99 protein-coding genes and 5 pseudogenes (1 of these 104 cut by a window edge) are annotated in these 113053 nt (G+C 68.6%); 42 read left to right on the top strand and 62 right to left on the bottom strand.

Annotation, left to right across the window (positions count from 1 at the left end; translation table 11 throughout):
* Positions 1–228, top strand: the final stretch of a protein-coding gene (locus tag Q5Y72_RS12275) for a formate--tetrahydrofolate ligase (protein WP_305963714.1). It extends 1443 nt beyond the left edge of the window; only the last 228 of its 1671 coding nucleotides appear in the window; the start codon falls outside the window, past its left edge; its stop codon occupies positions 226–228.
* A gap of 5 nt (positions 229–233) precedes the next feature.
* On the opposite strand, the gene Q5Y72_RS12270 is transcribed toward Q5Y72_RS12275, so the two are convergent.
* Complete coding sequence (locus tag Q5Y72_RS12270) at positions 234–1706, bottom strand: hypothetical protein (RefSeq protein WP_305963713.1); 1473 nt, start codon at positions 1704–1706, stop codon at positions 234–236.
* 259 nt (positions 1707–1965) lie between these two features.
* On the opposite strand from Q5Y72_RS12270, the gene Q5Y72_RS12265 reads away from it, so the two are divergent.
* On the top strand, positions 1966–3561 hold the full coding sequence (locus Q5Y72_RS12265) for a peptide chain release factor 3 (protein ID WP_305963712.1): 1596 nt from the start codon (positions 1966–1968) through the stop codon (positions 3559–3561).
* Positions 3562–4583: 1022 nt separating this feature from the next.
* Here the strand turns inward: Q5Y72_RS12265 and Q5Y72_RS12260 are convergent.
* Positions 4584–5748 (bottom strand): annotated as a pseudogene (locus Q5Y72_RS12260) (IS3 family transposase).
* 34 nt (positions 5749–5782) lie between these two features.
* On the opposite strand from Q5Y72_RS12260, the gene Q5Y72_RS20030 reads away from it, so the two are divergent.
* Together Q5Y72_RS20030 and Q5Y72_RS20025 are read left to right on the top strand one after the other, a co-directional pair.
* A complete protein-coding gene (locus tag Q5Y72_RS20030; protein WP_305963711.1) occupies positions 5783–6031 on the top strand; it encodes a transposase in 249 nt (82 codons plus the stop codon).
* Positions 6032–6248: 217 nt separating this feature from the next.
* Entirely contained in the window at positions 6249–6671 is a 423-nt protein-coding gene (locus Q5Y72_RS20025) for a transposase (protein WP_305963754.1), read from the top strand.
* 16 nt (positions 6672–6687) lie between these two features.
* On the opposite strand, the gene iolB is transcribed toward Q5Y72_RS20025, so the two are convergent.
* The 20 genes from iolB to Q5Y72_RS12150 form a co-directional block, all read right to left on the bottom strand.
* The gene (gene iolB / locus Q5Y72_RS12245) at positions 6688–7482 is read right to left on the bottom strand and encodes a 5-deoxy-glucuronate isomerase (protein ID WP_305963710.1); all 795 of its coding nucleotides are present in this window, start codon (positions 7480–7482) and stop codon (positions 6688–6690) included.
* Between the two features lie 325 nt (positions 7483–7807).
* The gene (gene iolE / locus Q5Y72_RS12240; protein WP_305963709.1) at positions 7808–8719 is read right to left on the bottom strand and encodes a myo-inosose-2 dehydratase; all 912 of its coding nucleotides are present in this window, start codon (positions 8717–8719) and stop codon (positions 7808–7810) included.
* 10 nt (positions 8720–8729) lie between these two features.
* Entirely contained in the window at positions 8730–10565 is a 1836-nt protein-coding gene (iolD, locus tag Q5Y72_RS12235) for a 3D-(3,5/4)-trihydroxycyclohexane-1,2-dione acylhydrolase (decyclizing) (protein ID WP_305963708.1), read from the bottom strand.
* 205 nt (positions 10566–10770) lie between these two features.
* Positions 10771–12693 carry a bifunctional 5-dehydro-2-deoxygluconokinase/5-dehydro-2-deoxyphosphogluconate aldolase gene (locus tag Q5Y72_RS12230; RefSeq protein WP_305963707.1) on the bottom strand — a complete coding sequence of 641 codons (1923 nt, stop codon included), beginning with the start codon at positions 12691–12693 and terminating at the stop codon, positions 10771–10773.
* On the bottom strand, positions 12680–13861 hold the full coding sequence (locus tag Q5Y72_RS12225) for a Gfo/Idh/MocA family protein (protein ID WP_371930817.1): 1182 nt from the start codon (positions 13859–13861) through the stop codon (positions 12680–12682). Before Q5Y72_RS12225 ends, Q5Y72_RS12230 begins: the two co-directional genes overlap by 14 nt.
* Positions 13821–14630 (bottom strand): TIM barrel protein, encoded by an 810-nt coding sequence (locus Q5Y72_RS12220; RefSeq protein ID WP_305963706.1) that lies wholly within the window; start codon positions 14628–14630, stop codon positions 13821–13823. Before Q5Y72_RS12220 ends, Q5Y72_RS12225 begins: the two co-directional genes overlap by 41 nt.
* Positions 14631–14640: 10 nt before the next feature.
* Positions 14641–15651: a Gfo/Idh/MocA family protein gene (locus Q5Y72_RS12215; RefSeq protein ID WP_305963705.1), complete on the bottom strand. Its 1011-nt coding sequence runs from the start codon at positions 15649–15651 to the stop codon at positions 14641–14643.
* Between the two features lie 10 nt (positions 15652–15661).
* Entirely contained in the window at positions 15662–16558 is an 897-nt protein-coding gene (locus Q5Y72_RS12210; protein ID WP_305963704.1) for a sugar phosphate isomerase/epimerase family protein, read from the bottom strand.
* Positions 16559–16616: 58 nt separating this feature from the next.
* A complete protein-coding gene (locus Q5Y72_RS12205) occupies positions 16617–17549 on the bottom strand; it encodes a sugar ABC transporter substrate-binding protein (RefSeq protein ID WP_305963703.1) in 933 nt (310 codons plus the stop codon).
* Between the two features lie 75 nt (positions 17550–17624).
* The gene (locus Q5Y72_RS12200) at positions 17625–18641 is read right to left on the bottom strand and encodes an ABC transporter permease (RefSeq protein WP_305963702.1); all 1017 of its coding nucleotides are present in this window, start codon (positions 18639–18641) and stop codon (positions 17625–17627) included.
* A 30-nt stretch (positions 18642–18671) separates the two neighbouring features.
* A complete protein-coding gene (locus Q5Y72_RS12195) occupies positions 18672–20201 on the bottom strand; it encodes a sugar ABC transporter ATP-binding protein (RefSeq protein ID WP_305963701.1) in 1530 nt (509 codons plus the stop codon).
* Positions 20202–20263: 62 nt separating this feature from the next.
* Positions 20264–21205 (bottom strand): sugar ABC transporter substrate-binding protein, encoded by a 942-nt coding sequence (locus Q5Y72_RS12190; RefSeq protein ID WP_305963700.1) that lies wholly within the window; start codon positions 21203–21205, stop codon positions 20264–20266.
* Positions 21206–21442: 237 nt separating this feature from the next.
* Positions 21443–22480 carry a LacI family DNA-binding transcriptional regulator gene (locus tag Q5Y72_RS12185; RefSeq protein WP_305963699.1) on the bottom strand — a complete coding sequence of 346 codons (1038 nt, stop codon included), beginning with the start codon at positions 22478–22480 and terminating at the stop codon, positions 21443–21445.
* Between the two features lie 83 nt (positions 22481–22563).
* Positions 22564–22956, bottom strand: coding sequence for an acyl-CoA thioesterase (locus tag Q5Y72_RS12180; RefSeq protein ID WP_305963698.1), 393 nt, complete (start codon positions 22954–22956; stop codon positions 22564–22566).
* Between the two features lie 69 nt (positions 22957–23025).
* On the bottom strand, positions 23026–24003 hold the full coding sequence (locus Q5Y72_RS12175; protein ID WP_305963697.1) for a magnesium transporter CorA family protein: 978 nt from the start codon (positions 24001–24003) through the stop codon (positions 23026–23028).
* A gap of 160 nt (positions 24004–24163) precedes the next feature.
* Positions 24164–24361, bottom strand: a complete 198-nt coding sequence (locus Q5Y72_RS12170) for a CsbD family protein (protein ID WP_305963696.1) — start codon at positions 24359–24361, stop codon at positions 24164–24166.
* A gap of 77 nt (positions 24362–24438) precedes the next feature.
* Positions 24439–25389: a 2-hydroxyacid dehydrogenase gene (locus Q5Y72_RS12165; RefSeq protein WP_305963695.1), complete on the bottom strand. Its 951-nt coding sequence runs from the start codon at positions 25387–25389 to the stop codon at positions 24439–24441.
* Positions 25389–25721, bottom strand: a complete 333-nt coding sequence (locus Q5Y72_RS12160) for a tRNA-binding protein (protein ID WP_305963694.1) — start codon at positions 25719–25721, stop codon at positions 25389–25391. Before Q5Y72_RS12160 ends, Q5Y72_RS12165 begins: the two co-directional genes overlap by 1 nt.
* Entirely contained in the window at positions 25718–26545 is an 828-nt protein-coding gene (gene proC, locus Q5Y72_RS12155; RefSeq protein WP_305963693.1) for a pyrroline-5-carboxylate reductase, read from the bottom strand. Before proC ends, Q5Y72_RS12160 begins: the two co-directional genes overlap by 4 nt.
* Positions 26546–26590: 45 nt before the next feature.
* On the bottom strand, positions 26591–27094 hold the full coding sequence (locus Q5Y72_RS12150; protein ID WP_305963692.1) for a type III secretion system chaperone family protein: 504 nt from the start codon (positions 27092–27094) through the stop codon (positions 26591–26593).
* Between the two features lie 202 nt (positions 27095–27296).
* Here Q5Y72_RS12150 and cobD point away from each other — a divergent pair, with 202 nt between their 5' ends.
* From cobD to Q5Y72_RS12130, 4 genes are all read left to right on the top strand, one after another.
* Positions 27297–28262, top strand: a complete 966-nt coding sequence (cobD, locus tag Q5Y72_RS12145; RefSeq protein ID WP_305963691.1) for a threonine-phosphate decarboxylase CobD — start codon at positions 27297–27299, stop codon at positions 28260–28262.
* Between the two features lie 110 nt (positions 28263–28372).
* Positions 28373–31705 carry a transglutaminase family protein gene (locus tag Q5Y72_RS12140; RefSeq protein ID WP_305963690.1) on the top strand — a complete coding sequence of 1111 codons (3333 nt, stop codon included), beginning with the start codon at positions 28373–28375 and terminating at the stop codon, positions 31703–31705.
* 6 nt (positions 31706–31711) lie between these two features.
* Entirely contained in the window at positions 31712–34105 is a 2394-nt protein-coding gene (locus Q5Y72_RS12135) for a circularly permuted type 2 ATP-grasp protein (RefSeq protein WP_305963689.1), read from the top strand.
* A complete protein-coding gene (locus Q5Y72_RS12130; RefSeq protein WP_305963688.1) occupies positions 34105–34986 on the top strand; it encodes a transglutaminase family protein in 882 nt (293 codons plus the stop codon). Before Q5Y72_RS12135 ends, Q5Y72_RS12130 begins: the two co-directional genes overlap by 1 nt.
* A gap of 10 nt (positions 34987–34996) precedes the next feature.
* Here Q5Y72_RS12130 and Q5Y72_RS12125 read toward each other — a convergent pair whose 3' ends face one another.
* The 3 genes from Q5Y72_RS12125 to recA all read right to left on the bottom strand — a co-directional run bounded on the left by Q5Y72_RS12125 (position 34997) and on the right by recA (position 39198).
* Positions 34997–35290, bottom strand: coding sequence for a DUF1330 domain-containing protein (locus Q5Y72_RS12125; RefSeq protein ID WP_305963687.1), 294 nt, complete (start codon positions 35288–35290; stop codon positions 34997–34999).
* Positions 35287–37947, bottom strand: a complete 2661-nt coding sequence (alaS, locus tag Q5Y72_RS12120; protein WP_305963686.1) for an alanine--tRNA ligase — start codon at positions 37945–37947, stop codon at positions 35287–35289. Before alaS ends, Q5Y72_RS12125 begins: the two co-directional genes overlap by 4 nt.
* Before the next feature lie 177 nt (positions 37948–38124).
* Entirely contained in the window at positions 38125–39198 is a 1074-nt protein-coding gene (recA, locus tag Q5Y72_RS12115; protein WP_305963685.1) for a recombinase RecA, read from the bottom strand.
* A 255-nt stretch (positions 39199–39453) separates the two neighbouring features.
* On the opposite strand from recA, the gene Q5Y72_RS12110 reads away from it, so the two are divergent.
* The gene (locus Q5Y72_RS12110; RefSeq protein ID WP_305963684.1) at positions 39454–40038 is read left to right on the top strand and encodes a sulfotransferase family protein; all 585 of its coding nucleotides are present in this window, start codon (positions 39454–39456) and stop codon (positions 40036–40038) included.
* 32 nt (positions 40039–40070) lie between these two features.
* Here the strand turns inward: Q5Y72_RS12110 and Q5Y72_RS12105 are convergent, their stop codons facing one another.
* Positions 40071–40817: an alpha/beta hydrolase gene (locus tag Q5Y72_RS12105; protein WP_305963683.1), complete on the bottom strand. Its 747-nt coding sequence runs from the start codon at positions 40815–40817 to the stop codon at positions 40071–40073.
* Between the two features lie 152 nt (positions 40818–40969).
* Between Q5Y72_RS12105 and thrS the strand changes: the two genes are divergently transcribed.
* The 5 genes from thrS to Q5Y72_RS12080 all read left to right on the top strand — a co-directional run bounded on the left by thrS (position 40970) and on the right by Q5Y72_RS12080 (position 46815).
* On the top strand, positions 40970–42916 hold the full coding sequence (thrS, locus tag Q5Y72_RS12100; RefSeq protein WP_305963682.1) for a threonine--tRNA ligase: 1947 nt from the start codon (positions 40970–40972) through the stop codon (positions 42914–42916).
* Positions 42917–43122: 206 nt separating this feature from the next.
* Positions 43123–43329 carry a cold-shock protein gene (locus tag Q5Y72_RS12095; RefSeq protein WP_305963681.1) on the top strand — a complete coding sequence of 69 codons (207 nt, stop codon included), beginning with the start codon at positions 43123–43125 and terminating at the stop codon, positions 43327–43329.
* Between the two features lie 114 nt (positions 43330–43443).
* Positions 43444–44910: a class I adenylate-forming enzyme family protein gene (locus tag Q5Y72_RS12090; RefSeq protein ID WP_305963680.1), complete on the top strand. Its 1467-nt coding sequence runs from the start codon at positions 43444–43446 to the stop codon at positions 44908–44910.
* Positions 44907–45533 carry a DsbA family oxidoreductase gene (locus tag Q5Y72_RS12085; protein ID WP_305963679.1) on the top strand — a complete coding sequence of 209 codons (627 nt, stop codon included), beginning with the start codon at positions 44907–44909 and terminating at the stop codon, positions 45531–45533. The genes Q5Y72_RS12090 and Q5Y72_RS12085 overlap by 4 nt, the downstream gene beginning before the upstream one ends.
* Positions 45534–45594: 61 nt before the next feature.
* Positions 45595–46815 (top strand): multidrug effflux MFS transporter, encoded by a 1221-nt coding sequence (locus Q5Y72_RS12080; RefSeq protein ID WP_305963678.1) that lies wholly within the window; start codon positions 45595–45597, stop codon positions 46813–46815.
* On the opposite strand, the gene Q5Y72_RS12075 is transcribed toward Q5Y72_RS12080, so the two are convergent.
* The 4 genes from Q5Y72_RS12075 to Q5Y72_RS12060 all read right to left on the bottom strand — a co-directional run bounded on the left by Q5Y72_RS12075 (position 46801) and on the right by Q5Y72_RS12060 (position 50429).
* Positions 46801–47460: an AAA family ATPase gene (locus tag Q5Y72_RS12075; protein WP_305963677.1), complete on the bottom strand. Its 660-nt coding sequence runs from the start codon at positions 47458–47460 to the stop codon at positions 46801–46803. The two genes, Q5Y72_RS12080 and Q5Y72_RS12075, sit on opposite strands and share 15 nt — an antisense overlap.
* On the bottom strand, positions 47457–48230 hold the full coding sequence (locus tag Q5Y72_RS12070) for an ATP-binding cassette domain-containing protein (protein ID WP_305963676.1): 774 nt from the start codon (positions 48228–48230) through the stop codon (positions 47457–47459). Before Q5Y72_RS12070 ends, Q5Y72_RS12075 begins: the two co-directional genes overlap by 4 nt.
* On the bottom strand, positions 48227–49300 hold the full coding sequence (locus tag Q5Y72_RS12065; RefSeq protein WP_305963675.1) for an ABC transporter permease: 1074 nt from the start codon (positions 49298–49300) through the stop codon (positions 48227–48229). Before Q5Y72_RS12065 ends, Q5Y72_RS12070 begins: the two co-directional genes overlap by 4 nt.
* A 100-nt stretch (positions 49301–49400) precedes the next feature.
* Positions 49401–50429 carry a sugar ABC transporter substrate-binding protein gene (locus Q5Y72_RS12060; protein ID WP_305963674.1) on the bottom strand — a complete coding sequence of 343 codons (1029 nt, stop codon included), beginning with the start codon at positions 50427–50429 and terminating at the stop codon, positions 49401–49403.
* A gap of 121 nt (positions 50430–50550) precedes the next feature.
* On the opposite strand from Q5Y72_RS12060, the gene Q5Y72_RS12055 reads away from it, so the two are divergent.
* The 3 genes from Q5Y72_RS12055 to rpsD all read left to right on the top strand — a co-directional run bounded on the left by Q5Y72_RS12055 (position 50551) and on the right by rpsD (position 53914).
* Entirely contained in the window at positions 50551–51672 is a 1122-nt protein-coding gene (locus Q5Y72_RS12055; protein ID WP_305963673.1) for an ROK family transcriptional regulator, read from the top strand.
* A gap of 59 nt (positions 51673–51731) precedes the next feature.
* Positions 51732–53150 (top strand): xylulokinase, encoded by a 1419-nt coding sequence (xylB, locus tag Q5Y72_RS12050; RefSeq protein WP_305963672.1) that lies wholly within the window; start codon positions 51732–51734, stop codon positions 53148–53150.
* A 143-nt stretch (positions 53151–53293) separates the two neighbouring features.
* The gene (rpsD, locus tag Q5Y72_RS12045) at positions 53294–53914 is read left to right on the top strand and encodes a 30S ribosomal protein S4 (protein ID WP_305963671.1); all 621 of its coding nucleotides are present in this window, start codon (positions 53294–53296) and stop codon (positions 53912–53914) included.
* 93 nt (positions 53915–54007) lie between these two features.
* On the opposite strand, the gene Q5Y72_RS12040 is transcribed toward rpsD, so the two are convergent.
* Both Q5Y72_RS12040 and Q5Y72_RS12035 read right to left on the bottom strand, forming a co-directional pair.
* Positions 54008–55864: a hypothetical protein gene (locus Q5Y72_RS12040; RefSeq protein ID WP_305963670.1), complete on the bottom strand. Its 1857-nt coding sequence runs from the start codon at positions 55862–55864 to the stop codon at positions 54008–54010.
* Positions 55865–56094: 230 nt separating this feature from the next.
* Positions 56095–57381, bottom strand: coding sequence for a glycosyltransferase family 4 protein (locus Q5Y72_RS12035; protein ID WP_305963669.1), 1287 nt, complete (start codon positions 57379–57381; stop codon positions 56095–56097).
* 168 nt (positions 57382–57549) lie between these two features.
* Here Q5Y72_RS12035 and hisC point away from each other — a divergent pair, with 168 nt between their 5' ends.
* Positions 57550–58641, top strand: coding sequence for a histidinol-phosphate transaminase (gene hisC / locus Q5Y72_RS12030; RefSeq protein ID WP_305963668.1), 1092 nt, complete (start codon positions 57550–57552; stop codon positions 58639–58641).
* Positions 58638–59570, top strand: a complete 933-nt coding sequence (locus Q5Y72_RS12025) for a prephenate/arogenate dehydrogenase family protein (RefSeq protein ID WP_305963667.1) — start codon at positions 58638–58640, stop codon at positions 59568–59570. Before hisC ends, Q5Y72_RS12025 begins: the two co-directional genes overlap by 4 nt.
* Positions 59571–59580: 10 nt before the next feature.
* Here Q5Y72_RS12025 and Q5Y72_RS12020 read toward each other — a convergent pair whose 3' ends face one another.
* Positions 59581–60618 carry a DUF2125 domain-containing protein gene (locus Q5Y72_RS12020; RefSeq protein WP_305963666.1) on the bottom strand — a complete coding sequence of 346 codons (1038 nt, stop codon included), beginning with the start codon at positions 60616–60618 and terminating at the stop codon, positions 59581–59583.
* 132 nt (positions 60619–60750) lie between these two features.
* Here Q5Y72_RS12020 and Q5Y72_RS12015 point away from each other — a divergent pair, with 132 nt between their 5' ends.
* From Q5Y72_RS12015 to Q5Y72_RS12005, 3 genes are all read left to right on the top strand, one after another.
* Positions 60751–61314 carry a gamma-glutamylcyclotransferase gene (locus tag Q5Y72_RS12015; protein WP_305963665.1) on the top strand — a complete coding sequence of 188 codons (564 nt, stop codon included), beginning with the start codon at positions 60751–60753 and terminating at the stop codon, positions 61312–61314.
* A gap of 281 nt (positions 61315–61595) precedes the next feature.
* A complete protein-coding gene (locus Q5Y72_RS12010) occupies positions 61596–62807 on the top strand; it encodes a biopolymer transporter ExbB (protein WP_305963752.1) in 1212 nt (403 codons plus the stop codon).
* A 2-nt stretch (positions 62808–62809) separates the two neighbouring features.
* The gene (locus tag Q5Y72_RS12005; protein ID WP_305963664.1) at positions 62810–64531 is read left to right on the top strand and encodes a peptidoglycan -binding protein; all 1722 of its coding nucleotides are present in this window, start codon (positions 62810–62812) and stop codon (positions 64529–64531) included.
* Between the two features lie 4 nt (positions 64532–64535).
* Here Q5Y72_RS12005 and Q5Y72_RS12000 read toward each other — a convergent pair whose 3' ends face one another.
* The 3 genes from Q5Y72_RS12000 to Q5Y72_RS11990 form a co-directional block, all read right to left on the bottom strand.
* Positions 64536–64871 carry an SMR family transporter gene (locus tag Q5Y72_RS12000; RefSeq protein ID WP_305963663.1) on the bottom strand — a complete coding sequence of 112 codons (336 nt, stop codon included), beginning with the start codon at positions 64869–64871 and terminating at the stop codon, positions 64536–64538.
* Complete coding sequence (locus tag Q5Y72_RS11995; protein ID WP_305963662.1) at positions 64871–65836, bottom strand: YihY/virulence factor BrkB family protein; 966 nt, start codon at positions 65834–65836, stop codon at positions 64871–64873. Before Q5Y72_RS11995 ends, Q5Y72_RS12000 begins: the two co-directional genes overlap by 1 nt.
* Before the next feature lie 98 nt (positions 65837–65934).
* The gene (locus tag Q5Y72_RS11990; protein WP_305963661.1) at positions 65935–66591 is read right to left on the bottom strand and encodes a hypothetical protein; all 657 of its coding nucleotides are present in this window, start codon (positions 66589–66591) and stop codon (positions 65935–65937) included.
* 146 nt (positions 66592–66737) lie between these two features.
* Here Q5Y72_RS11990 and purB point away from each other — a divergent pair, with 146 nt between their 5' ends.
* The 4 genes from purB (at position 66738) to gap (ending at position 70517) form a co-directional block, all read left to right on the top strand.
* Complete coding sequence (purB, locus tag Q5Y72_RS11985) at positions 66738–68051, top strand: adenylosuccinate lyase (RefSeq protein WP_305963660.1); 1314 nt, start codon at positions 66738–66740, stop codon at positions 68049–68051.
* Between the two features lie 84 nt (positions 68052–68135).
* The gene (locus tag Q5Y72_RS11980; protein ID WP_305963659.1) at positions 68136–69143 is read left to right on the top strand and encodes a FliG C-terminal domain-containing protein; all 1008 of its coding nucleotides are present in this window, start codon (positions 68136–68138) and stop codon (positions 69141–69143) included.
* Between the two features lie 100 nt (positions 69144–69243).
* On the top strand, positions 69244–69387 hold the full coding sequence (locus tag Q5Y72_RS11975; RefSeq protein WP_305963658.1) for a hypothetical protein: 144 nt from the start codon (positions 69244–69246) through the stop codon (positions 69385–69387).
* Positions 69388–69515: 128 nt separating this feature from the next.
* Complete coding sequence (gene gap, locus Q5Y72_RS11970) at positions 69516–70517, top strand: type I glyceraldehyde-3-phosphate dehydrogenase (protein WP_305963657.1); 1002 nt, start codon at positions 69516–69518, stop codon at positions 70515–70517.
* Positions 70518–70611: 94 nt separating this feature from the next.
* On the opposite strand, the gene Q5Y72_RS11965 is transcribed toward gap, so the two are convergent.
* Genes Q5Y72_RS11965 through Q5Y72_RS11950 form a run of 4 tightly spaced genes read right to left on the bottom strand, consistent with a single transcriptional unit; the run spans position 70612 to position 74945 of the window.
* The gene (locus tag Q5Y72_RS11965) at positions 70612–71418 is read right to left on the bottom strand and encodes a hypothetical protein (protein WP_305963656.1); all 807 of its coding nucleotides are present in this window, start codon (positions 71416–71418) and stop codon (positions 70612–70614) included.
* Positions 71411–72952 carry an acyl-CoA synthetase gene (locus tag Q5Y72_RS11960; RefSeq protein WP_305963655.1) on the bottom strand — a complete coding sequence of 514 codons (1542 nt, stop codon included), beginning with the start codon at positions 72950–72952 and terminating at the stop codon, positions 71411–71413. Before Q5Y72_RS11960 ends, Q5Y72_RS11965 begins: the two co-directional genes overlap by 8 nt.
* Before the next feature lie 20 nt (positions 72953–72972).
* Complete coding sequence (locus tag Q5Y72_RS11955) at positions 72973–74154, bottom strand: acetyl-CoA acetyltransferase (RefSeq protein WP_305963654.1); 1182 nt, start codon at positions 74152–74154, stop codon at positions 72973–72975.
* Positions 74151–74945, bottom strand: a complete 795-nt coding sequence (locus tag Q5Y72_RS11950; protein ID WP_305963653.1) for an IclR family transcriptional regulator — start codon at positions 74943–74945, stop codon at positions 74151–74153. The genes Q5Y72_RS11955 and Q5Y72_RS11950 overlap by 4 nt, the downstream gene beginning before the upstream one ends.
* 119 nt (positions 74946–75064) lie before the next feature.
* On the opposite strand from Q5Y72_RS11950, the gene Q5Y72_RS11945 reads away from it, so the two are divergent.
* From Q5Y72_RS11945 to Q5Y72_RS11935, 3 genes are read left to right on the top strand one after another with little or no spacing between them, the layout of a single operon-like run.
* The gene (locus tag Q5Y72_RS11945; RefSeq protein ID WP_305963652.1) at positions 75065–76051 is read left to right on the top strand and encodes a DctP family TRAP transporter solute-binding subunit; all 987 of its coding nucleotides are present in this window, start codon (positions 75065–75067) and stop codon (positions 76049–76051) included.
* Entirely contained in the window at positions 76052–76507 is a 456-nt protein-coding gene (locus Q5Y72_RS11940; protein ID WP_305963651.1) for a TRAP transporter small permease, read from the top strand.
* The gene (locus Q5Y72_RS11935) at positions 76500–77801 is read left to right on the top strand and encodes a TRAP transporter large permease (protein WP_305963650.1); all 1302 of its coding nucleotides are present in this window, start codon (positions 76500–76502) and stop codon (positions 77799–77801) included. The genes Q5Y72_RS11940 and Q5Y72_RS11935 overlap by 8 nt, the downstream gene beginning before the upstream one ends.
* Here the strand turns inward: Q5Y72_RS11935 and Q5Y72_RS11930 are convergent.
* The 4 genes and pseudogenes from Q5Y72_RS11930 to rplU all read right to left on the bottom strand — a co-directional run.
* On the bottom strand, positions 77798–78784 hold the full coding sequence (locus Q5Y72_RS11930) for an LLM class flavin-dependent oxidoreductase (protein WP_305963649.1): 987 nt from the start codon (positions 78782–78784) through the stop codon (positions 77798–77800). The genes Q5Y72_RS11935 and Q5Y72_RS11930 overlap by 4 nt on opposite strands.
* Positions 78785–78886: 102 nt before the next feature.
* Positions 78887–79456, bottom strand: a complete 570-nt coding sequence (locus tag Q5Y72_RS11925; protein WP_305963648.1) for a GNAT family N-acetyltransferase — start codon at positions 79454–79456, stop codon at positions 78887–78889.
* A 117-nt stretch (positions 79457–79573) separates the two neighbouring features.
* Positions 79574–79846, bottom strand: a complete 273-nt coding sequence (gene rpmA / locus Q5Y72_RS11920; RefSeq protein ID WP_305963647.1) for a 50S ribosomal protein L27 — start codon at positions 79844–79846, stop codon at positions 79574–79576.
* A gap of 15 nt (positions 79847–79861) precedes the next feature.
* Positions 79862–80227, bottom strand: a pseudogene (gene rplU, locus Q5Y72_RS11915) (50S ribosomal protein L21); the annotation flags it as partial.
* Between the two features lie 360 nt (positions 80228–80587).
* Between rplU and Q5Y72_RS11910 the strand changes: the two are divergent.
* Positions 80588–81559: a zinc-binding metallopeptidase family protein gene (locus tag Q5Y72_RS11910; protein ID WP_305963645.1), complete on the top strand. Its 972-nt coding sequence runs from the start codon at positions 80588–80590 to the stop codon at positions 81557–81559.
* 15 nt (positions 81560–81574) lie between these two features.
* Here Q5Y72_RS11910 and Q5Y72_RS11905 read toward each other — a convergent pair whose 3' ends face one another.
* Entirely contained in the window at positions 81575–83389 is a 1815-nt protein-coding gene (locus tag Q5Y72_RS11905) for an ABC-F family ATP-binding cassette domain-containing protein (RefSeq protein WP_305963644.1), read from the bottom strand.
* 127 nt (positions 83390–83516) lie between these two features.
* Here Q5Y72_RS11905 and Q5Y72_RS11900 point away from each other — a divergent pair, with 127 nt between their 5' ends.
* Both Q5Y72_RS11900 and Q5Y72_RS11895 read left to right on the top strand, forming a co-directional pair.
* Positions 83517–84515, top strand: coding sequence for a Fe(3+) ABC transporter substrate-binding protein (locus tag Q5Y72_RS11900; protein WP_305963643.1), 999 nt, complete (start codon positions 83517–83519; stop codon positions 84513–84515).
* 107 nt (positions 84516–84622) lie between these two features.
* The gene (locus Q5Y72_RS11895; RefSeq protein ID WP_305963642.1) at positions 84623–85561 is read left to right on the top strand and encodes a nucleoside hydrolase; all 939 of its coding nucleotides are present in this window, start codon (positions 84623–84625) and stop codon (positions 85559–85561) included.
* A 3-nt stretch (positions 85562–85564) separates the two neighbouring features.
* Here Q5Y72_RS11895 and Q5Y72_RS11890 read toward each other — a convergent pair whose 3' ends face one another.
* From Q5Y72_RS11890 to pyrH, 9 genes are all read right to left on the bottom strand, one after another.
* Positions 85565–86248 carry an OmpH/Skp family outer membrane protein gene (locus Q5Y72_RS11890; RefSeq protein ID WP_305963641.1) on the bottom strand — a complete coding sequence of 228 codons (684 nt, stop codon included), beginning with the start codon at positions 86246–86248 and terminating at the stop codon, positions 85565–85567.
* Positions 86248–88554, bottom strand: a complete 2307-nt coding sequence (gene bamA, locus Q5Y72_RS11885) for an outer membrane protein assembly factor BamA (RefSeq protein WP_305963640.1) — start codon at positions 88552–88554, stop codon at positions 86248–86250. The genes Q5Y72_RS11890 and bamA overlap by 1 nt, the downstream gene beginning before the upstream one ends.
* Before the next feature lie 102 nt (positions 88555–88656).
* Entirely contained in the window at positions 88657–89988 is a 1332-nt protein-coding gene (gene rseP, locus Q5Y72_RS11880; protein ID WP_305963639.1) for an RIP metalloprotease RseP, read from the bottom strand.
* The gene (dxr, locus tag Q5Y72_RS11875) at positions 89985–91142 is read right to left on the bottom strand and encodes a 1-deoxy-D-xylulose-5-phosphate reductoisomerase (protein WP_305963638.1); all 1158 of its coding nucleotides are present in this window, start codon (positions 91140–91142) and stop codon (positions 89985–89987) included. Before dxr ends, rseP begins: the two co-directional genes overlap by 4 nt.
* Positions 91143–91145: 3 nt before the next feature.
* Positions 91146–92000 (bottom strand): phosphatidate cytidylyltransferase, encoded by an 855-nt coding sequence (locus Q5Y72_RS11870; protein ID WP_305963637.1) that lies wholly within the window; start codon positions 91998–92000, stop codon positions 91146–91148.
* A complete protein-coding gene (uppS, locus tag Q5Y72_RS11865) occupies positions 91997–92731 on the bottom strand; it encodes a polyprenyl diphosphate synthase (protein ID WP_305963636.1) in 735 nt (244 codons plus the stop codon). Before uppS ends, Q5Y72_RS11870 begins: the two co-directional genes overlap by 4 nt.
* Positions 92732–92738: 7 nt before the next feature.
* The gene (gene frr, locus Q5Y72_RS11860; protein ID WP_305963635.1) at positions 92739–93302 is read right to left on the bottom strand and encodes a ribosome recycling factor; all 564 of its coding nucleotides are present in this window, start codon (positions 93300–93302) and stop codon (positions 92739–92741) included.
* A 213-nt stretch (positions 93303–93515) separates the two neighbouring features.
* Positions 93516–94283 carry an ion transporter gene (locus tag Q5Y72_RS11855; RefSeq protein ID WP_305963751.1) on the bottom strand — a complete coding sequence of 256 codons (768 nt, stop codon included), beginning with the start codon at positions 94281–94283 and terminating at the stop codon, positions 93516–93518.
* Positions 94284–94349: 66 nt separating this feature from the next.
* Positions 94350–95075, bottom strand: coding sequence for a UMP kinase (gene pyrH / locus Q5Y72_RS11850; protein WP_305963750.1), 726 nt, complete (start codon positions 95073–95075; stop codon positions 94350–94352).
* 98 nt (positions 95076–95173) lie between these two features.
* On the opposite strand from pyrH, the gene miaA reads away from it, so the two are divergent.
* Together miaA and Q5Y72_RS11840 are read left to right on the top strand one after the other, a co-directional pair.
* The gene (gene miaA / locus Q5Y72_RS11845) at positions 95174–96052 is read left to right on the top strand and encodes a tRNA (adenosine(37)-N6)-dimethylallyltransferase MiaA (RefSeq protein ID WP_305963634.1); all 879 of its coding nucleotides are present in this window, start codon (positions 95174–95176) and stop codon (positions 96050–96052) included.
* A 105-nt stretch (positions 96053–96157) separates the two neighbouring features.
* The gene (locus tag Q5Y72_RS11840) at positions 96158–97195 is read left to right on the top strand and encodes a helix-turn-helix transcriptional regulator (protein ID WP_305963633.1); all 1038 of its coding nucleotides are present in this window, start codon (positions 96158–96160) and stop codon (positions 97193–97195) included.
* Here the strand turns inward: Q5Y72_RS11840 and Q5Y72_RS11835 are convergent.
* Positions 97183–97941 carry an RlmE family RNA methyltransferase gene (locus Q5Y72_RS11835; protein WP_305963632.1) on the bottom strand — a complete coding sequence of 253 codons (759 nt, stop codon included), beginning with the start codon at positions 97939–97941 and terminating at the stop codon, positions 97183–97185. The two genes, Q5Y72_RS11840 and Q5Y72_RS11835, sit on opposite strands and share 13 nt — an antisense overlap.
* Positions 97941–99062 (bottom strand): Ppx/GppA phosphatase family protein, encoded by a 1122-nt coding sequence (locus Q5Y72_RS11830; RefSeq protein ID WP_305963631.1) that lies wholly within the window; start codon positions 99060–99062, stop codon positions 97941–97943. The genes Q5Y72_RS11835 and Q5Y72_RS11830 overlap by 1 nt, the downstream gene beginning before the upstream one ends.
* Positions 99063–99267: 205 nt before the next feature.
* Between Q5Y72_RS11830 and Q5Y72_RS11825 the strand changes: the two genes are divergently transcribed.
* The 4 genes from Q5Y72_RS11825 to Q5Y72_RS11810 all read left to right on the top strand — a co-directional run bounded on the left by Q5Y72_RS11825 (position 99268) and on the right by Q5Y72_RS11810 (position 103028).
* Positions 99268–99564 (top strand): virulence factor, encoded by a 297-nt coding sequence (locus tag Q5Y72_RS11825; protein WP_305963630.1) that lies wholly within the window; start codon positions 99268–99270, stop codon positions 99562–99564.
* A gap of 5 nt (positions 99565–99569) precedes the next feature.
* Positions 99570–100451, top strand: a complete 882-nt coding sequence (locus Q5Y72_RS11820; RefSeq protein WP_305963629.1) for a methylenetetrahydrofolate reductase — start codon at positions 99570–99572, stop codon at positions 100449–100451.
* 28 nt (positions 100452–100479) lie between these two features.
* Positions 100480–101445, top strand: coding sequence for a methyltetrahydrofolate cobalamin methyltransferase (locus tag Q5Y72_RS11815; protein WP_305963628.1), 966 nt, complete (start codon positions 100480–100482; stop codon positions 101443–101445).
* 131 nt (positions 101446–101576) lie between these two features.
* Positions 101577–103028: a TrkH family potassium uptake protein gene (locus Q5Y72_RS11810; RefSeq protein ID WP_305963627.1), complete on the top strand. Its 1452-nt coding sequence runs from the start codon at positions 101577–101579 to the stop codon at positions 103026–103028.
* Here Q5Y72_RS11810 and Q5Y72_RS11805 read toward each other — a convergent pair.
* Both Q5Y72_RS11805 and Q5Y72_RS11800 read right to left on the bottom strand, forming a co-directional pair.
* Positions 103025–103531: a GNAT family N-acetyltransferase gene (locus Q5Y72_RS11805; RefSeq protein ID WP_305963626.1), complete on the bottom strand. Its 507-nt coding sequence runs from the start codon at positions 103529–103531 to the stop codon at positions 103025–103027. The genes Q5Y72_RS11810 and Q5Y72_RS11805 overlap by 4 nt on opposite strands.
* Positions 103528–104898 (bottom strand): peptidoglycan-binding domain-containing protein, encoded by a 1371-nt coding sequence (locus Q5Y72_RS11800; RefSeq protein ID WP_305963625.1) that lies wholly within the window; start codon positions 104896–104898, stop codon positions 103528–103530. Before Q5Y72_RS11800 ends, Q5Y72_RS11805 begins: the two co-directional genes overlap by 4 nt.
* 119 nt (positions 104899–105017) lie before the next feature.
* Between Q5Y72_RS11800 and Q5Y72_RS11795 the strand changes: the two genes are divergently transcribed.
* The 4 genes and pseudogenes from Q5Y72_RS11795 to Q5Y72_RS11780 form a co-directional block, all read left to right on the top strand.
* Positions 105018–105941, top strand: coding sequence for a glycine--tRNA ligase subunit alpha (locus Q5Y72_RS11795; RefSeq protein WP_305963624.1), 924 nt, complete (start codon positions 105018–105020; stop codon positions 105939–105941).
* Positions 105938–106417 (top strand): DUF6446 family protein, encoded by a 480-nt coding sequence (locus Q5Y72_RS11790; protein WP_305963623.1) that lies wholly within the window; start codon positions 105938–105940, stop codon positions 106415–106417. Before Q5Y72_RS11795 ends, Q5Y72_RS11790 begins: the two co-directional genes overlap by 4 nt.
* Positions 106417–108642 (top strand): glycine--tRNA ligase subunit beta, encoded by a 2226-nt coding sequence (gene glyS, locus Q5Y72_RS11785; RefSeq protein WP_305963622.1) that lies wholly within the window; start codon positions 106417–106419, stop codon positions 108640–108642. The genes Q5Y72_RS11790 and glyS overlap by 1 nt, the downstream gene beginning before the upstream one ends.
* A gap of 130 nt (positions 108643–108772) precedes the next feature.
* A pseudogene (locus Q5Y72_RS11780) lies at positions 108773–109141 on the top strand (integrase core domain-containing protein); the annotation flags it as partial.
* An 878-nt stretch (positions 109142–110019) separates the two neighbouring features.
* Here Q5Y72_RS11780 and Q5Y72_RS11775 read toward each other — a convergent pair.
* The 4 genes and pseudogenes from Q5Y72_RS11775 to Q5Y72_RS11760 form a co-directional block, all read right to left on the bottom strand.
* Positions 110020–110805, bottom strand: a complete 786-nt coding sequence (locus Q5Y72_RS11775) for a hypothetical protein (RefSeq protein ID WP_305963621.1) — start codon at positions 110803–110805, stop codon at positions 110020–110022.
* 157 nt (positions 110806–110962) lie between these two features.
* Positions 110963–112153 (bottom strand): annotated as a pseudogene (locus Q5Y72_RS11770) (DEAD/DEAH box helicase); the annotation flags it as partial.
* An 11-nt stretch (positions 112154–112164) separates the two neighbouring features.
* Positions 112165–112815, bottom strand: coding sequence for a hypothetical protein (locus tag Q5Y72_RS11765; protein WP_305963620.1), 651 nt, complete (start codon positions 112813–112815; stop codon positions 112165–112167).
* Positions 112781–113053, bottom strand: a pseudogene (locus Q5Y72_RS11760) (hypothetical protein); the annotation flags it as partial. The gene Q5Y72_RS11765 and the pseudogene Q5Y72_RS11760, both read right to left, overlap by 35 nt.

Genomic DNA, 113053 nt, shown 5'->3' with positions numbered 1-113053 from the left:
ATGCCGGTCTGCATCGCCAAGACGCAATACAGCTTTACCACCGATCCGGCCAGGCGCGGCGCGCCCGAGGGCCATGTTATCCCCGTGCGCGAGGTGCGGCTCAATGTCGGCGCGGGCTTCGTCGTGGCGATCTGCGGCGAGATCATGACCATGCCGGGCCTGCCGCGCCATCCGGCCGCCGAAACCATCCGCCTCGACGCGGACGGCCAGATCGAAGGGCTGTTCTGATCGGCTCAGGCTGCGGCGGCGATTGCCAGGTCACCCTCTGCCAGCCGGGCGATCAGGCAGAGGCGATCCAGATGGGCCAGCGCCGCGCCGGGTGACAGCCGGGCGCCGGACTGCAGCGCCGACAGCGCAAGCCCGGCATCCCGCCGGGCGGCCAGACGCCAGTCCCGCGACAGCGCACCGGCAGGATCGGCAACGGCCAGACGAAATCCCGCGTCGAGATCCGCCGCCGCGCCGCCCGTTGCCGGGGCCGAGCCCAGGGCCGCGCAATCCAGTGCGACGGGCGCCCCGCGCAGCCAGCGCAGCGCCGCGCCGTCCTCGCCGGCTTCCCGATCCCGGGGCCAGTGCCGGGCCAGATCCAGCGTCCGCCTTGCATGCCGCGCCGCATAGGCATCCCCGAACAGCTGCCGCGCCAGCACCACCAGCGGCGCGGGGCCGGGGGCATTGCGCTGCATCCCGAGGCGCTGGAACCAGTTTTCGGATGTCGCGCTGCTCATGCTGGCGGCCATCTGCAGGCGGCCTGCCGGGGTCGCCCGCGCGGCCCAGGCATCGATCCGCGGCGCCAGCAATGCCGCGGCATGGTCGCGGCAGGCGCTCAGCGGCCGGTCGCAGGGCAGGTCCGGCGCCGACCCGCGCCAGCGCCGCCAGACCGCGATGCTCAGCGCCGCCAGAACCATCAGCGTCGGCCATGTGCCCGCCCCCAGATCCTGATCGCGCGACGACACCCCGGCCCGCGCCGGGAACGAGCCGTCGGGCCGCTGGCTTGCGATGATGTCGGCGAGGATGGGCGCGATGTCGTGGTCCGGGTCGATGAGCCGCAGGCAGAAGGCAGTCTGCGCCATCGAGGTCACGCAACCGGCGCGGCAGGCCCAGTCAGAGGCGCGCAGCATCGCCGCAAAGACATCGCCGTAAAGGCGCGGGCGCGAGAAATGCGGCCGGATGGCCCCGAATGCATAGACATGCATCACCAACCACGCCAGATCCCCGATCCGCGCCCTGTCCAGATCGAGGTGCCTCAGCGCCCGGTCGATCTGTCCCTCGGCCTCGGCCAGAAGCCCGGCATCGGGACGGACCCGCGCGGCGATCCGATCGGTCAGCGCGGCAGCCGGATCATCGGCCAGCGCCGAAAGCGCCAGCGCGGCCAGCGGTTCATCCGCCGCCGCCGCGCGCCCTGCGAGAACCAGCCCCGCCGCCCCGTCGCATGTCATGCCATCAGTCGCATCGCCCGTCAGCAGCCGCAGCGCGCTGCTGCGCACCAGCGTTGCGGACAGTCGCCGCCCGACAAGATCGGCAAGCGGCGATGGATGGCCGCGCAGCCCCGACAGCACCGGCGCGATCCGCCCGGCCTGCGCCAGCGCGACCGTCGCGGCATCGTCCGCAGGCAGGGGGTCGGGCAGGTCCTCGACATGCCGGCGGAACCATTCGATCCCGCGCGCCGACAGCAGGCGCATCAACTGGTCATAGGAAGCGTCAAGTGGCATCGAGGCTCGTTCGGTTTCGGACCCCTTGGCGGCGGGCCGCCGACGGGATGGCGCTGACTGGGACGTCAAGCAGGTTTCCGTCGATTAGTCTGCGATTTCATCCGCTTTTCAACTGTGCTGTGGAACACAGTGTAATCGAAATTTAACGACTGGGAAATCATCCTTGCATGCCGCACCGCTGCCCGTGCCACCGCTGCGGCCTGCGGTGCCGGCCGCAGCGCAATTGCGCAGGCCGTCCGGCCGCGCTACATGCCGCTGCATGAGCAACCGCCCCGACCTTCCGCCCGAAATCGCCCGCCGCCGGACCTTCGCGATCATCTCGCATCCCGACGCCGGCAAGACCACGCTGACCGAAAAGTTCCTGCTGTATGGCGGCGCGATCCAGATGGCGGGCCAGGTGCGCGCCAAGGGCGAGGCGCGGCGCACCCGGTCGGACTTCATGAAGATGGAACAGGATCGCGGCATCTCGGTGTCGGCCTCGGCGATGTCGTTCGACTTCGACGGGCATCGCTTCAACCTGGTCGACACGCCGGGCCACAGCGATTTTTCCGAGGACACCTACCGCACGCTGACCGCGGTGGACGCCGCGATCATGGTCATCGACGGGGCGAAGGGGGTGGAATCGCAGACCCGCAAGCTGTTCGAGGTCTGCCGGCTGCGCGATCTGCCGATCCTGACCTTCTGCAACAAGATGGACCGCGACAGCCGCGACACCTTCGAGATCATCGACGAGATCCAGGAAAATCTCGCCATCGACGTGGCGCCCGCCAGTTGGCCGATCGGCGTCGGCCGCGACTTCATCGGCTGCTATGACCTGCTGCACGACCGGCTTGAGCTGATGGATCGCGCCGACCGCAACAAGGTCGCCGAATCGATCGCCATCGAGGGGCTGGACGACCCGCGCCTCGCGCAGCACGTCCCGGCCGCCCTGCTGGACACGCTGCGCGAAGAGGTCGAGATGGCGCGCGAGCTGCTGCCCGCCTTCGACCGGCAATCCTTCCTCGAAGGGCACATGACGCCGATCTGGTTCGGCAGCGCGATCAACAGCTTCGGCGTGCAGGAGCTGATGAAGGGCATCGCCGAATACGGCCCGCCTCCGCAGCCCCAGAACAGCGCCGACCGCCAGATCGCCCCCGAGGAGAACCCGGTGACCGGCTTCGTCTTCAAGGTCCAGGCCAACATGGACCCCAAGCACCGCGACCGGGTGGCCTTCGTGCGCCTGGCCAGCGGCCATTTCGAACGCGGCATGAAGCTGACACATGTGCGCCTGAAGAAGCCGATGGCGGTCAGCAACCCGGTCCTGTTCCTCGCCGCCGATCGGGAACTGGCCGAAGAGGCCTGGGCCGGAGACATCATCGGCATCCCGAACCACGGCCAGCTGCGCATCGGCGACGCGCTGACCGAGGGCGAGGCGCTGCGCTTCGTGGGCATCCCCTCCTTCGCGCCGGAACTGCTTCAGACGGTGCGCGCGACCGATCCGATGAAGGCCAAGCATCTTGAAAAGGCGCTGATGCAGTTCGCCGAGGAGGGCGCGGCCAAGGTCTTCAAGCCTGCCATCGGCTCCGGATTCATCGTCGGCGTGGTGGGCGCGCTGCAATTCGAGGTCCTGGCCAGCCGGATCGAGCTGGAATACGGCATCCCCGTCCGCTTCGAGGCGTCGCAATTCACCAGCGCGCGGTGGGTCAGCGGGCCGAAGGACAAGGTCGAGGCCTTCGCGGCGGCCAACAAGGGGCACCTGGCGCATGATCACGATGGCGATCTGGTCTACCTGACGCGCCTGCAATGGGACATCGACCGCATCGGCCGCGATCACCCCGACCTGCATCTGACAGCGACCAAGGAGATGATGGCCTGATCCCGAAGTGCCGCCGGCCCGCGAACCGGGGCGCCGCGCCGGCGCCCTCCGGCGCCGGACAAGACGGCCACCGCCGGCACCACGCCGGCGGGGCACGCGGCACAGGCCCCTCACCCCGGCTTGCCGACATGGCAACGACCAGACTGCCGACCGCCTGCCTCGCCTCGCCCATCGGCGGATCGGCAAGGCCGGTTGCAATGGCAGTCCACTGGCACAGGGGCCCCATGGATCACCCCGCGCGCCTGCATGGCCGGCCGCCGCTCGGCTTGGGGACGACCGGCGTCGCCCGCGCCTCACAATGGCGCTCTTCGCTTGCCTGCGGCGGCATCTTCTGCTCGATGACCGGCAGATCGCCACCGGGCCCGATCAACCAGCCGTTCCAGGCATCGACCCGACTGCACCACACCCTGCTGTCACGCTTGGCGGCATGGGGCGGTTCCCCGCTGGTGCGACCACAAGCGGCGCCCGATCGCCACGGTGCCCGGTCGCCTCGGCCATCCCGGCACCGTGTCGCGGTCCCCGGATGCCTCACCAAGAGGTCCTCCGCGTCCGCCCTCACGGGCCGCGGCGCCTGCGACAGCCATCAGGATGCGGCGTGGCAGGGATCAACCCGGATGACACGCGCCTCGCCGCAATCCCGACCCGCACGCCTCACGCACCCGCTGCCGCCTGATCACGAACCTGACACCCGTCCCGCCGATGCAGCGGATCCCGCTCTTGATGGCCTGCTTCGGACAAGGGCCTTCCGGACGCCAGTCAGGGCACAGGCCCAGAACCGTTTGCGCATCGGGGCCCCGGTGCATTGCGACCCGTCGCCGGCCCGGTTCGAGGCAAACACGCCCCGTTTGCGTCCGAGGATCTGGTGTCATTTCATCGCCGCTGGCGGTGTGATCCCGGGCGGCCGTCATGGTGTATGGTCGGAGTGGAGCTTGCCGACCTCAGCCTTGGAACACAGAGGACACCGATGACCAAGTGGACCTTGGACTGGACCTGTCACGCATTTGTGCCGCCCCTGTGCTCGCTCAGGCCACCCGGCGTTCGAAGGCCGAAGGTCTTTTGCCTCCCAAGGCTGAGTACCTGCGGCGCGGGTTATGGAAGCCGTTGATGGATTGGAGCGAGGGCATGACTGCCATTGGTCCGAAGGTATGCCCGAACGCGGTTTCAGCCTACCGACGAGTTTCCCAGGGGCGTCGCCAGATCAGTTCGTCCTTGATGGTCTTGAAGAAGGTCTCGACGGCAGCGTTATCGGAGCAGCTACCCTTGCCGCTCATCGACGCCTTCAGGCCATGCTCGCGCAGAACCTTCTGATGGTCGTGCGAACAGGATTGGCTGCCGCGGTCGCTGTGGAAGATGCACCCCTTGGGCGGTGATCGCAGGGCGATGGCCATCTTCAAGGCCCGGATCGCCAGATCGCGTTTCATGCGGTTGCTGACGGCCCAACCGATCACGCGCCGGGAGTGCAGCTCCAGGATCACCGCCAGATACAGCCAGCCTTCGCGGGTCCAGACATAGCCGATGTCACCGGCCCATTTCTGGTTGAGCCGATCCGCCGTGACGTCACGGTCCAACAGGTTCGGCGCGATGTTGAACATGTGGCCGCTGTCCGTTGTCACCCTGAATTTGCGTGTTCGTTCAACGACGATCCCGTCCTTACGCATCAGGCGTCCGACACGCGGGTGCCCCAGGTCAACGCCCACCTTCTTGAGTTCTTCGGTCATCCTGGGGCGGCCGTAGCTGCCCAGGCTCAGGCGCGACTGCTGCTTGATACGCGCCAGAACCACCATGTCCATGTGCTGCCTGCGGCTGGCAGGGCGGCTGCGAAAGGCACGCAACCCGCGGGGCTGACATTCATCACCCGGCACAGGCGATCAACCGGGAAAGCCCCACGCGGTTCTTCGACAAACCGGAACCTCACGGCTTCCGGCTCGCGAAGAGCCGGGTGGCTTTTTTCATTATGTCCCTCTCCTCCTTGCGGATGCGGATCGCGCGCCGAAGCCTTTCGTTCTCGCGCGCCAACTCGCGGTCCTCGGCCGAGACGACATCCGTGTCGCGGTGCGCGTTCACCCACGGGTTCAAGGTCGACAAGCCGACTCCCAGATCATCCGCGACCTGACGCCGCGCAAGCCCGCTGGTCAGCGCGATCCGCACCGCATCCTTGCGAACGTTATCCGTTCCGCCCGTGCAAATGGTTCATCTCCCTTGCTCCACATGACGTGATCAAATGAACGGCACCAGACCGCGACAGGTGCCGCTGGTGCAGGCCATGCGGCTTGACGGCATCTCGAAGAGCATGGTGTCGAAGCTCTCGCAGGACATTGACGAGCGCGTGGGCGAGTCCCTCAACCGGCCGCTCGGCGGCGATTGGCCCTGTGTCTGGCTGGACGCGACCTCCCTCAAGGTTCTTCAGGGCGGCCGGACCGTGCCGGTTGTCGCGATAATCGCCTTGGCCGCCAACACCGAAGAGCGGTGACAGTTCATCGGCGCGGGCATCGAGCCCTTGGACGCCGAGACTTCTTCGACCCGGTTCCTGCGGTCCCTGCGCGCCCGCGGCCCGGGGGGGGGGCAGGCTGGTGATCGGCGACGACCGCACAGGGCTCAAGGCCGCCATCGCCCGTGTCCTCGACAGTGAGGCCCAAAGCCGATCCGGGAGGCCGGCGACGGCTGAACGGGCAGCGTAGCCGCGTTCGCTGGATCGGGAACGCCCTCGCGCACGTCTCGCGCAGCCAGCACAGCGGTGTCGCCGCCGCTGGCCCAAGCTCGCCTGTCTCATGGATACCAGCGAGCACGACCTGTCGGCCTGCCAGTCCCTCCCGCGCCAGCACCGAACCGGGCGGCATTCCACGAACCCGATCAGCCGCCTGGTCAAGGAGATGACGCACGGCGCAGACGGCGTCGGGATCTTCCCGGACGAAGCGTCGATCCGGCGCCTGAACGGCGCCGTGCTGTTCGAGCAGAACGACGAGTGGCAGACCTCGAGCCGTTGCGTGATGGTCGAGGCCTTGGCGCAGGTCGACCGGGAGGAGATCGACCCCATTCTCGGCATAACGACGAATGCCGCCAGATCATGCCCTCAGGCCATCAGGGAAACCACACCAGCTTGGCCGACGTGACGGCACGCCCTCCCCCTCACATCAGGTGGCTGACTTCTGTTGCCGGGATGAATCGCCATGCTCGTCTCGGCCCTGCCATGACGTTGAGATAGTAGAGGTCGAAGCCATGGGGGGCGGCGCAGGGGTGGTGACCGCGGGGCACGAGCGTGACGTCGCCATCGCGGACGGCCATGGTCTCGTCGAGGGTCAGGTCGTCGGTATAGACGCGCTGGACGGCCCAGCCGTCGGCGGGGTTGATGCGGTGATAATAGGTTTCCTCGAGATAGGTGATGCGGGGAAAGTCATCCTCGTCATGGCGGTGGCTGGGATAGGAGGACCAGTTGCCGGCGGGGGTGAACACCTCGGTGACCAGCAGCGAGTCGCAGTAATCCTCGGCCTCCATGGCGATGTTGTTGATGAAGCGGGTGTTGCTGCCCTCGCCGCGCTGGGTCAGGCTGATGCCGTCCGGGCCGATGCGGCGGGCGGGATGGCCGCCGCGGCCGGGGGCCATGCAGACGGCGATGACGCAGTCGGTGGTGGCCTCGGCGGCCCAGTCCTGGCCGTTCGGCACATAAAGGCAATGCGGCGGGGTCCGTGCGAACAGGTCCATGCGCTCGCCCAGCACGCCCCAGTCGCGGCCGGCGGCGCGGATGGCGGCCCTGCCCTCGACGATCACCAGGATCACCTCGTTGCCGCCGGTGGCCTCGGCCGCGGTCTCGCCGGCGCGCAGCCGGTAGAGCGAAAAGCCCACATGGCGCCAGCCGGCATCCTGCGCGGTGATCTGGTGCACCTTGCCATGGGTTCCGAAGGGATGCCTGAGAAGATGGCTCATCGGTTCGTCCTTTCCTTGCGTATCCTTGCGGGGTCTGTCCGGCCAGGCCGGGGCGGCGGGCAGGGGGCGTGCCCCGGCGGCCCCCTCGAAGGGCCGCCGGGGCAGTCGGGGCGGCCGCCCCTCCGGCGCCACCCTCCGCCCTCTTGTCCGGCGCGGCACCCGTCCCCGGCTTGCCTTGGTCCAAATATCCCGGGGGGAGATGCCGGGACGGGATCGGGGGGCAGCGCCCCCCCTTTCCGACATCGCCCCCGGCAAGGTCCCGACGCCGCCCCCCAGGAGTCGGCTGCCGGAATGCCCGTCACGCCAGCCCGTCCCCCCGCAGCTTTCAGGCGGGCACCGTCCGGTCCAGCCCGGCCTCGCGGGCGGCGGCCTTCAGCGCCCCGAGTCCCATCGACTGATAGTGTAGCGGGTTGCGGAGCGCCGGGTCCTGTTCGGCCTCGATCACCAGCCAGCCCTCATAGCCGGCATCGGCGAGTATGCGCAGCAAGGGCAGGAAATCGATCGCTCCCTCCGGATCGCCGGGCACGGTGAAGGCACCGGCCAGCACGCCCTGCAGGAAGGACAGCCCCTCGGCCCGCACCCGCTCGGTCACCGCAGGGCGGATGTTCTTGGCATGGACATGCGCGACCCGGCCGACATGGCGGGCCAGCACCGCCTCGGGGTCGCCCCCGCCAAAGCGGCAATGCCCGGCATCGAACAGCAGATGCGTCGCCGGCCCGGTCGCGGCCATGAAGGCGTCGATCTCGTCGGGGCTCTCGACCACGGTGCCCATATGGTGGTGATAGGCCAGGGTGATGCCATGCACGGCCATCCAGGCGGCGAATTCCTCCATCTTCGCGCCGAACGCTGCCATCCCGGCCGCATCCAGCACCGGCCGGTCGTTCACCGGCACATCCGGGCGACCATGCACGGTATTCGAGCATTCGCAGACGATGCAGACGGTGCAGCCATTGGCCTTCAGCCGCGCCAGATGCGGGCCGGCCGCGGCGATCTCGTCGGCAACCGGACGCGTCAGCAGTTCGGTCGAATACCAGCCCGAGATCAGCCGCAGCCCGTATTCGGCCAGCAGCGCGCGGGTCGCCTGGGCATCCTCGGGCCAGCGATGGCCGTTCTCGATGCCGTCGAAGCCGATCACCCGGCCGGCCTCGTGCAGGATCTGCCCGGTCGGAATATCGGCGCCGATCGAGGGGTCGTCGTCATTGGCCCAGGCGATGGGATTGGTGCCATAGCGGATCATGTCTGTTGCCTCAATTGATCTGGGCCTGGCGCGCGGCATTCGCCAGATAGCGCGCATGGGCCTGTTGCAGTTGCTCGCGCTGGCCGGTGGCCGGCACGGCGACATCCCACCAGTGGCCCGCGCCCTCCAGCCCGTCGCCGGGGCCGGGCACGGCGGTGGTGTCGATGACGATCACCGTCGGGATGTCGCGGCCACGCGCGGCAGCGACCTGGGCTTCCAGATCGGCGATGTCCCGGGCCTTGACCGCATGCGCCCCCATCGACCCGGCATGGGCCACGAAGTCGATCCGCGGCTGCGCCTCGATCCGGCTATCGGCATACATGTTGTTGAACTCGGCCCCGCCGCAACTGATCTGCAGCCGGTTGATGCAGCCATAGCCGCGATTGTCGGTCAGGATCACCGTGAAGGGAACCCGGCGCATCACCGCCGTGGCCAGTTCGGAATTGGCCATCATGTAGCTGCCATCGCCCACGAAGCACAGCACCTCGCGGTCGGGCCGCGCCAGCTTCAGCCCCATCGCGCCGGCGACCTCGTAGCCCATGCAGCTATAGCCGTATTCCATGTGATAGCCGCCCTGGCTGGGCTGCCACAACAGCTTCAGCGCGCCCGGCATGGTGCCGGCGGCGCACATCGCGATGCCCTCGGGTGCGGCGCGCTGGACCGCGCCGATCACCTGCGCATCGGTCGGCAGGGCGTTGCCCTCGGCCGGCGCGGCGCAATGGGCATCGACCGCCGCCAGCCAGGCCGCGCGCGCGCCCGCATCGGCCGCCGCAAAGCGCAGATCGCCCAGCACCGCGTCCAGCCGTTCCAGCGCCACCCGCGCATCCGCGACCAGCCCGACCGCGCCATGCTTGGCCGCGTCCCAGGGCTGGACATTGATGCAGGCCAGCCGTGCATTCCCGAACAGCGTCCACGAGCCGGTGGTGAAATCCTGCAGCCGCGTGCCGATGCCGATCACCAGATCGGCCGCCGCCGCCGCGGCATTCGCCGCCGCCGAGCCATCCACCCCCGCCGCCCCGAAACTCATCGGATGGGCCTGCGCCAGGGCGCCCTTGCCAGCCTGGGTCTCGATTACCGGGATGTTGCGGCGCAGCGCAAAATCGGCCAGCGCCGCCTCGGCGCCGGAATGGATCACCCCACCGCCGCAGACGATCACCGGCGCCCGCGCCGCGCCGATCAGCCCGGCCACCTCGGCCAGTTCGGCAGCGTCCGGCGCGGGCCGGCGGATCCGCCAGATGCGGGGCGCAAAGAACGCCTCGGGCCAGTCGAAGGCCTCGGCCTGCACGTCCTGGCAGAAGGCCAGGCAGACCGGCCCGCAATCGGCCGGATCGGTCATCACCCGCAGCGCCCGCGGCAGCGCCGACAGCAGATGCTCGGGCCGGGTGATGCGGTCGAAATAGCGCACGACGGGGCGGAAGCAGTCATTGGCGCTGACCGTGCCATCGCCGAAATCCTCGACCTGCTGCAAGACCGGGTCGGGCCTGCGGCTGGCAAAGACATCGCCGGCGATGAACAGCACGGGCAGCCGGTTCACATGCGCCAGCGCCGCCGCCGTCACCATGTTGGTCGAGCCCGGCCCGATCGAGGCCGTCACCGCCTGCGCCCGCCGCCGGGCATGGCCCTTGGCAAAGGCGATCGCGGCATGGGCCATGGTCTGCTCGTTCTGGCCGCGCCAGGTCGGCAGCGCGTCGCCGATGCCATGGAGCGCCTCGCCAAGACCCGCGACATTGCCATGCCCGAAAATCGCCCAGACCCCCTCGATGAAGCGCCCGCCCTCTTCCGCCATCTGCACCGACAGCCAGCGCACCATCGCCTGCGCCGCCGTCAACCGGATCGTCCCGCTCATCTCGTCCCCTTCCCGCAGGCGCCCGCGCCCGCCCCCATCTTCTGTGCCCAAATATCCCGGGGGGAGGGCGAAAGCCGGCCCCCATCGAGGGGGCGGCTCTCGCGCGGGGGGCAGAGCCCCCCGCCCCCGCCCCCGGCAAGGTCCCGCAATCCGTCAGACCGCGCCCCGCCAGACCGCATCGCCCAGGTCCTCACCACGTCGCCGCTCATGCCATCGCCCGCGCCGCGGCCCGCGCGGCGTCCCAGATCCCGCAGAGCCGCGCGTAGCGGCCCGCCATCTCGGCCACCGCCGCGGCGTCGTCCAGATCGCCCGCCAGCCAGTTTCGCGCCACCGATCCGAAGATCGTCCGCCCGACCGCAAAGCCCCGCACCAGCGGAAACGCCGCCGCCACCGCGAAGCTGGCCGCCAGATCCGCCTCGGGCGCGTCAAGCCCCAGCACCACGATGCCGCGTGTATGCCGGTCATGCGCCTCGATCGCCGCGATCGCGTTCTGCCAGCCCGCCCGCGTCTGCATCGGCTCGAGCTTCCACCAGTCGGGACAGATCCCCGCCGCGTAGAACTGCCCGATCAGCACCGCCGCCGTCATGTCATCCACCGGACCCACCTTCGAGGGGATGATCTCCAGCAGGAACTCCAGCCCGTTGCGCCGCGCCGCCGCGAACAGCCGGCCGACCTCGGCCTCCTGCGCGACCCGCATCGCCGCCTCGTCGTCGGGGTGGCAGAAGCACAGCACCTTCACCACATTCTCGCGCGCCCATTCGCCCAAACCCCCGCAATCGGGACCCAGCGCCGGCTCGAGGCTCAGCGGCCGAGAGCCCGGCCACTCGGCCGGACGCCCGACCCACAGCCCCGTCCCCGAGGCCGCATGCAGCGCCGCCCGCCCGATGCGGTCGTCGCAGAGGATGCCGTGGCCGCCCGACCCCGCGCCCTGCACCTGCAGCGCCGCCTGAAGGCACAGCCGCTTGAACGCCCCGCCCTTCGCGATCGTATAGCCCGGCATCTCTTCCAGCTGCGCCCGGTGGTCGAAGGCGAACACCCGCAGGCTGGACCAGTCGCCGCCCATCCGGCCCTGCCGGTTGGTCGCCCAGTGGATCTGTTCCAGTTCGGCATCGTTGCGCAGGTCCGGCCGCACCACCCCGCGGGCCAGAAAGAATTCCAGCTCTTCCAGCGAGGGATAGGCCGGCGTGCAGCCATGCCGGCTGACCGCGAAGGCGCCGCAGGCGTTGGCGTATTCCAGCGCGCGGGGCCAGGGCGCATCCTCCAGCCAGCCCTTCAGCAGACCCGAGAAGAAACCGTCCCCGGCGCCCAGCACGTTGAACACCTCGATCGGAAAGCCGGGACCGGCCTCGCCCGCATCGAGGCTGTCGGGGATCGCGCCGGTAAAGGCCACCGCCCCCTTCGCGCCCCGCTTGCAGACCAGCACCGCATCGCTGACCGCCCGCACCGCGCGCAATGCAGCCAGCGTGTCGGTGCTGCCACCGGCGATGTGGAATTCTTCCTCGGTGCCCACGATCAGGTCGAAGAGAGGCAGCGTGCCCTGCAGCCTCGCCGTCACCGCGGCGCTTTCCACGAAGCGGCTCTCGCCCTCGCCATGGCCCGCCACGCCCCAGAGGTTCGGCCGGTAGTCGATGTCCAGCGCCGTCCGCGCGCCATGCGCCCGCGCCAGCGACAGCGCCTTCAGCACCGCAGCCTCGGTCCGCGGATGGCTGAGATGCGTGCCGGTCAACAGCAGCGCACGCGTCTCGGACACCAGAGCCTCGTCGATGTCATCCTCGCCCAGCGCCATGTCCGCGCAATTCTCGCGGTAGAAGATCAAGGGAAAGCTGTCCTCGTCGCGGATTCCCAGGATCACCAAGGCCGTCAGGCGCGCAGGATCCGTCGCCACGCCGCGCACATCCACGCCCTCGCGCACAAGCTGCTCGCGGATGAACCGGCCCATATGCTCGTCGCCAACCCGCGTGATCAGCCCCGACCGCAGCCCCAGCCGGGACGTACCGCAGGCAATATTCGTCGGCGACCCGCCAACATACTTGCTGAAAGACCCCATGTCCTCCAGGCGACCGCCTACCTGATCGCCGTACAGATCAACCGAACTCCGGCCGATCGTCAAAACATCAAGCGTCTTCATGTGATTCCTCCACGATCCGCACCGGCCGGCCGTTCGAGGCCGCCATGGCATGGATGATCCGTTCGATCCGCAGCCCCGCCGCGAAGCCGGGTTCGGCCGCCGGCCCGCCCGCAATCGCGCGCATCAGGTCGCGGCATTCGATGACCTTCTGTTCGTTGAAGCCGAAATTATGGCCCGGCGCCGGACAGAAGGCCGCGAATTCGGGCTGGTCCGGGCCGCTGAGATGGCGGGTAAAGCCCGCCTCGCCAGCGCGGTGGACCCACAGCTCGTTCATGCTCTCCTGATCGAAGACCAGGGTCCCATCGCTGCCCTGCACCTCCCATTGCAGGCGGCACTTGCGGCCGCGCGCCACGCGCGAGGTCGCGAAGCTGCCCTGCGCGCCCGAGGCGAAGCGGATCAGCGCCAGGGCCGAATCCTCGTTCTCGACTGCGCACGGGCCGTCGGGCGAGGGGCGCGTCGGCACCGCGATCTGGGTCATCGCGGTCACCTCGGCGACCGGGCCCATCAGCGCCACCATCTGGCTGACCAGATGGCAGCCCAGATCGCCAAGCGCCCCCAGCCCGCCGCCCGCATGGGTCATGCGCCAGGACCAGGGCAGGTCCGGATCGGCCGAGTAGTCCTCGTCATAGACGCCGCGGAAGGACAGCGGCCGGCCGATCGCGCCCTGCGCGATCAGCCCGCGTGCGGCCTGAAAGGCCGGGTTGCGCAGATAGTTGTAGCCCAGCACGGTCACCTGCCCCGGATGCGCCGCGGCCAGATCGGCCATCGCCTGCGCATCCTCCAGCGTCAGCGCCATCGGCTTTTCCAGCCAGACATGCTTGCCCGCGCGCAGCGCGGCCTCGGCCATCGGGCGATGCAGGCCGTTCGGCGTGGTGATCGAGACCACATCCACCGCAGGATCGGCCAGCGCGGCCTGCCAGTCGGCCGAGGCGCGGGCGAAGCCGAACTGGCCGGCCATCGCCTGCGCGCGGTCCTCGGGCGTGTCGCAGAGCACTTCAAGCCGGGGCTGCGCGCCGCCGAAGACCGTGGCGACATTGCGCCACGCCATCGCATGGCACTTGCCCATGAAGCCCGTGCCGATCAGCGCGACGCCGAGGCTGTCGGGGGATTGCCGGCCCGACACCGGATCAGCCTCGCGCCGACAGGACCGGCGCCAGCCGGTCGGCAAGGTGATCCATGCTGGCGCGCAGCGCGGCCTCGGGGTCGGCCAGCGCGTGGATTTCCGCCGCGAAGGGCTCGAAGCTGAACGGCCCTGCATAGCCGCCCTCGATCAGCGCGCGCATCTGCGCGACATTGCCGAGCCGGTCGTCGGAGTCGACCAGAACCCGGTGCGCATCCAGCATGTCATCGACTGCGACGCCGGGATCGGTCACGCCCGAGATATGCACCAGGCCGCTGCGATGGGGATAAAGTTCCGCCTCGCCGGCCAGGTGATGATGGAAGGTGTCGTGCATCAGACGGAAGGTGCCGTCGTCGCCCGCCTCGGTGATCGCGGCGATCGCCTCGGCCTTGCTGCGCAGCGAACTGATCGGAAAGCCCAGGGGCTCGACCAGCCCGGTCAGGCCGCGATCGGTCAGGATCGGCTTCATCGCATCCAGCGCCGCGACGACCTGCGAATGCGCGACCTTGCTGCCGTCGTTAAGCGGGCACATGACCAGCGCCTTCGCACCGCAGTCGGCCGCGTAGTCGGCCATCCGCTGCGCCCGGTCCGGCAGGTCGCCCGACCAGACGTTGAAGGGATAAAGCGCATTGATCGACAGGATGGTGATGCCCTGCGCGTCTGCCTCGGCGCGGACCGCCGCGGCCGTCATGCTGCCCAGCACGTCGGGGATGTCGTTGCGGATCTCGACCTCGCTGACGCCGAGGCGCCGGCACATGGCAAAGAATTCTGCCAGCGGCAGGTTCGGCGCGCAGATGTGGTTGATGGCGAAACGCATGGTCGGCCCCTCAGTCGTACAGCGCCGGACGCGCCGGCAGGGTGATGGCGACGGTCGTCCCCTCGGCGTCCTGTGCGGCAACACAGGCGTCCGAGGTGATGGCGGCGGCATAGCCGTCCCAGGAGGACGGGCCTGCGGCCGTGCCGCGGGTGGCGGCCTTGATGAAATCGTTCAGCTCGACGTCATAGCTGGCCACGAAACGGTCCTTCCAGTCGGTCAGGATCGGGTTTTGCAGCGTCGCCCCCAGGCGCATCTGGATCGCCATCGGTTCGGGCAGCCGGGCGATGCCGTCCTCGCCCACGACCTCGCACTGGATGTCATAGCCGTAATGGCAGTTCACGAAGATCTCGACATCGATCAGCACGCCCTTGGCGGTCTCCAGCACCACGACCTGCGGGTCGCGCAGCCTGGCGTGGGCGCGGTCGGCCTTGCGCGGGAACAGCACGCGGGCCGAGACGTAATCGTCGTCCAGCAGCCATCGGAACACGTCGATCTCGTGGATCAGCGTGTCGTGGATCGCCATCGGCGTCAGATACTGCTCGGGCACGGTCGGGTTGCGATGCGCGGCATGGACCATGATCGGCGCGCCGGTCCGGGTCTGCACCGCCTCTTTCAGCGCGACATAGCCCGCGTCATAGCGGCGCATGAAGCCCACCTGCACCAGCCGGGTGCCATGGGCGACCTCGGCATCGACGATCCGCCTGGCGCCGTCGGCGGTGGTGGCCAGCGGCTTTTCGCAGAAGCAGGGCTTGCCGGCGGCGATGGCGGCCAGCACATAGGCCTCGTGCGTCGCGCCGGTCGAACAGACGAGGATCGCGTCCACCTCGGGGGCGGCGATCAGGTCCTCGCCCTTCTCGTAGACGGTGGCGGCCGGGGCCAGGTCGGCCTGCACCGCGCGGGCGGCGTCGGGGTTGTAGTCGCTGAGCGCGACGACCTCGGCCCCGGCCAGAACCTGCTGGATGCGGCGGGTGTGGTCGCGGCCGATCATGCCGGTTCCGATGACTCCGATCTTCAGGGTCATGTGCGTGTTCCTATTTCCAGTATTTGGCGATGTAGCGGTTGGTTTCGGCCAGCATGAACCGGGCGCTGTCCTCGGCCCGGTCCTCCCAGGCGAAGACGCAGTTCGACATCACGCCGTCGAACTTCATGTCCGCGAGGGTCGAGAAGAAGCTCTCCCAGTCGATCTCGCCCTGGCCGAAATCGGTGTGCTGGTGGACGCGAACCTTCGCGCCGGGCGGGTTGACGATATAGCGCAGCTGCGACGACCTGGTGTGGTCATAGGTGTCGGCCAGCCGGACATGGACCAGATGGCCTTCGGTCGCGCGCAGGTTGGCCACCATGTCGGGGCCGTAGAAGAAAGTGTGCGGCGCGATGAACGACGCCTTCACGGCCTTCGAGTTGATGGTCCTGATGATGTCGATGGCGGGGGCGATCTCCTCCAGCCAGTCCTCGGGATGGGCCTCCAGCGACAGGGTCAGTCCCTCGCGTTCCAGGATCGGCACCAGGATGTCCATTGCGCGGAAGAACTGGGTCTCGCAGGTCTCGGGGCGGTGCAGGCCGGACCGGTCGTTCAGGCTGCGGTCGGGGCTGCCGCCGCGGCCGAACTCGCTGACGAACATCGGGCACTCCATCTCGACCGCGATCTCGATGGCCCGTTTCCAGTTGTCGATCGCCGCCTCCCATTCATCCGGATAGGGGCTGGCCCATCGATACATGGGTTGCAGCGTGGCAAGGCCCACGCCGTGATCCTTCAGCGCCTTGCGGAAACTGGCGATCCGGTCGGGATAGACCTTCGGTCGCGTCCACCAGGACAGGAAATCGGGGCGGGGCGACAGCTCGACATGATCGTAGCCAAGCTCGGCGGTCTTGCGGCAGGTCTCCTCAAGCGAGAGGTGGCGGATCATGTGCGGGTCCAGTGCCATCTTCATGGGCGTGGTCCTTGTTCGGAATGGATGGGTCTGGCGGTAATCGTGCGGGCGGGCGCGCCTATTGGTAATCCTGCATGTTCCGGGGCGTGACCGGCTCGAAGGGCACCCAGATGTTGCCCTCGGCCGGCTGGCCTGCCGCCAGCGACCGCGCGGTGGCCAGCGCGACCTCTCCCTGACGGGTGGCGTTCTGGAACACGGTCACGTCCAGGTCGCCCGCGGCCATGGCGGCCAGCCCGTCGGGCGTGGCGTCGATGCCCGCGACGACGACGCTGTCCATGTCCCTGCCCGCCGATTTCAGCGCCTGGATGGCGCCAATGGCCATCTCGTCATTGTTGGCGATGATCGCGTCGAACGCGACGCCCGAGGTCAGCCAGTTGGTCGTCAGGTCGGCGCCCTGCGTGCGGTTCCAGTTGCCCACCTGCCGGTCGATGATCTGCATGCCGGTGCAGGGGTCGGCGGCGATCACCTCTTCGATGTCGCGGGTGCGGATGATGGAGGCCTCGTTTTCCAGCGGCCCCATCAGCACCAGAATCTTGCCGGTGCCGCCCAGCATCTCGCAGACCGCGCGGGTCTGCATGGTGCCCGAGTCGACCTCGTTCGAGCCGACGAAGCTGGTGCCAGCCGGCATGGCCGCATGTTCGGCGGGCGGGTGGTTCACATAGACCAGCGGGATGCCCGCATCCACGGCAAGCTGCGTCATCGCCGGCGTGGCCGCGCCATCGACGGCGTTCACGACGATCGCATCGACGCCATTGGCAACCATGTTCTGCACCTGGTTCAACTGCCGCGCCACGTCCAGCTGGGCGTCCTCGACGACCAGTTCCAGGTCCTCGTGGCGCGCGGCCTCGGCGCGGATGCCATTCAGCAGGATGGTCAGGAACGGGTTGTCAAAGCTGGTCATCGAGACGCCGATGCGGGTCTCGGCCTGCGCGGCCTGGGCGAACGTGGCCAGAAGGCAGGCCGCCATCGTGGTTTTCAGCGTGGTCTGCATCGCGTCCGTCCTGTTGCGATCGAGGGTCAGTGGGGGTCCGCGGCGGCGGGAGGGACCGCCGCGGAACTCGTCAGGTCACTTGACCTTTTTCTTCTGGCGATAGGTGTCGATCACCACGGCGGCGACGATGATGACGCCCTTGATCATCTCCTGGTAATAGGCGTCCAGCCGCAGGAAGGTGAAACCCGAGATGATGACGCCGAAGATCACCATGCCGATCGAGGTGCCGATGATCGAGCCGCGCCCCCCGGCCAGCGAGGTGCCGCCGATGACGGCCATCGCGATGGCGTCCAGTTCGTACATGATGCCCATGCCGGCCTGGGCCGTCTGGCCCCGTGCGGCGACCACGATCCCGGCCAGCGCGGCCAGCGTGGCGGCGACGATGTACAGCTTGACCAGATGGCGTTCGACATCGATCCCCGAGACGCGGGCCGCCTGCGGGTTGGCGCCGATCGCGTAGGTGAACTTGCCGTAACGGGTGTATTTCATCGCCACATGGAAGATCGCCGCAACGATCAGGAAGATCACCACGGGCATCATCCCCGAGCCCAGGAAGGCATAGCTTTCGGTCGGAAAGCTGATCGGCTGGCCCTTGGTGTACCATTTGGCAAAGCCGCGCGCCGTGACCATCATGCCGAGGGTGGCGATGAAGGGCGGGATCTTGGTATAGGCGATCAGCCAGCCATTGATGAAGCCCGCGATGGCGCCGCAGACCAGCCCGATCAGCACCGGCACGATCACCGGCAGGTCGGTCAGCGCCGGATAGACGGCGCGGGCGTATTCGGCGCTTTGCGCGAAGCTCATCGACACCATCGCCACCGCGCCCACGATCGAGCCCGAGGACAGGTCGATGCCCCCCGAGATGATGACCTGCGTCACCCCCACCGCAATGATGCCGATGACCGACACCTGCAGGATCATGATCTTCAGCCGGCCGACATTGCCCAGGAATGTCTGGCCCTGGAAGATCCAGCCGAGGATCTCGAAGACCAGGGCGATTCCCACCAGCACCAGCAAAATGTTCAGTTCAGCGGGCAGCCTGCGATGCGCCTTCGGCGCGGCCCGTTCGAAATTCGTGTCTTGCGCAGCCATATCCGGCCCTCCTCCAAAAATGCTGCCGAACTACTTCGCGGCAAGTTCCATGACCCGGACCTGGTCGGCCTCGGCGCGATCCAGAAAGCCGCTGACATGGCCCTCGTGCATGACCATGATCCGGTCCGACATGCCGAGGATCTCGGGCAGTTCGGACGAGATCATCAGCACCGCCACCCCTTCGCCGGCAAGCTGGGTGATCAGGCGGTGAATTTCCGACTTGGCGCCCACGTCGATGCCGCGGGTCGGCTCGTCCAGGATCAGGATCTTCGGCCTGGTCAGCAGCCAGCGCGCGATCAGCAGCTTCTGCTGGTTGCCGCCCGACAGGTTGGCGACCGTCTCGGCAAGGTTCGGGGTCTTGACGCGCAGCTTCTCGGCATATTCCTCGGCCAGCCGGTTCACCTCGCGCTGGTTGACGAAGCCGCGATTGTCCACCTTGCCGGTGCTGAGCAGCGCCACCTGGATGTTCTCGATGCAGTCGAGGTTCAGGAAGCAGCCGGTCTCCTTGCGGTCCTCGGTCAGGAAGGCCATGCCGTGCCGCATCGCGACCGGGGGCGAGGTGATCTCGACCGTCTGGCCCTCGATGACGATCTGGCCCGAGGCGGCGGGGCGGACCCCGAAGATCGCCTCGGCCACGTTCGAGCGCCCCGAGCCGACCAGCCCGGCCACGCCCAGGATCTCGCCCCGGCGCAGTGTGAAGCTGACATCGCGGAACACGCCCGGCAGCGTCAGGTTGCGCACCTCGAGGATCGTCTCGCCGATCTCGCAGTCGATCTTGGGGAACATGTCGGTGATCTGGCGGCCGACCATCATCTTGATGATGTCGTCGCGGGTCACGTCCCTGGCGTCGACCGTCGCGATGTACTTGCCGTCGCGGAAGACCGTCAGTTCGTCCGCGATCTCGAAGAGCTCGTTCATCTTGTGGGTGATGTAGACGATGCCCACCCCCTTGGCCCGCAGGTCGCGGATGATACGGAACAGATGCTCGACCTCGGTTTCGGTGATCGCGCTGGTGGGTTCGTCCATGATCAGCACGTCCGAGTTGAACGACACCGCCTTGGCGATCTCGACCATCTGTTTCTGCGCGACGGTCAGGTCGCCCACCTGCCCGGCCGGGTCCAGCCGGATGTTCAGCTCGTCGAACAGCGCCTGCGTCATGCGCCGCATCTCGCCATGAGCGATCAGCCCGACGCCGTTCTTCGGCTCGCGGCCGATCCAGATGTTCTCGGCCACCGTCATTGTGTTCATCAGGTTCAGTTCCTGATGGATCATCGCGATGCCCGAGTTCAGCGCGTCGATCGGTGTCCTGATGTCCAGCTTGCGCCCGGCAAAGCGGACCTCGCCGCGATCGGGGTTGTAGACGCCGGCGATGATCTTCATCAGCGTCGATTTCCCGGCGCCGTTCTCGCCCATCAGCGCGTGCACCGAGCCGGGCCTGATCTTCAGCTGCACGTCGTCCAGCGCCACGACACCGGGAAATTCCTTGCGGACCCGATCGACCTCGAGGATGTATTCGCCCTCGTAGACGCCGCGCGCCCTGGCGCCCTGACCGTCAAGCATGACTGTTCCTCCCGTTCATGTCCGAAGGCGCCGGGACAGGGTCCCGCCCCGGCGCCGCGCGATCAGTTCTTGTGGTAGTCGGCAAGGTTCGCCGGGGTCACCAGCTCGAACGGAACGTAGATCTTCTGATCGACGGCCTCGCCGCGGGCCAGCTTGACCGCGGCATCCACGGCACCCTGGCCCTGACCGGCAGCGTTCTGGAACACCGTGACGTCCAGATCGCCGGCCTCCATCGCGGCCAGCGCATCGGCGGTGGCGTCGATGCCGGCCACGATCACGTCGTCCATCGCCCGGCCCGAAGTCTTCAGCGCCTGGATCGCGCCGATGGCCATCTCGTCATTGTTCGAGATCAGCGCATCGAACTCCAGCCCGGCCGACAGCCAGTTGGTCATCAGGTCGGTGCCCTGGGTGCGCGACCACATCGCGGTCTGTTCCTCGACGACCTCGATGAAGCCGCACTCGTCGGTGGCGATCACGTCGTGGATGTCCTGGGTGCGCATCCGGGCCGCCTGGTTGGACAATTCGCCCATCATCACCAGCGCCTTGGCGCCCTCGCCGTTGCCGTTTTCCTTCAGCAGGCGGCAGACCTCCCGGGTCTGCAGCGTGCCGGATTCGCGCTCGTCCGAGGCGACGAAGGCCTGGGTCTCGGGCAGGCTGTCGACATTCACCGGCTCGCGGTTGACATAGACCAGCGGGATGCCCGCATCGGCGGCGGCCTGCGACATGGCGACGGTCGCATCGGTGTCGACCGGGTTCACGATGATCGCATCGACGCCCGAAGCCACGAAGTTCTGGATCTGGTTCAGCTGCTTGCCGACATCGTTCTGGGCATCCTCGATCTGCAGCGTGACGCCGTCCAGGCTGCCGGCATAATCCTGCATGCCGTTGCGCAGCACGGTCAGGAAGTTGTCGTCGAACAGCGCCATGGACACGCCGATATTCTCGGCATCGGCGCCGCCGGCCAATCCGGCGACCATCGCGGTCGTCATCAGGAATTTCTTCATCAGGCTCTTCCTCCACTGTCGGCGTCCGGCGCGCCTCTCCCTGTGCCGGAACACGGCGCCGGACAGACCTAGCCTGTCCGCCGGCGGCGGTGTCTTGCGAATTCCGTGTCGATAGGCTGCCGCGGCTCCCGTCCTGCGGCGATGTCGTCAAGATTCCCGAAACGCGCCCTCGGGTCAACGCATTCACGCCCGGGATTCCATCATCCGTGATGCAATCAGCCAGTTTTCCTGATGTAACTACCTCAGGAAATCGCTTTCCGGGGTCAGCACCTCGGCGGGGAAGAAGCGCTGGCCGGGCGTTTCGGCCATGCCGCGTTCCTGGGTGGCGATCATCTGGGCGATCAGATCCGCGGCCAGCGACCGGATCGGCGTCCGCAGGACGATGCTGAGCGTGTGATCCTGAAGCCCGGCCTGCGATTCCGGCGTCAGCTCGTTCACGATCAGCACCACCCGGCCCGCGGCCTTCATCTCGCGCGCGGCCTGGATCGCGCCCTCCATGCCGCCCCCCGCGACATAGAGGCCGACCAGATCGTCGTGCCGGTTCAGCAGGTTCACCGTCGCCTCGTAGGTCAGTTGCCGCGTCTCGAGGTTGATCTGCGTCTCGAGCATCCGGAACTCGGGCGCGGCGTCGCGGAAGAAGCTGCGGAACCCGGTCTCGCGCAGTTCATGGCCGTGAAAGCGCGATCCGCCGATGAACACGCCGACCTTGCCCGGACGTGGCGCCAGTTTCGAGATGAACCACCCCGCGATCCGCCCGACCTTCAGGTTGTTGGTCCCGAAATAGCTTTCGCGGACCCCCTGCGCGAAATCCGACAGCATCGCATAGACTGGGATGCCGGCCGCGCGCAGATCCTGCACCGCCTGCGTGACAAGAGGATGATCCAGCCCGGTCGCCGCGATCGCGTCGACGCGGCCGCGCAGCGACATCAGGATCTCGGCAAGTTCCTCGGGCTGCGAGCTGTCGGCAAAGCGCATGGTCGGCTGCACCCGGCGCAGCGTGCAGGCGCGCGCCTCGGCCTCGAACACCTGCTGCATGTCCTGATAGAAGGCGTGGCGCGGCTTTTGCAGCACGACGCCCAGCTTGAATTCGGGCCGGTCGGCCAGCATCCGGTAGCGGATCGCATTCGCGCCGTGATAGCCGATCTTCTCCGCCGCCTCGTGGACCCGGCGCACCGTCTCCTCGCGCACATTGCTGCGGCCATTCAGGACGCGATCGACCGTCGCGGTGCTGAGGCCCGCGGCCTGGGCCAGATCGGCTATGGTGGGGCGCTTCATCTCGGCTTCACATCACGGACATGATGCGAAACTATCACGCAGAGCCGTCGGTGCCGCAAGCCGTGACTGCGGGGGTGCCGCCCTCAGCCCTGCGCCTGCTCGCGCACCGCGCGGGCCCGGCCATTGGCGTCCAGCGCGACGAAGGTGAAGGTCGCGTCGGTGACCTTTTCGCTCTCTTCCAGGTCGCGCTGGCGCCGCCAGGCCTCGACATGGATCAGCATCGAGGTCCGACCGACCCGGACCAGATCGGCGAACAGCGACACCTCGTCGCCGACCCGGACCGGGCGCAGGAACTTCATCCCCTCGACGGCGATGGTCGCGCTGCGGCACCGCGCGGTCAGCGCCGCGACTGTGCCGGCGGCAAGGTCCATCTGGCTCATCAGCCAGCCCCCGAAGATGTCGCCGGCCGGGTTGGTGTCGGCGGGCATGGCGATGGTGCGGATCGTCGGGCTGTGCGGGGGGGGCAGGTCGGGCATGGCGGGACGGCCTTTCTGTTCCGGGCCTCAAGTGATGCATGCGCGGCGGCACGACGCAAGCAGGCAGTTCTACAGCCAGTTCTTCCAGCGCAGGAAGAACCATGTTCCGACCGAGGTGGCCAGCATCAGCCCCAGCGCGAAAGGATAGCCCCAGGGCTTGTCCAGTTCGGGCATGGCGGTGAAGTTCATGCCGTAGATGCTGGCGATCAGGGTCGGCGGCAGGAACAGGGCGGCGACGACCGACAGGATGCGGACGGTGCTGTTCTGTTCGAGGTTGATCATGCCCAGCGTGGTATCGACGGTCAGGCTGACCCGCGAGGACAGGTAGTCGGCATGCACCTCGAGCGCCTGCACGTCGCGCACCTGGGCGCGCACGACCGGCCGCAGCCGGTCGGCCTCGGGACGGTCGTCGAGGATCGCGGTGTAGAAGGCCAGGATGCGCTCGATGGTCAGCAGGCCGAGGCGCACCCGTGCCATCAGTTCGGCCTCGCGGCCGACCTCGCGCAGGGCCTGCTGCAACCGGTCCGGGCGGCCGCGCGCGTTGCCGGCCGCACCCGAGCGCCGCTCGAACACGCCGGCGCTGGTTTCGTCCAGCACCCGGCCGGAACCTTCGAGGATGTCGGCCAGCCGGGCGATGATCTCTTCAAGCAGGCCGACGAACAGCCGGTCGGGACTGCCGCAGCCCAGGGTCGAGCGTTCGCCGCGATCCGGAAAGGTCATGAAGGGGCGCGGCGAATGGTGACGCACCGTGACCAGCCGCTGCGGGGCGAGGATGAAGCTGACCGGCATCGCCGCGCGCTGCCCGTCGGCCCGTTCGCCGGGCAGCACGGCGGTCATGTAGTCGAAGCCGTCCTCGCGATAGAGGCGGTTCGAGATCTCGATCTCCTCCATCTCGGCCAGCGACGGCACCTCGACGCCAAGGGCGCGCAGTGCCGCGATCTCGCTGTCGGCGGGCTGGATCAGGTCGATCCAGATCGCCTGGCCCAGATCGGCGTCGCGATCCAGGCGGGTCAGGCGTCCCTTGCGCGTGGCATAGGCGTAAAGCATGTGGCGGACTCGCAGTCGGTTCTCCGTCCGGCGGGCTGCGCCGGACCGCGCCATTGGTGCCTGCGCGGCAGGACTTGGCAAGCCCCCTCGCGACGCCGCCCCAAAATGACGAAAGGGCGCCCCAAGGGGCGCCCGTCCGGTATTTGCTCAGACGCTGCGATCAGCGGTCGCGGAAGTAGTCGTCGATCTGGTTGTCGGCCTCTTCCTTCGACCAGCCGTATTTTTCCTGAAGCTTGCCGGCCAGCTTCTCCTTGTTGCCGTCGATCTGGTCAAGCTCGTCATCGGTCAGCTCGCCCCATTTCTCCTTGACCGAGCCGGTCATCTGCTTCCACTTGCCCTGAATGATATCCCAGTTCATTGCGTCCTCCATGAGGTTGTGCGTCCTATGGGCAATGAACGTGCGCGGGGCGGAATGGTTCCGGCAGGCGGGCCGGATCAGCCGACAAGATCGGCAGGAATCCGCCCCTCGTCGAAGGCGATCAGATTGTCCAGCGCGCGCAGGCCCATCCGGGTGCGGACCTCGTCGGTCGCGGTTCCCAGATGTGGCAGCAGCGCGGTGTTGGGCAGGGCCCGCAGCGCCTCGGGCACCTCGGGTTCGGCCTCGTAGACATCCAGCCCGGCACCCGCGATCGCGCCCGACTGAAGCGCCGCGATCAGCGCCGCCTCGTCCACGACATCGCCGCGGGCGATGTTGACCAGATAGCCCTGCGGACCCAGAGCCTGCAGTTCCGCGGCGCCGATCATGTGGCGCGTGCCGGCCCCGCCCGGAACGGCGACCACCGCCACGTCGCAGGCGGCCAGCGTCTCGGCCAGGGACGGCATCTGCCGGGCCGGGATGTCCAGCGACGAGACGGTCGAGCGGTTGTGGAACACCACCCGCATCCCGAAGCCCAGGTGACAGCGCCGCGCGACCTCCTTGCCGATCCGGCCCATGCCGATGATCCCGACCGTCGCGCCGGTGACATGCGCGCCCAGGAACTGGGTCGGCGTCCAGCCCGTCCAGCCGCCGGCCCGCAGGATCGCCTCGCCCTCGCTGGCCCGGCGCATGACCATCAGGATCAGCGTCAGCGCGATGTCGGCGGTGACGTCGGTCACGACATCGGGGGTGTTGCTGACACCGATGCCGGCGCGGCGCGCCGCGGCCACGTCGATGTGGTTGTAGCCCGCCCCGAAATTCGCGAGGAACCGGCAGCGCAGCCCCGCGCCCGCGAAGGCCTCGGCGGTGAAGCGGTCGCCCAGTGTCGGAATGATCGCGTCATAATCGCGCAGAGCCTGCGCCGCGTCCGCGGCCGTCAGGGGCGCCGCGTCGCGGAATTCGGCCTGAAAGCGCGCCGAGATCGCCGCCGTGGCCCGGTCGGTCATGTGGCGTGTGACCAGAAGCTTCATCAATACATCCTCCCGCCGTTCGGAACCTGCGTGTCGGGCGCGATCAGAACCACCTCGCCCTCGGCGTCGGGCACGCCCAGCACCAGAACCTCGGACATCACCGGTCCGATCTGGCGCGGCGGAAAGTTCGCCACGCACAGCACCTGCCGGCCGGCCAGTTCCTCGGGCCGGTAATGCCGGGTCAGCTGGGCCGAGGACTTGCGCTCGCCCAGATCGCCCAGGTCCAGCCACAGCCGGATCGCGGGCTTGCGCGCCTCGGGAAAGGGCTCGGCCCGGATGATCGTGGCCACCCGGATATCGACCTTCAGGAAGTCGTCGAAGCCGATGGTCACGACCCGCCCCTGTCCGCCGCGCGGCCCAGTTCGCGGCCGCGTTCGGTGGCGGCGGCAACGGTGCGCGCCATCAGCGGCGGCAGGCCGGTGCCTTCGTCCATCAGCACCTTCAGCCCGGCCGCGGTGGTGCCGCCCGGCGATGTCACGTTCTCGCGCAGGACCGCCGGGTCCTCGTCGGCGTCGACGGCCTGCGCGCCGGCCCCGGCCACCGTCATCCGCGCCAGTTCAAGCGCCAGCGCCGGCGCCAGCCCCTGCGCCTCGCCCGCCCGGGCCATCGCCTCGATCATGTGAAAGACATAGGCCGGGCCGCTGCCCGACAGGCCGGTGACGGCGTCCATCTGATCCTCGTGATCCAGCCGCACCACCCGCCCGACCGCCCGCATCAGCGCCTCGGCCAGGTCCAGATCGGCCGCGCCCGCCCGCGCATTGCCGATCATGGCCGATATACCCTGCCCGATCGCCGCCGGCGTGTTGGGCATGACGCGCACGATCGCCGCGCCCGGAAACGCCGCCTCGTAGGTGGCGATCGTGGTCCCCGCCGCGACCGATATCACCAGCGTGTCGCCCAGCCGCGGCACCCCGCCAAGCGCCCCGGCCATCATCTGCGGCTTGACCGCCAGCACCAGCACGGCCGGATCCGCGGGCAGCGGGGCGTTCAGGCGCAGTCCCCTGTCGTGCCATTCGGGGGCCACGCGCGGGTCGATGACGGTGACAGCGCCGGGTTCCAGACCTCGTGCCAGCCATCCGCGCAGCATCGCGCCGCCCATCCGGCCACAGCCGACCAGCACCAGACCGCGCGCATTGATCCCGTCGAAATCGTGCATTGCCCCCTCCTTGCATGGCACCGCATGGCTTGGGGGCACCGCCCCTCAGGCTCGTCCGTAGGCCTCGCCCAGGGCGATGTCCAGTGCCGCGGCCGGCGCGGTGTTGCCCCAGCCGACCAGCTGGAACGAGGGGTAGAAGCGTTCGCAGCCGATCAGCGCATTGCCGATCATCTGGTCGACCTGCTCGGCCGAGGCGACGGCATCGCCCGCCAGCACCAGCCCGTAGCGCCAGACCATCAGCCGCTGCTGCGCCCAGAAGGTGAACCCGCCATCCCAGACCTGGTCATTGGCAAGGTTCAGCGTCTCGTAGATCAGCGGCAGCCGGTCGGCGGGGGGATCCATGTCGAAGGTGCAGATCAGCCGCAGAACCTCTTCGCGCGCAGACCATGCCAGCGTCAGCGAATAGCTGCGCCACTGGCCCTCGACCACCATCGCGATCTGGTCGTCGGCCAGACGGTCGAAATCCCATTCGTGATGCGCGGCCACCGCCTCGACGATGTCGATCGGGTGGATCTCGCTGCTGGCGATGAAGTGATCCGTCTGTGCCATGCCTGTCCTGCCTCTTGCGGGTGCGAGTCTGACGCCGCTAACCCTTGGTGGCGATACAACACCGGGCATGGGTGCCCGAATGTTCTCACCACATATCGTGGGGTCGAATCCCGCAACTGTAAAGCGAAAATTCGTTAACGCATTGCGCGGAAAGCCCCCTCGGCCTACCAGATCAGGCAGGGACGCAGGCGGGGGACACAAGATGCGCCGTGACCATGGCGGAGACATCGACGCGGCAGCGGCGCGATTCGGCGCCGGCGACTGGATCGACCTGTCGACCGGCATCAACCGCAGGCCCTGGCCGGTTCCGGGGCTGCCGGCCTTGGCCTGGCGTGCCCTGCCGACCTCCGCAGGCGCGCAGGCGCTCACACGGGTTGCCGCCGCGTGGTTCGGCTGTGTGCCCGCGCATGTGCTGCCCGTGCCGGGGGCCAGCGCCGCCATCCAGCTGATCCCGCGCCTGCTGCCGCGCGGGCGCGCCGCGGTGCTGTGGCCCAGCTACAACGAACACGGCGCCAGCCTGCGCGCGGCAGGCTGGCAGGTCACCGATACACGCGATCCCGCCCAGATGGCCGGAGCGGATCTGGCGGTCGTCGTCAATCCCAACAACCCGGACGGCCGCGACTGGACGCCTGCAACGCTTGCGGCGCTGGCCGCGCAGGTCGGGCATCTGGTCGTTGACGAGAGCTTCGCGGATGCGCGCCCCGACCTGTCCCTGGCCGGATCGGCACCCGGCAACTGCGTGATCCTGCGCAGCTTCGGCAAGTTCTGGGGCCTTGCCGGGCTTCGGCTGGGCTTCGTCATCGCCGCGCCGGACCTGCTGGCGAGGCTGGCCGAGGCGACCGGACCCTGGGCGGTCAGCGGCCCGGCGCTGGCGGTCGGCAGCGCCGCGATGGCGGACCTTGCCTGGGCCGACGCGACCGTCGTCTACCATGCCGAGGCCGGGCTGCGGCTGGACCGGATGGCGCTGCGGGCGGGCTGGCAGCCGGCGGGCGGCACGCATCTGTTCCGCCTCTACGACACCGCCGATGCCACGATCGCGCAGGAAAGGCTTGCCCGACATCACATCTGGACCCGGCGCTTTCCCTACTCGCCGGGCTGGCTGCGTCTTGGCGTGCCCGGAAACCGGCCGGAATGGGATCGGCTGGGCGCCGCACTGACCGTCCGATAGGCAAGGCCGGCCGGATGGGCGGCGGCGGCTTTGCCCGACTTTCCCGCTCGCACCGTGTTCCACAAGATGTAAGGTGACCAGAACAGCAAGAAAGGCGGGACGGTTACACCATGTCGATCAAGGCCAGCATCTATCACCTGACCCATTACCAATATGACCGCCCCGTCAGCCTGGGACCGCAGATCATCCGCCTCAGACCCGCGCCGCATTCGCGCACCCGCGTCATCTCGCATTCGCTGAAGGTCGCGCCCGAGGGGCATTTCGTGAACCATCAGCAGGATCCCTTCGGCAACTGGCTGGCCCGCTTCGTCTTTCCCGAACCGGTGCGCGAGCTGAAGATCGAGGTCGATCTGGTCGCCGACATGTCGGTCTACAACCCGTTTGACTTCTTCGTCGAGGAAAGCGCCGAGACATGGCCCTTCGACTATGCGCCGGAACTGGCCGAGGAACTGGTGCCCTATCGCCAGGTCGAGCCGGCAGGCCCGCTGCTGCGCAAGCTGCTGGACAGCATCCCGCGCGACAAGACCCGCACCGTCGATTTCGTGGTGAACCTGAACGCCCGCATCGCCGGCGGGACCGGCTACACGATCCGCATGGAGCCGGGCGTCCAGACCCCCGAGGAGACGCTGGCCCTGAAAAGCGGCTCATGCCGGGATTCCAGCTGGCTTCTGGTCAACGCCCTGCGCCATCTGGGCTTTGCCGCGCGATTCGTCTCGGGCTACCTGATCCAGCTGAAGCCCGATCTGAAGGCGCTGGACGGGCCTTCGGGCACCGAGGTCGATTTCACCGACCTGCATGCCTGGGCCGAGGTCTACCTGCCCGGTGCCGGATGGATCGGACTTGACCCGACCTCGGGCCTGCTGACCGGCGAAAGCCACATTCCGCTGGCCGCCGCGCCGCATTACCGGTCCTGCGCGCCGATCAGCGGCGCGGCCAGCTTTGCCGAGGTCGATTTCAACTTCGACATGCAGGTGCGCCGCGTGGCCGAGCATCCGCGCATCACCAAGCCGTTCAGCGACGAGGCCTGGCACGAGCTGGACAAGCTGGGCCACAAGGTCGATGCGGCGCTGCGCGAGGGCGATGTGCGGCTGACCATGGGCGGCGAGCCGACCTTCGTGTCGATCGACGATTTCGAAAGCGAGGAATGGAACACGGCCGCGGTCGGCCCGACCAAGCGGGTCCTGGCCGACAGGCTGGTGCGCAGGCTGCGCAGCCGCTTCGCGCCCAACGGCTTCCTGCATTACGGTCAGGGCAAGTGGTATCCCGGCGAGACGCTTCCACGCTGGACCTTCTCTCTCTACTGGCGCAGCGACGGCCAGCCGGTCTGGCAGAACCCCGACCTGATCGCGCAGGAGGCCGATCAGGGACAGGCCACCACGCTGGACGCGCAGGAACTGCTGCGCGAGATGGCGGCCGAGCTTGAGGTCGATCCCGATTACGTCCTGCCCGCCTATGAGGACCCGGCGGAATGGCTGGTCAAGGAGGCGAACCTGCCGGCCAATGTCACGCCCGAGAATTCGAAGCTGGAGGACCCCGAGGCCCGCCACCGGATCGCCACAGTCTTCGACCGCGGGCTGACGACGCCAACGGGCTTCGTGCTGCCGGTGCAGGCCTGGCAGTCGAAATCGCACCGCCGCTGGTTCTCGGAACGCTGGAACCTGCGCCGGGGCCATGTGTTCCTGGTGCCGGGGGACAGCCCGGTGGGGTATCGGCTGCCGCTGAACTCGCTGCCCTGGCTGTCGCCGTCGGTCTATCCCTACATCAACCCCACGGATCCCACGGTCGAGCGTGCGCCCCTGCCCCAGCCCGCGCCGATCCCGGCGGCGCGCAAGTCGCAGCCGATGGCCAGCTTCGTGGCCGGCGGTCCGGTGCAGCAGGTCGTGCCGCAGGCGGTCGCCTCCGGCGAGGCCGACCTGCTGGGCATGGTCCGCACCGCCCTGTCGGTCGAGCCGAAATCGGGCCGGCTTTGCGTCTTCATGCCGCCGGTCGCGACGCTTGAAGAATATCTGGACCTGCTGCGCGCGGTCGAGGCCGCGGCCCTGCGGCTGAAGCTGAAGGTGCATGTCGAGGGCTACGGCCCGCCCCATGATCCGCGCCTGAACGTGATCCGCGTGGCGCCGGACCCCGGCGTGATCGAGGTGAACGTGCATCCCGCCCGCAGCTGGCAGGAATGCGTCGAGATCACGCAGGGCGTCTATGACGAGGCACGCCAGACCCGGCTGGGCGCCGAGAAGTTCATGATCGACGGCAAGCACACCGGGACCGGTGGCGGCAATCACGTCGTGGTCGGCGGCGCCACCACCAATGACAGCCCGTTCCTGCGCCGGCCCGACCTGCTGGCCAGCCTGATCCTGCACTGGAACCGGCACCCCTCGCTCAGCTATCTGTTCTCGGGGTTGTTCATCGGCCCGACCAGCCAGGCCCCGCGCATCGACGAGGCCCGCCATGACAGCCTGTACGAACTGGAGATCGCGCTGGCGCAGATCCCCGCGCCGGGTCAGGGCAATCCGCCCCTGCCCTGGCTGACCGACCGGTTGCTGCGCAACATCCTGACCGATGTGACCGGCAACACCCACCGCGCCGAAATCTGCATCGACAAGCTGTATTCCCCCGACGGCCCGACCGGCCGGCTTGGCCTCGTCGAGTTCAGGGGCTTCGAGATGCCGCCCGACGCGCGGATGAGCCTGGCACAGCAATTGCTGCTGCGGGCGCTGATCGCGCGGTTCTGGTCCTCGCCGCTTCGGGGCGATCTGACCCGCTGGGGCACGGCGCTGCATGACCGTTTCATGCTGCCGCAGTTCGTCTGGGCGGATTTCTGCGACGTGCTGCAGGACCTGCGGCTGCACGGCTTCCCGATGCAGCAGGAATGGTTCAAGGCGCAGGCCGAATTCCGGTTCCCCTTCTGTGGCGAGACCGAGGTCGAGGGCGTGCACCTGGAACTGCGGCAGGCGCTGGAGCCGTGGCATGTGCTGGGCGAGACCGGCGCGCTTGGCGGCACGGTGCGCTATACCGACAGTTCGACCGAACGGTTGCAGGTCAAGCTGTCGGCGCCCGATCCCAGCCGCTATCAGGTGCTGTGCAACGGCCGCGCGGTGCCGCTGTGCGACATCGGCGCGGGCGAGGCGGTCGCCGGCGTGCGCTTCAAGGCCTGGCAGGCGGCCTCGGCCATGCATCCGGTGGTGCCGGTCGATGCGCCGCTGACCTTCGACATCTTCGACACCTGGTCGCGCCGGCCGCTGGGCGGCTGCGTCTACCACGTCGCCCACCCCGGAGGACGCAACTACGAGACCTTCCCGGTGAATGGCAACGAGGCCGAGGCGCGGCGCCTGGCGCGGTTCAGCGCGCATGGCCACCGGCCCGGCGCGATCCACACCGTGCATGCAGAGCGGGTCAGCCGCGAATTTCCCATGACGCTGGACCTGCGCCGGCATCTCGGGGTCTAGGGCGCCATGACGGGCGACGGCGCGGCGCAGATGACGGGGGCCGGGGCGGGCCTCGACGGGTATCGCCCCCTGCCGGGCGTCCCGGACGAGCTGCTGGATGTCGCCGGGCGGGTCAGGCCGATCTGGACCTCGCTGGCCGGGCATCTGGGCAGCCTGTCGCCGTCGGAACTGGCCGGCCACCTGGCGCGCGCCGACCGCTATCTGCGCGACAGCGGCGTGTTCTACCGCCAGTATGGCGGCGTCCAGCCCAGCGACCGCCCCTGGCCCTTCAGCCATGTTCCGGTGCTGCTGGACCAGCAGGACTGGTCGGCGATCTCGGCCGCGCTGGTCCAGCGCGCCGACCTGCTGGAGGCGGTGATGGCCGACCTCTACGGCCCGAACCGGCTGGTCGCGTCGGGACGGCTGCCGCCGGCACTGGTGGCGGGCAATCCCGGCTGGCTGCGCCCGATGGTCGGCATCCGGCCGCGATCGGGCCATCACCTGCATTTCCTCGCCTTCGAACTGGGCCGGGGGCCGGACGGCAAGTGGTGGGTGCTGGCCGACCGCACGCAGGCACCCTCGGGGGCGGGCTATGCGCTGGAAAACCGCGTCGCCACCGCGCGCGCCTTTTCGGGCCTTTTTGCCCAGGAGAACGTGCATCGGCTGGCCGGCTTCTTCCGCGATTTCCGCGATGCGCTGCTGGCCGGCCGGCAGGATCGCGACAGCCGCGTGGCGATCCTGACCCCCGGCCCCCTGAACGAGACCTATTTCGAACACGCCTACATCGCCCGATACCTGGGCTTCACGCTGGTGCAGGGCGAGGACCTGAACGTGTCCGAGGGCCGGCTGATGGTGCGCACGGTCGCCGGGATGCGCCCGGTCGAGGTGCTGTGGCGCCGACTGGACGGCGGCTATGCCGACCCGCTGGAACTGGACGCGACCTCGCGGATCGGCACGCCGGGAATGGTGGCGGCGCTGCGCGCCGGATCGCTGACCATGGTGAACGCGCTGGGGTCGGGGGTACTCGAGGCGCGGGCGATGATGGCCTTCCTGCCGAAGCTGGCGCCGCATCTGCTGGGCGCGCCGCTGGCGATGCCGAACATCGCGACCTGGTGGTGCGGCGACGCGACCGCGCGCAGCGCCGTGCTGGCAGCGCCCGAACGGATGATCCTCGGCGACGCGCTGGACACAGGCATGCCGATGGACCAGCGCAGCGATGCGATCCGGGCCGCCACGATGAGCACCGCCGAACTCGCCCGCCGCCTGCAACCGCAGGGCGCGGGCCTTGTCGCGCAAGAGGCGGTGACGCTGTCCACCACGCCGACGCTGGTGGCAGGGCGGCTGATGCCGCGGCCGATGACGCTGCGGGTGTTTCTGGCGCGCACGGCGACCGGCTGGACGGTCATGCCGGGCGGCTTCGCCCGCATCGGGGCGACCCCCGATCCCGCCGCGATCGCGATGCAGATGGGCGGCAGCGCCGCCGATGTCTGGGTAGTCAGCCCCGATCCGGTGCCGGCGGTCAGCATGGTTACGGCCTATGGCGCGGCGCAGCGCCGCCCCAGCCCAAGCGCGCTGCCCGCCCGCGCTGCCGACAACCTGTTCTGGCTGGGTCGCTATGTCGAGCGCAGCGAGGGGATCGTGCGGCTGCTGCGGGCCTATCACACGCGGCTGGCCGAGGCGGGCGCGGCCAGTGCGCCGCTGCTGGCGGCGATGACTCCGCTTTTCGACCGCAATGGCGTCAAGCCGGGACAGGGGGTCCCGCAAGCCCTGCTGGACAGCCTGGAGGCCGCGATCAGCAGCGCCGGGCAGGTGCGCGACCGGTTCTCGCCCGATGCGTGGTCGGCGCTGGACGATGTCAATCGCAGCGCCCGGCGCATGGCGTTGCGGGTCGCGCCGGGCGATGATTCGGCCCGCGCACTCAGCGCGCTGTTGCGCAAGCTGGCGGGCATCTCGGGCCTCGTGCACGAGAACATGTACCGCTTTGTCGGCTGGCGCTTTCTCAGCATCGGCAGGCTGCACGAACGCGCGATGGGCATTTCGACCGCGCTGGCGGTGCTGGCCGACCCGGACGCGCCCGAAGGCTCGCTGGATCTTGCGATCGAGCTGGGCGACAGCGTGCTGACCCATCGCCGCCGCTACAACGCCACCGCCAGCCGCGACTCGGTGATCGACCTGCTGGCGCTGGACCCGCTGAACCCGCGTGCGCTGCGCCACCAGATCGACGGGCTGCGCGACCAGATCGACATGCTGCCCGCCGCCAACGAACACGGCGCGTTGTCGCCACTGGCGCGCGAGGTGCTGCGCCTTCACGCCGAACTTGCCACCGCCGATCCGGCGCAGATGACGACCGAACAGCTGTGGTCGGTCCAGATGCGCATCGGCGAACTGTCCGATCTTCTCACAACGGCCTATTTCATCTGATGCGCTATCGCCTGCGCCTGACCATCCGCCACGACTTCCGCCGCCCGATCGGCGCCGGGCGGCAATTGCTGCGCATCTGCCCGCGCGACATCCCCGGCCTTCAACAGGTCCTGCGCTGCCACGTCGCGGCCGATCCCGAACCGCTGGAAGAGGCGTGGTTTCGCGACTTCTTCGGCAACGAGGTGATAGAACTGGTGCTGCCCGCGGGGCTGTCCAGCCTGCGCTTCGACATGACGGCGCAGATCCTTCGCCATTCGACCAGCAGCAGCCTCGACCTGTCCGCGCCGCTGCCGCGGCTGGGCGAGGAACTGGCCGAAATCACCGATCTGGGCCCGGATTCGCCGCATCACTTCCTGGCCGCATCGCCCCACATCCCGGCCGTGCCCGAGATCACGGCCTTCGCCGCGCGCAGCAGCCGGGACGCCGGCACCGCCTGTGCCGCGGTCGAGCAACTGGGCCATGCCCTGCACCGGATCATGCGCTTCGATCCCGAGGCGACCGAGGTCGACACGCCGATCGCCACGGCCTTTGCCGGACGGCACGGGGTCTGCCAGGATTTCTCGCAGATCATGATCGCCGCGCTGCGCAGCCTCGGCATTCCTGCCGCCTATGTGTCAGGCTTTCTGCGGACCCTGCCGCCGCCGGGCCGACCGCGCCTCGAGGGGGCGGACGCCATGCATGCCTGGGTGCGTGCCTGGACCGGGATCGAGGCCGGCTGGGTCGAGTTCGATCCGACGAACGCCTGCTTCGTGTCTGCCGATCACGTCACCATCGGCTATGGCCGCGACTATTCCGACACCGCGCCGGTGACCGGCATGATGCGGCTGGTCGGATCGCAGACCGGGACGCACAGTGTCGATCTGGTCGAGGAGGCCGGCTGACCGGCGCCGGTCAGGCCGGGGGCGTTTCCTCGACGATCACCAGATCGCGCTCGGACGCGCCCCTGGCATGGGCCAGCGCGGCCTGGTATTCGGCGCTGTCATAGCAGGCGACCGCGGCCTCGAAGCTGGGAAAGCGCGCGACCACGTTGCGCGGACGCTCGGCCCCCTCCATCTGGCGAAAGCGGCCGCCGCGGGCCAGGAACACGCCGCCATGCGCAGCGATGGCAGGACCCGCGGCCTGCGCGTAGCGGCCATAGGCCTCGGGGTCGGTCACGGTGACATGGGCGATCCACAACGCGGTCATGCGCTTTCTCCGATCAGCTTCTCGACCTCTGCGATGGCCCGGTCGGCATCCGCCAGGCTGGGCGCGCCGCCTTGCGCGCGGTCGGGCCGGCCGCCGCCGCCCTTCCCGCCCAGCGCCGCGGTCGCCGCCTGCACCAGCGCGACCGCGCTGATCCGGGCGGTCAGGTCCGCGGTGACCCCGGCCGCCACCGTCGCCTTGCCGTCGGCCTCGGCCAGCACCAGCACCGCGCCGCTGCCCAGCTGCGACTTCATCTCATCGACCAGAGCCCCCAGTTCCTTGCCGCCGACGCCCTCGACCCGGCGGCCCAGAAAGCGGATGCCACCGACGTCGCGCGCCTCGGACCCGCCGGCGCCGCCGCCCATGGCCAGTTGCCGCTTCAGCTGCGCGACCTCGTTGGCCAGTTGCTTGCGTTCATCGGCAAGGGCCCGGACCCGGTTCACGACATCGCCGGCCTGAGCCTTCAGGACACCCGCGATTTCAGACAGTTGCGCGTCGGAACTGCGAAGATGGTCCAGGGCGGCCTGGCCGGTCAGCGCCTCGATCCGCCGCACACCCGCCGAAGAGGCGCTGTCGCCCAGCAGCGCGAATGCGCCGATATCTCCGGTGCGCGCCACATGGGTGCCGCCGCACAGTTCGATCGAATAGGTCTGGCCGTCCGTGCCCTTGCCGGAATTGCCGCGCCGGCCCATCGACACGACGCGCACCTCGTCGCCGTATTTCTCGCCGAACAGCGCCTGCGCGCCCAGCGCACGGGCGTCTTCGGGCGTCATGATCCGGGTCTCGACGGGCGAGTTCTGGCGGATGAACTCGTTCACCTCGGCTTCGATCCGGGCCATGTCCGCGGTCGAGACGGCGTGATTGTGGCTGAAGTCGAAGCGCAGGCGATCGGGCGCATTCAGGCTGCCGCGCTGCGCGACATGGTCACCCAGAACCCCCCGCAGCGCCTCGTGCAGCAGATGCGTTGCCGAGTGGTTGGCGCGGATCGTGCCGCGCCGGGCATGGTCGACCGACAGCTGCGCACCCTGGCCGCGCTGGACCTGGCCCCGCGTGACCTCGGCCTGATGCACGAAGACGCCGGCGATCTTGCGGGTGTCGGTCACCCGCGCGGCACCGGTCTCGGTCAGGATCAGCCCGGTGTCGCCCACCTGCCCGCCGCTTTCGGCATAGAAGGGCGACTGGTTGACGACGATGCCAACGCGCGTGCCTTCGCCCGCCGAGTCCTGCGGATTGCCGTCGATGACCAGCGCGAGGATCTGGCCCTCGGCCTCTTCGGTGTCATATCCCAGAAACTCTGTCGCGCCATGCTGCTCGGCCAGGTTGAACCAGATCGCGGCATCGGCGGCCTCGCCGCTGCCCGACCATGCCGCCCGCGCCTTGGCCTTCTGCTCGGCCATTGCGGCGTCGAATCCCGCGATCTCGACCGCTCGGCCCTGCTCGCGCAGCGCGTCCTGCGTCAGGTCCAGCGGAAAGCCGTAGGTGTCATACAGCTTGAAGGCCGCCGCGCCGGGCAGGTCGGCCCCCTCGGGCAGGCGCGACACCTCGTCGTCCAGCAGCCGCAGGCCGCGATCCAGCGTCTGGCGGAACCGCGTCTCCTCGCTGCGCAGCGTTTCGGTGATCAGGGCCTGCGCGCGGCCCAGTTCGGGATAGGCCGCGCCCATCTCGTGCACCAGCGCGGGCACCAGCCGGTGCATGACCGGGTCGCTTGCGCCCAGCATGTGCGCATGGCGCATGGCGCGCCGCATGATCCGGCGCAGCACGTAGCCGCGCCCCTCGTTCGAGGGCATCACGCCGTCCGCGATCAGGAAGCTGGTCGAGCGCAGGTGGTCCGCGATGACCCGGTGGTGGACCTTGCCCGGCCCGTCGGGATCGGCGCTGGTGGCGTGGGCGCTGGCCTCGATCAGGGCGCGCATCAGGTCGGTGTCGTAATTGTCGTGTTTGCCCTGCAACAGCGCGCCGATCCGTTCCAGCCCCATGCCGGTGTCGATCGACTGCATGTCCAGCGCCCGCATCGAGCCGTCCTCGAACTGTTCGTTCTGCATGAAGACGAGGTTCCAGATCTCGATGAAGCGGTCGCCATCCTCGTCGGGCGAGCCCGGAGGCCCACCCCAGATGTGGTCGCCGTGGTCATAGAAGATCTCGGTGCAGGGGCCGCAGGGGCCGGTCGGACCCATCTGCCAGAAATTGTCGCTGGTCGGGATGCGGATGATCCGCTCGTCGGGCAGGCCGGCGACCTTCTTCCAGATCGCCGCCGCCTCGTCATCGGTGTGATAGATCGTGACGAGCAGCCGGTCCCTGGGAATGCCGAAGTCGCGGGTCAGCAATTCCCAGGCATAGGGGATCGCCTGATCCTTGAAATAGTCGCCGAAGCTGAAATTTCCCAGCATCTCGAAGAAGGTGTGGTGGCGCGCGGTATAGCCCACATTGTCGAGGTCGTTGTGCTTGCCGCCGGCGCGCACGCATTTCTGCGCCGTGGTCGCGCGGTTGTAGTCGCGCGTCTCGATGCCGGTGAACAGGTTCTTGAACTGCACCATGCCCGAATTGGTGAACATCAGCGTCGGGTCGTTGCGCGGCACCAGCGGGCTGCTGTCGACGACCCGGTGGCCGTTCTTCTCGAAATAGCCGAGAAAGGTAGAGCGGATGTCGTTCAGGCTGGGCATCATGGCGTTCCTGGCAGGGTCTGGACACGGACCGGCGCGCCCGGTCGCGCCTTGGTCTAGACCCGGGCGGCCCATCTGTCCAGCGATCCCGGCGCGGTGCCCGCCCGCACCGCCCGGCCGGCAACGGACAGCGCGCGGGACGATCGCCCGCGCCCCATCCGCCTCCCGGCGGCCGTCTCAGTCCTCGGTCAGTTCGGCCTCATCATGGCCGTCGGGGGCGCCGAAATCCAGCCCGTGGCTGGCGCGGATCTTGTCCTCGATCGCATAGGCCAGGTCGGGATTGTCGCGCAGATACTGCTTGGCGTTCTCGCGGCCTTGGCCGATGCGCTGATCGCCGTAGGAATACCAGGCGCCCGACTTCTCGACCACGCCCGCCTTGACGCCAAGGTCGACCAGTTCGCCCACCTTGCTGATGCCCTCGCCATACATGATGTCGAACTCGACCTGCCGGAAGGGCGGCGCGACCTTGTTCTTGACCACCTTCACCTTGGTGGTGTTGCCGATCACCTCGTCGCGATCCTTGATCGAGCCGGTGCGGCGGATGTCCAGCCGGACCGACGCATAGAATTTCAGCGCGTTGCCCCCCGAGGTGGTCTCGGGGCTGCCGAACATGACGCCGATCTTCATGCGGATCTGGTTGATGAAGATCACCATGCAGTTCGACCGGCCGATGCTGGCGGTCAGCTTGCGCATAGCCTGGCTCATCAGCCGGGCCTGCGCGCCGACCTGCGCATCGCCCATGTCGCCCTCGATCTCGGATTTCGGGGTCAGCGCGGCGACCGAGTCGACAACCACCATGCTGACAGCGCCCGAACGGACCAGCGTATCGACGATCTCCAGCGCCTGTTCGCCGGTGTCGGGCTGGCTGATCAGCAACTCGTCCAGGTTGACGCCCAGCTTGCGGGCATATTGCGGGTCCAGCGCATGTTCGGCATCGACGAAGGCACAGACACCGCCCTTCTTCTGTTCCTCGGCGACGGCATGCAGGGTCAGCGTCGTCTTGCCCGAGCTTTCGGGGCCGTAGATCTCGATGATGCGGCCCTTGGGCAGACCGCCGATCCCCAGTGCGATGTCGAGGCCCAGCGACCCGGTCGAGGTCGCCTCGATCTCGGCGACCGGGTTGTCCTTGCCCAGCTTCATGATCGAGCCCTTGCCGAACTGCCGTTCGATCTGCGCAAGTGCGCTGTCCAGCGCCTTCTGCTTGTCCGCACTGCGTTTGTCGTTCATGTCGAAAATGCTCGCCTGTGCCATCTGGTCCTCACCTTATTTCACAGCCCCCGGACCGGGGCAATCCGCGGCGCGGGTCCTGATGTTCACTTGTTGTTCTAGCGCCTGAATGCGCGATCCGGCGTGGTTTTGCAAGGGCGAACTGGCGGTTCGGCCCGATTCGCACCACATCTTCGCGCGCCAGCGATTAACAAATCGTTTACATCCGCCCGCCCAGCCGATATGCCGCGCCCGCCCGCCCCGCCCCGGCGGACCACACGCTGACAGGACGTTCGGACCATGCTGATTTTCTGGGATCGCCGGCTGGTGTTTCTGGCCACCCCCAAGGCCGGCTCGACGGCGGTCGAGGTGGCGCTGGAATCGCTGGCCTCGGCCTCGATCCAGCGGCCGGCGGCGCTGAAGCATACCGATATCGGCACCTATCGCCGCCATGTCGGCCCGTGGCTGCGCGCCCAGACCGGCGAGGATTTCGCGACCGTCGCGCTGATGCGCGAGCCGGTCGACTGGCTGCGCAGCTGGTACCGCTTCCGCCAGCGCGACGACCATGACGATCCCCTGCACCGGATGGAGGGTGTCAGCTTTGCGCGCTTCGTGCAGGACTATGTCGCCTCGGACGGGCCGGACGACCTTCGGATCGGCACCCAGGCCGAGTTCCTGACCGACGGTGCGGCGCGGGTCGACCGGATCTTCCGCTATGAAGGGATGGAAAGCTTCGTCGATTTCCTTGAGGATCGGCTGGACTGCGCCATCGAGTTGCCGCGCATCAACGTGCCCCCTGCCGTCGATGTCCATCTGGACGCCGGCGACGAGTCGATCCTGCGCGCCCGCCTGGCTGGCGATCTGGCGCTTTACGCGGGGCTGTAGGCGGCGCGGGACGATCAGGGCGAACCCCGACGCTAGGTCCGGCCCACGACATCCTCGATCTGGCGGGCCATCAGCGCAAGGCAGTCGGGCGTCGAGAAGCGGTGGTCCGCACCCTTCACAATCGTCAGGCGCAGGTCGTCGCCCTCGGCGTGATCCAGCAGGTCCAGCGCCCAGGCTATCGGCACATCCACGTCGGCGCTACCCTGCAACATCCTGACCGGAAACTTCAGGCGCAGCGGCGCCTCCATCACCAGATTGTCGCGCCCCTCCTCGATCAATCGGCGCGTGATGACATAGGGCTGATCGTCATAATCGCTTGGCAGCGCGATCCGTCCCTCGCGCAGCAGCAGATCGCGCTGACCTTCCGAGAAACCGGCCCAATAGCCGCGTTCGGTGAAATCCGGTGCGGCGGCGATGGTCACGAGGCCCGCGACGCGATCGGGCATGTCCCGCGCGATCAGAAGCGCGATCCAGCCGCCCATGCTGGAGCCGACGATCACCTGCGGCCCCTCGGTCAGCGCGCCGATCGCCGCGCGTGCATCGGCGGCCCAGTCGCCGATGGCGCCGTCCTCGAAGCTGCCGCTGCTGGCGCCGTGGCCGGAATAGTCGAACCGCAGGAAGGCCCGCCCGCTGCGCTGCGCCCAGTCCTGCAGGAACATCGCCTTGGTGCCGCTCATGTCGGACCTGAAGCCGCCGAGAAACACGACGCCCGGCCCGCGCCCCGGCAGGCGGTGATAGGCAAGGCGCCTGCCCTCGGGCGTGTCGAGATGATCGGTCACGGGTCCTCCTGTCAACGGTGCTGCACCGGTCACGCCGCAGCAGGCTGCCGCGGCCGGGGCTCATCTTGACAGTTTTGCCGGCGGGGTCCAAGGGAGGGCGACATACCCGCAACCGGGCGTTCCGTGGGCGCCAGACCGACGAGGAGGACGACATGTCCCAGATTTCCCTGACCTTTCCCGATGGCAATGCGCGCGATTACCCGGCCGGCGTCACCGCCGCCGAGGTCGCCGAAAGCATCGCGCCAGGCCTCGCAAAGCGCGCCATCTCGGCCAGCCTCGACGGGCGCCACATCGATCTGGCCTGGCCAATCACCACCAGCGGCGCCATCGCGATCCACAGCATGAAGGACGAGGCGCAGGCGCTGGAACTGATCCGCCACGACTTCGCGCATGTCATGGCCCGTGCGGTGCAGGCGATCTGGCCGGATGTGAAGGTGACCATCGGCCCGGTCCGCGACCACGGCTGGTTCTATGATTTCGACCGGGCCGAACCCTTCACGCCCGAGGATCTGGGCGCCATCGAGGCGAAGATGAAAGAGATCATCACCGCCCGCGACCCGGTCCGCACCGAGGTCTGGGACCGCGCCCGCGCCATCGCCCATTACGAGGCCGCGGGCGAGCCCTTCAAGCTGGAGCTGATCGACCGCATCCCCGAGGGCGAGGACCTGCGGATGTACTGGCATGGCGACTGGCAGGATCTGTGCCGCGGCCCGCATCTGCAATCGACCGGCCAGCTGCCCGCCGATGCCTTCAAGCTGACCCATGTCGCCGGTGCCTACTGGCTGGGCGATGCCAGCCGCCCCATGCTGCAACGCATCTACGGCGTCGCCTTCCGCAACCGCGACGACCTCAAGGCGCATCTGCACATGCTGGAGGAGGCCGCGAAGCGCGACCACCGCAAGCTGGGCCGCGAGATGGACCTGTTCCACATGCAGGAAGAGGCGCCGGGCCAGGTCTTCTGGCACCCGAACGGCTGGAACATCTATGTCACGCTGCAGGACTACATGCGCCGCAAGCAGCGCGCAGATGGCTATGTCGAGGTCAATACCCCGCAGGTTGTCAGCCGGAAACTGTGGGAGGAATCAGGGCATTGGGACAACTATCAGGAAAACATGTTCATCGTCGAGGTCGATGAGGACCATGCCCGGACCAAGACCATCAACGCGCTGAAGCCGATGAACTGCCCCTGCCATGTGCAGGTCTTCAACCACGGCCTGAAATCCTATCGCGACCTGCCGCTGCGGATGGCGGAATTCGGCTCGTGCAACCGATATGAACCCTCGGGCGCGCTGCACGGGATCATGCGGGTGCGCGGCTTCACGCAGGACGACGCGCATATCTTCTGCAGCGAGGATCAGATCGAAGCCGAGACGAAGAAATTCATCGAGTTCCTCGCCGGGATCTATGCCGATCTTGGTTTCAGCGGCTGGAGGATCAAGCTGTCCACCCGTCCGGACAAGCGCATCGGATCGGACGAAAGCTGGGACCGGGTCGAGGCTGCCCTGGGCAATGCCTGCAAGGCGGCCGGGCACGACTTCACGATCTTCCCCGGCGAAGGCGCCTTTTACGGGCCCAAGCTGGAATTCGTGCTGACCGACGCGATCGGCCGCGACTGGCAGTGCGGCACCTTGCAGGTGGACCCGAACCTGCCGGAACGTCTGGACGCCGAATATGTCGGCGCCGACGGCCACAAGCATCGTCCGATCATGCTGCACCGCGCCGTTCTGGGCAGCTTCGAACGCTTCATCGGCATCCTCATCGAGAACAGCGCCGGCAAGCTGCCCTTCTGGCTGGCGCCGCGGCAGGTGGTGGTCGCCTCGATCGTCTCGGACGCGGATGCCTATGTCCACGAGGTCGTCGCCACGCTGCGCGCCGCGGGACTGCGCGCCGAGGCGGATGTCCGCAACGAGAAGATCAACTACAAGGTCCGCGAACATTCCGTCGCCAAAGTGCCCGCAATTCTTGCCATCGGCATGAAAGAGGTAGAGGATCGCACCGTGTCGATGCGCCGGCTGGATCAGCAGGGCAGCAGCACCTTGACGCTGGCCGAGGCCAGCGCCCTTCTGAAAGACGAGGCTACAGCGCCCGATCTGCGCTGAAAAACGCCGATGTTACCAAAGCTTCACGCCCCGGATGCAGGCTGTGGGTGTTTCCCGCTTGCGTTTCTTAACGATTCGTTCATCCTCTCTTTCGCGTGAGCGAAGACTTTCTACCGCCTCCCTTCCACGGGCAGCCGGAAGACCGAAAGCGGGCTGCACGGCCTGACGCAATCCTGCGTCGGGATGAGTTGAAGGAGAGAACGGTTATGGCGACCGGAACGGTGAAATGGTTCAACGCCACCAAGGGCTATGGCTTCATCGCGCCCGATGACGGGGGCAAGGACGTGTTCGTGCATATCTCGGCCGTGGAACGCGCCGGGCTGACCGGGCTGAAGGACAACCAGAAGATCGGCTACGAGTTGCAGTCGGGCCGCGACGGCCGTGCCTCGGCCAGCGACCTGAAGTTGCTCTGACCCGGCCTTGACGGCATCTCGAGCGGCCCGTTCGCGCGGGCCGTTTCTCGTTTTCCCGGTCGTCCGCATCGGCAGCGCGCCGGTCGCCAGCCCCCCGGACCGGAGCCTGCCCCCGTGAACCTCGCCGAACATGTCCTGCGCGCAGGGATGGCCGCGCCCGACAGGCTGGCCATGTCGATTGTCGGGGTCGCGCGGGCCGACCGATGGTCCTATGCGCGGCTGGTGGCGGCGGTGCGCGGCACGGCGACCGGGCTGCGCCGCCTCGGGCTGCGTCCGGGCGACCGCCTGCTGGTCCGGCTGGGCAACACGCCGGGCTTTCCCGTGGCCTATCTGGGGGCAATCGCGGCGGGGCTTGTGCCGGTACCGACATCGGCCATGCTGACCCGGCCCGAGATCACCCGCATCGCAGCCGAGACCGGTCCCGCGCTGATCGTGGCCGGACAGGGCATCGCCCTGCCCGACCATCCCGCCCCGGTGCTGGCCGAGTCGCAGTTGGCAGGGTTTTCCGCGCTGCCGCCCGCGGATTTCGCCCAGGGCGACCCGGAACGGCTGGCCTATATCGTCTATACCTCGGGAAGTTCGGGCCGGCCGCGCGCGGTGATGCATGCCCATCGCGCGATCCTTGCCCGCCGGATGATGTTCGACGGCTGGTACGGGCTGCGGCGCGACGACCGGCTGCTGCATGCAGGCGCGTTCAACTGGACCTTCACCCTCGGCACCGGGCTGATGGATCCCTGGACCGTCGGCGCGACCGCGCTGATCCCTGCCGAGGGCACCGGGCTGGACCAGATACCGCTGCTGGCGGCGCGGCACGGGGCGACGTTGCTGGCGGGGGCGCCGGGCGTCTTTCGTCGGCTGCTTCGATCCGGGTGGCCACCGATCGCCAGCCTGCGCCACGGGCTTGCGGCGGGCGAGCGCCTCGATCCCGCGCTGCGCGAGGCATGGCGGGAACGCACCGGCACCGACCTGCACGAGGCGATGGGCGCGTCCGAGGTCTCGACCTTCATCTCGGGAAGCCCGGCGCGACCCGCGCCCCCCGGCACCGCGGGCTATCCGCAGTCCGGCCGGACCGTGGCCATCCTCGACGACTGCGGTGTGCCGGCGACGGCGGGGCAGCCCGGCGACCTGGCCCTGCGCCGCGACGATCCGGGGCTGTTCCTCGGCTATCTGGGCCAGCCCGACGACACTGCGGCGCGGTTTCGCGGCGACTGGTTCCTGACCGGCGACCGGGCCGTGCAGGGTCGCGACGGGGCGATCGCGCTGCTGGGCCGGGCCGACGACATCATGAACGCCGGCGGCTACCGCGTCGCGCCCCCCGAGATCGAGGAGGTGCTGTCCTCCCATCCCGAGGCGGGCGATGTGGCGGCGACCGAGCTGGCGGTCGGATCGGGCCGCAGCATCATCGCCGCCTTCTGGACCGGCGCCGCCGCCGAGGCCGAGCTGCGCGCGCTGGCCGAGGCGCAGCTGGCGCGCTACAAGCAGCCGCGTGACTACATCCGCCTGACGGCATTGCCCCGCACGCCGACCGGCAAGATCAACCGCCGCGCGCTGCGCGAGGCGCATCGGAAGGACGGCGCATGATCAGTCTCGACATCTTCGCGGACCCGGTCTGCCCCTGGTGCCTGATCGGCAAGGTCGCGCTGGACCGCGCGCTGGAAAGCCGGCCGCAGCATCCCTTCGACATCCGCTGGCATCCGTTCCGGCTGAACCCTCAGATGCCGCGCGGCGGGATGGACCGTGTGACCTATCTGAAGGCCAAGCTGGGTGATCGCGCCGAGGCCGCGTCGCGCGCCGTGGCCGAACGTGCCGCCGCGCTGGGTCTGGCGCTGAACCCCGCGCCGCGCGAGCCCGACACCACGGACGCCCATCGCCTGCTGCACTGGGCCGGGCTGGAGGGGGCGCAGACGCGGGTCATGTCGGGCCTGCTGCGCGCCCATTGGCAAGAGGCGCGCGACATCGGTGATGCCGCCGAACTGGCCCGCATCGCCGAGGCCGCGGGCCTTGACGGCGCGATGATGGCGCATCTTCTGGCCGGCGACGCCGATCGCGACGAAATCGCCCGCCGCGAGGCCCATGCCCGGCAGCGCGGCATCGATTCGGTGCCGGCCTTCGTGGTCGCCAATCGCCACGCCGTCAGCGGCGCACAGCCCAGCGAGTTGTGGCAGCGCGTGATCGATGAGCTGATTGCAGCCGAGAACGCCTGATCGGACTTGCAGATCGTGCAAGTTTGCGCTATCTGACGCCCCTGCCCACAGGTGCGCCATGATGTCAGACCGTTTCCATGTTTCGCAGTCGCCACAGCGACGGCTGCCGCTTCCCGAATTCATCGCGATGCTGGCCTTTCTCTTTGCCACCATCGCCTTCTCGATCGACGCGATGCTGCCGGCCCTGCCCCAGATCGGCGCCGAGCTGACCCCCGACAACATCAACCGCGCCCAGCTGATCCTGACGGTCTTCGTGGCCGGCATGGGGGCCGGGACCCTGTTCGCGGGACCGATCTCTGACGCGATCGGTCGCAAGCGCGCGATCACCCTGGGCTTCGCGCTCTACGGTGTCGGCACGGTCGCCGCGCTGTTCGCCAACAGCATCGAATTCCTGCTGGTCGCGCGATTCGTGCAGGGCCTTGGGGCTGCCGGCCCGCGCATTGTCGGCCTCGCGCTGGTGCGCGATCTCTACGAGGGGCGCGAGATGGCCCGGATCACCAGCTTCGTGATGATGGTCTTCATCATCATCCCGGCGCTGGCGCCCTCGATCGGGGCGGGCATGATCTGGCTCGCGGGATGGCACGGGGTGTTCCTGGGCTTCCTGCTGTTCGCGCTGATCGGATGCGCCTGGCTGAACCTGCGGCAGGCCGAGACGCTGCCCCCGGAACGGCGCCGGCCGCTGCATCTGGTGCCGCTGAAGGCCGCCGCCCGAGAGGTGCTGACCGACCGGCAGGTGATGCTGTGCACGCTGATCCTGACCCTCGGCTTCGGCCAGATGTTCGGGCTGCTGTCCTCGGCCCAGCAGCTGTTCGGCGAAGCCTATGGCACCGGCGACGCCTTTCCGTTCTGGTTCGCGGCGATGGCGCTTCTGTCAGGCAGCGGCACGATCCTGAACGCGGCCTTCGTCACCCGCTTCGGGATGCGCCGGATCGCCAAATGGGCCTATATCATGCAGACCTGCGTCAGCGCGGTGATGCTGTTTCTGGTCGCGGGCGACCTGCTGCCCGAGACGCTGCGCTTTCCGGCCTTCTTCTTCTGGTGCGTCAGCGTGTTCTTCATGGCCGGGGTCACCTTCGGCAACCTGAACGCGCTTGCGCTGCAGCGGATGGGGCATATCGCGGGCATGGCCGCGTCGATCGTCGCGGCCATCTCGACGGTACTGGCCACGCTGATCGCAGCGCCGGTCGGGCTGCTGTATGATGGCACCGCGCTGCCGGTGATCACCGCCACGCTGATCTGTTCGGGCCTTGCCTGGGCGATGATGCGGCTATTGAACGACTAGCGTGACATCGGCCCCGGAGGATCCGGCGATCACCCGCCGGGCATTCGCGAGGTCATTGGCCAGATGCGCCTCGATCCGCGCCGTGTCCTTGCCAAGCCCCTGCCAGCGCGCCGCGAGCCTGCGGCGCAGTTCGGCCTCGGGCACGTCCAGCAGGACGCGCAGGTCGTAACGCACCCTGCGCCAGGGCGCGGCGTCCAGAAGCAGGTAATTGCCCTCCAGCACGACGATCCGGTGATCCGGCGCGACCACGCCGGCACCGGCAATGGCCAGCTCGCGGCTGCGGTCGAACAGCGGAAAGACAACCTCGGCCGCGGGCTGCGCCAGACGGGCGGCCAGCGCGGCGAACCCCTCGGCATCGAAAGTCTCGACCGCGCCCTTCCGCGGCAGCAGGCCGCGGGCCGACAGCACCCGGTCATCAAGGTGAAAGCCGTCCATCGGGACCAGCACGGCATCCTGCAACCGGGCGACCAACGCCTCGGCCAGCGTGGATTTGCCCGAGCCGGGCGCACCGGCAACGGCAACCAGCACCCTGGGGCCGGACAGGGCGCCGATCCGCCGGATCAGCGCCTGCCCCTCGCCCGCGTCAAACCAGTCCCCGGGAAGTCCGAAGGCCGGGGGGCGCCGCCCCCCGTCCGCGTCGCTCATGCCGCGATCCCCTCGGGCACCTTGGCGCCGGTCATGTAGGCCACGGCATCCGACATCGAGTGATCCGAGGGCTTGATGACGCAAAGCCGCTTGCCCAGCCGGTGAATGTGGATGCGGTCGGCCACCTCGAACACATGCGGCATGTTGTGGCTGATCAGGATGATCGGGATCCCGCGCGAGCGGACATCGCGGATCAGTTCCAGCACCCGCCGGCTTTCCTTCACGCCCAGCGCCGCCGTCGGCTCGTCGAGGATCACCACCTTCGAGCCGAAGGCCGCCGCGCGGGCCACCGCCACGCCCTGCCGCTGGCCGCCCGACAGCGTCTCGACCGCCTGGTTGATGTTCTGAATGGTCATCAACCCCAGCTCGTTCAGTTTTTCGCGGGCAAATGCCTCCATCTTGGGGCGGTCCAGCTGCCGGAACCACTTGCCCATCACCCCCGGCTTGCGCAGTTCGCGGCCCATGAACATGTTGTCCGCGATCGACAGGGCGGGCGACATGGCCAGCGTCTGGTAGACGCATTCGATGCCATGGCCCCGCGCCTCCAGCGGCGAGGCGAACTGGACGCGCTGGCCTTCCAGCGTGATCTCGCCCTCGTCGGGCTGCACCGCGCCCGACAGCGCCTTGATCAGCGAGGACTTGCCGGCGCCGTTGTCGCCGATCACGGCCAGGATCTCGCCGGGCATCAGTTCGAAGTCGCAATGGTCCAGCGCGGTGACGCGGCCATACCGCTTGACGAGGTTGCGGGCCTTGAGAATGGGTTCGGTCATGACGACACCTTTCTGATCCACTGGTCCACGGCGACGGCGAAGATGATCAGCACGCCGATGAGGAAGAAGGTCCATTGCGGGTCGGTGCCGACAAGGCGCAGGCCCATCTCGAAGACGCCGACGATCAGCGCGCCGAAGAACATCCCGATCACCGAGCCGCGCCCGCCAAACAGCGAGATGCCCCCGATCACGACAGCGGTGATCGACTGGATATTGCCCAGCTGCCCCGTCGAGGCGGTGGGCGAGACCGAGCCGAAGCGTCCGATCATCACCCAGCCCGCGATGGCGCAGAACAGCCCGGCCAGCGCATAGACCTGCACAATGATCCGGCCGGTCTGCACGCCCGCCAGCTTGGCCGATTCCTGATCGTCGCCCACCGCATAGACGTGCCGACCCCAGGCCGTGTGGCGCAGCACATAGGCAAGGATCGCCACCAGCGCGATCATCAGGAATACCGCATACAGAACCTTGACGGCGAAGGGGTCGACGGACTGGCCCCAGAATTGCAGCGAGGGCGCATTGGTCGCGACGTCCTGGCTGCGGATGGTCTCGTTGCGCGAGAAGATGAAGTTGGCCGACAGGAATATCTGCCAGGTGCCCAGCGTGACGATGAAGGGCGGCAGCTTCAGACGCGAGATCAGCAGGCCGTTGATGGCGCCCATCGCGGTGCCAAGCGCCAGCCCCATCGCGATCGCCAGAGGCGCGGGGATGCCAAAGCGGAAGCTCAGCTGCCCCATCAGGACCGAGCAGAACACCGCGATCGCGCCGACCGACAGGTCGATGCCCGCGGTCAGCACGACGATGGTCTGCGCGCAGCCCAGGATGCCTACGATGGCGATCTGCTGCAGGATGGTGGACATCGTGGTGGCGCGGAAGAAATTGTCCGAGAGCAGCGCGAAGACGATGACCGAGGCGACCAGCACGATCAGCGGCACCGCCGACGGGGTCTGGTGCAGCCAGTGCTGAATCTTCTTCAGCAGACTTGTTTCTTCGTGGAACGCCGCCACCGACTCCGAGGCACCCTTCAGGCCCTCCTCGAAGCTGGATGCGGGTTTGGATTCAGTGGCCATTGTCGCCCCTCCTCAGAACGCAGCGCGGACCTTGTGACAAGGGGCGGCACCGGCACCGCCCCTTCGCTGTTCGATCATGCAGGCGATGCCTGCGCGGGCCTCAGCCCCAGCACAGCTCCGCGCCCTTGGCGGTATCGACCGACTCGACGCCCTCGACCGGCTTGTCGGTGACCAGCGTCACCCCGGTATCGACGAAGTCCTTGCCCTCGGTGGGGGTCGGCTTGGTGCCGTCCTTCGCAAAGGCCGCGATCGCCTCGATGCCCATCGAGGCCATCTTCAGCGGGTATTGCTGCGAGGTGGCGCCGATCACGCCGTCCTTGACGTTGGCCACGCCGGGGCAGCCGCCATCGACCGACACGATCAGCGTCGAGCCTTCCTTGCCCACGGCCTTCAGCGCCTCATAGGCGCCCGCCGCAGCCGGTTCGTTGATGGTGTAGACAAGGTTGATGTCCGGGTCCTTGGCCAGCAGCGCCTCCATCGCGGTCAGGCCGCCCTCTTCGTTGCCGGCCGTCACCTCGTTGCCGACGATGCGCGGATCGGTCTCGTCGCCCCATTTGTTGGGATCGCCCAGATCGATGCCGAAGCCCTCAAGAAAACCCTGGTCGCGCAGCACGTCCACGGACGGCTGCGAGATGGCCAGATCCAGCAGCGCAATCTTGGCGTCGGCGGCGGCATCGCCCATGGTCGCGGCCGCCCATTGGCCGATCAGCCGACCGGCCGCGAAATTGTCCGTGGCAAAGGTCGCGTCGGCCGCGTCGATGGGGTCAAGCGGCGTGTCCAGCGCGATCACCAGAATGCCCGCATCGCGCGCCGTCTTGACCGAATCGACGATCGCGGCGGTGTCCGAGGCGGTCAGCAGGATGCCCTTGGCGCCATCGGCCACGCAGGCCTCGATCGCGGCCACCTGGGCCTCGTTGTCGCCGTCGACGCGGCCTGCATAGGATTTCAGTTCGACCCCCAGCTCGGCGGCCTTGGCCTCGGCGCCCTCCTTCATCTTGACGAAGAACGGGTTGGTGTCGGTCTTGGTGATAAGGCAGGCCTTCACCGGCTCCTGCGCCTGCGCCGTGCCCGCGCCAAGGGCCAGCACCGAGGCGGCAAGGGACAGGCGGATTGCGGTCGTGATGGTCATTTCAGAACTCTCCTCCAGACAAGCGGAACATCTGCCCGCCTTGCCCTCACAAAGCATGAGATCTTTTCGCTTGTCAATAACTCAATTAAGTTGATTAATGTCGGCGGGGAGGCAAGACGCCATGCCAGACGACCGAAGCGACCGCCTTGATGCCGGCGATCTCAGCCGAAACGAGCGCCAGATCCTGGGCATGGTGCGGCGTCGCGGACCGATGCCCCGCGCCGCCCTTGCGCAGGCCTGCGGGGTGTCGGCGCAGGCCATCACCAAGCTGACCAGAAAGCTGATATCGCTAGGCTACCTTCAGGAGTCCGAGGTCGTGCGCGGCAAGGTTGGCCAGCCCTCGACGCCGCTTGCGCTGAACCCCGAAGGGGCGCGGTTCCTGGGGCTGAAGCTGGGCCGGAGGCTGGTCGAACTGGCGCTGGTGGACTTTGCCGGGCAGGTCCGCCTGCACCGGCAGGAGGTCTATGGCTTCCCCGACCCTGACCGTGTGATTGCCTTCGCACGGCAGGGTATATCAACCTTCCTGACTAATACTCCCTCCGCCGTGCGGGACCGAATCAGGGGGCTGGGGATCGCCACCCCCTACCGGCTGTGGGACTGGGGCACCGAGATGCGGATCTGGCATGATCGCGACCTGCGGGGCGAACTGGCGCGCGACCTGCCTTTTCCGGTCTTTCTCGACAATGACGCGACGACCGCCTGCGGGGCCGAGCTGATGTTCGGCCAGCACCGGCTGCCACCGGACTTCCTGCATGTCTACATCGCGCATTTCTGCGGCGGTGGCATCGTGCTGGACGGGCGGCTGCGCCACGGACCGACGCGAAATGCCGGCGCGCTCGGTTCGATGCCGCTGGCGGGCGGCGCGCAGCTGCTGGATCGCGCTTCCGTCTCGTCGCTGGAACAGCGCCTCGGCCGGTCGCTGCCGCCCGACGACATCGGCTGGGACGTCCCCGACGCCACCGAGGCGGTCTGGGTGAACGATGCCGCCGAGGCCCTGGCCTTCGCGGCGATGTCGGCGGTCGCGCTGGTCGACCTGCCGCTGGTGGTGATCGACGGCGCGGTGCCGCCCGGCACCCGTACCCGGCTGGCCGACGCGACCCGCCGCGCCATCGCGGCCATGCCAAGCGCGGGCCTCGACCGCCCACAGGTCGTCGAGGGCAGCCTTGGCCGTCACGCCCGCGTGCTGGGCGCCGCCGCCCTGCCGCTGTCGCATTTCTTCGAACTCGACGGCGAGTTGGGCTGACCCTCTGGCATTGCCGCGCCAAATCCCCCAATCTCGCCGCGACGAGAGGGAGGGACGGCATGTTCTTGGGAATCGATCTGGGCACCTCGGGGATCAAGGTCGTGCTGATCGACGACGCGCATCGGGTGCTGGGCACCGGCCATGCCCGGCTGAGCGTGCAGACCCCGCAACCGGGCTGGTCCGAACAGGACCCGCAGGCGTGGATCGACGCGACCCGGGCCGCGATCGCCGATCTGGCCATGCCCCTGGACCGCGTGGCCGGGATCGGGCTTTCGGGACAGATGCATGGCGCCGTCTGCCTGGACGCGGCCGACCATGTGCTGCGGCCCGCGATCCTGTGGAATGACGGTCGCGCCTCGGACGAGGCCGAGGCGCTGGACGCCGATCCGCAATTCCGCGCCGTGACCGGCAACATCGTCTTTGCGGGCTTCACCGCGCCCAAGCTGGTCTGGATGCAGCGCCACGAGCCCGACCTCTTCGCGCGCATCCGGCGGGTGCTGCTGCCCAAGGATTACCTGCGGCTGTGGCTGACCGGCGAGGCGATCAGCGACATGTCCGACGCCTCGGGCACCGCCTGGTTCGACCCTTCCGTCCGCGACTGGTCGGCGCCCCTGCTTGCAGCGACGGGCATGCGGCGCGAGCAGATGCCCGATCTGGCCGAAGGCAGCGCGGTGGCCGGCCATCTGCGCGCCCATGTGGCGGCCGAACTTGGCATGCCCGCCGGCATCCCGGTCGCCGGAGGCGCAGGCGACAATGCCGCGACCGCCATCGGCGCGGGAATCACCGGCACCGGTCCGGGGCTCGTGTCGCTTGGCACCTCGGGCGTGATCTTCGCCGCGACCGACCGCTTCCTGCCGGCGCCCGACACCGCCATCCACGCCTTCTGCCACGCCCTGCCCGACCAGTGGCACCAGATGGGCGTGATCCTGTCGGCGGCGAGCTGCCTCGACTGGTGGGCGGGCATCATCGGCCGCGCCGCGCCCGACCTTCTGGCCGAGCTTGACCCCCAGCCCGGCCAGCCGGGGCGCATCGCCTTCTGGCCCTACCTGACCGGCGAACGCACGCCGCTGAACGACCCGGCGCAGCGCGCGGGCTTCACCGGCATGTCGGCGCGCACCGACCGCCGGCAGCTGACGCGCGCCGTCCTGGAAGGCGTGACGCTGGCCCTGGCAGAGAACATGCAGGCCCTGCGCGCCGCCGGCGGCGGGGCCGATGCGCTGATCGCGATGGGCGGCGGCGCGCGGTCCGACCTGTGGCTGGCGATGCTGGCGCAGGCGACCGGCGTGCCGGTGCTGCGTCCCGCGGGGGCGGAGACCGGGGCAGGCTTCGGGGCCGCCCGGCTGGCGCTGATGGCCGCGACGGGCGCCGGCGCCGAAGTCCTGACCACGCCCGACATCGCCGGGCGGTTCGACCCCGACCCGGCCCTGCTGCCGGCCTGGGCCGAGGCGCTTGCCCGCCTGCAGGCGCAGCGGGCCTGATCGCGACGGGCGGTGCTTGACACCGCGCCGAACCCGTCTATAAGCCCGCACTTCATTGGTGTTGGCGGCCTCCGCAAGGGGATGCCTGTCGGGCGCAAGCCAAAGGACAACGCCCTTTTGAAACTGACAAAAGGAGATCAGCCGTGACCAAACGCACGTCTGCCAAGTACAAGATCGACCGCCGCATGGGCGAGAACATCTGGGGCCGCGCCAAGTCGCCGGTCAACCGTCGCGAATACGGCCCCGGCCAGCACGGCCAGCGCCGCAAGCAGAAGCTGTCGGATTTCGGCACCCAGCTGCGCGCCAAGCAGAAGCTGAAGGGGTATTACGGCGACCTGACCGAAAAGCAGTTCCGCCGCATCTATGCCGAGGCCGAGCGCGTCAAGGGCGACACCGGCGAGAACCTGATCGGCCTGCTGGAGCGCAGGCTGGACGCCGTCGTCTATCGCGCGAAATTCGTGCCGACGATCTTCGCCGCCCGCCAGTTCGTGAACCACGGCCATGTCGAGGTGAACGGCCAGCGCGTGAACATCGCCTCCTACCGCGTCAAGGAAGGCGACGTCGTCTCGATCCGCGAACGCTCGCGCCAGCTGGCGATCGTTCTCGAGGCCGTGGGCCTGCCCGAACGTGACGTGCCCGACTACCTCGATGTCGACCACAACAAGATGACCGCGACCTTCGTGCGCACCCCGGCGCTGGGCGACGTTCCCTATGCCGTGCAGATGGAACCGAACCTGGTCGTCGAATTCTACGCGAAGAACTGATCTTCGCCACGACTCGAGACGCGAAAGGCCGCATCCGGAGATGCGGCCTTTTTTCATGCCCGGTGACGTCGCCGCGACCCGCGCGGCGGCGGCCTAGTCGGCCGGCAGGTGCAAGGCGCCGTTCCAGTAATCCTGCGACAGGGTCGTGGCGTCATAGCCCTGCCGCCACTGGTCGCGCAGCGCGTCGTAGCGGCGCGACAGCGCCCAGACCGCCTTGCAGGTATTCCACAACCCGGCAATCGCCCGCCGCCTGTCCTGCGCCAGATGCATGACCTTGTCGTTCTTCGTGTCGACATAGGTCAGCGAGGCCGACGCCCAGACCGGGCGGATCGCGCCGCGCTGCTCGGACGACAGCACCCGCCGGTTACCGACCCGGCCGAGGAAGGGAATGACCATGCCGCTTCCCGTCACCTTGGCCAGCAGCAGGCCGAGGGGATGGTCCGGGTCGATGCGCACGCGGTCCCTGGGCAGCATCGCGGGCAGGTCCTGCCAGATCTCGGTGCGCGTCAGCGCCTTGATCTGCGCGCGCTGCTCGGCCGCATCGGCATTCGCGGCGAAGAAGCCGGGGCCCTTCATGGCATCGCGAATCGCCAGGTTCACCGCGTCGAGGCTGTCGTAATGGTGGCGCAGGATGCAGCGGGCGGCGAAGCGGAAGCACATCACCGCCAGCGCCCGACGGCCGACCTCCATCCGGGGCAGCGCAAGATGGTGGGCCAGATGGCTGCGCAGGTCCAGGTAGAAGGTCAGCGGGCTGTCCTTCTCGGCGAAGTTGCCCTGATACGAGGCCACGCCGTTCAGCCGCACGATGTCGAAATCATTGGCCAGCGAGAAGCTGACATCGTCGCCGCGCACGAAGAAGGGAAAGGGCAGATGTCGGGCGCGCTCCAGCGGGAAGGCGAAGAACCACCAGCCGCCATACAGCTTGTCGGGCGGCGGCAGCGCGGTGTTGTGCTCCATCGGCAGCACCTGGTCGATCTCGCGCAGGTCGGTGCCCATGAACAGCGGATGGCAGCTCTGGTCGAAGATCGCGCCGTTCTCCCAGATCGCCCATTTATGCGCCTCGTCGATCATCGCGCCGGCTATGGCGGTGCGGTCGTCCAGCGCATGGGCGAGAAACATCCAGCTATGCTCGAGGCTCTCCATGTGGCTGGCGGCGTCGTCATCCATGAACAGGCAGTGCGTCGCGCCCGAAGCCCGCGCCTCGATCAGGCCGCGGGCAAAGCCGCCCGCGCCGCCCAGGTTGGGGTTGGGGTAGACATCGACATGCGCCGAGGGTGCCAGCCCGCTGTCCTGGCCGTTGTCGACCACCTGCATGCGGATCAGCCCGTCAAGCTGCGACGCGGCGATGAACCGTTCAAAGCGCCGCACCGACCGCGCCACCGCCTGGGGGCGGCGGAAGGTGGTGATCGAGACCATCAGCCGGGGGCTGCGCCGCAGCGGGTCGGTCGTCGTCCAGTCGGCCGCGGTGAGAACGCCGTCAGACAGCGCCCGCAGGCTGAAGAACACCACCCCGCCTTGCGGATGCAGAGCCTCGCTGAGATCGAAACCCACCGGCTCGATCCCGTCGAGGTCGATGATCTCGCTGACGATCCGTTCCGACGACCGGCCGGCGCGGGCCTGCTGGATGACCAGATGGAAACGCCCGCTGCCCTCCAGCGACAGGCTCAGCTGGCGCAGCCCGCAGCGGCGCACCCATTTGCTGACGTTGAAGAGGTTGAACCAGGTGCCAAAGCGCGCCTCGCCGCCGGTCGCGAAGGTGATCCGGCGGGCCTTCGAGGACAGGCCCGCACTGCCCTTCAGCCGAAAGAAGGGCGCCTCCTCGGTGCTGACATCGCGATCGGGCCAGATCAGGCCCTGCAGCCGATGGACGGCCTGCGACAGATCCTCGGCGCCACGCCATGTCGCCGCGCCATCGGGGCGCGACGGGGTGATCTGGTTGTCATGCTTCATGCTTGCGGCTTCTTTGGCGAGGGGCTTCCGGTCCGGGGCGCGTCGGACGATGACCGGAGGCGGTCGGGTTGCGTGGTGGCGGTGCCGCCAAGGATCGACTGAGTCAGGCGGCCCCGGCAACAACGCTCGCCGCCCGCGACATGGCCAATCCCAGCCAGCACATCTCTTGACCACGGCGTATAGCGGATCGTCGCCCGAATACAATCGTTCCGGCCGTGCCGCTCCGGGCTTCAGGATGCCGGGTCCAGCGCCTCGCGATAGACCTGCAGCATCTGGTCCACCTTGGCCTCCCAGTCGAAATCGCGCCGCACGATCTGCTGGCCCGCCTGTCCCATGCGCGCCCGCAGCGCGGGATCATGGGCCAGGGTGGCGAAGGCCCCGGCCAGGCGTTGCGGAAACTCCTCGCGCGGGACGGGGTGGACCAGGATGCCGCTTTGCGCGTTCAGATAGTCCAGCGGGCCGCCCCAGGCGCTGGCCACGACCGGCAGGCCCATCGCCATCGCCTCCAGCACGACCGCGCCGCCGCATTCGCGCAGGGAATTCAGCACCAGCGCGTCCGATTGCGCCAGGACCTCGGCGCAGCGGTCCTGCGGCTGGAAGCCGTGGAAGACGACATGCCCCGCGATCCCCAGATCATGTGCAAGCGCCTCGAGCGCCGGGCGCCCCTCGCCGTCGCCCAGCAGGTCCAGCGTCACATCCGCCCCCCCGGCCCGCGCCAGCGCGACGGCGCGCAGGGTGATGTCGATGGCCTTCCAGCCGACGAAGCGCCCCAGAAAGACAAGCCGCAGCCGGCCGGGCGCGGATGGCGGGCGGCCACCGTCACCGTTGGGCGCCGCCGGCGGTGCGCGCCAGCGGGTGAAGTCGATGCCGTTCTCGATCAGCGTCTCGATGCGCGGGTGATGCGGGTCCGGCAGGGCGCGCCTTGTGCGTTCGTTGGCGACCAGCAGAACCGCCGCCCTGTGCTTGCCCGGATTGATCCGGTTCAGCAGCAGCGCCAGGCGCCGCCCCATGAGGATCGAGGCACGGGTCGCGCCGCCCTCGTGATCCTCGTAGCCCGGCGGATAGTCCATCCCGCCATTCATCGGCCCGATGACCAGCGGCACGCCGAAGCGGTGCAGGCTCGACGGGATCAGCGGCGAGACCGGGATCGGCTGGTGGATCACGTCCACCTCGCCCGCCGCGACCAGCTGCCGGATCAGCCGGGCCTGGTAAAGCTCGTTCAGCCAGGTCATCAGCCCGCCGCCGATCAGGTCGCGCACGCGTTCGGGAAAGCGCGCGAAGGCGCGCCAGATCAGCCGGTGCCAGCGCGTGTCGGGCACGAAATGCATCCGCGCCGGGTCGCAATCGGGCAGCGCCAGCAATTCCTCGGCGTTGCGGTGATGGGCGATGAGGTGAACCGGATGGCCGCGCCGCGACAGGATGCGGAAATAGTTCAACGGCAGGAACGCTTCGCCGCCGAAACGGGCCGAGGCATTGGGGGCGACGATCAGGATCTTGGGCGGCGTGGCGTCGGACATGGCATCATTGCTACTCGTGACCTTGCCCTTATCGGCCAGCCGGCAGGCGAGGGCAAAGAAATTCCCCCTAAAGGCCGAAACAAATCGCCGCGCGGCCTCGTGGACATTTCGCCACTTCCCATGATCCGCCCCGGCCATTAGACCGGCGCGGACCGAAGGATGGCCGACATGACCCAGATCACTCCACAGCCCGGCATCATGCAGATCGCGCTTTATGTCAGCGGCGAAAGCCGCCTGGCCGGGCATGACGAGGTGCTGAAACTGTCCTCCAACGAAAACCCGCTCGGCTGCAGCCCCCGCGCGACCGCGGCCTTTGCCGAGGCATCGGCCAGCCTGCACCGCTATCCCTCGACCGATCATGCGTCGCTGCGCCAGGCGATCGGCGCAGTTCATGGGCTCGATCCCGACCGGATCATCTGCGGGGTCGGCTCGGACGAGGTGTTGCAGTTCGTGACCCAGGCCTATGCCGGGACCGGCGACGAGATCATCACCACCCAGCACGGCTTCTCGATGTATCCGATCCTCGCGCGGATGGTGGGCGCCACCCCGGTGACGGTGCCCGAAGCCCAGCGGCGCATCGACGTGGACGCCGTGCTTGAAGCGGTGACGCCGCGCACCCGGATCGTCTTTCTGGCCAACCCGGCAAACCCCACCGGAACGATGCTGGACGGCGATGAGCTGGACCGTCTGGCCGCCGGTCTGCCCGCGGGGGTGATCCTGGTCCATGACGGCGCCTATGCCGAATTCGTGGCCGGCTTCGACGGGGGGGCTTCGCTGGTGGACCGCTATCCCAACGTGGTGATGACGCGCACCTTCTCGAAGATCCACGGCCTTGGCGGGCTGCGCATCGGCTGGGGCTATGCCGGCCGCGCGATCATCGACGTGCTGAACCGCATCCGCCAGCCCTTCAACCTGTCCAGCGCGCAGCTGGCGACGGCAGAGGCGGCGATCCGCGACAGCGGCTTCACCGCCCGCTGCGCCGATCTGAACGCGCGGATGCGGTCGCGAATGCGCGAGTCGCTGATCCAGATGGGCATTGCCTGCGATGAAAGCTTTGCCAATTTCGTGCTGGCTCGCTTTGCCTCGCCGGCCGAGGCCGAGGCCGCCGATGCGGCGCTGCGCGAGGCCGGGATCCTCGTGCGGCGGGTGGCCGGCTACGAGCTGCCCTGCGCGCTGCGCATCACCGTGGGTGACGAGGCCGCCTGTGCGCGGGTGCTGGAGACGCTGGGCGGCTTCATGGCCGGGCGGGCCGGGGCATGAGCGTGATCTATCAGCGCGTCGCCCTGATCGGGCTGGGGCTGATCGCCGGATCGATGGCCCATGCGATGCGTGAAGCCGGTCTGGCCGGCGAGATCGTGGGCCATGCCCGCAGCGCCGAGACCCGCGAGACCGCCCGCCAGATCGGCCTGTGCGACCGCGTCACCGACAGCGCGGCGGCGGCTGTCGCGGACGCGGATCTGGTGGTGCTGGCCGTTCCGGTTGGCGCGATGGGCGCCGTCGCGGCCGAAATCGGGCCGCATCTGAAGCCCGGCGCGACGGTCACCGATGTCGGCTCGGTCAAGCAGGCGGTGATCGACGCGGTCGCCCCGCATCTGCCCGCGGGCGTGCATTTCATCCCCGGTCATCCGCTGGCCGGGACCGAACATTCCGGCCCGCGGGCGGGATTTGCCACGCTGTTTCGCAACCGCTGGTGGCTGCTGACGCCGCTGCCGGACAGCGACGCGGCGGCGATCGGGCGGCTGGGCGATCTGGTTCGCGCGATGGGCGCCAAGACCGACAGCATGGATGCCGGCCATCACGACCTGGTGCTGGCGGTAACCAGCCATGCGCCGCATCTGATCGCCTACACCATGGTCGGCGTGGCCGACCATCTGCGCCGCGTCTCGGGCGAGGAGGTCATCCAGTATTCCGCCGCCGGCTTTCGCGACTTCACCCGGATCGCGGCCAGCGATCCGACCATGTGGCGCGACGTGTTCCTGCACAACAAGGAGGCGACGCTGGACATCCTCGGCCGCTTCACCGAAGAGCTGTTCGTGCTGCAGCGCGCGATCCGCATGGGCGACGGCCAGCAGTTGTTCGACTATTTCACCCGCACGCGCGCCATCCGCCGCGGCATCATCGAGGCCGGGCAGGATACCGAGGCGCCCGATTTCGGCCGCGTCGGCCTGCCGCCCGCGCCGAAGGCCTGACGCCGCGCCCCTATCGCCACGCGGGGAACGCGGGCGCGGCACCAAGGTCGATATCGCCCAGCAACAGCCGCCCCCCGCGCATGACCAGCGGCAGGCGCAGTTCCTGCCCCGCAGCTTCGGGGAGGGTCATGCCGTCGGCCTCTGACTCGGGCGGAAAGGGCATCCGGCCGATCCCAGCCAGCAGCGCCGAGGCCAGCATCGCACCCTCGGCCGGCAGCATTCCCGCCTCGCCCGCCGCACGCAGAAGCGCGTCCCCGTCGCCCGTATAGATCGCCAGGCGCCCCTCGGCCCGGCCGGCGGCGTCGCGGCGGATCATCCCGGCCAGCCGCGCCGTCGCGCCGCCAAGTGTCACCTCGACCCCGTCGGCGCGCAGCGCCACCGGCGCGGGTGGCGCCGCTGCGCCGCGCACCACCGCGAGATCGAGGATGCCGTCCAGCCACACCCGCAGCGCCCCCGTCACCGACAGATCGCCCGGCAGTGGCAGCGTCGGGGCGCCCATCGCGGCCAGCCCGCCCGGCCGCATCCCGGCCAGCGTCAGGGTGGCGTCATAGGCGGCGCGGGCGCCGCGCGGCGCCTCGTGGCCCAGCCCGGCCATCTGCATGTCGACCGATACCGCCTCGGCCAGCGGCGCGCCGTCCAGCGTCAGCATCGCCGCCTGGATCCCCGCCTGCCGGATCGCCCCGCCATGCAGCGGCGACACCCGCAGCGCGCCAGCCCCGCCCCTGAGGTCCACGCGATGATCGCGCCCCGCCTGCCTCAGCAGCGCGCGGTCGGGCAGCGCCACGCGGATCGCGGCCGGATCCGCCGGCGCCACCCATAATTCCAGACCCGGCAGCGCCAGCGACACATCGCCAGACGTATAGGCCGGTTCGACCAGTTCAACGCCGATCCGGCCCAGCTTGCGCAGCGGGCGGGCCTCGGCCAGGGCAAGGTCGCGCCGCGCCGCCGCCTGACGGCCAGCCTCCGAGGCCAGCCAGCTTTCGCCACCCAGCCACAATCCTGCAACTGCCGCCGCGATCAGCAGCAAAAGCACCAGAAATGCGCGCATCGGTTTCCCTGTCCCGCCCCTGCCCCCGCCTGCGCCACGGGCCGCCGGTTCGGTCCGGGCCTCTGCCGCGCAGGTCTTTCATCGGCGGCCATCGTGTCCTAGATTCGACGGACGAGAAAGGGCTTGGCGACCATGCAAAAGGTTTTCTGGATCTTCGGCTACGGGTCGCTGATGTGGGACCCCGGCTTTCACCCCGCCGAGACGGTCAAGGCGCGGCTGGCCGGCTATGCCCGCACATTCTGCATGCGCTCGACCCGCTATCGCGGCACCACCGAGACGCCGGGCCTGGTGCTGGGGCTGGACGTGGACCAGGGCGCCGAATGCAGCGGCCTGGCGCTGCGCGTCGCCGAGGAGGACCACGACCATGTCATGCTGTATCTGCGCGAACGCGAGCTGGTGACCGGCGCCTATCAGGAACAGCTGGTCACGGTGGCACTGGAGGACGGGCGCCGGATCGAGGCGATCGCCTATGTGATGCGGCGCGACCACGAGCAATATGTCGGCAATCTGTGCCACCGCGAGCAGGCCGAGATCATCGCGCGGGCCACCGGCGGGCGCGGACCGAACGCCGAATACCTGTTCAACACCGCGCGCCACCTGGCCGAGATCGGGCTGGCCGATCCTTGGCTCGAGGAACTTTCGGCCGATGTCCGGCGCCTGCTGGACCAGACCCGCCGCCCCGATGGGCCGCGGTGAACCGCGCCGGGCCTCGGGGCAGGCCGTGACAACTTGACCTTTGGATTGCTTGGCAAGTGCGGGGCCGCGTCCTACACTTGCCCGCAAGACGACCTGACGGGCAACGATCACGGGACCGGCACCTCTTGAGCGATCCAGACAACGGCCAACGGCCAGACGATCCCGCGCAGAGGGCCGACCGGCGCCTGCACCTGCCCGACCGGCGCATCAGCGCCACCCGCGCGGGCGGCGGCACGACCAGCACGGCGCCGCAGTTCTCGCAGCCGGTCCGCCAGATCCTGATGATGCTGAGCGTGCTGGCGCTGGTGCTGGTCGGCGGCTGGATCGCCTATGGCCGCATCCTGCCGATCTTCATGGCGAACCGCTGGCTGAACGGCCTGATCCTGACGGTCTTTGCGCTTGGCGTGCTGGCCTGCTTCTGGCAGGTCGGGCAGCTGGTCCGCTCGGTCAGCTGGATCGAACGCTTTGCCGGGCGGCGCCGCAACGCGATCGAAAAGGGCCTGGCGGCGCGCGGTCAGGGCGATGGCGACGCGGCGCCGCGCCTGCTGGCGCCGCTGGCCGCGCTTCTGGGCACGCGCGGGCCGGCGGGCGGGGTCATCTCGACCGGCTCGGCCCGCTCGATCCTCGAGTCGGTGGCGACCCGCATCGACGAGCTGCGCGACATCACAAGATACCTCGCCAACCTGCTGATCTTCCTGGGCCTTCTTGGCACCTTCTACGGGCTAGCGACGACCGTTCCGGCGGTCGTCGAAACAATCCGCGCACTCGCCCCGCAGGAGGGCGAGACCGGGCTTGAGGTGTTCGAAAAGCTGATGGGCGGGCTCGAGGCGCAGCTGGGCGGCATGGCCACGGCGTTTTCCTCGTCGCTGCTGGGTCTCGCAGGATCGCTGGTCGTGGGCCTGCTGGAACTGTTCGTCACCCATGGACAGAACCGCTTCTACCGCGAGCTTGAGGAATGGATGTCGGGCTTTACCCGCGTCAGCCTGGCCGCCTCCGAGGGCGAGGGGCTGGACCAGGCGGTGATCGCGGGCTTTCTGGACCAGATGGCCGGCCAGATGGACAGGCTGCAGCAATTCCACGCCGAACGCGATGCGTTGCGCGAGGATGCGGCGATCATGGCGGATGAACGCATCGTCGTGATGGCCGAGGCGGTACAGGCGCTGGCCGGGCAGGCCGAGGCGGACCGGCAGGCCGCCGACGCGCGCCTTGCCGGGCTGACCGCCGCGCTTGGCCGCATGGTCGAGGCGCAGGAACGCGCGCTTGACCAGGATCGCCAGCGCCCGGCCATGCCCGCCGCCGCGCCAGACATGGGCGGGATAGAGGCGGCGCTGACCCGGCTTGCCGCCGACCTCAGCGAGGGACGCGACGAGATGCTGGCCGAGCTGCGTTCGGACATCCTCGTGCTGACGCGGGCGGTGCGGGCGGCGCGCTTCAACGACCCGTTCCGCGACGATCTGCTGAAGGACCCGCTGATCTCGCGCGGGGAAGGCTGACCATGTCGCTGCGCCGCGCCGCGTCCTCGAACCGCTTTGCGGCGACGATCTGGCCGGGCTTCGTCGATGCGATGACGGCGCTGCTGATGGTGCTGATGTTCGTGCTGACGATCTTCATGATCGTCCAGTCGGTCCTGCGCGAGCAGATCACCAGTCAGGACGACCGCATCCTGCGCCAGCAGGACACCATCGCCCGCCAGGAACAGCGGCTGGACAGCCTGGGGCGGCAGGTCGCCGCACTGGGGCAGGCGCTGACCGCCTCCGAACAGCGCGAGGACGCGTTGCAGGGCGATCTGGACCGGCAGCAGGGCCGTGCCGACAGCGCCGAGGCGGCACTGGCCCGGGCCGAGGCCGAGGCCCGCGACCGCGCCGCCCGCATCACCCGGATGAACAACCAGCTTGCCACCCGCCGCGCGGAACTGGATGCCGCGACATTGCGGCTGACGGATTTCGAGGCCGAGGTCGCGGCCCTGATCGCCGCGCGGGCCGAGGACCAGTCACGCGCCGAGGCCGATCGCGGCGCGTTGCAGGCCGGGCTCAAGGAGGCACAGTCGCGGGCCTCGGCGGCGGAACTGGCGGTGGCAGCGGCGCGGCGCGAAACCGACGCCGAGGCCGAACAGGCGCGGCTTGCCGCGGCCCGCAGCGCCGCGCTGCAGGCCTTGGTTGCCGATCTGCGCCGCCGCAACCAGGGCGCCGAGGCGGCGACCGCGGCGCTGCAATCCGACCTGACGGCGAGCCAGTCCCGGCTGGACGAGGCCGAGGCGGCGCGCCTTGCCGAGGCCGAGGCCGCGCGCCTGCTGCGCGAGCGGCTGGAATCGGCCGACAGCGAACTGACCGCGATGACCCTGGCGCTCGAGGAAAGCCGCCGCGCCGCCGAAGAGACCCTGACCCTGCTGGCGGCGGCCGAGGCGGCGCGCGACGACCTTGACGCCCGGGCCGCCGAGACCGCCGGCGAGGCCGAGAGGCAGGCCGCCCTGCTGGAGACCGCGCGCGAGGCGCTGGCCCGGCAGGAATCATTGTCCGAGGACAGCCAGCGGCGGGTCGCGCTGCTGAACGAACAGGTCGCCTCGCTGACCGCGCAGCTTGGCGCGCTGCAGGCGCTGCTGGACACCGCCGGCGCCGATCAGCAGCAGGCCGAACTGCGCGTCGCCGACCTTGGCCAGCAGTTGAATGCGGCCCTGCTGCGCGCCGCCGAGGAAAAGGATCGCCGGCTGGCCCTGGAAGAGCAGGCCCGGCTGAAGGCCGAAGAGGAGGCCCGCGACCTCGCCCGCTATCGGTCCGAGTTCTTCGGCAGGCTGTCGCAGATCCTGTCCGGGCGCGAGGGCGTACAGGTCGTGGGCGACCGATTCGTGTTCCAGTCCGAGGTGCTGTTCGCCCCCGGCGAGGCAACCCTGTCGGCGGCGGGGCAGGACCAGGTGGCCAGCGTGGCCCGGCTGCTGGCCGAGATCTCGGACGAGATCCCGCCCGAGATCGACTGGATCATCCGCGTCGACGGCCATACCGACAGCACGCCGCTGTCGGGCAGCGGGCGGTGGCGCGACAACTGGGAACTCAGCCAGGCGCGGGCGCTGGCGGTGGTGCGCTATCTGACCGACCAGATCGGCTTTCCGCCCGATCGCCTTGCCGCGGCGGGGTTTTCGGACACCCGGCCGGTGGCGGATGGCACCCGCCCCGAGGACCTCGCGCAGAACCGCCGGATCGAGCTGAAGCTGACCGAACGCTGAACGCTCAGTGCCCGACGGTCTTCGAGAACAGGTTGACCACGATCACCCCGGCAACGATCAGCCCCAGCCCGATCACCGCAGGCAGGTCAAGCCGCTGCCCGAACAGGAACAGCCCGATCAGCCCGACCAGCACGATGCCCAGCCCGCTCCAGATCGCATAGGCAATGCCCAGGGGCAGCACGCGCAGGCTCAGCGACAGCAGGTAGAAGCTTGCCAGATAGCACAGCGCCATGCCCAGGGTCGGCCACAGCCGGGTGAACTGGGCGGATCGCTGCAACAGCGAGGTGCCCACCACCTCGAGGCCGATGGCCAGCACCAGCGCGACATAGGGCGAACCCATCAGCCCCCCTCCTGCGCCGCTGGCGCGTCCTGCCCGGCGATCTCGCGCAGGCGATGTTCGATCGCGGCGTTCAGTTCGGCCCCCGACAGAACGATGGTCGCGCTGAGCCAGAGCCACATCATCAGGCCGATCACCGCGCCCAGCGAGCCGTAGGTCTCGTTGTAGTTCGCGAAATTCGCTGCATACCAGCTGAACAGCATCGAGGTCGCGACCAGCGCGACCGCGGCGATGATGGCGCCGGGCGCCACGCGCCGCCGTTGCGGGCCGCGGATCGCCGGCCCCCAGCGATAGACGGCGGCAAGGCTGAGGACCAGCACCATGAACAGCAGCGGCCAGCGCAGCAGCGACACCAGCGCCGCCCCGTCCGCACTGAGCGGCAGCCAGTCGGGCAGCCATTCCAGCAGGATCGGAACGACCGCGACGACCGCAAGCATGGTCGCCAGGATCAGCAGCCCGCCCAGCGTGAAGCCCATGGCGACAAGGTTCAGGCGCAGGAAGCCGCGCGTCTCGGTCTGGAACATCGCGACATTCAGGGCCGACAGCAGCGCCTTCATGCCGCCATTGGCCGAATAGAAGGCCGCCAGAAGGCCGACCATCCCGGCCAGAGACAGCACCGATCCGGGGGTCGCCGCGATCGATTCGATCTGCGTGCGGATGATGTCCAGCGCCCCCTCGGGCAACAGCGCCTGCAGGATGTCCAGATGCCGCGTGATCGTCGCCGGGTCGGCGACGAGCCCGTAGATGGACACGAAGGCGGTGATGGCAGGGAACAGCGACAGCAGCCCGAAGAAGGTGATCCCGCCCGCCACCGCGGTCACCCGGTCCTCGCCGATCATGTCAACGGTGCGGCGAAGAATGGCGATCACGTCGCCGCCGCCGGGGCCGATCCGCCCGGACCGCGGCCGGGCGCCCACGCCGGCCAGCCCGAAGCGGCGGCGCGTGTCATCGTCGAGATCGTCCAGCAAGGCATCAAGAATGCCGGGTCTGCGGGCGCCTGTCATCTGCTGCCTTGTTCCTGCCTGTCGGGTGGTTTCCGCGCAGGCTAGACCCGCTCATGCCCCGACTACAAGTTGTGCCGGCGCTTTTCATCTCGATCTTGTGGCCGCGGCGTCGCAGTCCCGCGCGCGGCATCCGCGCGTCCCATGACGGTGCGGATCTGATCGGCGGCCTGCGCGAATTCCCGCACGAGGCCGCTTGACTGCCGTGCCACCCGGCTGAATCCGTCGAAGGCACTCACCAGCGATTGCGCCACGCCGTTCAGGCTGGCCGACAACTCGCTGGCGGTGTCGGTCAGGTCACGCGCGAGGTTGCCCGTCTTCCGCGACGCCGCGACTGGCGCGGCTGCGGGACGAACATGCACCGTGTCGGCCGGCCGCGCGGGCCGAGGCGCGCCTTGCCGGACCGTCGGGCCCGGTCGCTCATGCGGGCGATCCGGCGTATCGGCGGCCAGCTTGCGAGCGGCCATCAGCGCCGCCGCCGTCACCCCGGCCACGCCAAGGGCGACGCCGCCCCAGACGATCACCTTGCTGGCCGTCGAGGGCGTGGGATAGGGTCGCCGTCCATCGGGCGACATCGGCGCGTCGGCGATCACGCGGCTGGCCCGCATCGGGCCGTGCTGGCTGCCGGGGCGGTGGCCCTTCGGAACGGACCGGGGGCCGAAACGGGTCTGGCTGACGCGGTCGGCCTCGGTCAGGGGAAGGATGTCTTCTTCGCGGCTCATCGCGGCTGCCTCCGGCTGTGACGCATTGCTGCCCCTGAAACCCCTGACGGCGGCGGAATGTTCCATGCCGGCCTGCGCCGCCCGCATGAAATCTTGCCCCCATGCCGCGCCGGGGCTATGCCCGCCCCAACGACAAGGAGCCCGCCATGATCCCTCGCTATGCCCGCCCCGAAATGACCGCGATCTGGTCGCCCGAGACCAAGTTCCGCATCTGGTACGAGATCGAGGCCCATGCCTGCGACGCCCAGGCCGATCTGGGGGTCATCCCGCGCGCCAACGCCGAGGCGGTCTGGCGGGCAAAGGATGTCGAGTTCGACGTGGCGCGTATCGACGAGATCGAGGCCGTCACCAAGCATGACGTGATCGCCTTCCTCACCCATCTGGCCGAACATGTCGGCAGCGACGAGGCGCGGTTCGTGCATCAGGGGATGACCTCCAGCGACGTCCTGGACACCACGCTGAACGTCCAGCTGGTGCGCGCCGCCGACATCCTGCTGGCCGACATGGACAAGGTGCTGGCCGCGTTGAAGCGCCGCGCCTACGAACACAAGGACACGGTCCGCATCGGCCGCAGCCACGGCATCCATGCCGAGCCGACGACGATGGGCCTGACCTTCGCGCGCTTCTACGCCGAAATGGCGCGCGGCCGCGCCCGACTTCAGGCGGCGCGCCACGAGGTCGCCACCGGGGCGATCTCGGGCGCGGTCGGCACCTTCGCCAATATCGACCCCGCCGTCGAAGAGCATGTCTGCCAAAGGATGGGCCTGCGCCCCGAACCGATCAGCACGCAAGTGATCCCGCGCGACCGCCACGCGATGTTCTTCGCGGTGCTGGGCGTCATCGCCAGCAGCATCGAGAATATCGCCATCGAGATCCGCCACATGCAGCGCACCGAGGTGCTGGAAGCCGAGGAGTTCTTCAGCCCCGGCCAGAAGGGCAGCAGCGCGATGCCGCACAAGCGCAACCCGGTGCTGACCGAGAACCTGACCGGGCTTGCGCGGCTGGTGCGGATGGCGGTCGTCCCGGCCATGGAGAATGTCGCGCTGTGGCATGAACGCGACATCAGCCATTCCTCGGTCGAGCGCGGCATCGCGCCGGATGCGACGATCACCCTGGATTTCGCGCTGAACCGTCTGGCGGGCGTCATCGAAAAGCTGGTGGTCTATCCCGACAACATGCTGGCGAACATGAACAGGTTCCGCGGTCTGGTGATGTCGCAGCGGGTCCTGCTGGCTCTGACGCAGGCCGGCGTATCGCGCGAGGACGCCTATCGCCTCGTCCAGCGCAACGCCATGAAGGTCTGGGAACAGGGCAAGGATTTCCGCGAGGAGTTGCTGGCCGATGCCGAGGTGACGGCCGCCCTGGCGCCCGCCGAGATCGAGGAGAAATTCGATCTGGGCTATCACACCAAGCATGTCGACACGATCTTCCGCCGGGTATTTGATTCAAATCCGATCTGATCGGCCGGCGGCGCTAACGCGCGTTTAGGGAATTTCTGCAAGCTTGGCCACCAGCGCAAACAGGCGGCCGACGGGGCAGACGACATGAACGCACAAGGCGGATTGAACCAGCGGCAGAAGGCGGCGGTGATCGTGCGGCTTCTGCTGGACGATGACGAGGCGGTGCATCTGTCGCGGCTCGACAGCGAAAGCCAGACCCTGCTGGCCGAGGAAATGGCCGGGATGGAACTGATCGACCGGCAGACCCGCGACGCGGTGATCGCGGAATTCTGCGACCGGCTGGAATCGGTCGGCATGACCTTTCCGGGCGATCTTGACGGCACCCTTGCGATGCTGGGCGGCAAGCTGTCCGATGACAGCACCGATCGGCTGCGCCGGCTGTCCGCGATGTCGGGGCGCGGCGATCCGTGGCAGCGCGTGTCGGCGCTGTCGAAGGAGGTGATCCTGACCCTCGCCACCACCGAGTCGATCGAACTGGTCGCCCTGATGCTGTCGAAGCTGCCGGTCTCGCGTGCCTCGGCCGTCTTTTCCGACCTGCCCCGCGACCGGGCCCGCGCCGTCGCGCAGGCCATGTCGATGACCGCCGGCGTCACCCCCGAGGCGCTGCATCGCGTCGGGCTGATCCTGCTGCATGCCGCCGATGCCCTGCCCCGCCCGGCGATCGACACCCCCGCCGCGGACCGGATGGGCGCGATCCTGAACTTCGCCACCGCCGATCTGCGCGACGAGGTTCTGGACTCTCTGGACAGGGAGGATACCGGCTTTGCCGAAGGCGTGCGCCGGGCCATCTTCATCTTCGAACACATCCCCGCCCGGATCGAGACGCGCGACGTGCCGCGCATCATCCGTGAGGTCGAGCAGCCGGTGTTGATCCGCGCGCTTTCGGCGCCCGATGCCGGCGATGCGGCGGCGGCCGCGTTCATCCTGGCGAACCTGTCACAGCGCATGGCCGACGGCCTGCGCGAGGAGATCGATGCCCTGGGCAAGCTGCGTCCCCGCGACATCGACGAGGCCAAGACCGAGGTGATCGCCGCGATCAGGCGGCTCGAGGAGGCGGGCGAGCTGACCCTGATCCTGCCACCCGAGGACTAGGATGACAGGCGCGGCCCGCGGGTGCGGCTTGCCCCGCCGAGCGCGGGCGGCGTAGAACGCGGGCGCGGGCCCGATCCGGGCCGCGCCGCAGGGGAACCCGATGACCAACCGCATCGCCATCGCACTGGCCCTCGTGATCGCAGCGGCGCTCGTGGCCGATCGCCTGTGGCTGCATCTGGACCTGCCCGTCCTCGCGGGACGCCGGCTGAATGCCGTGATCGAGACGCTCAGCTTCTGGCGCTGAGCCGCGCGGGCGCGCGACCGCGCGGGGCACGGCGGGATTTTAGCCCCCTTCGGCAACGGGCATTTGCATCGGACTGGCCCACGGGCTAGAGGATGGCGCAACGTCATCCGCTCGGGAGTGAGAGAACCATGACAGTCAAGGTCGCCATCAACGGCTTCGGTCGCATCGGTCGCAACGTGCTGCGCGCCATCGTGGAATCGGGTCGCACCGATATCGAGGTGGTCGCCATCAACGATCTGGGCCCGGTCGAGACCAATGCGCATCTGCTGCGCTATGACAGCGTGCATGGCCGCTTTCCGGCGACGGTGACCGTCAACGGCTCGTCGATCGATGTGGGCCGCGGCCCGATCGAGGTCAGCGCCATCCGCAACCCCGCCGACCTGCCCTGGGGCCATGTCGATGTGGTGATGGAATGCACCGGCATCTTCACCTCGAAGGAGAAGTGCCAGGCCCATCTGGAAAACGGCGCCAAGCGGGTGCTGATCTCGGCCCCCGGCGAGAATGCCGACAAGACCATCGTCTATGGCGTGAACCACGACACGCTGACCGCGGCCGACATCGTCGTGTCCAACGCCAGCTGCACCACCAACTGCCTGTCGCCGGTCGCCAAGGTGCTGAACGACAGCATCGGCATCGGTCGCGGCTTCATGACCACGATCCACAGCTATACCGGCGATCAGCCGACGCTGGACACCATGCACAAGGACCTGTACCGCGCCCGCGCCGCCGCGCTGTCGATGATTCCGACCTCGACCGGTGCCGCCAAGGCCGTGGGCCTGGTCCTGCCGGAACTGAAGGGCCGGCTGGACGGCGTGGCCATCCGCGTGCCGACGCCGAATGTCTCGGTCGTCGATCTGGTCTTCGAGGCCAAGCGCGAGACCAGCGTGGCCGAGATCAATGCGGCGATCAAGTCGGCGGCCGACGGCCAGCTGAAAGGCATTCTGGGATACACCGAGGAAAGCCTCGTCTCGTCGGACTTCAACCACGACCCGCATTCCTCGATCTTCCACATGGACCAGACCAAGGTGATGGAGGGCAAGCTGTGCCGCATTCTGACCTGGTATGACAATGAATGGGGCTTCTCGAACCGGATGTCCGACACCGCCGTAGCGATGGGCAAGCTGATCTGACGCCTTCCGACGGAAATCGGGGCCGGCTGGCGGTAGACCCTGCCAGCCGGCCCCTTTCATTGAGGCAGCCGGGCCGAGCGGGGCGGGTCTCGCGTCAGGGGCGGGTCAGGACCAGTTCGGCGGTCACGCAGATCCGGTTGCCCAGCGGCGCCAGGCACCCCTGAAGATGCGCGCCACCGATGCCGACGATGTCCAGCCCGACACCCCGTCCGGTCGCATCGATTGCGCCGGGGCGGATCAGGAACTCGGTCGCGTGACTGTCCAGCAGCCGCCCGTCGGCAAGCCGTGCGGTATCGAGGCTGCCCAGCCCCGCAAGACGCGCGCGGTCCCAGCCCAGCCGGCCCATCGCATCGGACAGCCCGCTGGCCAGCTCGACATGCGGCGCCAGCCGCAGCAGCGCCGCCTCGGTCCGGTCCGGTTCGGACATCTGCACCGGTTTGAAAAGGGTAAAGGCGGTTTCCGCATCCGGGCTGGCCTCGAACCGGGCGTCGGTGAAGATCAGCGCCTCGGCGATGCAGGGCTCGCACAGCACCGACTGGTCCAGCAGCAGATGCCCCATGGCCGAGCCCCAGAGACCGTGGCAATGCCCGAAACCCCGGCCCTCGCGCAGCCCCCAGACGATGCCGGCGCGATGGATCGTCGCGGCCGCCAGCGTCTGGACCGGCGAATACCACGCCGCGTGCAGCCCGTCGGTCGCCCGATCGGGCAGGACGAAACGAATATCGGCGCGCGCCCCGCCCAGGACGATCCAGGCGCTGCCGTCGCCCTGCAGGGCCGCCGGGATCGCCTGATCCAGCGGGACGCCCGCCGCCAGCTCAATCCTGCGGCGGCTGACCCGGCTGCGCGCCATCTGCAGGCGCGGGCCGCTGGCCGGGCCGGGATGGCGCAGCGGCTCAGCCATCTGCGCCGGTGTCGGTCAGCGCGTCGCGGCGCACCAGCTCGTCGCGCACCAGCCTCTTGGTGATCTTGCCATAGCCCGACCGCGGCAGCGCGTCCCAGAACAGGAACCGACGCGGCATCTTGTAGCGCGCGATGCGCGATGCCAGCCAGTCGCCCAGGTCCGGGCGGCTGCCGTCGCGGGTCACGCAGATCGCCACCCCGACCTCGCCCCAGGTGGGATCGGGCATGCCCAGCACGGCACATTCGCTGACCTCGGGATGGGTCAGCAATTTTTCCTCGATCTCGCGCGGATGGATGTTCGAGCCGCCCGAGATGAACATGTCGCTTTCGCGGCCAGTCAGGTAGAAGAACCCCTCCTCGTCCATATGGCCCAGATCGCCGGTGCGGAACCAGCCGTTGCGGAATGCCCTGGCGTTCGCCTCAGGGTTTCGCCAATAACCGGCAAAGACCGCGCCGCCGGTCACGCACAGCTCTCCGGTGTGGCCGGGCGGAAGGGGGGCGCCGGTCTCGTCCTGGATCTCGACCTGCATTCCCGTGCGCGCAAAGCCGCAGCTGCCCTCGCGATCCCAGGTGGCAGAGGCGTCGTGCAGCCGCGCCGGCAGGACGGTGATGCAGCCGGTGACCTCGCCAAGGCCGAAATACTGCACCAGCACCGGGCCCAGCCGGTCCAGCGCGCGACGCTGATCGGCGCGGTACATCGGCGCACCGGCATAGATGACGTGGCGCAGGCTGGAATGGTCGTGCCGGTCGACCGAAGGGTGTTCGGTCAGCAGCTTCACGATGGTCGGCACGGTGAACATGTTGCTGACCCGATGCGCCGCGACCAGCCGCCAGACCTCGGCCGGATCGAAGGGTCCGGCGGGCAGGATCGTGGGCACACCGCGCGCGACCTGCAGCATCTGGTGGATGCCCGCACCATGGCTGAGCGGCGCGACCACCAGCGAGGCATCATCCTCGGTGGTGCCGGGTATCAGGTCGGCCAGATGGTTGGCGATCACGAAGCCCATCTGCCCGTGGGTCAGCACCGCCGCCTTGGGCTTGCCGGTCGCGCCAGAGGTAAAGAACAGCCAGGCCGGATCGTCGCGGTCCACATCCGCTGGGCGCAGCGGCGCTGCCTCGTGCAGGGCCAGCCGCGCGTCGATGTCGGGGCCGAAGGCGGCAGCGCCGATCGCCAGCACCGGAAGATCGCAGATCGCGGCATGATCCGGAAAGGCCGCCTCGCAGATCAGCAGCCGGGGTTCGGCCAACTCGGCCATCCAGCGCAGGTCAGCAGGCGTGCCGCGGAAATTCGCCGGCACCCAGATCGCGCCCAGCTTGAGGCAGGCCCACAGGCTTTCCCACATCTGGTTGTTGTTCTGGGACTGGACCAGCACCCGGTCGCCCTTGCCGACACCGTATTCCGCAGCCAGCAGCCGCGCCATCGCATCGACGCGCGCGCGCATCGCCAACCAGCTCCAGCCGTGGTCGCCCCAGATCATGGCCATACGGTCGGGCAGCCGGCGGGCGGTCTGGTCCAGCAGATGTCCCAGATTCATGGTGCGCGTCGAGAACGGCGTCATGCCACCCTCTCGAGGATCGACACGTAATTCGCGACCGCCGCGCCGCCCATGTTGAAGACGCCGGCCAGCGTGGCGCCGGGAACCTGCATCTCGCCCGCCTCGCCGGCCAGCTGCATCGCGGCCATGACATGCTGCGAGACGCCAGTGGCGCCGATGGGGTGTCCCCGCGCCTTCAGCCCGCCCGAGGGGTTCACCGGCAGGCGGCCGCCGCGGGCGGTCAGCCCCTCGGCGATGACGCGCCCGCCCTGCCCGCGCGGGGCAAGGCCCATCGCCTCGTATTCCAGCAGCTCTGCCATGGTGAAGCAGTCGTGGGTTTCCACCAGGGAAAGATCGTCCAGCCCGGCGCCGGCCTGCGTCAGCGCCTCGGCCCAGGCCCGCCGCGCGCCGGCGAAATCAAGAATGTCGCGACGCGAGATTGGCAGGAAGTCATTGGCCTGCCGCTGCGCGCGGAACTCGATGGCGCGGGGCGCCTCGATGTCGGGATGGGCGATGACCAGCGCCGCTGCGCCGTCCGACACCAGCGAGCAATCGGTGCGCCGCAACGGACCCGCCGCGATCGGATTGCGGTCACTGACGGTGTTGCAGAAATCGAAGCCCACATCCTTCTGCATGTGCGCCCAGGGATTTCGCGCGCCGTTCGCGTGGTTCTTGGCCGCGATCATGGCCAGTTCGCGCGACACGTCGCCGTACCGCTGGAAGTAGCTGTTGGCGATGCCGCCGAAGACCCCGGCGAAGCCGCCCGGCGTATCGCCTTCCTCGGCCCGGTAGCTGGCGCCCAGCAGGATGTCGCCGATCTCGGCGCCCGGGGTCGCGGTCATCTTCTCGGCGCCCACGACAAGGGCCACTCGGCCGCGCCCCGAGCCGATGAAATCCAGCGCCGCGGCAACCGCCGCCGAGCCTGTCGCGCAGGCATTTTCCAGCCGCACCGCCGGTACATGCGCCAGACCGTCCCGGCCAAGGGCCACCAGCGCGGCCTCGAAGCCCTGCCTTTGCAGGCCGCCATTGAAGCAGCCGACGAAGATGCCGTCCAGCTGCGCGGCCTCGATGCCGGCGTGATCCAGCGCGGCGCCTGTGACTTCGGCCATCAGCGCCTCGACATCGGGTGCCGCGGATTTGCCAAAGCGCGTATGCGCCCATCCGATGATGCGCCCATGGGGCGCGGCGGGCAGGTCTGTCATGTCTTCCTCCGCAACAGATCGGCAAGGTCCTTTTCGGCCCGGCTTGCCTCGGCGCGCAGCAGCGCGGCCAGTTCGCCCTGCCGGTCGGGCATCAGGCGCCTGTCGATGGCGGCCAGCGACAGCGCCCCCGCGATTCCGCCCAGCGGATGGCGGATCGCCACGCCGATGCCCCAGCTGCCCGGCACGATCAGGCCGGGGTTCAGGGCATGGCCGCGGGTGCGGGTCTCGGCCACGGCGTCGCGCAGCATGGCGGGGCTGTAGGCGGCATAGCGCGGCATCGTCAGCAGCGGCGCAAGCTGGTCCAGCAGCACCGCGATCTCGTCATCGGGCATCGCCGCAAGAATCGCCAGCGAGCCCGCGCCGATCCCCAGCGGATGTTCGTCGCCGGGCTGCAGGGCGTGGGTGCGCACCGGATGGCTGCCCTCCTCGCGCAGTAGGCAGACCGCGTGCAGCCCGCGCGGAACCGTCAGGAAGCAGGTGTCGCCCGTCTCGCGCGCCAGCCGGATCAGGGCCGGCTGGGCGATTCGCATCAGCCCGAACCGGGGCGCGGCCAGCATTCCGGTGACATAGGTCTCGGGTCCGGGGAAATAGCGGCGCGATGCCGGATCCTGATCCACCATCCCCTCGCGGATCAGCGCGACGAGGATCCGGCGCAGCGTCGGCTTGGCCAGCCCGGTCACGGCCGCAAGCTCGGCCAGCGACAGGCCGGAGCGGGCCGATCGCGCGATCTGCCGCCATATCGCGACCGCGCGCGCGACGCTTTGGGTTCCATGATCCGCAGGTAATTCCATCATATGGAATGACTGTCCCATACCTTGATGCGATTCTTATTGCATGGCTGCATGGCATCCGTAAATATCCGGAAATGACGGCGGCTAACGTGCCGCATCGTGGAATGGGAGGAGAAGCGATGTTCAACAAATTGGCCCTTGGCCTGACGACGGCGATTGCCCTGTGCCTGCCGGCCGCCGCCGAAACGCTGCGGCTGTCGCACAACACCGGCGACCAGACCACCTGGCAGAAGGGCGCGGACAAGTTCGCCGAACTGTTGGCGGCCGAGACCGGCGGCGCCTATGACGTGCGGGTGTTTCCGAACGCGCAGCTGTCGGGCGGTGACCAGATGAAGCAGGCCGAGATGACCGGCCGCGGTGCCATCGACCTGGTGCTGACCTCGGCCATCAACGTGACGCCGCTGGCCCCCGAGATGGCCGCGTTCTCGCTGCCCTATCTGTTTTCGGACTACGAGGCCGTGGACCGCGCCACGGGCGGCCCCGCCGGCGACCGGATGAAGGAGATCATGCAGGGCCACGGCATCCAGGTTCTGGCCTGGGGCGAGAACGGCTTCCGCGAGGTCACCAATTCCAAGCGCCCGATCACCTCGCCCGAGGACATGAAGGGGCTGAAGATGCGCGTCGCCGGCCCGATGTATATCGACGTGATGAACGATCTGGGCGCCAATCCGCAGCAGATGCAGTGGACCGAAACCTTCCCCGCGCTTCAGCAGGGCGTGGTGGACGGGCAGGAAAACCCGATCGGCGCGGTGATCATTCCGCAGCGCGTCTACGAGGTGCAGAAATACATCACGCCGTGGCATTACAGCTATGATCCGCTGTTCCTGGGCATCAGCAGCGCCAAGTGGGACAGCCTCGACGACGCCACCAAGGCCCAGTTCCAGAAGGCTGCGACCGAGGCGATGCAGTATCAGATCCAGATCAGCCGCGAGGCCACCGCCGAAGGGCTGGACTACCTGAAAGAGCAGGGCATGGAAGTGCACGAGCCCACCGCCGAGCAACTTGCCGCCTTCCGCGAGGCGACCAAGCCCAGCTTCCAGAAATGGTCGGACCAGATCGGCACCGACATCGTCGACCTGTTCACCACCGCGGCCAGCGCGCAATAGATGCGGCTGCTGAACGAGATCGAGAAGATCCTCTGCGCGGGGCTTCTGCTGGCGATGACCGCGCTTGGCTTCGCCAATGTCATGGTCCGCTACGGCTCGAACAGGTCGCTGGCGGCGACCGAGGAACTGCTGACCGGAGGCTTCGTGCTGGTCACCATCCTCGGCGCCGCGATCGCCGCCCGGCGTGGCCAGCACCTGGCGGTCGAGGTCTTCTCCGATCTGCTGCCGTCGGCGCTGCGGCGGGCGGTCCGCCTGCTTGCGGTCGTACTGTCGCTGCTGTTGCTGGGCGCGTCGGTATGGTTCTGCTGGACACTCGTGCAGAACCAGATCGGCACCGGCATGCGCAGCTATGCGCTCGGCCTGCCGCTGTGGTGGTATTCGGTCGCGCTGCCGCCGGCCTTCGCACTGGTCGCGCTGCGCTTCCTGCAGGCCAGCCTGAGCGGCCCCGATGCCTGAGATCGGCGCCGGCGGCCTGATGGTCGCGCTGTTCTTCCTGCTGCTGGTACTGCGCGTGCCGGTCGCCTTCGCGCTTGGCCTGTCGGCGCTTGCGGCGATGTGGCAGCTGGGCTTCGGGCTGGATCTGGTCGGCGACCTGCTGACCGCGGGGATCGGAAAATTCTCGCTGCTGGCGATTCCCTTCTTCATCCTCGCCGGCAACCTGATGGGCCGGCTGGGGATCGCGGACAGGATGATCCGCTTTTTCCGGGTTCTGGTCGGCGGCCTGCCGGGCGGCATGGGGCTTGTGGGCACCGTCGTCTGCCTGTTCTGGGGCGCGGTCAGCGGCTCGGGGCCGGCCTCGGTCGCGGCGATCGGTCCGATGATCGTGCGCTCGATGGAGGAGGACGGCTATTCGCGCGCCTTCGCCGCCGGGCTGGTCAGCACCGGGGCGGCCATGTCGATCGTGATCCCGCCATCGATCGGGCTGGTGATCTATGGCGTGCTGGCCGAGACCTCGATTGCCGACCTGTTCATCGCGGCGATCCTGCCGGGCATCCTCTGCGGCGTGCTGATGCTGGCGGCGCTGCCCTTCGGGCGGGCCAGGGACGCGGGCGCGACCCGCGCCCTCAGCCCCGACCCCTATCCGGGTCTTCGCTACCGACAGGCCCTGCGCCGCAGCTTTGTCGACAGCTTCTGGGGGTTGATGACCCCGGTGGTGATCCTGGGCGGCATCTATTCGGGCGTGTTCACGCCCACCGAGGCGGCCATCGTCGCGTCGGTCTATGCGCTGCTGGTGGGCGGGCTGGCCTATCGCACGCTGACGCTGCGCGGGCTGTACGACTGCCTTGCCGACAGCGCCGCGGGCTCGTCGGTGGTGATGCTGGTGGTGGCCTATGCCGGGCTGTTCGGCTGGGTGGTGACGGTTGACGATCTGATCGGGCAGTATTCGGGCGCACTGCTGGGACTGTCGCAAAACCAGTGGGTGATCCTCGCGGTCATCATGCTGATCCTGTTGATCGCCGGCATGTTCATGGATGCTGTGACGATCATGTTCATCTGCCTGCCGATCTTCCTGCCGGTGATGCGGCAACTGGGCTGGAACCCGGTCTGGTTCGGGGTGCTGGTGATGGTCAACCTCGCGATCGGGCTGTTCACCCCGCCGGTCGGCATCAACCTCTATGTCGCCGCGAACATCACCCGCCTGCCGCTGGAACGGGTGGCCCGCGGCGTGCTGCCCTTCCTGGTGACCAGCCTTGTCGGGCTGACCCTGATCGCGGCGTTTCCCGGCCTGACGCGGCTGATGCTGCCCTAGAGCGCGCGCATCGCGCCGGCCGCGATCTCGAAGCTGCGCAACCGCGCGGCGTGGTCGTGAATCTGGCCGGTCAGGATCACCTCGTCGGGCGCCAGCCGGGCGATCAGCGCGGCAAGCTGGTCACGCACCTCGCCGGGGTTGCCGACGGCACTGATCCGCAGCGCCTCGTCCACATGCCGCCGCATCCCGGCCGGGATCTCGGCGCCGAGATCGCGCACCGGGCGCGGCAGCTTGCCGGGCTGTCCCTGCCGCAGCCGCGCGAAGGCCAGCTGCATGGTGCTGCGCAGGTAATGCGCCTCGGCCGCGTCGTCGGCGGCAAAGACGTTGACCGCGACCATCACATGCGGCTGCCGTGACCAGGCAGAGGGGCGAAAGCGCGTCCGGTAGATCTCGATCGCCTGCTCCAGGTCGCCGGGCGCGAAATGGCTTGCAAAGGCGTAGGGCAGGCCCAGATGCGCGGCCAGCTGCGCGCCAAAAAGGCTGCTGCCCAGGATCCAGACGGGAACGTTCGTTCCCTCGCCCGGCAGCGCCCTCACGGCCGCGCCCTCGCGCGGCGGCCCCAGATATTCCAGAAGTTCGACCACATCGCGTGGAAAGCTGTCGGCCATGGGATCGCGGCGCAGCGCCCGGATCACCGCGCCATCCCCACCCGGCGCACGGCCAAGGCCAAGGTCGATCCGGTCGGGAAAGACGGTGGCCAGCGTGCCGAAGGCCTCGGCGACGGTCAGCGGCGCATGATTGGGCAGCATGATGCCGCCCGCGCCCACGCGCATCCGTCGGGTCGCCTGCGCGACCAGCCCGATCAGCACCGCCGTGGCAGAGCTGGCGATGCCGGGCATGTTGTGATGCTCGGCCAGCCAATAGCGGTTATAGCCCCAGCCCTCGGCATGCCGCGCCAGGTCCAGCGTGTTGCGGATGGCGTCGGCCGCCTCGTGGCCCTCGGGGACAGGCGCAAGGTCGAGAAGGGAATAGGGAATGCTCATGCAGCTGAATTAGGCGCTTCGCCGCCGATTGCAATGCAGAAATTGCAGATCATGCAGCGCGCGACGGGATGCCGCCTGCCGCGTCGCGCGGCAGGCAACGGGTCAGCCCATCTTGCGCAGATAGGTCCAGGTCGGCACCCGCGCACCGCGCGCGACAGACCAGCTTTCGGCGTCGCCGAGATAGACGAAGCCGCAATTCGTCAACACCCTGGCCGAACCGGGATTGTCCTGGAACGCCTCGGCGAACAGGGTCCGCGCGCCGTGCGGATTGGCCGCCACCAGCGCCTCGACCGCCTCGGTCGCGAAGCCGGTGTTCCAGAAGCCGGCGCCGATCCAGAAACCCAGCTCGGACTGATCGCCCTCCATCCGGGTCAGCGACACCACGCCCAGCAGTTCGGCCAGGCGGTGGGCGGTGCCGTCGATCGCCCAGACATCCTCGACCCGCTGCGGCGACAGTGCCCGCAGCACGAAATCCTCGGCCGCACCCGGCGGCAGCGGATGGGGGATGGCCCGCGTGCCCTCGGCAACGCGGCGGTCCTGCGTGTAATGGGCGATCATGCCGGCATCCGAGGGGCGCAGCGGCCGCAGCACGAACCGCTCGGTCGTGATCACGGGCTGGTTCAGGACGGACGCCGCAATCTTCAGATCGTCCAACCGCGTTCCCTCCCGCATGGGCGCAGACATCACCATCATCCCTCCCCGGACAAAGACTTTTCAGACAAAAGACAACAAACGAACCGGGGGACCGGCTTTCGCCGACCCCCCTAACACCGGAATGTTAATTTTGGGTTACTCGGCGGCCTCGAGGCTCGCGGGGACCACGGAAATGAAGGTGCGGCCCTTCAGGCCCTTGCGGAAGCTGACATGGCCGTCAGTCAGCGCGAACAGGGTGTGGTCCTTGCCCATGCCGACATTGACGCCCGGCCACCACTTGGTGCCGCGCTGACGCACGATGATGTTGCCGGCGATGGCTTCCTGCCCGCCGAACAGCTTGACGCCGAGACGGCGGCCGGCCGAGTCGCGACCGTTGCGGGACGAACCGCCTGCTTTCTTGTGTGCCATGGTTCGATCTCCTTACGCTTCGGCTTCGGCTTTGCTGCGGGCGCCGACGGCGGCCTTGACGCCGGATTTCCCGGCACCCGATTCCAGAACACCGGTGACGCGCAGCAGGGTCAGCTGCTGGCGGTGACCCCGGGTCCGCTGCGAGCTGTGCTTGCGGCGGCGCTTCACATAGGTCACGACCTTGTCGGCCTTGATCTGGTCGATCACCTCGGCCTGCACGCAGGCCCCGTCCACCAGCGGCGCACCCAGGGTCGAGCCGACCATCAGGATGTCATTGAACTGGACCTTGTCGCCGGCGGCGGCATTCAGCTTTTCCACGCGCAGCACATCGCCTGCCTGCACCTTGTATTGCTTGCCGCCCGTCTTCAGAACCGCGAACATCGCATCGTTTCCTTCGTGTTCCGCGCCCTGCGGCCCCGGCGATGCCGGTGTTTCGGGACAATCCCGCCTTCGGGCTGCGCATCCCGGTCACCGGGACGTCATTGAAAAATAACATGCCGGCCAAGGGCGTCTGCCCGGCCGGTCGCGTGCATATGGCGGATTCGCCCCGCCAAGTCAAGAACCCGCCAAGTCAAGAACCCGCCGGGTCAGAGCGCCGGCACAGGGCCGTTCGCCAGGCCCCGGGACGAATTGCGCAGGACGCACTGGAACCCGCCGCCCGCATGAGGCATTGCCTGTCGGTCGGACCTGTCCGGCCAGAATCCGGCCCGCCTGCGGGTCATGCATCCAAGGACTGCCAGAATGCAACGTTTCTCGTGCCCGGCCTGCGGACAACGCGTCTATTTCGACAATCTGTTCTGTGCCTGCGGACAACCGCTGACCTACGAGCCCGAGGCGCGGCAGATGTGGAACGATGCCGCCCCCTGCGCCAATCGCGACAGCATCCAGTGCAACTGGGCAGCGATCCCGGGCGAGACGCTGTGCCGGTCCTGCGCCATGTCGGACGTGGTTCCGGCGCTGAATGTTGGCGACAATCAGGCCCTTCTGGCGCGGGCCGAGCGCGCCAAGCGGTGGGTGACGGCCAACCTGTCGAACTGGCAGTGGTTCACCGACGCCGATCAGGGCCAGCGGCCGCGATTCCAGATGCTGTCCGAGGATACCGGCGGGCGCACCGAGCAGATCACCATGGGCCATGACGATGGCGAGATCATCATCAACGTGACCGAGGCGGACGAACTGATCCGCGTCCAGCGCCAGCACCAGCTGGGCGAACAGTACCGCTCGATGGTCGGGCATTTCCGGCACGAGCTGGCGCATTTCCTGTTCGACCGGCTGTCGAAGGCCGATGGCTTCACCGACGCCTTCCGCGCGCTGTTCGGCGATGAGCGGGCCGATTACGGCGCGGCGCTGCAGGAACATTACGCCAATCCCAAGGAACCGGGCGGGGACTACATCACCGCCTACGCGACCGCGCATCCGCATGAGGACTGGGCCGAAACCGTCGCCCACCTGCTGCACATGGTCGATTTTACCGACAGCTTCGTGAATGCCGGGCTGTCGATGCCCGTCCTACCGCCCGATTACCGGCCCTATGAGGACGGAGACGCCGAACATCTGCTGACCATCGCGGCCGACGTCGCCATCGCGATCAACGACATCAACCGCGCGCTGGACAACAGCGACCTCTATCCCTTCGTGCTGACCCCGCAAATACGCGAGAAGATCGGCTTCGCGCATGGCTGGCTGCGCGATCACGCGACGCGGGGTGCCTGAGCGCGGCTGCGGGCATCAGCCGGCCGCCTTTTCCTCCAGCGTCAGCCATTCCTGTTCCGCATCGGCCAGCGCCGCCTGGCGCTCGGACAGTGCAAGGCTGGCCTTTTCGAACCTGGCGGGGGCGGTCGCGTAAAGCTGCGGGTCGGACAGGAACTCGGTCAGCTTGGCGATCTCGGCCTCGAGGCGCTCGATTGTGGCGGGCAACTGGTCCAGCCGATGCCGCTCGGTAAAGCTGAGGCCGGCCCGCGCGGGCTTGTCACGCGGGGCCTGGGCAGGGGCCGCGGCGGCCGGCGCCGCGGTCGCGGCCGCCGGCACCTCGTCCGCGCCGCGCTGTGCGCGGTAGTCGGACCAGCCGCCGGCATAGACCACCGCGCGGCCATCGCCCTCCATCGCGACGGTGGTATCGGCCACCCGGTCGATGAAGTCGCGATCATGGCTGACCAGCAGCACGGTGCCGTCGTAGTCGCCCAGGATGTCCTGCAGCAGGTCCAGCGTCTCGACATCCAGATCGTTGGTCGGCTCGTCCAGCACCAGCAGGTTCGAGGGCCGGGCCATCAGCCGGGCCAGCAGCAACCGCGCCTTCTCGCCACCCGACAGGCTGCGCACCGGCGCCCGCGCCTGCGCCTCGTCGAACAGGAACTCCTTGAGATAGCCGACCACATGCTTTGGCTGGCCGCGCACCATGACCTGATCGGCCCGTCCCGACACCCGCATCTCGGGATCGCCAGTCAGCGAATCCCACAGCGACTGGTCGGGGTCCAGAGCCGCGCGCGCCTGGTCGAAGACGGCGATATCCAGATTGGTGCCCAGGACGATGCTGCCTTGGTCCGGCGCGATCTCGCCGGTCAGCATGCGGATCAGCGTGGTCTTGCCGGCGCCGTTGGGACCGACGAAGGCGATGCGGTCGCCGCGGCCGACGCGCAGATCGAAAGGCTTCAGGATCACGCGCGACCCGAAGGTCTTGGCGATGCCGCGCGCCTCGATGACCCGCTTGCCCGATTGCTGGCCCGAGTCGAAGGCAAGCGCCGCCGCGCCCTGCCGCCGGATCTGCGACGCGCGTTCGGCCCGCAGCGCGGCCAGCGCCCGCACCCGGCCCTGATTGCGCTTGCGCCGCGCGCTGATGCCCTCGACCGCCCATCGCGCCTCGGCCCTGATCTTGCGGTCCAGCTTGTGTCGGGCATCGTCCTCGGCCGCCCAGACGGCCTCGCGCCATTCCTCGAATCCCTCGAAGCCCCGCTCCTGCCGGCGCAGCTCGCCGCGGTCGATCCACAGCGTCGCACGGGTCAGCCGCCGCAGGAAAGCGCGGTCATGGCTGATGATGACATAGGCGGCGCGGGTCTGGTTCAGCTGCTCTTCCAGCCAGCCGATCGCCTCGATGTCCAGATGGTTCGTCGGCTCGTCCAGCAGCATCAGTTCGGGCGCCTGCGCCAGCAGCCGGGCCAGCGCCGCCCGCCGCCTTTCGCCTCCCGAGGCGGTCGCCACCGGGCGGTCGGGGTCGAATTTCAGCCCCTCGGCCGCCATCTCGACGCGGTATCCCTCGGCCTCGGCCAGGCCGGCGCGGGCAAAATCGCCCAGCGTGGCATGGCCCGACAGGTCGGGGTCCTGCTCCATGTAGCCGACATGGGCCCCCGCCGTCGCCACGACCTCGCCCCGATCGGGTTCGACCAGCCCGGCCATCACCTTCATCAGGGTCGACTTGCCCGATCCGTTGCGCCCCACCAACGCGACCCGGTCCCCCTGCTGGATGGTCAGCGACAGGTCCCGGAACACCGGGTCTCCGCCGAAGGTCAAGGAGATGTCGGTCAGTTGAAGAAGGGGTGCGCGTGCCATGCCCGCGCCCTATCGCGCGGCGCGTCGGCGGTCAATCGCGCCGATGTCCGATTTTTTTTCTCTGGTATTGACCCGCAGCAAAGCACCTGCCAGAAGATGCGGAAAATTCTGACCAAAGGAGTCAACGATGCGTTCCCTGATCCTCGCCTCGCTTCTGGGCGCCACCGCCCTGCCGGTCCTGGCGCAAGAGGTGAACATCTATTCGCACCGCCAGCCCGAGCTGCTGAAGCCGCTGACCGACGCCTTCACCGCCGAGACCGGGATCGCCGTCAACACCGCCTATGTCGACAAGGGCATGACAGAACGCCTGCAGGCCGAGGGCGACCGCTCGCCCGCGGACCTGGTCATGACGGTCGATGTCGCGCGCCTGGGCGAACTCAAGGATGCCGGGGTGACGCAGGCGGTCGAGGACGAGGCGCTGGCCGCCCTGCCTGCCAATCTGCGCGACGCCGACAACCAGTGGTTCGGCCTGACGACCCGCGCGCGGATCGTCTATGCCCACAAGGAGCGCGTGGCCGATGGCGAGGTCACGACCTACGAGGACCTGGCCGATCCCAAGTGGAAGGGCCGCATCTGCACCCGGACCTTCACCAACGACTACAATGTGGCGCTGACTGCGGCCTTCCTGGCCCATCACGGCGCCGAAGCGACCACCGCCTGGCTGGAAGGCATCAAGGCCAACCTCGCCCGCAAGCCCGAGGGCGGCGACCGCGATCAGGTCAAGGCGATCTGGGCCGGCGAATGCGACATCAGCCTTGGCAACACCTACTACATGGGCCAGATGGTCAACGACCCCGAACAGGCCGAATGGGCGAATTCGGTCCGCATCGTCTTCCCGACCTTCGAGAATGGCGGCACGCATGTGAACGTGTCGGGCATGGCGATGACCAAGGCGGCGCCGAACCGCGATGCCGCGCTGAAGCTGATGGAGTTCCTGGTCAGCGACGAGGCGCAGCGCATCTATGCCGAGACCAACCACGAATTCCCGGTCGTCGAGGGCGTGGCGCGGTCCGAACTGGTGCAGGGCTGGGGCGATTTCACCCCCGACGATCTGGCGCTCACCGAGATCTCGAAGCTGCGCCCCGAGGCGCTGACGCTGATCGAGAAGGTGAATTTCGACGGCTGATCCGGGGCGCGGCCCCTTCGGCCCCTCCCGGAAAAGGCGCAGGCTTCGGGCTTGCGCCTTTCGCATGGGCGCAACAGAAAGAAGAGAGCGAGGCGAGGGGGCAGGACATGGCGCAGAAGATCATCATCGACACCGATCCCGGCCAGGATGACGCGGTGGCGATCCTGCTGGCGCTGGCCAGCCCCGAACTGGAGGTTCTGGGGATCACCGCCGTGGCCGGGAATGTGCCGCTGGCGCTGACCGAACGGAATGCGCGCAAGATCCTGGAACTGGCCGGGCGGCGCGACATTCCGGTCCACGCGGGCTGTGCGGCGCCGCTGTCGCGTCCGCTGGTGACCGCCGAACATGTGCATGGCAGGACGGGACTGGACGGCATCGAACTGCCCGAGCCCAGCTTGCCGCTGCAGACCGAACACGCCGTCGACTTCCTGATCCGCACCCTGCATTGCCAGCCCGCGGGCAGCGTCACCCTTGTCCCCATCGGCCCGCTGACCAACATCGCCGAGGCGCTGCGGCGCGATCCGTCCATCGCGGCGCGCATCGGCCGGATCGTGCTGATGGGCGGCGCCTATTTCGAGGTCGGCAACATCACCCCGGCGGCCGAGTTCAACATCTTCGTCGATCCCGAGGCGGCGCAGGTCGTCTTTGCCGCGGGTGTGCCGCTGGTGGTGCTGCCGCTGGACGCCACGCATCAGGCGCTGACCTCGCGGGACTGGGTCGCCCGGATGCGCGCCCTGCCCGGCCGCTGCGGACCGGCCGTGGCCAGCTGGACCGATTTCTTCGAGCGCTTTGATCGCGAGAAATACGGCAGCCTCGGCGCCCCGCTGCACGATCCCTGCACGATCGCCTGGCTGCTGCGCCCCGATCTGTTCGAGGGCCGGCAGATCAATGTCGAGATCGAGACCCGCGGCGAATTCACCACCGGCATGACGGTCGCGGACTGGTGGCGGGTCAGCGACCGGCCGGCCAATGCGCTGTTCATCCGCAGCCTCGACCGCGGCGGCCTGTTTGACCTTCTGGGCAGCCGGCTGGCGCGGCTGCCCTGAGCCCTAGTCGCCTGCCGGCAACGCGGTTGCAGCCCCTGGTGCAGGTTTCTGGCGTCCGGCGCCGTCGCCGAGGCTGGCGTCCAGCCGGCGGATCAGGTCGGAGGTGATGTCGATGGCGTCCAGCGAGATGAAGACCGTGCGCCGATCCAGCACCGCGACCGCGCCCCGATCCTGCATCACCTCGCCCATGATCGGCAGCGCCGCCTGATAGAAGGCCGCCCGGTCCGCATCGGCGGCGGCGTTCAGATCCTGCACCGCCTGCGCGCGCTCGCGACGGACGGCGGTGGCGCGGCTGTCAAAGGCCTCGGCCCGCCGGCGGAATTCGGCCGGGTCCAGTGCAGTGCGCTGCCGGGTCAGTTCGGCCTCTTCCTCGGAGAGCTGCGCGGCCTGCCGCTCGTTCTCGTCTGCGATGCGGGCGCCCTGCTCCTCAAGTTCGCGCAGCGCCCGTCGGCCCCAGGCCGATTCCGCATAAAGCCGTTCCTGGTCGATGGTCAGCACCGCCGCCGTCGGGTCCGATGGGTCGGCACCGTTGGTCGGGATCGTCCGGCTTGGAATCGTCGCATCCGGCGGCGTCGGCCCGGTCGGATCGTCAAGCTCGACGGGTGGCTGCGGCTGTTGCGCCGCCGCCGGTGTCGCCAGCCCGAGGGCCAGCACCAGCCACAGCAGCCGGCCCGCCCCGCGTACCATCAGAACCGCGTCGAGATCGTCAGGTCGAAATTCTGGTCCTCGTCATAATCCTCCTTGCGGATCGCCTTCGAGAAGTTGAACCGCAGCGGGCCGATCGGCGTGGTCCAGAACAGCGAGGCGCCGACCGTGGCGCGCACATACATGTCGTCATCGACCGGTGTGCCGCCCGTCCCGGTGGTGTTGTCCAGCCCCCAGACCGAGCCGACATCGGCGAAGAGGCCGCCCGAGATGCCGTATTCCTCGGGCAGGCCCAGCGGAAACTGCGCCTCGGCGCGTGCCGCCCAGAAGTAATTGCCGCCCAGCCCGTCATCGTTCTCGGCCGCCAGATCGCGCGGGCCGATGCCGTTGGGCTCGAAGCCGCGGATCTTGTTGCCGCCGCGGAAGCGGTCGAGGATCCAGGTCGAATAATCGCCATAGGCATAGATGGCGCCGGCCTCGACCTCGGCGCGCAGCGTGACCTCTTCACGCCAGGCATTGCTTTCGAACCCGGCCAGCGCGGTTGTGGTGACGCTTTTCACGTCGCCCCCAAGGCCTGCGAAATCCTGCGAGAAGCGCAGCTTGTAGCTGGTCAGCGGGTCCAGCCCGGTCAGCCGCGTGTCCCAGTTGTAGCTGTAGCCAAGCGCCGAGGAGATCCGTTCGCCCTGCTCGTCCTGCAGGATCTGCGAACTGGTCTCGTCGACATTCAGAAGCCGGTACTGGGCCAGCTGATAGCGCAGTTCCAGCCGGCCATTGGCCGAGATCGGAAACTCGATCGAGGGACGCACCGAGATGGTGCGCGTGTCATAGTCCGAATTCAGGTTCTCGGTCTCGTTATAGGCCGCGTTGAAGCCGAAGCGCAGGTCGCGGCCGAGGAAATAGGGCTCAACGAAATTGACGATCCCCGCCCGGTCGCCCTCGGCGGTCGAGATGGTCAGCCCCAGCGTCTGCCCCCGGCCGAGAAAGTTCGTCTCGTTCAGCGACGCGTTCAGACCGACCCCGGAATTCACGCCGTAGGACGCGCCGAAGGACAGCGAGCCGGTCGGCTGCTCCTCGACGTTCACATCGACGATCACCTGCTCGGCGCTGCTGCCCTGCCGGCTTTCGACCTGGGCATCCGCAAAGAAGCCAAGCGCACGGATGCGTTCTGCGGCATTGCGGATCTCGCGCGGGTTGAAGGGATCGCCCTCGACGGTGCGGAACTGGCGCCGGATCACCTGGTCCAGCGTGGTCGTGTTGCCCTCGATGTCGATGCGCTCGACAAAAATGCGCGGGCCGCGCGTCAGCGCGAAGGTCAGGTCAAGGGTCTGGGTCGCCGGATTGCGGGTAACGCGCGGTTCGATGTTGACGAAATTCAGGCCCTGCTGGATGGCGACCGTCTCCATCCGGCGGATGGTGTTGTCGATGGCGGCAGGGTTGTAGACATCGCCGCGATCCACGCGGTTCTGCGCCGCGAAGGCCGCGGCGTCCACACCCGCGATCTCGGACACGGTATCGACACGCGCAAAGCGATAGCGCGGGCCTTCCTGGATGTTGAAGGTGATGTAGAAGGCATCGCGTTCGCGCGCGAGTTCCGGGGCCACCGCCTGCACGCGGAAATCGGCATAGCCGCGCGAGCGGTAGAAATCGGTCAGCAGCTGTTCGTCCAGCGGGATCCGCTCGGCCGCGAAGGTGTCGGAGCGGATGAAGGTGCGCAGGATGCCCGCCTGCTTGGTTTCCAGAACCTGCCGCAGGCGCCGGTCGGAAAAGGCACGGTTGCCGGTAAAGCCGATGCGCTCGATCTCGGTGACGTTGCCTTCGCGGATCTCGAAGACCAGATCGACGCGGTTGTCGCTGCGCCGGATGATGCGCGGATCGACGCGGGCGGCCAGCCGGCCCTGCGCCGAATAAGCTTCGGCGATGGCCGAGGCGTCGGCGATGGCCTGGCTGGGCTGATAGACGCGCCGCGACTGGCTGCGCACGACGCCGGCCAGATCCTCGTCCTTGATGCGCCGATTGCCCTCGAAGCTGATCTGGTTGATGGTCGGGTATTCCTGCACCCGGATCACCAGCACCCCGCCCTGCGGCACGATCTCGACCGTCTCGAACAGGCCCGATCCCTGGAGCCGCTGCAACGCGTCGTTCACCTCGCCGGGCGAGACGTTCTGGCCGCGCGCGATGTTGGCGTAGGAGAGGATCGTCGCAGGCTCGATCCGCTGCGCCCCCTCGATCCGCACGTCGTTGAAGACCAGGGCCAGGGCCGCGCCGGGCGCCAGCAAAAGCCCCGCCGGCACCGAGATCGTCAGCGCCGCCACCAGCGCGACCGCGCCCCTGCCCAGTTTCCGTGTCATCGCTGCCCCTCTTTCCAAGCCCGTATCGACGCGCATTGGGCGCGTTCTTTTGGGTCAAGCTTGTGCCCCAAAGCGGCCTGCCTGTCAAAAGCGCATCGCGCCTCAGGGGCAGAAAAGATCGTTGGTGAGCCCGAAAATCATCAGCGACAGCACGGCCGCCATGCCGATGGCGGTCAGCAGGTTCAGCACGCGGTCGGGGGGCGGACGGCCGGTCACCGCCTCCCAGGCGTAGAACATCAGGTGCCCGCCATCCAGCACCGGGATCGGCAGCAGGTTCAGGAACCCGATCGCCGCCGACAGCACCGCGATCCACCACAGGAAGCTGGCGCCGCCCGCGCTGGCCGCCTGCCCGGTGCTTTCGGCGATGCTGATGGCGCCGCCCAGATTGCAGGTGCCGATCTGCCCGGTAATCATCGCCCAAAGCCCCGACAGCGACGAGGCGATGATGTCCCATGTCTGCGCCACGCCGAGCCGAAGCGATTCCAGCAGGCCCGCAGGGCGGGTGGCGGGCGCGAAGAAGCTTTCGCCCCCGGTCACGCCGATCAGCCAGCGCCGCTCGTATCCGCCATCGGCCGCCGGCAGGTCCTGCTGTTTCGGCACCAGCGTGTATTCGGCCTCGCCGCCGTCGGGCCGCCAGACCTGCAACAGCAAGGGCTGGCCCTCGGCGGCCTCGACCTTCTCGCGCATCTGGGTAAAGCGGGTGATCGGATGGCCGTCGATCTGCAGCACCACATCGCCCGCGCGCAGCCCAGCATCGGCCGCCGCGCCGCGCGGCGCGACGCCGCTGATCCGGGGCGGCATCGGGTCCGGGCCGCGCACCGTGATCGGCTCGCCGTCGCGCAGCACGCGCCACTCCTGCTGCGGCGCGACCGGCAGATCGGCAACGCCGCGCGCGAGATCGGCCCATGACTCGACCGGCTGGCCGCCCACCGCCAGCACCGTATCGCCGGGGCGCAGGTCGTTCACGATGCCCGGCGGGGCGGGCGCGATCTCGCCGATCCGGGCCCGTTCGGTCGGCAGGCCCTGGATCAGCGCGAAGCCGCCGAAGATCAGGATCGACAGGATGAAGTTGAAGACCGGTCCCGCCAGCAGCGTGGCAAAGCGCGCCCATAGCGGCGCCCCGGCCAGCGTCTGCCGGCGCAGCGCGGCATCGACCTGCCGCCCGGTTCCGGCACTGGCGGCGTTCGAGTCGCCCAGAAACCGCACATAGCCGCCAAGCGGAATCGCCGCGACCTGCCACAACGTGCCGCGCCGGTCGCGCCGGGCGACAAGTTGCGGCCCGAACCCGACCGAGAAGACCTCGGCACGGATGCCCGACAGCCGGCCGATGATGTAGTGGCCATATTCATGCACCGTGACGATGACTGCCAGCGCGACGACGAAGGCCGCCAGCGTGTACAGCGTGCCGCCGAATTGCGGGATCAGATCGGTCATGCGGCGGCCTCTTGTCGTGCGGCGCGGTCCCAGTCGAGGACGCTGTCCAGATCGGCAGGCGGCGCGCCGAAGCCCGCCCTGCCGGCCATCGCGGCCAGCACCGCCTCGACCCGGGGCGCCATCTGCGTGAACCGGATGCGTCCGGCGATGAAATCGTCCAGCGCCTGTTCCTTGGCGGCGTTGAAGACGGCCCCTGCCATGCCGCCGGCCGCCATCACCTCGCGCGCCAGGCGCAGCGCCGGCCAGCGCCGCTCGTCTGGCTCGCGAAAGGTGAGGCTGCCGACCCGCGCAAGATCCAGCGCCGGGACCGGCAGCGGCGCCCGGTCAGGCCAGTTCAGCGCATAACCGATCGCATGGCGCATGTCGGGCGCTCCCAGGTGGGCGATGCTGCCGCCATCGACATGGCTGACCATGGCGTGGACGATCGACTCGGGATGCACCAACACCCTGATCTGGTCGGGGCGGAGGCCGAAGAACTCCTTCGCTTCAATCACCTCCATGGCCTTGTTGAACATCGAGGCGCTGTCGATGGTGATGCGCTGGCCCATCGCCCAGTTGGGATGGGTCGAGGCCTCGGCCACCGTCGCCGCGGCCAGCCGTTCCACGGGCCAGTCGCGGAACGCCCCACCCGATGCGGTGATCGTCACATCCTTGACGCTGTCGAGGTCTTCGCCGGCAAGCGCCTGGAATATCGCGGAATGTTCGGAATCGACGGGCAGGATGCGGGCGCCGCCCCGCGCTGCGGCCGCGTGGATCAGCGGGCCGGCGCAGACCAGCGATTCCTTGTTGGCCAGCGCCAGCACCCCGCCCTGCGCCAGCGCCTGCAGGCCGGGCCGCAGCCCCGCCGCGCCGACGATTGCCGACAGCACCCAGTCGGCGGGGCGCGAGGCGGCCTCGGCCAGCGCCGCCGGTCCGGCGGCCGCCTCGGTGTCGCTGCCCCGCAGCGCCTCGCGCAGATCGCCCAGCAGGTCGGGATGCGCGGTGACCGCGATGCCGGCCCGCAATTCCCGCGCGACCTGTGCCAGCCGACGGATGTTGCGCCCCCCGGTCAGCGCCACGACCTCGTAGGCGTCGGCACCGCCGGCGCGGCGGATCAGGTCGATGCCGCTGCCGCCGACCGAGCCGGTCGCGCCGAAGATCGAGATGCGCCGCATCGCTCAGGTCACCACGGGCAGATTGGTCAGCAATCCGATCAGCATGGTCGCCAGCACGGCGCCCGTCACTGCGTCAAATCGATCCATGAAGCCGCCATGGCCGGGGATCAGGTTCGAACTGTCCTTCACGCCCGCCCGCCGCTTCAGCCAGCTTTCGGCGATGTCGCCCATCTGTCCCGCAAGACAGACCAGCGGCGAGACCCAGATCAGCGTGGCGTCGCCATGCCCCGAAAGCCACAGCAGCGCCCCGAAGATTGCCGCCGACAGCCAGCCCGCGACCGTGCCCGACCAGGTCTTCTTGGGACTCAGCGCCGGCCAGAATTTCGGCCCGCCAAGGATCCGCCCGAAGAAATAGCCCGTGGTATCGGACAGGATCACGATGCCCATCAGCCAAAGCACGAAGCCCAGGCCGAATTCCTCGCGGAAGCCGACCAGCCCATAGGCGACCAGCAGGATCGCCATGCCGAAGATCGCATAGGTCAGCCGGTCGCGCCGCGCGGCGCCGGGCACGCCGGCGATGATCGGCAGCACCAGCAGCGCCCAGGCCAAGGGATGAAACGCGGTCAGCGCGACGAATTGCGACATGCCCGCGATGGCGGCCAGCGCAACGGGCCGCCAGCGACCGAAGGGCGTCAGATGCATCTCCGGGTGGCGCCAGCCGGTCATCGCGGCCAGTTCCCAGAAGGTGATCGCCGAGATCGCCGCCATCCCCAGCCGCAGCCACACGCCCGAGGCGAAGGCCAGCAATACGCCGATGCCCAGCAGCACCGCGGTCGAGGCAAGCCTGCGCGACAGATCGGCCCATTTGCCGGCCGGCGCTGCCGGCGGCCGCGGTTCCGAGGGCGCCGGCCCCGTCATACGCCCCCGAAGCGGCGCTCGCGCAGGCCAAAGCGATCGAGGATCGCGGCCATGTGGTCGGGCGTGAAGTCGGGCCACAGCGTCGGCGTGAACTCGTATTCCGAATAGGCCGCCTGCCAGGGCAGGAAGTTCGAAGTCCGCGTCTCGCCCGAGGTGCGGATCACGAGGTCGGGGTCGGGGTGGCCTGCGGTGTCGAGACAGGCCGCAAGGTCGTCCTCGCCCACCGCGCCGACCTCGCCCCTCGCGACTTTCTGGGCCAGCCGCCCCGCCGCGCGGGCCAACTCGTCCCGGCCGCCGTAATTGATGGCGACGGTCAGGTTCAGAAGGCTGTTGCCCGCCGTGCGCGCCTCGATCGATGACATCAGCTGCTGAAGTTTCGCGTCCAGACGGTCGCGTCCGCCGATGAAGCGCAGCCGCACCCCCTCGGCCGAAAGGCTTTCGGCTTCGCGTTCGATATAGCGGCGGAAGATCCGCATCAGCCCGAGGACCTCCTCGGTCGAGCGTTTCCAGTTCTCGGTCGAGAAGGCATAGACGGTCAACCAGTTCACGCCCAGATCGGGGCAGGCCTGGACGATCTGCTTGACGCGCTCGGCGCCGCGGCGATGGCCGACAAGGCGCGGCCAGCCTCGCTCGGTCGCCCAGCGACCGTTGCCATCCATGATGATTGCGACATGGCGGGGCCGCTGATCGGCGCCCCCCGATGAAAGGGCCTGTGCGGTTTCGGCGGCCATGTTGCCCTCAGACCTGCATGATCTCGGCCTGCTTGGCCTCTAGCGCCTGATCGACGGCCGCGATCATCTTGTCGGTCAGTTCCTGCACCGAGCCTTCCCAGAACTTCTGGTCATCCTCGGGCATGCCGTTGGCCTTGCCCTTCTTGACCTGATCCATGCCGTCGCGGCGCACGTTGCGGATCGCGACGCGCGCGCTTTCGGCATATTGCGCGGCAACCTTGGTCAGTTCCTTGCGGCGTTCCTCGTTCAGTTCCGGGATCGGCAGCATGATGATGGTGCCGTTCAGTTGCGGGTTGATGCCAAGGCCGCTTTCGCGGATCGCCTTCTCGACCTTGCCGACCATCCCCTTGTCCCAGACATTGATGGTGACCATCCGCGGCTCGGGGACGTTGACCGTGCCCAGCTGGTTGATCGGGGTCATCTGGCCATAGGCCTCGACCTGAACCGGCTCGACCATCGAGGCCGAGGCGCGGCCGGTGCGCAACGAGCCGAATTCATGCCGCAGACTCTCCATCGCGCCCTTCATGCGGCGCTCCAGATCGTCGATGTCGATGTCGATGTCCTCTGCCATTCGGGACTGCCTCTGAATAGAATTTTGACCGCTTGTAACCGCATTGCCGGGTCTTGGCAAAGCCTTTGCCCGCAACGCCGGCAGGAGTGTGCCGGGCTGGTTAACCCCGGCGGCGGGTGCCGATGCCGGACGTTCCCGGCACGCCCCCAGGGACCAACCGGCCATGCGCGCGGGCCGCCCGAGCATCGCCGAGCGACTGGCCGACCCCGCCGATCAGCCGCGGCGCGTGATGTCGGTCGGGGCGGCGTCGCCGGCGGGCGCCGAGGTCTCGGCCAGCCGCCGCTCGATCGCCTCGAGGCGGGCAAGCACCTCGTCGCGATAGGCCTCGGTCGCCTCGTTCTCCTCAAGCTGGTGGGCCTCCTGCATCGAGTTCACGATCAGGCCCACCACAAGGTTCATCACCGCGAAGGTGGTCACCAGGATGAAGGGGACAAAGAACAGCCAGGCGTTCGGGAACACCTCCATCACCGGGCGCACGATGCCCATCGACCAGCTTTCCAGCGTCATGATCTGGAACAGCGAATAGGCCGATTCCCCAAGCGTGCCGAACCAGTCGGGGAAATGCGCCGCAAACAGCTTGGTGGCGATCACCGCGAAGATGTAGAAGATGATGCCCATCAGCAGGAACACGCTGGCCATGCCGGGCAGCGCGGCCAGAAACCCCTCGACAACCCGCCGCAGCCGCGGCGTGACCGACACGATGCGCAGCAGCCGCAGGATCCGCAGCGCCCGCAGCACCGACAGCCCCTGCGTCGCCGGCACCAGCGCAATGCCCACCACCAGAAGGTCGAAGATGTTCCAGCCGTCGCGGAAGAAGCCGAGGCGCCGGGCGTAAAGTTTGGCCGTCAGTTCGATCACGAAGATGGCGAGGCACAGCCGGTCCAGCGCAAGGATCAGCCCGCCCGCCCGCGCCATCACGCTGGCCGAGGTTTCCAGCCCCAGGATCAGCGCGTTGAACAGGATCACCGCCGTGATCACCATGCCAGCCGTGCGGCCATGCACGGCACGATCGACCTGCTCGCGTAGGCTCACCGGCGCCGGCCCCGCCTACACATGCACGCGGGTATAGGTGCCCTCGCCCGCCAGGATGGCGCGAAAGCCGCCCGGCTCGTCCAGCGAGAAGACGATGATCGGCAGGCGGTTGTCGCGGGCCAGCGCGATCGCCGAGGCGTCCATCACCCCCAGATGCTTCTGCAGCACCTCGTCATAGCTGACATTGTCGTAGCGCCGGGCATCCTCGTGCTTCTTGGGGTCCTTGTCATAGACACCGTCGACCTTGGTGCCCTTGAAGATCGCCTCGCAGTTCATCTCGTTGGCGCGCAGGGTCGCGGCGGTATCCGTGGTGAAATAGGGGTTTCCGGTGCCGGCCGCGAAGATCACGATGCGGCCCTTTTCAAGATGGCGGATGGCGCGGCGGCGGATATAGGGCTCGCAGACCTCGTCCATGCGGATCGCGCTGATGACCCGGCAATGCAGGCCCTTGGCCTCCAGCGCCGATTGCATCGCCAGCGCGTTCATCACCGTGGCCAGCATGCCCATGTAGTCGGCGGTCGTGCGCTCCATCCCCTGAGCGCTGCCCTGCAGGCCCCGGAAGATGTTGCCGCCGCCGATCACCATGCTGACCTCGACGCCCATCTTGGCGACCGATTCGACCTCGTCGGCGATGCGCGCGACGGTGGGCGGGTGCAGCCCGTATCCCTGATCGCCCATCAGCGCCTCGCCAGAGATCTTCAGCATCACCCGCCGGTATTGGCTGGGCGCCGAGCCTGTCATCGCGGTCATGTCCTGTCCTTCCTGGGGGCGGTCGGTCGCTTTCATCGCGGCGCAAAATGTCGCAAAAGGCGGGCAGGTTCAACTGCCCGGAACGACGCATGGCTGCCCCTGATCTCGCATGGATCGACCCAGCGCGCCACCTGCTGATTGCCGGGCCCACGGCCAGCGGCAAGTCGGCCCTCGCGCTGGCGGTGGCACGGGCGCAGGGCGGGCTGATCGTGAACGCCGACGCGCTGCAGGTCTGGTCGTGCTGGCGGGTGCTGACCGCGCGCCCCTCGGCCGCAGACGAGGCGGCGGCGCAGCACGCGCTTTATGGCCATGTCACGCCGGATCGCGGCTATTCGGCGGGCGACTGGCTGCGCGAGGTCGAGGCCCTGCGCGACCGCCGGCTGATCGTCGTGGGCGGCACCGGGCTTTACCTGACCGCGCTGACGCGGGGGCTGGCCTTTGTGCCGCCGATCCCGGCCGCGGTCCGCCTCGAGGGGGATGCGCTGCTGACCCGCCCCGACGGCCTCGCCCGGATGGTGGCGGGGCTTGATCCGCTGACGCGCGAGCGGATCGACCTGCGCAATCCCGCCCGCGTGCAGCGCGCATGGGAGGTGCTGCGCGCCAGCGGCCGCGGTCTTGCCGACTGGCAGGCCGACACCCCGCCGCCGCTGATCGCGCCAGAGGACGCGCAGCGCGTGGTGATCGAGGCCGACCGTGACCGTCTGGCGGCGCGGATCGCCGCCCGCTTTGGCGCCATGCTGGATCAGGGCGCGCTGGACGAGGTGGCCGCGATGCTGCCGTCATGGGATCCCGCGCGGCAATGGGCGCAAGCGATCGGGGCGCCGGAGCTGGTGGCGCATTTGCGCGGCGAGATCGACCGTGCCACCGCCATCGAGCGTGCCGTGATTGCCACCCGCCAATACGCCAAGTCGCAGCGAAGCTGGTTCCGCGGCCGGATGCGCGACTGGCAGCCCGTTGGAATGGTCTGAATCTTACACACGTTTAGATTGATTTATGTTACCGAAATTGCAACCCTGACATTGAGGCCGCGACAGGCACAGGGGCGTCGGGGCGGAGCAGGGTCGGGTGGTTCGATGTCGGTCTTTGACAACAGCAATTTCTTTCCTGAATTTCCCTTCTCGCCCAGCAGGCTGCGCCATGTTCAGCCCCGCCCGCCCGTCACAACGGCCAGCCAGCCCTGCAAGACCGCCATCGCTGCCGACCTGCCCGAAGTTGCGGGACCTGCACCCGACGCGATGCCCGACGCCGCGGTGCCCGGCAGCGCGCCCCCGGCGATCCGGATGCCTGCCCCGCAGCGCCCGGCCCTGCGCAGCCTGCGGACGCCGCCGCCGCCGGTCCCGCTGCGGATGCTGCCCCTGGCCACCTTCATCTGGGGCAGCCGCGCCCTGCCGCCGCAACCACGGACCCGCGCCGATCATGCGCTGATCTGGGTGACCTCGGGGCGGCTGCAACTGGACTACCCGCGCCGCCACCAGACGCTGCGTCCGGGTGACCTGCGGCTGATCCCCGCCGGGACTGCCTTCGCGGCGCTGCCGATGCAGGATGCGCGCGGCCATGTGGCGCTGATCCCCGCCGATCTCGCGGCGCTGGCGGGCTTGCCGGCCGCCGGCCTTGCGGCGCATGTCGGCGCGCAGGCGGCGCATCTTCTGAGGCTGCTGACCGCGCTGGCCTCGGCCTCGGGGGCGCGGGATGCCGGCAGGACGGCCGACCTGGCGGCGCTGCTGCCGCGCTGCCTCGCGACGCTGGACCCGGAACGGGCACCCGCCGCCGCGCCGCAGATCCGCACTGGCGACCGCGACCTTGTCGAGCGGTTCCTGACCCTCGCACGCGCCTCGCTGCGCGATTGCCTGTCGCTGGCCGAATTGTCCGGACAGTTGCACTGCGCAACCGCCGCGCTGGACAGCGCCTGCCTGGCCGCGCGTGGCCGGCGGGCGATCGAACTGATCCATGACCTGCGGCTGGAATGCGCCGCCGGCCTGCTGCGGCAGGGCCGGTTGCCCACGACGCAGATCGCGCGGCAGGCGGGCTATTCCAGCCAGACGCATTTCACGCGCGCCTTCGTCGCTGCCACCGGCCGCACCCCCGAGGCGTTCCGCGCTCAGCCCTGCTGATCGGGATCCGCGGCGATGCCGCGGCCGTGAAACCCTTGGGCAACCACGAATTTCTCGGACGAATCGCTGCGGCTGGCCGGCGGCTTCACATTGGCCACGCGGTCGAAATTCCGCTTGAGCATGGCCTGCATCTCGGTCTCGGCGCCGCCTGCCAGAACCTTGGCCACGAAGGTTCCGCCCGGTTCGAGCACGTCGAAGGCCAGTTGCGCCGCCGCCTCGACCAGGGCGACGATGCGGATGTGATCGGTGCCCCTGTGGCCCGAGGAGGCCGCCGCCATGTCGGACATAACCACATCGGCCGGGCCGCCAAGCCACTGCTTGACCAGATCGTCCGCACCTTCGGACAGGAAATCCAGCTGATGGATCTCGGCCCCGGCGATCGGATCGACCTCCTGCAGATCGACGCCGACGACCCGGCCCACGGCCTTGCCCTGCTTCTCGCCCAGCGCGTTCACGCGGCCCACCGCGACCTGGCACCAGCCACCGGGGGCGCAGCCCAGATCGACGACCCGCGCGCCCGGCACCAGAAAGCGGTACTTGTCGTCCAGTTCCAGGATCTTGAAGGCCGCGCGGCCGCGGAATCCCTCGCGGCGGGCGCGGGCGACATAGGGATCGTTCAGCTGGCGTTCCAGCCACAGCTTGCTGCTGAGCTTGCGGCCCTTGGCGGTCTTGACCCGCACCCGCAAGTCGCGCTGGCCCCGCCCGCTGGACTTGCCGGCGCGGCTGCCCGGTCCCTTGCCATTCATCACGCTACTCCGTTCATCCCGTCGGGGGTCAGCACCCCATCGCGCACCATCTGGGCATAAAGCAAGCCCTCGCGCAGACCGCGATCCGCGACCGACAGCCGATTGGTCGGCCAGACCCGCATCAGCGTCTGCAGGATTGCCGCGCCCGACATGATCAGGGCGTGGCGTTCGCGACCGATGCGCGGATCGGCGCGGCGACCTTCGGGGCCCAGTTGCAGATAGGAGTGGATCACCCGGTCGATCTGGTCGCTGGTCATTTCCAGCCCGTCCACCTTGGTCCGGTCATAGCGGCGCAGGCCCAGAAAGCTGGCGGCGACGGTCGTGACCGTGCCCGAGGTGCCGATGATCTGGAACCCCTCATCCGGCGCGCCGTCGGCATAGGGCGCGAAATCGGCCAGCATCTCCTCGAAATACCAGCTCATCAGCGCAAAGCGGCCCTCGTCATCCTCGACATCCGAGAACTGGTCGCGCAGCGTTGCCACCCCAAGCGGCACCGAGATCCAGTCCACGACCCGCGCCCCGCCCGGCTGCGGATTGGCAAAGCCGTCGGACAGCCGCATGATCGCGCGCGAGCGTTCCTTGGGCTCGACATCCTCGAGGTCGATCCAGACCAGTTCGGTCGAGCCGCCGCCGATATCGACGACCATCAGCGTCTCGGTGGTCTGGCTGACCAGCGGTGCGCAGGAAATCACCGCCAGCCGGGCCTCTTCCTCGGCATTGATGATCTCGACCGGCAGGCCCGTCTCGCGGCGGATGGTGCGCAGGAAATCGCGGCTGTTGCGGGCCCGCCGGCAGGCCTCCGTGGCGACCAGCCGCATGTTGCCGACCCGGTGCTGGTCCAGCTTGCGCCGGCAGACCTGCAGCGCGTGAACGGTGCGCGCCATCGAACTGCGGGACAGCCGCCCCGAAGCTTCCAGCCCCTGCCCAAGCTGAACCGGCTTGGAAAAGCTGTCGATGACCTGGAACTGACTGCCGCGCGGTCGCGCAATCAGCATCCGGCACGAATTTGTGCCGAGATCGAGGGCCGCATAAAGCGCCCCCTCCTCGGGTTCGCGGGTGTCCGACGGCTCTACCGCAATTTTCGGGAACGCGTCCGCACCCGCCGGACGCCTGGGCGTCATAACACACGCCCTCCGATGACAAGTTGATGAAAAGGTAACGCGCCGGTCGCCCGCAATCAAGACCCGCGCGGGCCAGCGCCTTGAAATGGCTTGTCCAGCCCGGCCGGGCCGGCGCGGGTCGCAAACCACCGCGGGCATGGTCGCAACCGGACCATCGGCCGCGGCAGGTGATGCCATAACCGGAGGACGGGCGGAAGGCGGGCGCATGGCAAGGCTGACTGTGGTGTTCTGGCGCGACATCCCCGCGCAGGTCCTCGAGGGCAAGGGGCGTTCGGCCCTGCGCGTCCACCTTGATGCGCGCTTCGAGGCGGCGATCGACCGGGCGGCGATGGCCGCGGGGCTGGCCGGAACCGACGACTACCTCGCCCAGTGGCGGCGCCGGTCGGCCGAGGCGGACAGCGCGGCCGTGCTGGCCGCGCGGATCGAGGCCGAATACGACCCCGACCGCCTGCGCGCGCTGGCCGCCGCGGGCGGACGCGATCCCCGGATGACGCAAGGCTGACAAAGATGGCGCTGATGCAGTTTCGATCCCCCCCGCATCACACGGCCGCGATGGCCGCCTTTCTCGACGGCGCCTCGATCGAGGTGATGCCGCGCACGGCCGCCGGGATCACGGACTTCCGCGACCATCTGCCCGCCGGAACGATGGTCTTCGTGGCCCATATCGACGGCACCCCGGCCGAGGCCATGCAGGCCACAGTCGCCCGGCTCGCGCACGAGGGTTTCCGCCCGGTCCCGCATATTCCGGCGCGGATGGTTGCGGACCGCGCGATGCTGGCCGAATGGGTCGCCGCCTATCGCGACGGCGGCGCCGAGGGCGCGCTGTTGCTGGGCGGCGGGCTGTCCTCGCCGCGCGGGGCCTTCAGCGATTCGATGCAACTGCTGGACAGCGGCCTCTTTGGCGAATTCCGGCGGCTGTTCGTGGCCGGCCACCCCGAGGGCAGCCGCGACATCGACCCGGGTGGCGGGGAGGCCGAGGTCATGCGCGCCCTGCGCTGGAAGGCCGATTTCGCGGCCCGCACCGATGCCCGGATGCAGATCGTCACGCAGTTCGCCTTCGAGGCCCAGCCGGTCATCGCCTGGGCAAGGCGGCTGCGCGCCGCCGGCATCGACATGCCCATCCGCATCGGCGTGGCCGGCCCGGCAAAGCTGCAGACCATGCTGAAATTCGCCATCATGTGCGGCGTCGGTCCCAGCCTGCGGGTGCTGCAGCGCCGCGCCCGCGATGTCACCAAGCTTCTGGTCCCCTACCAGCCGACCGATTTCGTCGCCGAGCTGGCCGAGGCCCGCGCCGATGACCCCGACTTTCCGATCTCGGCCGCGCATCTCTTTCCGCTTGGCGGCATCGCGGCGGCGACCGGCTGGCTGTCCGCCGCCCGCGCCCGATGAGTTTCCCCGCCCCCCGGAAGGCCCGCCCATGACCCGCACCGTGCTTGAATCCGCCACCCGGACCGTGACCATCGGCTTTGACGAGCCGTTCTGCGTCATCGGCGAGCGCATCAACCCGACCGGCCGCAAGAAGCTGGCGGCCGAACTGGAGGCGGGCGATTTCTCGACCGTCACGCGCGACGCGCTGGAACAGGTGGCCTGCGGGGCGATGGTCCTCGATGTGAATGCCGGCGTGGTCTACAATTCGAATCCCGACCCCAACCTGACCGAGCCGCCCCTGATGCGCCAGATGATCGACCTGGTCCAGGGGCTGGTCGAGGTGCCCCTGTGCATCGACAGTTCGGTCCCGGGCGCCTTGCAGGCCGGGCTCGAGACCGCGCGGGGCCGGCCCCTCGTGAACAGCGTCACCGGCGAAGAGGACAGGCTGGAACTGGTATTGCCGCTGGTGGCCCGATACAAAGTGCCGGTCGTCGCGATCAGCAATGACGACAGCGGCATCAGCGAGGATCCCGACATCCGCTTTGCGGTGGCCCGCAAGATCGTCCGGCGCGCGGCCGATTTCGGCATCCCCGCGCATGACATCGTGGTCGATCCGCTGGTAATGCCGGTCGGGGCGATGGCGACCGCGGGCCGGCAGGTCTTTGCCCTCGTCCGGCGGCTGCGTGACGAATTGGGCGTGAACACCACCTGCGGCGCCAGCAATATCAGCTTCGGCCTGCCGCATCGGCATGGCGTGAACGCCGCCTTCCTGCCCATGGCCATAGGCGCGGGCATGACCAGCGCCATCATGAACCCCGTCCGCCTGGTCGAGATGGAGGCGATCCGCGCCGCCAACCTGCTGATGGATCACGACCCCAACGGCGCCGAATGGATCCGCCTGTCGCGTGTCGTCGATGCCGTCGCGCAGGGTGCCGGCTTTGCCGAAGCCAGCCGCGCGGCGATGGCCTCGGGCGCGGGCGGCGGCAGGCGGGGCGGCCGTCGCGGGCGCGGCTGAAGCCCGGAGTTGCGGGGCCGGCGCCGGGCGCGGGATCGGTGGCGGACATTCCGGCACCACCCCGGCACGCCGCACGGCCCGCGCCGCGCGAGGCGCTTGACCGGCGCGCGGGGGCGCGGCAAGCAGGCTGCATGATTGACCTGCGCCCCGTCGTCCACCCGATCGGAAAGATCGTCATAGCCTTCGGCGCGGCAATGTCCCTGCCGATGCTGGTCGACTGGTGGGATGGCAATGACCATTGGGTGCTGTTCCTGCAATGCGGGCTGCTGACGGTGGTGATGGGGCTCCTGATGACGGTGGCCACCCGCGGCGACCACACCTCGCTGAACATCCAGCAGGCCTTTCTCATAACCTCGGGGCTGTGGGCGGTGCTGCCGATCTTCGGCGCCCTGCCCTTCGTGCTGGGCGAGCCCGGCGCCAGCCTGACCGACGCCTATTTCGAGGCCATGTCGGGCGTCACCACCACCGGCACGACCGCCTTTCCGGCGCTGGACGACCTGCCCAAGGGGACGCATCTGTGGCGGGCCATCCTGCAATGGTCGGGCGGGCTTGGGATCGTCGTGGTCGCGATGGTGTTCCTGCCGGTGATGAAGGTCGGCGGCATGCAGTTCTTTCGGTCCGAAGGGTTCGACACGCTGGGCAAGGTGCTGCCCCGCGCGGGCGAGATCGCGGCCGAGATGACGCGCGTCTACATCCTGATGACGGCGGCCTGCATCCTGACCTTCATCATGCTGGGCATGAACGGCTTCGACGCCGTGGTGCACGCGCTGACGACCTGCTCGACCGGCGGCTTCTCGAATTATGACGCCAGCTTCGGCGCCTATCTGGGCGGGCCGGAATGGGCGGCCTCGGTCTTCATGGTGCTGGCCTCGATACCGTTCATCCGCATGGTGCAGGCGATGCGCGGGAACTTCGTGCCGATCTGGCAGGACAGCCAGATCCGCGCCTATCTGCGCTGGATCTTCTATGCCTGCGCGGTGATCGTCATCTATCGCCTGCTCTACATGCACCAGGACGCCGATCCGCTGGAAGTGGTGCGCGAGACCGTATTCAACACCATCACCATCTTCTCGGGCACGGGCTTTGCCTCGACCAACGTGCTGGAATGGGGCCATCTGCCCTTCGCGGTGCTGATCGTCTGCGCGCTGATCGGCGGATGCACCGGATCGACGGGCTGTTCGGTCAAGGTCTTCCGCTATCTGGTGCTGTTCCAGGCGGTTCGCGCGCAGGTGCGCCGCATGCATTCGCCGCACCGCGTCTATCCGCTGCGCTACGAGGGGCGGCCGCTGGAGAAGGAGGTGATCGATTCCGTGATGGCCTTCTTCACGCTGTTCGTCCTCAGCTTCGGGCTGCTGATCGTCGGGCTTGCGCTGACCGGGCTGCATCCGCGCACCGCGCTGACCGCCGCCTGGACGGCGATCGCCAATGTCGGCCCCGCCTGGGGACCCGAGATCACCGCCAACGGCTCGATCGCGGAATTTCCGACCGCGGCCAAGTGGCTGATGATCTTCGGGATGTATCTGGGCCGGCTGGAGCTGGTCTCGGTGCTGGTGCTGCTGCTGCCGCGCTTCTGGCGGGCCTAGCCGACAGGCACGCCGGGCAGGCGCTTTTCCAGGAAGATGTCGGGATAGGGATCGTCGTTGTAACGCGCGATCGGCGTCCATCCGGTCGCGCGGTAGAGTGCCAGCGCCTCGCCAAGCGCGCTGTTCGTATCCAGCAGCAGCCGGGTGATGCCCGCCCCGGCGGCGTGCTGTTCAAGCGCGGCCATCAGCCGGCGCGCCAGCCCCTGCCCGCGGGCGGCGGGCGCGACCCAGAGGCGCTTGACCTCTGCCTCGCCCGGCCCAAGCCCCTTCAGGCCCGCGCAGCCGACCGGCAGATCGCCCGCCCATGCAATCAGGAACAGCCCGCGCGGCGGCAGCATCGCCCCGGCCTCGGGGTCACGCGACAGCGAGACGTCGAAGCCCTGCGCGAACCGGCTGGCCAGTTCCGCGTAATAGCGGGCAAGGCAGTCGAGGGCGGCCGGGTCACGCGGATCGGCGGGGTCCAGCCTTGCGCCGCCGTCCAGGCGCGCCGCGCCGGCCGTCATGGCGTGACGGGAAGGGCCGCGTCCATCCCGGCCTCGTTGCCCGCCGGGGCAAAGCGCGCGAGGCTTTCCGAGATTTCGGCGGCAACGCGCGGCTGGTTCCCGGCATCGGTGGCCGGCCAGATCAGCACGAAGCCCTCAGCCCGGCCATCGCGCACCCACCCCTCGGCATGGCCGATGTGATCGTCATTCGCGCCCTGCAGCCGGACCCGGCCCTGTTCGATGGTCCGTTGCGGCTGCGGCACCCAGCCCAGCGCGGTGACCAGCCCGGCAAGGTCCAGCAATTCCTGCTGCCCGCCCTTCTGGCTGAACAGGATCAGCGCCGCGCCCGAACCGTCCTTCGGGCCATAGATCGACAGCGACCGTTCGGCCCGGTCGAATTCCAGCCGATCCATCGGCGCGATCAGCGACAACCCGGTGGCCTCGTCCTCCAGCGTGCTGAGGCCCATCGCGTCGCGCCAGGCGGCGCGGCTGTCGATCAGCCGGCGCATCGCCAGACCCTCGTCGGGTGACAGCCGCAGCGCGGTGACGGCACGGGCGATGGCCTCGCGCGTCATCGGCCCCGACTTGCCGTCGATATCGCCGCCATAATGCCCCGACCAGCGCAGGGCGCGCTGCACCTCGTCCAGCGGCGGCATCGCGGCCGCCGGCTCGGCCGCGGGCAGGTCGGGGGCCGATCCCGCGTCGATCGCCTCGCCCAGGTCGGCAGCGGGTGTGGTGAAGGCGTCGCGCGGGACATCACCGCTGGCCTTGAAGGCGGCCAGCCAGGCCTGCGCGGTCGCGTCGTCCAGCGGGCCAAGCGTGACGCCATACCAGCCACCGGGCACGGCCCACAGCCCCGCCTCGGGAAATCTCTCGCGCCAGGTCTGCAAGGCGGCCTCGGCTTCGGGGCGCGATTGCAGCGATTGCAGGCGGATATGCGTCCCCGGCGCCGGCGCGGGAGGCTGGGGCGGATCCATCGTGATCGCGATGTCCTCGGTCGTGACCGTCTCGGGCTCGGATGTGGATTGCGCCGGAGCCTCGGCCGCCTCGGCGCCGGCTTCGGTCGGGGCGGCTGCCGCAGCCACCGGGCTCAGCACGACGTCGCCGCCGGGCACGGCCACGAAACTGTCGCCCGGCACCTGGCCCGTGGCCTTCAGCGCCGCCAGACGCGCCTCGGCCTCGGCGGGCGGCAGCGGGCCAAGCCCGATCGCCACCCAGCCCCGCGCCAGCGGGAAGGTCACGACATTGTCGAACCGCGACGACCAGGCCGACGCCGCCTCGGCGGCCGCCTCGCCGCCGCGCTTCGCCTCGATGCGGATCACCGCGTCCTGTGCCAATGCGGCCACCGGCAGCCCGGCCGCCAGAACGAAGAAAGCCAATCGCCGCATTCCGGTCTCCTTTGCGGGGCACCCCGGGCCCCTGCGCCTCCGGGCCTTTATTGACCCTGTCCGATGCCACGCCTAGAAGGCGCGAAAGCTTGACCTGATCTATCCGGAAGGACGGCCCGATGACCAGCCCCAACCGACCCCGCAGCTTTCAGGAGGTGATCCTGCGCCTGCAAGCCTACTGGGCCGCACAGGGCTGCGCGGTGCTGCAACCCTATGACATGGAGGTGGGCGCCGGCACCTTCCACCCCGCCACGACCCTGCGCGCCCTTGGCGCCAAAAGCTGGGCCGCCGCCTATGTCCAGCCCTCGCGCCGCCCCACCGATGGCCGCTATGGCGAGAACCCGAACCGGCTGCAGCACTACTACCAGTATCAGGTCATCATCAAGCCCAGCCCCCCGGACCTGCAGGACCTGTATCTGGGCAGCCTGCGCGCCATCGGGCTGGACCCGATGATCCATGACGTGCGGTTTGTCGAGGACGACTGGGAAAGCCCCACGCTTGGCGCGTGGGGCCTTGGCTGGGAGGTCTGGTGCGACGGCATGGAAGTCAGCCAGTTCACCTACTTCCAGCAGGTCGGCGGCCATGACTGCAAGCCGGTCTCGGGCGAGCTGACCTACGGGCTGGAACGGCTCGCGATGTATGTGCTGGGCGTGGAACATGTGATGGACATGCCCTTCAATGACCCCGCCGCGCCGATCCCGCTGAGCTATGGCGACATCTTTCGCCAGACCGAACAGGAATATTCGCGCTGGAACTTCGATCAGGCCGATACCGACATGCTGTTCCAGCACTTCCGCGACGCCGAGGCCGAATGCGCCCGCATCCTTGGCGCCGCAGCAGAGGATGGCGCGGGGCGGCGCATCCCGATGGCTCATCCAGCCTATGACCAGGCGATCAAGGCCAGCCACATCTTCAACCTGCTGGATGCCCGCGGTGTGATCAGCGTGACCGAGCGTCAGGCCTATATCGGCCGTGTGCGGGCCTTGGCCAAGGGCTGCGCCGATCTGTTCCTTACCACAGAAGCTGCCGGGGTCGCGGCGTGAACTGGGGCCGGATCACCATCGTCTGCCTGGGGCTCGTCACCGTGGCGGCGGGCGCCGGCGTGTGGTATGCGCAGCAATACGGCTTCTATGACCGCATCGAACCGGGCGATCCGGCCGCGACGGTGCTGATCCAGACCGCGTCCGGCCCGCAACCCCTGATCGCGACAGGCTTCGAGGGCATCGACGCCGACAGCTCTCCGATCCGCTGGCGGGCGTGCTTCCGCCTGGACGCGCCGCTGCCCGCCGACACCCTGCCCTTCGACGGCGCCACGCCCCTGAATGCCCCCGACTGGTTCGGCTGCTTCGACGCGGCCGCCATCGGGGCCGATCTGGAACGCGGCGCCGCGCGCGCCGTGCTCAGCCAGTCCGAGATCCGCCCCGACGTGGATCGCGTGCTGGCCGTCTATCCCGACGGCCGCGCCTATGGCTGGCACCAATTCAACGACAAGACCCCGGAACGCGGAGTGATGGACTGATGCCCGATGCGCTGATCGAACTCTTTTCAGAGGAAATCCCCGCCCGGATGCAGGCCCGCGCCCGCGATGATCTGAAACGCCTCGTGACCGAGGGGCTGGTCGAGGCCGGCCTGACCTATGCCAGCGCCGGTGCCTTCTCGACCCCGCGCCGCCTGACCCTGACCGTCGAGGGTCTGGCCGCCGGCAGCCCCAACACCCGCGAAGAGCGCAAGGGCCCGCGCACCGACGCCCCCGAAAAGGCGATCGAGGGCTTCCTGCGCGCAACCGGTCTTGGCCGCGACCAGCTTGAGGCGCGCGACGACAAGAAGGGGCAGGTCTGGTTCGCCACCATCGAAAAGCCCGGCCGCCCCGCCGCCGAGATCCTGGCCGAGGTGCTGGACCGCGCGATCCGCAACTTTCCCTGGCCGAAATCGATGCGCTGGGGCGCCGGGTCGCTTCGCTGGGTGCGCCCGCTGCACGCGATCCTCTGCATCCTGACTGACGAGGCGGGCGCCCGCGTGGTGCCGCTTGAGATCGATGGCATCGCCGCCGGAAACACCACGCGCGGGCATCGCTTCATGGCGCCCGACGCCTTCACCGTGACCGGCTTTGACGACTACGCCGCCAAACTGCGCCGCGCCCGCGTCATGCTGGACCCCGCCGAACGCGAAGCCGCGATCCGCCAGCAGATGGGCAACCTCGCCTTCGCGCGCGGCTGGGACATCGTTCCCGACGAGGCGCTGCTGGCCGAGGTCGCGGGCCTCGTCGAATGGCCGGTGCCGCTGATGGGCGTGATCGAGGACCGCTTCCTCGACCTGCCGCCCGAGGTGCTGCAGACCTCGATGAAAGAACACCAGAAGTTCTTCTCGGCCCGCAACCCCAAGACCGGCCGGATCGAGGGCTTTGTCACGGTCGCCAATATCGAGACCCCGGACGACGGCGCAACAATCCTGGCCGGCAACCAGCGCGTCCTGGCCGCCCGCCTGTCGGACGCCGCCTTCTTCTGGGACAACGACCTGCGCGAGGCGAAATCGGGCATGGAGGGCTGGGCCGAGGGCCTGAAATCGGTGACTTTCCACAACAAGCTGGGATCACAGGCCGACCGGATCGAGCGCATCGCGGCCCTGTCGCGCGAGATCGCCCCGCTGGTCGGGGCCGACCCCGATCAGGCCGAACGCGCCGCGCGTCTGGCCAAGCTGGACCTGCGCAGCGCCATGGTCGGTGAATTCCCAGAACTGCAAGGCATCATGGGCCGCTACTACGCGCTTGCAGCGGGCGAACCGGACGCCGTTGCCGACGCCGCCCGCGACCACTACGCGCCGCTGGGTCCGTCCGACGCCGTGCCGACCGCGCCGGTGTCGGTGGCCGTTGCCCTGGCCGACAAGATCGATACGCTGACAGGTTTCTGGGCGATTGATGAGAAGCCCACCGGGTCAAAAGACCCATTTGCGCTGCGGCGGGCAGCGCTGGGCGTGATCCGGTTGGTCCTTTCGACTGGGGCCAAGGTTGATCTCGCCCAAGTTGCACTCTCACACATCGCAACTCTGTTTGGCCAAGTGCAAATGCGTGGTTATGAGACGCAAGCTGCCGATTGCGAGACATTGCCAGACGACCTCGCAAGCGAAGCGCGCATGCGCGTCGAGGCGAGGATGGTCCCGATGGATCCCGACTCGGGCGTTCAGGCACTTGGCAGGCACGAACAGTGGGCGGCAGACATGTCAGCCGACCTCCTCTCCTTCCTCCACGACCGCCTCAAGGTCCATCTGCGCGATCAGGGCATCCGCCATGACATCATCGACGCCGTGCTGGCCCAGCCCGGCAATGACGACCTCGTGCTGGTGGTGAACCGCGCCACCGCGCTGAACGCCATGCTGGCGACCGAGGACGGAAAGAACCTCACCCAGGGCCTCAAGCGCGCCGGCAATATCCTGGCCCAGGCCGAGGACAGGGACGGCGTCGAATACAGCTTTGGCGCCGACGTGAAATTCGCCGAAACCGACGCGGAACGCGCCCTCTTTGCCGCCCTCGACACCGCCGAACCGGCGATCAGGCAGGCCATGGCACAGGAAGACTTCCCCGCCGCCATGACCGCAATCGCGGCCCTGCGCGCCCCCATCGACGCCTTCTTCGACACCGTACAGGTCAACAGCGACAACCAGATTCTGCGCCGCAACCGCCTGAACCTTCTGTCCCGCATCCGCGAAGTGGGCCGCCAGATCGCGGATTTCACCCGCATCGAAGGATAGAGAGAAGGCCGGATTGCAGCCTGCCCGTGTTTCGCGACGCAATTCCGGCCCCTCGAGTGGGGGCATCGCTGTCGAATTTTGACCCCTCGTCTTTCGTCAGGCCGCCTGCTGCTGGTCATCAGACGGAGATGTCCGCGGCAAGCCCCAGACAGTGGTCAGCGATAATGGAACCGAGTTCACCTCGAACGCGATCCTGAAGTTCGTGGATGATCGCAAGTTTGACTGGCACTACATCCCGCCAGGCAAGCCGACCCAGAATGCCTTCATCGAAAGCTTCAACGGTCGTCTGCGCGATGAGTTGCTGAACGAGACCCTGTTCCCGTCCCTGCATCACGCCCGCGTCACGCTGACAGCCTGGCGCACGGACTATAACACCGAACGGCCCCACTCCCGCCTCGGCTGGCAGACCCCAGCCGAGTTTGCCCGAACCTTCGCCCCGCAACGGGGCCTGACGCCGCGCAATCCGCAAAGCTCCGCGCCAGCCCCCGTTGCCCAACCCGCCCAGACCGGCAAAACTCAAACCCGGAGTGGCGAAATCCGGGGCCAGACTGATGCCGGGTGCAGGAGGCATGTCGGCCACGGCCTCGATGAATTCAGCCAGATCCCGCTCGAGGCCCGCGTTCAGTTCGACGATCCGGACCTGCGTCTTGAGGTTGTTCTTGTAATAGACCGACCCCGCCACCCGGATCGGCTGGTGGGCCGAGCGGAAATGCATGTCGCCCCCAACCTTGGCGGCAATGTCGCCGCGCAGGCGCGTGACGCGCGCGACGTCGCTGCCCTCGGAGGGCTCGGTGAGTTTCCACCAGACATGGGCCTTGCGTTGCCCCTCGGCCGTGACACCGCCGCTTTCCACGACCATGGTCGGAGGCCCGAGGTGGCGCTCCAGATGGGCGCGCTTGGCCGCGATGTCACCGCTGTCGATGTCCACGACCACGGTCTGCATCTGCAGGATTTCCGCCGCCTTGGCATGGCCGACTGCGGCGACCGTGCCGGGGATGACATAGACTGCGGCCCCCTCGCGCGACGCCCATGTGGCGAAGGTGGCCATCTTCCCGGCCGCAGCGGCATTGGCATCCAGCCAGATGTTGTGCGGGCGGCCGTCGATGCCCTGCCCCTTGTCGATGAAACTGCGCACCGGGATCAGCCCGTCGCAGTAGCCGAAGACCACCTCCATGAACTGGGTGATCTGCTCGGGGTCCGGCTCGTCGCCGAAGACATCGGCCATCGGGGCGGCATCGTTGAAATCGCGCCAAGGGTTGAAATGGACCAGATTCCCCGTCGATGCGTCGGGCGGTGCGGAGCGGTCTTCGTGACCGGCGGTCATGGGCGTATCCTCAAGTGTCTGGGGTGGATCGGGCGGCTCGACGGGCGCGTTGCTCATCCGGGCAGCCCCCAGCAGCGCGCGGCCCATGGGCAGAAGCGGCATTCGAAGAAGTCACGATTGGTGGCGACGCGAGGCAAAAGCTCGCCCGCGTCGGTCGCCTGGAGGATCCGGACGCCCCGGTCCGACATGCGCTGCGCGAGCCCTGCGTCGAAGGGCACCAGTTCGTGGTGCAATTCGGCCGTGTCCTTGTTGATTGCAGTGAACAGCGCCGGATTGGCCGAGATGCTAGAGATCGCCACTTCCATGTAGGCTTGGTAGAGCGCGATCTGCGCGGCATAGACTGGCTTGGCGACAGCGACCCCGTCCTTGACGCAGGCCCGCCAGTTCTTCGCGTTCATGGTCTTGCATTCCCAGAGCGCCGGAGTGCCGATGCCCAGCGGCGCAGGTGCCGCGGCGATGATCCCGTCGACGTGGCCCCGGATGCGCCCACCCGCGACGGAAAAGCCGAACTGCTCGCCATCGGGGCGATTGCCCTTGCGGGTGTAAAGGTCGAGCCGGGCCGCGCGCAGCCAGCGGATGGCCAGATCCTCGAGCTGGTGGCCGATCTCGAAGATCCGCAGCGTCTGGCCGCCGAAATCCGCGCCATCGTCCTTTGGCGCGCCCGCGAATTCGAACTGCAAGGCGCGCTCGCAGGCATGCCCCAGCCGGGATGCGCCAAGATAGGTTCGGGGCGGCGTGGCCTCGCGCTCGGCGATGAGCGCGGCATCGATGGCAGCGTTGACGCGTTCGGCGATGGTGGGACGGTGATTGTAGTCCAGCATCAGAACGGCACCAGGCATTGAAGCCGTTGGCCATCAGCGCCGCATCATCGCCGAACAGATCGACCCATGCGAAGCTTGACCGCTTCAGAAGGTCGATCTCGGACATGATGAAACCCGAGAGCGGGGTAGCGTCCGCGCCTTCGACCGTCTCGGCAATCTCACGCGGGAAAACCTCGCCGCAAAGTGGGCATTCGGTGGCAGAGAGCGGGATCTCCGCTTCGCAGGCCGGGCAGGTTTTGGTGGGGGCCTCACCGGTCTCGGTCTTGCCGTCCAGATCGACATCCTGTTCCAGCGTGCCGTGGATCAGGCTTGATGTCCCGAAATCCAGCACGATGCAGTCGGTCTTCACGACAGCGGGATGTTCCTCGGGATCCACTGTCCGCAGGCCCCGCCCGACCATCTGGATCATGGTCGACTTGTAGGAACTCGGCCGCAGCAGCACGACGCAGGAGGTGGGCGGATGGTCCCAGCCCTCGGTCAGCACGGCCACGTTGACGATGACCCGGATTTCGCCCGAGGCATAGGCGGCGAGGATGCGGCGGCGCGTGCCGGCATCGAGATCGCCATGGATGACGGCCGCCGAAACACCTGCGCCATTGAAGGCGGCAGCGACATTTTCGGCATGGGCCACGGTGGAACAGAAGACCACGGTCGGCCGCTCGCTCGCCTTTTCCTGCCAATGCCGGACGACCTCGTCCGTCACCGGCGCGCGGTTCATGATCTGCGCGACTTCGGTCATGTCGTAGTCGGCAGCGCTCTTGCGCACAGCGCGCAGTTGTTCCTGCACGCCCACGTCGATGACGTATGTGCGGGGCGGGACAAGGTGGCCCGAGGCGATCAGTTCGCCCAGCCGCACCTGGTCGCCGACATTGTCGAAGATCTCGCGCAGCCCCTTGCGGTCGCCCCGGCTGGGCGTGGCGGTGACGCCGAAGATCCGGCAGGCAGGATTGGCACCCCGGACATGGTCGATGATCCGGCGATAGCTGTCGGCCACGGCGTGATGCGCCTCGTCGATGACCAGAAGGTCGAGCGCGGGCATCGCCGCCAGATTGGCCGGCCGCGAGAGGGTCGGCACCATGGCGAAGGTCGCACGCCCGGCCCAGCTCTTGGCCTCGGCATCGACGACGGAAGTGGTGATTTCAGGCGCAACCTGGCCGAACATCGCCCGGTTCTGCGCGGTCAGCTCGTCGCGATGCGCGAGGATGCAGGCCTTGGCATCGCTGCCCTCGAGGGATTTGGCGACGACCGCTGACAGAGCGATGGTCTTGCCGAAGCCCGTCGAGGCGATGCTGAGGGTGTTGCCGTGATCGCAGAGCGCAGCGAGGCTGCGCTCCACGAAGAGGCTTTGACGGGGGCGAAGGCGCATGGGTCAGGCCCTCACTGCGCCCAGGAGGGCCGACCCGGCACCAGCGACGCGGGCTGTTGCTGGACCGTCTGTTGCTGCGCGGGTTGCGCGGGCGGGTGGTAGCCGGGCTGCGCGGCGAGCCCCATGTGCTGGGCGTAATCCCGATGGTCCGGCGTCACCGCGCTCCGGATTTCGTTCTTGTCATCGCCGCTGGCATCGGTGCCGACATCGATCCGGGCGAGGAACTCGATCCCATCCAGATCCCCAAGCCCGTTGATCCGCCGAGCCGCCTGCGCCTGCGGGGACTGGTCCTTGTCGGAAATCCCCCGCGCCGAGTTCAGCATGCCGCGGATCATGCTGCGGCCCATGTTGGCCCAGTCCGGTCCTTTCGGGCTGTAGAGACCGATCAGGGTGAAGATCTTGCGCCGGGCGTACTGACCCTCTGTGACGGTGAACTCGCCGTTGAGGTACACCGCACCGGTCGAGCCGCGCGTGGCGTAGCCGCCCGTCCAGCCCTGCGACGCGTCGTCGAAACCGCCGGGGCGGATCGTCAGGCGCACCTTGGCCAGCGTGCCCTTGGGGATGAGGTTGGTGTTGGACTGGGCGTCGTTGAAGTCGAGGAACCCATGGGGGTGTCTCCTTTGCGGATCAGGATTGCGGATGGGGGTGATCGGCCGCGCCATCAGCGGGCGGCGTGAATGTCAGGCGACGGGGCGCGGGCGTGCCGGGGGCGCGGATCTTGTCCATCAGACGGCCAAGATGCGGCTCTTCCACCGGGCCGAGGCGGCCGGAACGGTCCTTGGCCGGGAAACCCCACGGGTTAATCGTCTGACAGACAAAGGCGCGGTAGGGATCGCCGCTATCGGCCTTCAGCTCGGCCATGGTGATCACCTCGTCGACGATCCCCGGCAGCTCGAGCCC

It is taken from the genome of Paracoccus spongiarum, from assembly GCF_030732095.1.
Taxonomy (GTDB): domain Bacteria; phylum Pseudomonadota; class Alphaproteobacteria; order Rhodobacterales; family Rhodobacteraceae; genus Paracoccus; species Paracoccus spongiarum.
Note: the sequence above shows the minus strand (reverse complement) of the source record. Positions and strands in the feature narration are given on the sequence as shown.

Bases quoted from the DNA above. Each gene is read 5' to 3' on its own strand.
- Q5Y72_RS12270 (WP_305963713.1), bottom strand. From the start codon at position 1,706: ATGCCACTTGACGCTTCCTATGACCAGTTGATGCGCCTGCTGTCGGCG.
- Q5Y72_RS12265 (WP_305963712.1), top strand. From the start codon at position 1,966: ATGAGCAACCGCCCCGACCTTCCGCCCGAAATCGCCCGCCGCCGGACC.
- Q5Y72_RS20030 (WP_305963711.1), top strand. From the start codon at position 5,783: ATGAACGGCACCAGACCGCGACAGGTGCCGCTGGTGCAGGCCATGCGG.
- iolB (WP_305963710.1), bottom strand. From the start codon at position 7,482: ATGAGCCATCTTCTCAGGCATCCCTTCGGAACCCATGGCAAGGTGCAC.
- iolE (WP_305963709.1), bottom strand. From the start codon at position 8,719: ATGATCCGCTATGGCACCAATCCCATCGCCTGGGCCAATGACGACGAC.
- iolD (WP_305963708.1), bottom strand. From the start codon at position 10,565: ATGAGCGGGACGATCCGGTTGACGGCGGCGCAGGCGATGGTGCGCTGG.
- Q5Y72_RS12230 (WP_305963707.1), bottom strand. From the start codon at position 12,693: ATGAAGACGCTTGATGTTTTGACGATCGGCCGGAGTTCGGTTGATCTG.
- Q5Y72_RS12220 (WP_305963706.1), bottom strand. From the start codon at position 14,630: ATGCGTTTCGCCATCAACCACATCTGCGCGCCGAACCTGCCGCTGGCA.
- Q5Y72_RS12215 (WP_305963705.1), bottom strand. From the start codon at position 15,651: ATGACCCTGAAGATCGGAGTCATCGGAACCGGCATGATCGGCCGCGAC.
- Q5Y72_RS12210 (WP_305963704.1), bottom strand. From the start codon at position 16,558: ATGAAGATGGCACTGGACCCGCACATGATCCGCCACCTCTCGCTTGAG.
- Q5Y72_RS12205 (WP_305963703.1), bottom strand. From the start codon at position 17,549: ATGCAGACCACGCTGAAAACCACGATGGCGGCCTGCCTTCTGGCCACG.
- Q5Y72_RS12200 (WP_305963702.1), bottom strand. From the start codon at position 18,641: ATGGCTGCGCAAGACACGAATTTCGAACGGGCCGCGCCGAAGGCGCAT.
- Q5Y72_RS12195 (WP_305963701.1), bottom strand. From the start codon at position 20,201: ATGCTTGACGGTCAGGGCGCCAGGGCGCGCGGCGTCTACGAGGGCGAA.
- Q5Y72_RS12190 (WP_305963700.1), bottom strand. From the start codon at position 21,205: ATGAAGAAATTCCTGATGACGACCGCGATGGTCGCCGGATTGGCCGGC.
- Q5Y72_RS12185 (WP_305963699.1), bottom strand. From the start codon at position 22,480: ATGAAGCGCCCCACCATAGCCGATCTGGCCCAGGCCGCGGGCCTCAGC.
- Q5Y72_RS12180 (WP_305963698.1), bottom strand. From the start codon at position 22,956: ATGCCCGACCTGCCCCCCCCGCACAGCCCGACGATCCGCACCATCGCC.
- Q5Y72_RS12175 (WP_305963697.1), bottom strand. From the start codon at position 24,003: ATGCTTTACGCCTATGCCACGCGCAAGGGACGCCTGACCCGCCTGGAT.
- Q5Y72_RS12170 (WP_305963696.1), bottom strand. From the start codon at position 24,361: ATGAACTGGGATATCATTCAGGGCAAGTGGAAGCAGATGACCGGCTCG.
- Q5Y72_RS12165 (WP_305963695.1), bottom strand. From the start codon at position 25,389: ATGAAGCTTCTGGTCACACGCCACATGACCGACCGGGCCACGGCGGCG.
- proC (WP_305963693.1), bottom strand. From the start codon at position 26,545: ATGCACGATTTCGACGGGATCAATGCGCGCGGTCTGGTGCTGGTCGGC.
- Q5Y72_RS12150 (WP_305963692.1), bottom strand. From the start codon at position 27,094: ATGGCACAGACGGATCACTTCATCGCCAGCAGCGAGATCCACCCGATC.
- cobD (WP_305963691.1), top strand. From the start codon at position 27,297: ATGCGCCGTGACCATGGCGGAGACATCGACGCGGCAGCGGCGCGATTC.
- Q5Y72_RS12140 (WP_305963690.1), top strand. From the start codon at position 28,373: ATGTCGATCAAGGCCAGCATCTATCACCTGACCCATTACCAATATGAC.
- Q5Y72_RS12135 (WP_305963689.1), top strand. From the start codon at position 31,712: ATGACGGGCGACGGCGCGGCGCAGATGACGGGGGCCGGGGCGGGCCTC.
- Q5Y72_RS12130 (WP_305963688.1), top strand. From the start codon at position 34,105: ATGCGCTATCGCCTGCGCCTGACCATCCGCCACGACTTCCGCCGCCCG.
- Q5Y72_RS12125 (WP_305963687.1), bottom strand. From the start codon at position 35,290: ATGACCGCGTTGTGGATCGCCCATGTCACCGTGACCGACCCCGAGGCC.
- alaS (WP_305963686.1), bottom strand. From the start codon at position 37,947: ATGCCCAGCCTGAACGACATCCGCTCTACCTTTCTCGGCTATTTCGAG.
- recA (WP_305963685.1), bottom strand. From the start codon at position 39,198: ATGGCACAGGCGAGCATTTTCGACATGAACGACAAACGCAGTGCGGAC.
- Q5Y72_RS12110 (WP_305963684.1), top strand. From the start codon at position 39,454: ATGCTGATTTTCTGGGATCGCCGGCTGGTGTTTCTGGCCACCCCCAAG.
- thrS (WP_305963682.1), top strand. From the start codon at position 40,970: ATGTCCCAGATTTCCCTGACCTTTCCCGATGGCAATGCGCGCGATTAC.
- Q5Y72_RS12095 (WP_305963681.1), top strand. From the start codon at position 43,123: ATGGCGACCGGAACGGTGAAATGGTTCAACGCCACCAAGGGCTATGGC.
- Q5Y72_RS12085 (WP_305963679.1), top strand. From the start codon at position 44,907: ATGATCAGTCTCGACATCTTCGCGGACCCGGTCTGCCCCTGGTGCCTG.
- Q5Y72_RS12080 (WP_305963678.1), top strand. From the start codon at position 45,595: ATGTCAGACCGTTTCCATGTTTCGCAGTCGCCACAGCGACGGCTGCCG.
- Q5Y72_RS12075 (WP_305963677.1), bottom strand. From the start codon at position 47,460: ATGAGCGACGCGGACGGGGGGCGGCGCCCCCCGGCCTTCGGACTTCCC.
- Q5Y72_RS12070 (WP_305963676.1), bottom strand. From the start codon at position 48,230: ATGACCGAACCCATTCTCAAGGCCCGCAACCTCGTCAAGCGGTATGGC.
- Q5Y72_RS12065 (WP_305963675.1), bottom strand. From the start codon at position 49,300: ATGGCCACTGAATCCAAACCCGCATCCAGCTTCGAGGAGGGCCTGAAG.
- Q5Y72_RS12060 (WP_305963674.1), bottom strand. From the start codon at position 50,429: ATGACCATCACGACCGCAATCCGCCTGTCCCTTGCCGCCTCGGTGCTG.
- Q5Y72_RS12055 (WP_305963673.1), top strand. From the start codon at position 50,551: ATGCCAGACGACCGAAGCGACCGCCTTGATGCCGGCGATCTCAGCCGA.
- xylB (WP_305963672.1), top strand. From the start codon at position 51,732: ATGTTCTTGGGAATCGATCTGGGCACCTCGGGGATCAAGGTCGTGCTG.
- Q5Y72_RS12040 (WP_305963670.1), bottom strand. From the start codon at position 55,864: ATGAAGCATGACAACCAGATCACCCCGTCGCGCCCCGATGGCGCGGCG.
- Q5Y72_RS12035 (WP_305963669.1), bottom strand. From the start codon at position 57,381: ATGTCCGACGCCACGCCGCCCAAGATCCTGATCGTCGCCCCCAATGCC.
- hisC (WP_305963668.1), top strand. From the start codon at position 57,550: ATGACCCAGATCACTCCACAGCCCGGCATCATGCAGATCGCGCTTTAT.
- Q5Y72_RS12025 (WP_305963667.1), top strand. From the start codon at position 58,638: ATGAGCGTGATCTATCAGCGCGTCGCCCTGATCGGGCTGGGGCTGATC.
- Q5Y72_RS12020 (WP_305963666.1), bottom strand. From the start codon at position 60,618: ATGCGCGCATTTCTGGTGCTTTTGCTGCTGATCGCGGCGGCAGTTGCA.
- Q5Y72_RS12015 (WP_305963665.1), top strand. From the start codon at position 60,751: ATGCAAAAGGTTTTCTGGATCTTCGGCTACGGGTCGCTGATGTGGGAC.
- Q5Y72_RS12010 (WP_305963752.1), top strand. From the start codon at position 61,596: ATGATGCTGAGCGTGCTGGCGCTGGTGCTGGTCGGCGGCTGGATCGCC.
- Q5Y72_RS12005 (WP_305963664.1), top strand. From the start codon at position 62,810: ATGTCGCTGCGCCGCGCCGCGTCCTCGAACCGCTTTGCGGCGACGATC.
- Q5Y72_RS12000 (WP_305963663.1), bottom strand. From the start codon at position 64,871: ATGGGTTCGCCCTATGTCGCGCTGGTGCTGGCCATCGGCCTCGAGGTG.
- Q5Y72_RS11990 (WP_305963661.1), bottom strand. From the start codon at position 66,591: ATGAGCCGCGAAGAAGACATCCTTCCCCTGACCGAGGCCGACCGCGTC.
- purB (WP_305963660.1), top strand. From the start codon at position 66,738: ATGATCCCTCGCTATGCCCGCCCCGAAATGACCGCGATCTGGTCGCCC.
- Q5Y72_RS11980 (WP_305963659.1), top strand. From the start codon at position 68,136: ATGAACGCACAAGGCGGATTGAACCAGCGGCAGAAGGCGGCGGTGATC.
- Q5Y72_RS11975 (WP_305963658.1), top strand. From the start codon at position 69,244: ATGACCAACCGCATCGCCATCGCACTGGCCCTCGTGATCGCAGCGGCG.
- gap (WP_305963657.1), top strand. From the start codon at position 69,516: ATGACAGTCAAGGTCGCCATCAACGGCTTCGGTCGCATCGGTCGCAAC.
- Q5Y72_RS11965 (WP_305963656.1), bottom strand. From the start codon at position 71,418: ATGGCTGAGCCGCTGCGCCATCCCGGCCCGGCCAGCGGCCCGCGCCTG.
- Q5Y72_RS11960 (WP_305963655.1), bottom strand. From the start codon at position 72,952: ATGAATCTGGGACATCTGCTGGACCAGACCGCCCGCCGGCTGCCCGAC.
- Q5Y72_RS11955 (WP_305963654.1), bottom strand. From the start codon at position 74,154: ATGACAGACCTGCCCGCCGCGCCCCATGGGCGCATCATCGGATGGGCG.
- Q5Y72_RS11950 (WP_305963653.1), bottom strand. From the start codon at position 74,945: ATGGAATTACCTGCGGATCATGGAACCCAAAGCGTCGCGCGCGCGGTC.
- Q5Y72_RS11945 (WP_305963652.1), top strand. From the start codon at position 75,065: ATGTTCAACAAATTGGCCCTTGGCCTGACGACGGCGATTGCCCTGTGC.
- Q5Y72_RS11940 (WP_305963651.1), top strand. From the start codon at position 76,052: ATGCGGCTGCTGAACGAGATCGAGAAGATCCTCTGCGCGGGGCTTCTG.
- Q5Y72_RS11935 (WP_305963650.1), top strand. From the start codon at position 76,500: ATGCCTGAGATCGGCGCCGGCGGCCTGATGGTCGCGCTGTTCTTCCTG.
- Q5Y72_RS11930 (WP_305963649.1), bottom strand. From the start codon at position 78,784: ATGAGCATTCCCTATTCCCTTCTCGACCTTGCGCCTGTCCCCGAGGGC.
- Q5Y72_RS11925 (WP_305963648.1), bottom strand. From the start codon at position 79,456: ATGCGGGAGGGAACGCGGTTGGACGATCTGAAGATTGCGGCGTCCGTC.
- rpmA (WP_305963647.1), bottom strand. From the start codon at position 79,846: ATGGCACACAAGAAAGCAGGCGGTTCGTCCCGCAACGGTCGCGACTCG.
- Q5Y72_RS11910 (WP_305963645.1), top strand. From the start codon at position 80,588: ATGCAACGTTTCTCGTGCCCGGCCTGCGGACAACGCGTCTATTTCGAC.
- Q5Y72_RS11905 (WP_305963644.1), bottom strand. From the start codon at position 83,389: ATGGCACGCGCACCCCTTCTTCAACTGACCGACATCTCCTTGACCTTC.
- Q5Y72_RS11900 (WP_305963643.1), top strand. From the start codon at position 83,517: ATGCGTTCCCTGATCCTCGCCTCGCTTCTGGGCGCCACCGCCCTGCCG.
- Q5Y72_RS11895 (WP_305963642.1), top strand. From the start codon at position 84,623: ATGGCGCAGAAGATCATCATCGACACCGATCCCGGCCAGGATGACGCG.
- Q5Y72_RS11890 (WP_305963641.1), bottom strand. From the start codon at position 86,248: ATGGTACGCGGGGCGGGCCGGCTGCTGTGGCTGGTGCTGGCCCTCGGG.
- bamA (WP_305963640.1), bottom strand. From the start codon at position 88,554: ATGACACGGAAACTGGGCAGGGGCGCGGTCGCGCTGGTGGCGGCGCTG.
- rseP (WP_305963639.1), bottom strand. From the start codon at position 89,988: ATGACCGATCTGATCCCGCAATTCGGCGGCACGCTGTACACGCTGGCG.
- dxr (WP_305963638.1), bottom strand. From the start codon at position 91,142: ATGCGGCGCATCTCGATCTTCGGCGCGACCGGCTCGGTCGGCGGCAGC.
- Q5Y72_RS11870 (WP_305963637.1), bottom strand. From the start codon at position 92,000: ATGACGGGGCCGGCGCCCTCGGAACCGCGGCCGCCGGCAGCGCCGGCC.
- uppS (WP_305963636.1), bottom strand. From the start codon at position 92,731: ATGGCCGCCGAAACCGCACAGGCCCTTTCATCGGGGGGCGCCGATCAG.
- frr (WP_305963635.1), bottom strand. From the start codon at position 93,302: ATGGCAGAGGACATCGACATCGACATCGACGATCTGGAGCGCCGCATG.
- Q5Y72_RS11855 (WP_305963751.1), bottom strand. From the start codon at position 94,283: ATGGTGATCACGGCGGTGATCCTGTTCAACGCGCTGATCCTGGGGCTG.
- pyrH (WP_305963750.1), bottom strand. From the start codon at position 95,075: ATGACAGGCTCGGCGCCCAGCCAATACCGGCGGGTGATGCTGAAGATC.
- miaA (WP_305963634.1), top strand. From the start codon at position 95,174: ATGGCTGCCCCTGATCTCGCATGGATCGACCCAGCGCGCCACCTGCTG.
- Q5Y72_RS11840 (WP_305963633.1), top strand. From the start codon at position 96,158: ATGTCGGTCTTTGACAACAGCAATTTCTTTCCTGAATTTCCCTTCTCG.
- Q5Y72_RS11835 (WP_305963632.1), bottom strand. From the start codon at position 97,941: ATGAATGGCAAGGGACCGGGCAGCCGCGCCGGCAAGTCCAGCGGGCGG.
- Q5Y72_RS11830 (WP_305963631.1), bottom strand. From the start codon at position 99,062: ATGACGCCCAGGCGTCCGGCGGGTGCGGACGCGTTCCCGAAAATTGCG.
- Q5Y72_RS11825 (WP_305963630.1), top strand. From the start codon at position 99,268: ATGGCAAGGCTGACTGTGGTGTTCTGGCGCGACATCCCCGCGCAGGTC.
- Q5Y72_RS11820 (WP_305963629.1), top strand. From the start codon at position 99,570: ATGGCGCTGATGCAGTTTCGATCCCCCCCGCATCACACGGCCGCGATG.
- Q5Y72_RS11815 (WP_305963628.1), top strand. From the start codon at position 100,480: ATGACCCGCACCGTGCTTGAATCCGCCACCCGGACCGTGACCATCGGC.
- Q5Y72_RS11810 (WP_305963627.1), top strand. From the start codon at position 101,577: ATGATTGACCTGCGCCCCGTCGTCCACCCGATCGGAAAGATCGTCATA.
- Q5Y72_RS11805 (WP_305963626.1), bottom strand. From the start codon at position 103,531: ATGACGGCCGGCGCGGCGCGCCTGGACGGCGGCGCAAGGCTGGACCCC.
- Q5Y72_RS11800 (WP_305963625.1), bottom strand. From the start codon at position 104,898: ATGCGGCGATTGGCTTTCTTCGTTCTGGCGGCCGGGCTGCCGGTGGCC.
- Q5Y72_RS11795 (WP_305963624.1), top strand. From the start codon at position 105,018: ATGACCAGCCCCAACCGACCCCGCAGCTTTCAGGAGGTGATCCTGCGC.
- glyS (WP_305963622.1), top strand. From the start codon at position 106,417: ATGCCCGATGCGCTGATCGAACTCTTTTCAGAGGAAATCCCCGCCCGG.
- Q5Y72_RS11775 (WP_305963621.1), bottom strand. From the start codon at position 110,805: ATGCCTGGTGCCGTTCTGATGCTGGACTACAATCACCGTCCCACCATC.
- Q5Y72_RS11765 (WP_305963620.1), bottom strand. From the start codon at position 112,815: ATGGCGCGGCCGATCACCCCCATCCGCAATCCTGATCCGCAAAGGAGA.